The following is a 90990-nucleotide window of genomic DNA, read 5'->3' as shown; positions in this document are numbered from 1 at the left end:
TTGTGATTTAGCCTGCGAAGTAAACTGACTTTATTATCACGATGAGATGATGCTTTTATCAATATCTGACTGAAAAGCTTCTAACAATATCTTGACCTCCACGAGCGCTGCTGTAGATGTTAGCTCTTTCCTTGCTATCTGTTCTTCTAACAACTCGATCTGACGTTTAGCAAGCTCAACACTCGACTTTAGAGAAACTGCATTGTAAACCTCTGTGTAGCCGTGAATATCTGCAAAAGCTAGGTCAATGTAGGTATCTAATGAACTAAGCATTGTGTGACCTGTCCACTGCTGAAGCTGCATTTTAAATGTTTGTGTATGAAGCATATGTTTTCGGAAATCATCTTTGTCATTCACTTCTTTAGTGGCAAGAATAAGTTCCTTAAGCTTGTCTGTAATGAATGCATGCCTCCACAGGTGTGGATGTAACTCACCCTCAATGCCAAGCTCCTTTTTCCAAGCGTTCATGTACGTTGTCCATGAGTCAGCAGATAAGGGTTGACCTGTGGTTAAGCTGATAAAGAGGTAGTCATGGTGAACCTTTTTCTTCCTCATCGCTTTCTTACGAACTTTGATGTAATCAGCAATCATTGATAACAAAAGGTGTGGAACAGGAATCTTTCGAGTGGTGTTATCGTCCTTACGCTTCAGAGTGGTGAGAGTGAGCATACCTGTGCGTCTAGCTTCCTCATAATCGGTCATTTTAATCAAATGAAGCTCAGACACACGACCGCCTAGTTGCTCCATTGCGGTGTATAACGCCATGTCCCTTCTGCGCTTATCTTTGTTTTTCTGAGTCTTTATAAACTCCCATACACGCAAGGCATCATCTTCCGAAACAGGGTGGCGTTTCTTGATTTCATCTTTTGTTGGCACAGCAGAGTGCGTAATTTTAGTGCCTTCAATGAACCCTTTGTAGCCTTCCTGTTTGCGTTTGTAATGCTTTTCAAGTATCTGAATTGAATTGCCTTTATCCTTGCCTATAAAAGCACTTAAATCATGAAAGTCTTGGACAAACTGCAAGAAATCTAAACAGGTATGGGCGATCTTTATAACCGAGTTATTTCTTCGTTTTAGCTCACCGAGCGGTGTCCTCTCCACTTGTAGTGATTGAATGAAAAGGGTGAACGTTGCGTCAGTAAGCTGGCTAAATCGGCTCAATAGTGGCTGTTTTTCAATAAAGTGCACCAAGTGAATAATGTCGTGTGCATATCCACGAATCGTGTCACTTTTTAAGTTTCTTACTATCAACTTATGAATGTAGGCATTGGCTTCATAGCAAGGCACATGATTACTGTAAGTAACGAAAGGGATGTCTAAAGGCTTACGAAAGATAAGCTTGCCATCAAACCCAAGGTGGCTCCATTGTTCAAAGCCTTTAAGCTTACGAACCGCCATCAAATCTCTCCATTCAATGTGTAATTCATCTGCGCTTTAATCTTCCGATTATGCTCTCGGTAAAGCTCCTGTCGCTCTTCTACTGTGCCCTCATGCTGCGCTAGTTGCTTTAACCTGGAGCGCAGCTCTGAGACCATAACGGTCAGTAAAGAATTGCTGCGCTGCGCTGCATCCAACTCAGACTCTAGCTCTGCGACTTTATGCTTTAAACCTACGACAGTTTGTTTGTTACCTTTAGAAGCTTTCTCATCGTGATGTGCAGCCTCTATCGCCAGTTTTGCATTAATACGAAGCTCATCTAAGGATAAGAAGCCTCTATCTAGAAATGCTTCTGAGATGCTTTTGACCGTGTTTAATGAGCATGATGTGATATTACGCTCTTGATTCTGATATTTAGCGATACCAGATTGAGACTTGAGCGCTTTTAGTAGTTCCTCATCATTTTTAAACTCAGCAGGGGTGGTGATAATTTCCCTTAACAGCTTTTCTGTTTCAAGTATCTTGGTTTGGTTTTTCTCTAAAACTTTCATTAGCCTAATCCTTAATCACGGTCTTTGATTTTTAAAATTAGATTAAAGGTTTGAGTTGTATTTCCATCAGCATCTTCAATGGTAAAAAACTCTGGCTCCAGTGTGATTAGACCCTCTTCCAGAAGGTGAATAACCTCTGTTTCAATGTCCTGCTCTTTTTGAATTTGGCTAATATGAGGAACGGTTAGGTAAGACTCATCATCGTAATCTTCTGCTGCCTCGCTCACTGTCTCTATAGTAATCGGCGTTGAACTATCACCAGTAAGTCGCTCTGCAATAATCTTGCGAACCTCTTCTATTCCGTCGAGCTTGGCAAGTTCCGAGGTAGAATCGACAACACCACGAACAATTACGCTAGCTTTCGCCCCATTGAGCACAGCCCCCGTCTCTGATTCAGAGATGTAATTATACAGATGCTCCATATCAGAATGTCCGAGCATCCAACGTAGAGCATCCATACCATCGAACCCTTTAGACCAGAAGAATGCCATCGCAAAGAAGCGTCTTAATTGGTGCTGACGAACATAATTGCGGCGGTATTCACCATTGTCATACTGCAACAAGTCCGTTTCGACGTAATCACACAAAGCATCGAGGTGTGTGTTGTAGGTGCTGTGAATTATCGGACTTAACTGGCAAGAATTTTTGTTTAAATTGTTAAACAGAGACAACTTTCCTTTGGCTAAATTCAATTCGTTAGCTTTAATGTTAAATTGCTCAAGTTGCCAAATGAACTTAGCGATAGATAAGGGGATTGCTCTTTCTATAGTGGCATTTACCCCCATTGAGCCTGTCTTCTTCACCTTAAATATCAGGCTGTACTCTGTCTTTAATCCTTCTTTCGAAAAAGGATCTATATTGGGAGATAGGTTGCCATGTGACTTTAATTTGATTAACTCATCTTGTCGTCTTGCCATGATTGCTCCCACCAAGACCTGTATAGCGCCTTGGAGTACAGAGAACAAATCAAACAAACTTTCATTGGCTCGAATCCTTTCGTGTCGCTTTTCAGTATTTTCAGCAAAGCCTTGAACCTGCTTTATTCCTTTTCTTAAATATTCATCACTCAGGCAATTGATGGCTTCAGTTTGAAACCAGTAACCTCGTTCCGAGCCAGACATGTCTCGATGCAATTCCTCATCCCAAGCAAGACTATCTTGGTGTGGGCGATGGGGATTGGATTGTCTCGCAGCAGATTTGCATCTTGCTTTAGCAAGCAGAGTTAGTATTTCGTCTAGTAAGGTAACAGCACCTTTGTCGGTCGGTAGATGCTCTTTGGCAAACTCATAGCATTGACGAATTAAATTAAACACAAACTTAGGCGACAAGGTGCGTGTTCGCCCCAACTTTTTTAAGTCAACTAACTGGCTAAGGCTGCCAGCTCTGACACGCTCGGACAGGACTGAAGGATTTACAGCATCTTCACGCTCAAGGTTGGTATGAATCAATCTAATTGCTTCAATGTATACAGAGATAGTCTGCGCATTCGTACCTGATGATGTATCTTTATTCTCAACAGCTCGATATTCTGAGTTTCGGTTTGGAGCTTTCAAGAGAAGTTCGGGGTAGCTGGGAGTATTAATGCCGTGATAGAGAATCTTGCCATCAAATAACAGCTTACTGAGTACAGCAGAATTGCCATCATAATGAAACCACCCGCTCTTTTGATAATAACCTTGATCAAAAAGCCAAGCACACGCCTTCTCTCTCTCGGCTAGGGATAAGAGAATTTCATCGTGAGCCATATCCTGTGAAATATAGGGGTATTTCTCTTTAAACTTTTGAGCATCTGTATCTGAAATAACCTGAGAAGCATCGTCCAGTAATTCTTTGGTACGTTTATCGAACTCGTACACCCCATAAAAACTCCCATACTCAGCGAATTTCATCAATATATTCAGCCAAAAATCATCATTCACATTTTGGAGGTGGTATTTTGCAAGCTTCAATTCCTTCGAGTGCAGCAAGATAGCATTGATTAGGGCGACAACTCTGCAAACCTTTGTATAAGCCGTTTTTGGACTGATAATCTTCCCGCCGTTCTCAAGTGGGTTATCTGCCGCCGTGATCCAGTATTTAAAACTGTTTAATAACTTGCAATGCTTTGTGTCTGTAAGCCTCTTTCCATCATCCAGATACACACTATCCCAATGGATTGTTTTTGGGGTTTTGCCGAATGTTAGTACCCATTTAGGTGCAGTAAATTTAGACTCCAGCCATTCAGGTTGCCTATCATCGTAACCGTAAATGCCCGTGTGGATATGCGTGATAATATCTAATGCTCGATAATCATCATTAGCTACTGAGAAATTTACAATTTGCTCAAGCGTTTCTGTGCTTAGACCGTTCAGAGTGGAGTGATCTAGTACGATGTCTTCAATGAGACTCGCAATGGAGGTATTGTCGATAGCGACACTTAACATAGCAATGCTCCTTTAACTGAATCAGCATCAAGCTTGTTATTAGTCGCAATATCAAGCATATCCATTAAATCAGTATCAGCACTATGCTTGCCTGAATTTAGGGTATCGAGGATAAACACCGCCGACTGATACCAGTGAAAAACAATATCTAAAAATGAGCGCTCATCATCGCTACTCTCAACAACAAAGCGTATTGCCATTAATAGCTGCAAAAGAGAAGTAGAGATAGTGTAGGTCAACTGGTCGAATGCTGAAGATTCAGAGGTTTCATTTTCAGTAGTGCCCTGTCGAGCAAAACCGTGGTCGAAATGCTCTGGGAGAGCACTAATTCCATGGTTGTTTAGGAATTCCGCGATGTCTTCAGCGCTCATGTTAACTGCATCAAGGCGGTAAACAGAATCTTTCATAGCCTCAAGCAAAATAGCATTCTGAAACTGACGCACCCAGCGGTCATTAAAGAAATCTATCAGTGGTTTAGGAAGATATGAAGTCAGTAGCTTGGCATCTTTCCTTTCATGGCCCAGCGCCTCTGCCACCGCATCCATTGAGCGTGTTTCCAGATAAATTTGGAAACCGCAGTGTCGCCTAATCGAGCGCAATGAATGTATATCAGAAATGGTTTGTGCATCCTCTAGGGTGATATCACTGTTCTTATCAAAGAGCGATTTATCTCGTAACCAGTCATAGAAATCATTCGCAGAGTGAAGAGTTTCATTAAGATTACTTGGGCATATCGCATTAGAACAGGCAGCAGTTAGAATCATCTTTCGCCAATTCACATCCCCTTTCTTTTTTAAGTATTCACGCGCCATGTGAGTATGTTGTATCAAGAACTCAACAACAGATTTAGACAACTCATTAAGCACAACGTCTTGCTGCGCATTGTTGACTCCTTTGCGTGATTTATAGCTTACTGCAATATACTGATTACCAACCTGCTTGTAGCCCACTTTATTGCCATAAGCATCAAACAACTCCCATTTTGCTAGCCAAGAAGGTGTTATCACAGGGTGCTCCATCACTAGCAGCGTTAAAAGAGCACTCAATGTTGAGCTAGTGGGTAAGTTTAATTCGGTGTTAAATTGTTTAGCATGACCGTGAAAGCCCAAAAATGACAGATAGGTTTGTTTTGCACCTATACCGTGTGTGTAAAACGTTGCTACAGTGTTATTTAGCCTATCTGCACCGACAGTATTGAAATAGTCATAGTTGTGTGAATTACTGCTCAGCGGTTTAACTAGACCTGTTTTGAGAAAAGCTTTATTTCTATCTTCTCGCTCCAAAAGCTCCTCAAACTTCAAGAGACACACATGCCTGATGTGCGCCATATCTCGCTCTACACGTTGCTGAATAATTGAAACAGCTTCTTCATCTTTAATTTTTAGAGGGATATTAGCAAACCATCGATGACTTTCTTTCTTCGTTGCATCACCGCCAATCGAAAATATGGGCGCTGTATCTTTCGGGTCTTTCCAAGCTGGAACGATAAACGGCTTATGAGGCTCATCAAAAATACCAGTGTTGATAAAACACTCTGTATAATAAGCAATAGTATCACGCCACCTGTTGTGAAAAACCTTTGGACTGTTCAAAGCCGCTTGGGAGCGCACAAATAGCACTTTAAACACCTTATGGAAAAAGGGCTGAACATGCTTGCGACTCAGATAGGTTTCTATCGTCAAACCGTCCCGTTCATTATAAACAGTGGATATACCGACAAAAAAGGGGGTGATGTTCGCCAACATAGCCGTAAGAGATGATGATTTTTGTTTAGAAGCATAGTTTTTTAGAGCGAGATGAACCTTATTGGTAAACTCTTCGCCAAAGTGCACATAAAGCGTATCAAGACGTGCCTCGAAGCATTTACCTTCTTTTGATACTACCTGCCAGCCATTTAAGTAGTCAGCTTTTGTTTTATCTATCTCAAGCTGTCGAAATTGCGTTAGGCAGTTATGGGCATCTTCTGAAATTTTGGTGTTTGACAGCTTTACGTCATCGAGGTCGAGTTGCTTATTCTGAGCAATGTAAAGGAAAAGATTTTTGACTTGATTGCATAGGGCGTATTTTCTTCTGGGAGTGATGTTATTGCTGTCATAAACGAAACCAATGAACGACTGAAAATGTGTATTGAGCGAGGTTAAGTCATTTAGGATATTAAATGCGGTGTAGTTGCCTTGCTCCACTACATAGCAGTATGCAGCATAAATATTCAATAGTTGTGGCCTCAACTTTTCTGATACAGAGGATTCAGCAGCAGATGTTAGGTAGTTAGAGTACTCCCGCGACAGTGAGGTATTTAATAAAGAAAGCTCTCTCAATATGCTTGTATTCAAAATGAAACCCAATAGATTGACAACTAATAGTTAAGGTATTTATCAAACTGATCACTGTCAATATAAATTGCGAGTACTAAATTAAGATAAATTCAATTAATTTCAATCAATTATAATATAAATGATATTATTTAATTATTGGGATTTGGGAAATCTCATCGAGAAAAAGCAAACCATTATGCGCGAGGGATATTTCTCCTGGTCTTGGAATTGAACCACCTCCCACCAGCGCCGCCATTGAACTAGAGTGATGAGGCGATCGAAATGGTCTGTGTTTCCAGTTATGGTGATTAATATCAATGTCAGTCAACGAAGCGACCGATGCACTTTCTAGCGCTTCATCGTCTTCCATTTCCGGTAATAAATCACATAAACGAGAGGCTAACATGGTTTTTCCAGTACCTGGAGGACCGAGAAAAAGTAAATTATGGGAACCTGCCGCGGCAATTTCTAACGCTCGTTTACCTTGTTGTTGGCCAATGATGTCTTGTAGGTCACGGTCATTGGTTTTTACTTCTGCCTTCTCTGGTGAAATAAATAACTGTAAATTTTGTTGCCCACATAAATCGGCGCACACTTCCAATAAACTCGAGGCGGATTTATGTAAACCTTTCCCGACTAGCGCGGCTTGATCGCCATTGTCATTCGGCACCACTAAACAACGAGCGATATTTTTGCAAGCTAATGCCGCCGGAAGCACGCCTTTAACTCGACGTAAGTCACCAGATAAAGCCAGCTCCCCAACAAATTCATAATGATCGAGCTTATTGATCGCAATTTGTTGCGAGGCCGCCAAAATCCCCAATGCAATTGGTAAATCAAAACGCCCTCCTTCTTTCGGCAAATCGGCAGGTGCTAAATTGACAGTGATGCGCTTAGCGGGGAACTCAAAATTTGAATTCAAGATAGCACTACGAACTCTGTCTTTAGCTTCTTTCACCGTTGTCTTGGGTAATCCCACTAAAGAAAATCCAGGCATACCGTTACTGATATGCACCTCGACTGTGACTTCCGGTGCTTCAACGCCGACACAAGCGCGACTATGTATGATTGCTAATTCCATTTATTTCACCATTGATTAAAGCAACCCTCGCTGCTTTTTTTGTTTGTATATAGGTGTATACAAGGTTTGACGCCGATCGTATGGTGAAAAAAGTGTGAGTTTTTGCTTGTAATATAACCAGAGTCTGTGATACCACTAACAGTACAAGTTTACTAACGTCTTATTTACAAGTTCGATTCGTTATTTATTGATATGGAAAACTAATGAATATTATCGCTCGACTCAACCTTCTCATTATTGTCATTCTCGTGGTCATTATTCGATCCGCGCGGGGATTAGTGAGCGATAAGTAAACACCAACACTAATAAGCCCCCGCACTCAAGTCCGGGGGCTTTTTTTATCATCGGACAATTTAATAACCAATAAAAATACAATTAGAAATAGGACAGCGGAATGTCAAAATGGGAACTAACAAGGAAACAAACTAGCTCAAGGGAGAGTCAAGCATGAATGGATCGGAGCTGGTGGTCAGCGCTTTACAACAAGAAGGCATCAAAACCATATTTGGTTACCCTGGTGGGGCCATTATGCCAATTTATGATGCATTGTATGATGGTGGTGTTGAGCATATTTTGTGCCGCCACGAACAAGGTGCAGTCATGGCTGCAATAGGTATGGCTCGCTCCACTCAAGAAGTCGCTGTTTGCATGGCAACCTCAGGCCCAGGAGCAACCAATTTAGTCACAGGTCTTGCTGATGCACTAATGGACTCCATTCCTATTGTTGCGATTACTGGGCAAGTCGCTAGCACCCATATCGGTACTGATGCATTTCAAGAAATGGATGTCATTGGTATGTCTCTCTCTTGTTGCAAGCACAGCTATCTTGTCACCGATATCAACGATCTTGCTCCAACCCTTGCCGAAGCATTTGAAGTGGCAAAGTCAGGGCGGCCTGGCCCGGTATTGGTTGATATTGCTAAAGATGTACAGCTTGCTCAAGCTCCAGTAAAAATATTACCCGAGTTCACACCACCCGCGATTCCAATTGCTAGCCCTGAAGCCATAGAACAAGCCCAACAAGTGTTAGCTAAAAGCCGTAAGCCCGTTTTGTATGTCGGTGGTGGCGTGCAACTTGCTAAAGCAACGCATTCTGTCCGTCAATTTTTAACCAACAATCCAATGCCCGCCGTTAGCACGTTAAAAGGTTTAGGCAGCATTGAGCGCCATTACCCACATTACTTAGGCATGCTAGGTATGCACGGCACGAAAGCGGCCAACTTAGTGGTGCAAGAAGCGGATTTATTAATTGTGGTCGGTGCTCGTTTTGATGACCGAGTGACTGGCAAGCTTGATACCTTCGCACCGAACGCGAAAGTGATTCATTTAGATATCGATGCAGCTGAATTTAACAAACTTCGCTTATCTCATGCATCCTTGCGAGGCGATCTCAATGTATTATTACCACAACTAGAATTAACTAATGACATATCTGAATGGGTAGAACACTGCGACCGACTGCGCACTAAATTCAAATGGCGTTATAACCATCCGGGCGATCTTATCTACGCGCCTAAATTACTCAAACAGTTAAGCGATATGATGCCAGATAGCGCAGTGGTTTCTACCGACGTAGGCCAGCATCAAATGTGGGCAGCGCAACATATTCAACCTCGCTTACCACAAAACTATCTAACCTCGGCTGGCCTTGGCACTATGGGTTTTGGTTTGCCTGCCGCCATGGGTGCTAAAGTAGCGCGTCCTAATGATGAGTCTATTCTTATCACTGGTGATGGCTCAATAATGATGAATATTCAAGAGCTTGGAACCTTAAAGCGCCGTCAAATTCCCGTCAAAATAGTCCTACTGAATAACCAACGTTTAGGCATGGTACGCCAATGGCAATCCTTGTTTTTTGATGGTCGACATAGTGAAACTATTTTAGACGATAACCCTGATTTCATCATGCTCGCTAAAGCTTTTGATATTCCAGGTAAAACCATTACACGCAAAGAAGAAGTAGAACCGGCACTTAAAGAGATGCTAGCCAGTAAAACCTCTTATTTACTACACGTTTTAATTTCTGAAGAAGAAAACGTTTGGCCATTAGTGCCACCAGGCGCAGCAAACCAAGATATGTTGGAGAATAACTAATGGACAGATATCAATTAAACATAAAAGCCGATGATAAGCCTGTTTTATTAGAACGGGTATTGCGCGTCATTCGACATCGTGGTTTTATTATCAGACAAGTGATCGCGACGGTTAACCACGAAAGCAATATTGCCAGTGTTGAAATCATTGTCGACAGCAACCGTCCAATTAGCATTTTGATCAACCAAATCGAAAAACTATGGGATATCATCACCGTTGAAACGGAACTATTACAAACTCATTTATCTGAATAAATGAGTACGTGTTTATTTAAAGGAAGAAGAAAATGTCTACAAGCACAGCAGATTTTATTTGGTTTAATGGTGAAATGGTTCCTTGGGCAGAAGCTAATGTCCACGTATTAACGCACTCAATGCACTATGGCACCTCTGTTTTTGAAGGCGTTCGTTGCTACGATACTCCTAACGGACCGATTGTTTTTCGCCATCGTGAACACATGCAACGCTTAAAAGATTCTGCCAAAATTTATCGATTCCCTATCCCGTATTCAGTCGATGAAATTATGGAAGCATGTCGTGAAACTCTGCGTGCCAATAAGCTTAATTCCGCTTATATCCGCCCGCTTGGTTTTATTGGCAATGTTGGCCTCGGTGTTTGTCCACCTGTTGATTCGCAAATGGAGCTGATCATCGCCGCTTTCCCTTGGGGAGCTTATCTAGGCGAAGAGGCCCTTGCGAATGGTGTCGATGCCATGATTTCTAGCTGGAATCGTGCTGCGCCAAATACAATCCCAACCGCAGCAAAAGCTGGTGGTAACTACCTTTCATCACTACTTGTCGGTGGAGAAGCTCGTCGCCATGGTTATGATGAAGGGATTGCGCTCAGTGTCAGTGGGTACATATCTGAAGGCGCGGGTGAAAATATTTTTGTAGTAAAAGATGGCAAGATAGTCACACCACCGTCTACTAGCTCGATTTTACCCGGCATCACGCGTGATTCAATTGTTATACTAGCCAAAGATTTAGGTTACGACATCATTGAAGCAAACATCGCGCGCGAAGCATTATATCTAGCAGACGAAGTGTTCATGACAGGCACCGCAGCAGAAATAGTACCCGTACGCAGCGTTGATCAAATCGCTGTGGGTGAAGGCAAACGCGGCCCAATCACAGAACACATTCAATCAACCTTCTTTGGCCTATTTAATGGTTCAACAGAAGATAAGTGGGGCTGGCTCGATCCAGTCTACCCACAAGGTAAATAAACCTAAAGATAAGCACGTTGTAAGGTAAAAACTCATCTATATAGGAGGTATACACCTCCTATATCGCATTAAAAACTATTGTATTAAAAGGATTTAATTATGCCAATTTATCGCTCCGCTACCACCACTCATGGTCGAAATATGGCAGGTGCTCGTGCTTTATGGCGCGCCACTGGCGTTAAAGAAGAAGATTTCGGTAAACCGATCATTGCGGTTGTAAACTCCTTTACTCAATTCGTACCTGGCCATGTTCACCTAAAAGACATGGGTCAATTAGTGGCAGCTGAAATTGAAAAAGCGGGCGGTATTGCAAAAGAATTCAATACAATTGCGGTAGATGATGGTATTGCGATGGGTCATGGCGGCATGTTGTATTCACTGCCTTCACGCGAACTCATTGCCGATTCAGTCGAATACATGGTTAATGCGCACTGCGCCGATGCCATGGTGTGCATTTCCAACTGTGACAAGATCACTCCGGGAATGTTAATGGCGTCATTACGCTTAAATATTCCAGTCATTTTTGTGTCTGGCGGCCCAATGGAAGCAGGTAAAACTAAATTATCTGATCAAATCATCAAGCTTGATCTGGTTGATGCCATGATCCAAGGCGCCGATCCAAAAGTATCCGATGAACAAAGTGAGCAAGTAGAACGCTCGGCTTGCCCAACTTGTGGTTCATGTTCTGGTATGTTTACCGCGAACTCAATGAACTGTTTAACCGAAGCGCTAGGTTTAAGTCAGCCGGGTAACGGTTCTATGCTCGCCACTCACGCCGATCGTGAACAACTGTTCTTAAATGCTGGTCATCGTATTGTTGAACTGACTAAGCGTTATTATTTAGAAGATGATGAATCTGCTCTGCCACGTAATATTGCATCACGCGCGGCATTTGAAAACGCCATGGCTCTTGATGTAGCAATGGGCGGCTCAACCAATACCGTACTGCATTTAGTTGCTGCTGCTCAAGAAGGTGAAATAGACTTCACCATGGAAGACATTGACCGTATCTCTCGTCTCATTCCAAACATCTGTAAAGTCGCACCTTCTACTCCAAAATATCATATGGAAGATGTGCACCGAGCGGGTGGTGTCATGGCAATTTTAGGGGAGTTAAACCGCGCTGGCCTTATCAATAACCAAACCAATACCGTGCTAGGCATGACGATGGATGAGCAATTAGCCCATTACGACATCATGCAAACCCAATCGGAAGATGTAAAAAAATTCTTCCGCGCTGGTCCTGCTGGTATTCGCACCACTAAAGCCTTCTCGCAAGATTGTCGTTGGGACACACTCGATGATGACCGTGAGAATGGTTGTATTCGTACCAAAGCTAACGCCTTTAGCCAAGATGGCGGTTTAGCCGTACTCAGCGGTAATATCGCCCTTGATGGCTGCATTGTAAAAACCGCCGGTGTGGATGAAAACAACCTAACATTCCAAGGCCCAGCCGTAGTATTTGAAAGCCAAGAAAGTGCAGTTGAAGGCATTTTAGGTGGCAAAGTAAAAGCGGGCGATGTCGTGGTTATTCGCTATGAAGGTCCAAAAGGTGGCCCAGGCATGCAAGAAATGCTGTACCCAACTACTTATCTTAAATCGATGGGTTTAGGCAAAGAATGTGCGCTATTAACCGATGGCCGCTTCTCTGGCGGTACATCAGGTTTATCGATTGGTCATGCCTCACCGGAAGCTGCCGATGGTGGAACGATTGGTTTAGTCAACCAAGGCGATATCATTACCATCGATATTCCAAACCGTACCATTGAACTTGAAATCAGCGAGCAAGAACTGGCTGAGCGTCGTGCCACACAAGATCAATTAGGCTGGAAACCCGTTGCTCGTGAACGCGTAGTGTCTTATGCACTTAAAGCTTACGCTATGCTTGCCACCAGCGCCGATAAAGGTGCGGTACGTGATAAATCTAAGCTAGAGGGGTAATCCCATGGCCGAAGATAGTGAGCAAACTAAGCTAAACCTTCCGCATACTGGCGCAGAATACCTGCGCCATATCTTGCGCGCGCCAATTTATGACGTCGCGCAAGTCACGCCATTGCAAACACTCACCCGCTTATCGGAGCGTTTAGGTAATCATATCCAGCTTAAACGTGAAGATAGACAACCGGTTCATTCATTTAAACTGCGTGGCGCTTATAACATGGTTGCCAGCTTAAATTATGCACAAAAACAAGCGGGCGTTATCACAGCATCAGCAGGGAATCATGCGCAAGGTATCGCGTTATCGGGTAAGCATTTATCCATTCGCGCGATTATCGTGATGCCAAAAACCACCCCCGATATTAAAGTAAATGCGGTGCGTGGTTACGGCGGCGAAGTGGTATTACATGGTAATAATTTTGATGAAGCCAAAGGTGAAGCCGAGCGTTTAGCTGCTGAGCACGGTTACACTTATGTGCCGCCTTTTGATCATCCCTTGGTGATCGCAGGCCAAGGAACGATTGGCATGGAAATGCTGCAACAAAATGGTCACCTTGATTATATTTTTGTGCCCGTTGGTGGTGGTGGATTAGCCGCTGGCGTTGCAGTTTTAATCAAGCAGTTAATGCCTGAAATCAAAGTAATTGCCGTCGAACCTGAAGATTCTGCTTGTTTGAAAGCGGCGCTTGATGCCGGTAAACCAGTGGCTTTAGAGCGAGTCAGCATGTTTGCCGATGGCGTAGCAGTCAAAATCATTGGTAATGAAACTTTCCGTTTGTGCCAACAACATTTAGATGGCCATATAACCGTTTCCAGCGATGAAATCTGTGCGGCCGTCAAAGATATTTTTGAAGATACACGCGCGATCGCCGAGCCATCTGGTGCACTCGCATTAGCGGGTTTGAAAAAATACTCAGAGCAAAATCAACTCAAAGATAAGCAACTAGGAGCGATCCTTTCTGGCGCTAACACCAACTTCCACGGCTTACGTTATGTGTCTGAACGCTGTGAGTTGGGTGAGAAACGTGAAGGTTTATTGGCCGTGACCATTCCTGAACGCAAAGGCGCTTTCTTTGAGTTCTGTAATCTTATTGGTGGACGAGCGGTAACCGAGTTTAACTATCGCTATAACGATGATAAGCAAGCCAATATTTTTGTCGGGGTGCGCCTACAAGAAGGTCAGCAAGAGCTTGATCATATTGTAGAAGATTTACGCGCGGGTGGTTATCCAGTGGCGGATTTATCCGATGATGAAATGGCGAAACTGCATGTGCGCTATATGATTGGAGGAAAACCACTTCAACCACTGCAAGAACGTTTATACAGCTTTGAATTTCCAGAGTCACCCGGCGCCCTATTAAACTTTTTAAGTACCTTAGGCACGCACTGGAATATCAGTTTATTTAACTATCGTAATCACGGCGCCGATTATGGTCGCGTATTATGTGGTTTTGAACTGGCTGATTCCGACTTAGAACGTTTCTCCGCTCATCTAAAAGAATTGGGTTATCAGTATAAAGACGAAAACGATAGTCCATCGTATAAGTTCTTTTTATCCTAGAAATGTGAATGTATAAAACCTAAAAGGTGGCGCTGTTATCTTACTTGCAGCCCACCTTTTTATTGATGAACTAAAAATTATAAATACGCTTTATTCCAACCACTGTTTATACAACTGTTCGCTGTCTCCAAGATAATCGATCAACCATTCCACCAGCTTATTGCCTTCATCTTTACGCCATACCAAACAACAAGCGCTTAATGGTTTATCACCACTGATCTGCGCTTCAATTAGCTCTCCTTGAGCAATAAAATGCTTAGCCATATGGCGAGGCATATAACCCATTCCAACCTTGTTTTTAAGGCATTCAATCGCACTAAACCAATTGGGCAGTAATAATCGACGCTGTTGCATGGAATGCCAAGTGTGTCTTTTAGGTAATAGCGTAGAGGTATCATCTAAACAAATCGCGGGAATGTTCATTAAATCGTCAGCGGTTAATTCACTTTTATTCGACAAAGGGTGATCAACTGCCATCACATAGGCCCAATCAATTTCACCCATCGACTTCACCCCATAATCACCACTAACAGGAATAGCGGAAGTGGCTCCAATCACAATATCGGCACGACCTTCCGAAATAGCTTCCCATGATCCATTAAAAACCTCCATATTAATTTGCAGCTCAGCGAAATCAAAAGTACGGTAAAAGTCTTCAATTAAAGGCTTTAGTTGCTCAAGTTTAACGATATTATCTAAAGTAAGCTTAACGGTTTTGTGATAACCATTTTCCACTCGTTTAGTTTGCGCCTTCACCTCTTCCATATGACGTAATAATTGGCGTGCTTCATTAATAAAATGCTGCCCAGCTTCAGTAAGCTCCACCTTGCGCGCTAAACGATTAAATATTTTCACACCTAACTCATTTTCAACCTGACGAACCGCATAACTTATCGCAGAGGGTACTTTATGTAACTGCTCGGCGGCAGCGGTAAAACTCCCAAGTCGCGCAATGGTATCGAGCATTTGCAGAGATTGTTTTGAATACATTTGACACCACCAATTATCCATCAAAAAATTTGAACGCTAATTCAAAATTATAACGTTTAATTTTGTCATAAGGAAAATTTATACTAGTGAGAATAGATTAACTTTTTAGTGGCACTGATATGAATATTGCAAAAACACAACTCTTTTACCTTGCAGCATTGTCGATGCTAGGCTTTGTCGCAACCGACATGTACCTTCCGGCTTTTAAAATACTCGAAGATCACTTTTCAACTGGTCCAGAATCGATTGCGCTTTCTTTATCGATTTTCTTAGCAGGCATGGCATCAGGACAGTTATTGTGGGGATTGGCATCGGATAAATTTGGTCATCGAAATACGCTATCTGTCGGGTTAGTACTGTTTGCTTTAGCATCATTAGGATTAAGTTTTAGCCAAGAAGTTTGGCAATTATTAACATTACGATTTGTGCAAGCAATGGGCGTATGTGCACCGGCGGTAATTTGGCAAGCGATGGTGATAAAGCGTTACTCTAGCTCAGTAAGCCAGCAAGTTTTTGCTTCAATTATGCCGCTGGTGGCGCTATCTCCGGCAATCGCACCGCAACTTGGTGTGTTCTTAATGGCTCACTTTGGTTGGGCAAGTATCTTTATTTTCTTAACCGTAGTTGGTGCCGTGTTAGCCTGTGTCACTTTAACTCAAGCAAAAGATGAAGCAGAAGAACCAAAACAAACCTCAGTAAAACAAGATATTAAAGCATTATTCAGCTCTCACGTGTACTTAGGTAATGTGCTGATGTTTGCGATGGCTTCCGCCTGTTTCTTTGCCTACTTGACTGGCATGCCTGAAATCATGACCTCGATGGGATATGACGCTAAAGATATTGGTTTAAGTTTTGTGCCACAAACCATTGCCTTTATGACTGGGGGATATTTTGGTAAGCGCTATGTTGCGAAGCTAGGTGATGCAAAAGTTCTTAAGGTATTACTGGCTCTGTTCAGCGTTTCTGCCATCGTCATGTTCATTGCTTCCAATATGACGATTACAACTATTTGGCCAGTATTGATCCCATTTTGCTTTATTGCTGTTGCCAATGGTGCGCTGTACCCAATCGTGGTTAACCGTGCTTTATCAAGCTGTAAATACAGCCCAGCAACCGCGGCAGGTTTACAAAATAGCTTACAGATTTGTATTAGCGGTTTAGCCAGTGCATTAGTCGCTACTTATGCCAGCCAAGCTCTCCCAACAACAGGTATTACCGCCATTTTATGTACTATTGGTTTATTAGCTGGCTACTTCATGGCGACATCGAAAAAGGCAATGGCAGCGGCTCTTACTGAAGAAGGTTAATCGTTTAGACACTCTTTAGCTTTCAGTACAGCATAGCTAACAACATAAAAATGCCGCAACGCTCAGTGGTTGCTTCACAGAGAGTCGCGGCATTTTTTGTATTCATGTTACATGAGGAATATATTATTTTTTAGTTGGACGCTTCCAACCAGCAATCACTCGTTCTTTTACTCGAGTAATAACCAGTTCACCTTCATTTATATTTTTAGTGATCGTCGCTCCTGCGCCAATAGTTGCCCCATTAGCAATAGTGACGGGTGCAATCAACTGAGCATCAGATCCAACAAACACACCATCACCAATAATGGTTTTAAATTTATTCACACCATCGTAATTACAAGTAATGACCCCCGCACCAACATTCACTCGGTCACCAATTTCAGCGTCACCTAAGTAGGTTAAATGCCCAGCTTTTGAATTCACACCTAAACGCGTATTTTTAATTTCAACAAAATTACCCACGTGTGCTTTGATTTTAAGCTCCGTTCCAGGACGAAGACGAGCAAAAGGCCCTACCGTACATTCTTCACCAACGGTCGCACCATCAATAATGGTATATGGACTAATCACGCTATTATCATCAATCTCACAATCTTTTAGAACACAACCAGCACCGATCATCACGTTATCACCAATAGATACATTACCTTCAATGATGACGTTTACATCAATTTCAACATCCATTCCGCACTGCAGTTCACCACGCAAATCAAAACGACTTGGATCGCGTAGCATCACGCCTTGCTCCAATAAAATCTGAGCTTGCATAGATTGATAAGCGCGCTCTAAACGAGCCAATTGAGCGCGATCATTAACCCCTTCAACTTCGATTGGATTAACAGGATGAACCGCCTCAACTGCGCGACCTTCATCATGCGCTGCAGCAATAATATCGGTTAGGTAATATTCTGCTTGAGCATTCTCATTTTTAAGTGCTGCCAACCAACGTTTGAGATCGCCACCGGTTGCCACCATCACACCAGTGTTGATTTCTTTGATCAGCTTTTGTTCTTCAGTGGCATCTTTTTGCTCAACGATCGCCACAACAGGACCATTTTTACGAATAATACGACCGTAACCAGCAGGCTTATCTAAAATAACCGTTAATAACGCAATACCACCCGTTGGTTGTGCATCTAATAAGTTTTCAACCGTTTCTGTTGAAATTAGTGGTACATCACCATACAGAATCAATACTTTTTCATCATCGGTAAAATCTGGCGCAGCTTGATTGACTGCATGTCCCGTGCCCAACTGATCGGCCTGTAAAACCCAGTTAACCGATTCTTGTTCCAATTCTTTCTTCATTTGATCGCCACCATGGCCATACACCAAATGAATATTTTGAGCACCAACACTGGTGCAAGTATCAATGACATGTTTTGCCATCGGACGGCCAGCTAATGTATGAAGAACTTTAGGCTTATTAGAATACATGCGAGTGCCTTTACCCGCAGCAAGAATCACGGCACTGAATTTCATAAATGGGATTTCCTATTAATAGAATTGCGACTGATTTTACCTTAAACGAATTATATTTTGTAAAAAACGTGAAAGTAATAACCTATATATTGATCTACCACTCAATGGTTTATCTTACTTTTAATACATAAATACATTTCAGAACAAAATAATACGATAAAACAAGCACAAAAAAGGCGACCACACGGGTCGCCTTATCTTTTGACTGCTAAAGTATTTTTTGACTGATACTTGATTTAGCGGAGTTTTCTCGTCAATTCAATCACTCGTAATTGAGCCATTGCTTTGGCTAACTCACTAGCTGCTTGGGCGAAGTCAATATCGTTATGCTGATTTTGAATATGTTCTTCAGCTTTACGCTTGGCTTCTTCCGCCTTCGCAGTATCTAAATCTTCACCACGGATTGCGGTATCAGCTAGTACAGTTGCAGTACCAGGCTGAACTTCCAGCATACCACCAGAAACATAAATAATTTCTTCGTGGCCGTGTTGCTTAACTAAACGCACCATACCAGGCTTAATAGCAGATAACAGTGGAGTGTGCCCAGGATAAATACCCAGCTCACCTTCACTACCGGTCACCATGAACGATTCGACAGTACCTGAAAATAAACTCTTTTCTGCACTCACGATATCGAGATGAAAGGTCATAGCCATGTTGCCTCCTAATTCACTTTATCGCTTATACCCAGCGCTAACTGGGTATAGTTTTTAAGCTTACAGCTTCTTAGCATTCTCAACAGCATCGTCAATGCTACCGCAGTACATGAACGCTTGCTCAGGAATGTCATCGTAATCACCAGCAATTAGACCTTTAAAGCCGCGTAGTGTCTCTTGAAGAGAAACATACACACCAGGGTCACCAGTAAATACTTCCGCTACGTGATAAGGCTGAGTTAAGAAACGTTCAATCTTACGAGCACGAGATACAAGTTGCTTATCTTCTTCAGATAGTTCATCCATACCTAGAATCGCGATGATGTCTTTTAGCTCTTTATAACGTTGTAGCGTCGTTTGAACACCTTGAGCAATACCGTAATGCTCTTGACCAACAACCAATGGATCCAACATACGAGATGACGAATCTAATGGGTCAATCGCAGGGTATAGACCCATTGCAGCGATATTACGGTTAAGTACAACTGTTGCATCCAAGTGAGCAAACGTCGTAGCAGGAGACGGATCGGTTAAATCATCCGCAGGTACGTATACCGCCTGAACAGAGGTAATTGAACCTTGTTTAGTCGAGGTAATACGTTCCTGAAGAACACCCATCTCTTCAGCTAGTGTTGGCTGATAACCTACCGCAGATGGCATACGACCCAATAGAGCCGATACTTCTGTTCCCGCAAGGGTATAACGATAGATGTTATCGATGAACAATAGTACATCACGACCTTCATCACGGAATCTTTCCGCCATAGTCAGGCCAGTCAATGCTACGCGCAGACGGTTTCCAGGTGGCTCATTCATTTGGCCATAAACCATTGCTACTTTTGATTTTTCAGGCTCTTCGATGTTTACAACACCCGCTTCCTGCATTTCAAAGTAGAAATCGTTACCTTCACGAGTACGCTCACCAACACCGGCAAACACAGATAAACCTGAGTGTTGCAATGCGATATTGTTGATAAGTTCCATCATGTTAACGGTCTTACCTACACCAGCACCACCGAATAGACCAATTTTACCACCCTTAGCGAATGGACAAATTAAGTCGATTACTTTAACGCCGGTTTCTAGCAATTCCGTTACGTTAGATTGCTCTTCATAACTTGGTGCCGCGCGGTGAATAGCATAATGCTCTTCTGCGCCAATTTCACCACACTCATCGATAGCATCACCTAACACGTTCATGATGCGACCGAGTGTTTTTATTCCTACTGGTACTGAGATTGGAGCACCTGAATTCGATACTTCCAAACCACGACGTAAACCATCAGAGCTACCCATTACGATTGCGCGAACCACGCCACCGCCAAGTTGTTGCTGAACTTCAAGAACAAGACGCTCTTTTGATTCAGTAACGTTCAGGGCATCGTATACGCGAGGTACACTGTCCTGTGGGAACTCTACGTCGACTACTGCACCGATGATCTGTACGATCTTACCTGTAGCCATCGTTAAATCCTCTAAACTATTTAATTACCTAAGCACTAATCTAATAGCAACATTAAACCGCTGCTGCACCTGATACGATTTCTGACAATTCTTGTGTAATCGCCGTTTGACGGGCTTTGTTGTACACAAGTTGTAAGTCATCAATTAAGTCGCTTGCATTATCTGTTGCAGCTTGCATTGCCACCATTCTCGCCGCTTGCTCACAAGCAAGATTTTCAACCACGCCTTGATAAACTTGAGATTCGACATAACGTTTCAACAAGGTATCTAGCAATGGTTTCGGCTCGGGTTCATAAATATAATCCCAAGAATGTGTGCGTTTCATGTCATCGCTATCCGATTTAGGCAAAGGTAGCAATTGATCGATCTTTGGTTCTTGTACCATAGTATTCACAAACTTATTGAATACCACGTAAAGGCGATCTAATTCACCTTCATCATATTTCTGTAGCATCACGCCAACGCTACCAATCAAAGATTCAAGACTTGGGTTATCCCCTAATCCAGAAATTTGGGCAGACAGTTTTGCGCCTGTGCCTTTGAAAAAAGTGGTTGCTTTAGAGCCAATAACAGCCACTTCCACACCAGCACCTTTCTCTGTCCAATCTTTCATGTCATTTAGAGCACGCTTAAACAAGTTAATGTTCAAACCGCCACATAAACCACGATCGGTTGAAATAATGATGTAACCAACTTTTTTAGCTTCACGCTCTGCGAGATAAGGATGCTTATACTCTAAGTTTGCGTTTGCTACATGACCGATCACTTTACGCATTGTTTGTGCATATGGGCGAGAAGATTCCATGGCGTCTTGACTACGACGCATTTTAGAAGCTGCTACCATTTGCATTGCTTTCGTAATTTTTTGTGTGCTTTGAACACTACCAATTTTGGTACGAATTTCTTTTGCGCCGGCCATCGTTACTCTCCGTTAATAAGGACCCGCTAAAGGGTATCCCGTTAATGGATATTCGTTATTGGTGATGCGACTTCGTTGCTTACGTTTTTTACAAAAGCGAGCATGCATCGAAAACATCACCTCCGAATTACCAGGTCTGGGTTGCCATAAAATCATCAACAAGCTTTTTCAGCGTTGCTTCGATTTCATCGTTATAAGCACCCGTCTTGTTGATTTCAGAAACGAAATCAGCATATTGACCATGAGCATACGACAGTAATGCAGATTCAAAATCCGCCAGCTTATTAATTGCGATATCACCAAGATAACCGCGTTCAGCTGAAAAAATCACCAAAGCTTGATCAAACACTGAGAATGGAGCGTATTGCTTTTGCTTCATCAACTCAGTTACTTTTTGACCATGGTTTAACTGTTTCTTAGTTGTTGCATCAAGATCAGATGAGAACTGAGCAAATGCTGCTAGTTCACGATACTGTGCAAGAGCGGTACGAATACCACCAGACAATTTCTTAATGATCTTAGTTTGTGCAGCACCACCTACACGAGATACTGAAATACCAGGGTCAACCGCAGGGCGAACACCAGCATTAAATAGCTCTGTTTGTAGGAAAATCTGACCATCGGTAATCGAGATTACGTTAGTCGGTACGAATGCAGATACGTCACCAGCTTGTGTTTCAATGATAGGAAGCGCTGTTAAAGAACCAGTCTTACCTTTCACTTCACCATTGGTAAACTTCTCAACGTAATGCTCGCTTACACGAGATGCACGTTCAAGTAGACGTGAGTGAAGATAGAAAACATCACCTGGGAAGGCTTCACGGCCTGGTGGACGTTTTAGAAGTAAAGAGATTTGACGGTAAGCCACCGCTTGCTTAGATAAATCATCATAAACAATCAAAGCATCTTCACCGCGATCACGGAAGTATTCACCCATTGCACAACCTGCATATGGCGCAAGGTATTGCAATGCCGCAGACTCAGAAGCTGACGCAACAACCACAATCGTGTTTGATAATGCGCCGTGCTCTTCAAGTTTACGTACTACGTTCGCAATTGTTGAGGCTTTTTGCCCAATTGCTACATAGATAGAGAAAATTCCAGAATCACGTTGGTTGATAATGGTATCGATTGCCATTGCCGTTTTACCAGTCTGACGGTCACCGATGATAAGTTCACGTTGACCACGACCGATTGGAATCATTGAGTCAACAGACTTATAACCCGTTTGTACAGGTTGGTCTACAGACTTACGGTCAATAACACCTGGTGCAATCATTTCTACAGGAGAAGTTAATTTTGCATCAATTGGACCTTTACCATCAATAGGTTCACCAAGTGTGTTTACAACACGACCAAGCATTTCAGGACCAACAGGTACCTCAAGGATACGACCAGTACCCGTAACTTTCATGCCTTCCTGAAGGTTAGCATACGGGCCCATTACTACTGCACCAACCGAGTCTCGCTCAAGGTTAAGTGCAAGCGCGTAAAGACCGCCCGGTAATTCAATCATTTCACCTTGCATCACGTCCGCTAGGCCGTGAATGCGGATAATACCATCACTTACAGATACAATTGTACCTTCATTGCGAGCTTCACTTACAACATTGAATGACTCAATACGTTGCTTGATCAGTTCACTAATTTCTGTGGAATTAAGTTGCATGCTCCAATCCCCATTAAGACGTTAATGCATCGTTCATACGGTTCAAACGACCGCGAGTTGAATCATCGATGATTAAGTCTCCGGCTCGAATAATAACTCCACTAAGTAGAGTCGCATCTACACTGCAATTCAGCTTAACTTTGCGTTCAAGACGCTGCTCAAGTTTGCTACCAATTTCTGCTAGCTGACCTTCTGTTAATTGTGTTGCGGCAATTACCTCAACATCAACAATATGATCATGCTCTTTTCTTAGAATTAAGAACTCTTCACAGATTTTAGGCAAGGCCTTTAAACGGCCATTATGAGCAAGAACTTTAATAAAGTTTTTACCATGCTCATCAAACTGGTCACAAATAGAAACAAAGATATCCGCTATTTTTTCAGCTGCAATTGACCTATTTAGTAAGTCAATCATACCTTTATCATTTGCAACTTCAGCAGCAAAGGTCAACATTTCAGACCATTGGTCTAATGCGCCTTTCTCAACCGAAAATTCAAAAGCTGCTTTAGCATAGGGGCGTGCGATTGTAGTCAAATCAGACATGTGCTGCCCCTCTAGTTACAGTTTTGCAGTAATATCATTAAGAATATCTTGGTGTACGCTCTGATCAATAGAACGTTCCAAAATTTTCTCAGCGCCAGCCATAGCGAGTACGGCTACTTGCTTACGAAGTTCATCGCGTGCACGGTTACGCTCAGTTTCAATTTCAGCTCGGCCTTGATCTAAGATCTTTTGACGCTCAACTTTCGCATCATTTTGGCTTTCTTCTAAAATTTGATTCTTACGCTTATTCGCTTGATCGATGATCTCAGCAGCGGCTTTTTTAGCTTCTTTCAGTTTGTCCGAAGCATTAGCTTGTGCTAGACCCAAGTCTTTAGCTGCGCGGTCAGCGGCGGCTAAACCATCAGCAATATTTTTCTGACGGTTTTCGATTGCTGCCATAAGTGGAGGCCATACATACTTCATGCAGAACCACACAAATAGAACAAACGCTATCGTTTGACCTAACAGAGTTGCGTTTATATTCACCGCATACTCTCCTTTGTTTGCAATTTAAAAACAAATACCGAATTAAATAGAAAAACTATCCGGCGACCGCAAACATGACATATAGACCTAGACCAACAGCGATCATAGGAATAGCATCCACAAGACCCATAACAATGAAGAACTGTGTACGAAGTAGAGGGATAAGATCTGGTTGACGAGCAGCACCTTCTAGGAATTTACCACCTAGCATGCCGATACCGATTGCCGCACCAATTGCCGCAAGGCCCATCATGATAGCCGCAGCAATGTACAGCAGATCCATGTTTAAGTTTTCCATTGTATAACTCCAAGTTTTATCTGAATGTTATGTTAAAAATTTTTTATTAATGTTCTTCTGATGCTTGAGATAAATATACTATCGTCAAAATCATAAAGATAAATGCCTGTAGGGTAATGATCAAAATATGGAAGATCGCCCATGGCACGGAGAGAACCCATTGTGACCACCAAGGCAGAAGCCCTGCAATCAAAATGAAAATCAATTCACCTGCATACATATTACCGAACAAACGCAGTCCCAATGAAACTGGTTTAGACAATAATGTTACACCTTCAAGAATTAGGTTAATTGGAATAAAAGCCCAATGATTGAATGGTTGTAAGCCAAGCTCTTTTGCAAACCCAGTAATACCTTTAATCTTAATGCTGTAGAACAAAATTAAGACAAACACACCTAACGCCATAGACATCGTAATGTTAACGTCAGCTGTTGGTACAACACGTAGATAAGGAATGCCAAGAACAGTAGCGGCATGAGGTAGAAAATCGACCGGAATAAGATCCATTAGGTTCATTAGAAATACCCATCCGAAGACGGTTAATGCTAATGGTGCAACTAATGCGTTCTTTCCATGGAAAATATCTTTTACTGAGGCATCAACAAACTCAACGACCATCTCAACGAAGCACTGTAGTTTGCCCGGAACGCCGCTTGTGGCATTTTTGCCCACGCGATAAAAGACCCACATCATCAAGCTGCCGAGTAGCACAGAGACAATTAGTGAATCAATATTAAACGTCCAGAAGCCGGAAGCTTCGCCCATATGAACGATGCTGCCATTACTAGCACTTAAGTTAGTAAGGTGGTGTGAGATGTACTCCGTTGGAGTTAATTCACCTGAACCAGCCATTAGATATCCTGTCTAATTACGTTTGATAAAACCAAATGACATAATGCATTGCACAACAAAGGCCAATATATAACCCATAAAGAAAGTAATAAGATGCACCTGAGTGTATTTAAAGAAAAATACAAATAGCACGCCTGTAATTACAAATTTATAAGCCATACTTATATAGGCTTTCACCATAACCTTTGCTGCCGTATCTGCGCCGGGTTTATTTAAATATAAACTCGTTACAATATATGGCACACAGTACACCAGCCCCCCAAAAATGGCAGATTGACTCGCCATATCTCCCTGTACATACAAACTGATTAAGCTTAATGCACCAACAACAATAAACTGAGTTAAAACTAAAAAAAACATTCTATTAACACCCAATTACACTTATTTTTGGCTCAGCTGTATGCGCAGAACATACTACACCTTACTCAACTTTGATTACAGTCAATAGCAAGGCGTAAAATGATTATTTTTACATTCTGTTAAATGATTGGCGATATTCTTATAACAGAGTTAATTAATTTCCAATTCTGTGTTAAGGATCCTGAGAACTTGCTCCATATCATCAAAACTGATGGTAATTTTACCTTTACCTTTCGCATTGCGGTTAATAACCACTTTATTACCTAATTTCTCAGATAATAGTTCCGCAAACTGCTGAGCAGGAAGATCATCACTTGGCCGGTTTTCAATTTTAGGCTCTAAATGTTTTTTAACTAGAGCTTCAGTTTGTCTAACGGTTAATTTCTTATCAACCACAATTTTTGCAACATTACTTTGATCACATAACTCTAGCGATAACAGGGCTCTAGCATGCCCCATTTCTATTTTTCTTGATATAACGCAATGCTTTACATCCTCATCAAGTGTATTAAGTCGGATTAAATTAGTGACGGCTGTGCGTGATTTACCGATCGCATCAGCGACTTGTTGGTGCGTTAATTCAAACTCTTGCTGTAAGCGTTCAAGTGCTTGAGCTTCTTCAATCGCATTTAAATTTTCTCGTTGAATATTTTCAATCAGCGCCATTGCAATCGCTGCACGATCCTCAACATTTTTAATCACACAAGGCACTTGCGTAAGACCTGCTAATCTTGCAGCACGCCATCGACGTTCACCTGCAATAATTTCAAACTTATCTTCAGATATTTGACGAACAACAATAGGTTGAATAATGCCTTGCGAGCGAATAGATGAAGATAGCTCTTCTAAGGCTTCTGGCTGAATGTCTTTTCGAGGTTGATACTTACCAGACGATAATTGAGATATGGCAATTTTAGCCAATTGCCCTTCAGAAGATAAAGCTTGGCTATAGGCGACTTTTTGTTGTTTTTCACGCGCTAAAGAACTAGTAGAAAGTAGCGCGTCTAAACCTTTACCTAACCCACGTTTAGACATCGGAATGGTTTCCCTATCGGTATATAAATATGAAAAATTATTATGGAGTCGTAATAAGAAGCTCTTCTTTACGCAGCATTTCTCCAGCTAAAGCTAGATATGCTTTAGAGCCAGCAGAATATTTATCGTAATACATAGCGGGCTTTCCATGACTTGGCGCTTCCGCTAAACGAACATTACGTGGGATCACTGTGCGATACATTTTATCGCCAAAGTGCTTTTTAAGTTGATCTGAAACATCATTAGCAAGACGATTTCGAGGATCAAACATGGTACGTAAAATCCCTTCAATTTTAAGATCATGATTAACTACTGCTGCTAATTTGCTAATGGTATCCATTAGAGCAGTCAAACCTTCTAAAGCAAAGTATTCACATTGCATAGGCACTAACACTGATTGTGAAGCTGCCATAGCATTAATTGTTAATAAGTTAAGCGAAGGGGGGCAATCAATAAAAATATAATCATAGTTATCTTTTACGTTAGCTAATGTGTGCTTTAAACGTAACTCACGAGAGAATACTTCCATAAGCTTGATTTCAGCCGCAGTAACATCACCGTTGGCCGCAATTAAATCATAACCAGCAGATGTATTTTTACGCACCACATCATCAAATGGGACTTCATCAACTAATAAATCATAAGCGGTATAATCAAGAGCATATTTATCAACACCGCTGGCCATGGTCGCATTACCTTGAGGATCAAGATCAATAACAAGCACTTTTCTTTTAGTTGCAGCCATTGATGCAGCAAGGTTGACGCACGTTGTGGTTTTACCAACGCCACCTTTTTGATTCGCAATTGAAATGATTTTACCCACGACTACCTCGTTATAATTCCTTTTTTTCCAACAAGACCAAGTGACGGTCACCCTCTAACTCTGGAACTTGAAGAACTTTGATATCAATAACAGCAAAAGCTTTTGGTAATTGAGCAATTTCATCTTCAGGTAATTGCCCTTTTAGCGCAAGAAAAATACCACCATCTAATTTAGGTAAATGATGACACCACTCAACCATATCAGTTATCGAAGCAAATGCGCGACTGATAACGCCATCAAAACCGTGCTCAGGATCGAATTCTTCAACTCGACTTTGTATTGGTGTGACATTGCTTATTTCTAGTTCATGCACCACTTGCTTAATAAAACGAATACGTTTACCTAAACTATCAAGTAAAGTAAACGCCATTTCTGGATTTAAAATAGCCAGTGGGATCCCCGGTAAACCAGGTCCTGTCCCTACATCAATAAAACGTGAACCAGTAAGATATGGGCTCACCACTAAACTATCAAGAATATGCCTGACTAACATATCCATAGGATTACGGACGGAAGTTAAGTTATAGGCTTTATTCCATTTATCTAACATCAGAACATAACCAACTAGTTGATCACGTTGTAAATCGTTCACGACCAAATCAGTTTGAGACAGTAATGAATCTAGTTTATCTCTTAGATTATGATTAACTAAACTGGAGTTCATGCCGCATTACCTTTTTTTAGGAGGCCTTGTTTTTTCAAGTGAACTAATAAGATTGAAATCGCAGCCGGTGTAATACCGGAAATACGAGAGGCAATACCAACCGTTTCTGGTTTGGAATTATTAAGCTTCAATACCACTTCATTAGAAAGTCCTTTTACATCAGAATATTCTAAATCAACCGGTAACTTAGTATTTTCATGGCGCAATGATTTTTCAATTTCATCTTGTTGACGTTGAATATACCCTTCGTATTTAACTTGGACCTCTACTTGTTCAGTCGCTTGTTGGTCGTCAACTTGTGAAGCAAACACATCTAAACTGGTCAGTTTCTCATATGTCATTTCAGGACGACGAAGAAGATCTTCACCGTTAGCTTCGCGAGTGATAGGGGTTTTTAATAATTGATTAAGTTGTTCAATATTGTCCGACTTTGGATTAACCCAAATATCTTTTAAACGCTGGCGTTCTTGCTCAACATGTTCAACTTTTTGATTAAATCGCGCCCAACGAGCATCATCGACTAAACCAAGTTCACGACCTTTTTCGGTCAAACGTAAATCGGCATTATCTTCACGCAACAATAATCGATATTCAGCTCTAGAAGTAAACATACGATACGGTTCTTTCGTGCCCATCGTAGATAAATCATCAATCAATACGCCCATATAAGCTTGATCACGGCGAGGACTCCAAGACTCTTTGCCTTGGGTGTACAACGAAGCATTTAAGCCCGCCATCAGCCCTTGAGCCGCGGCTTCTTCATAACCGGTAGTGCCGTTAATTTGTCCCGCAAAGAACAAACCATTAATAAATTTGGTTTCATAGCTTTGTTTTAAATCACGAGGATCAAAGAAATCATATTCAATTGCATAACCAGGACGCATGATCTGCGCATTTTCAAAACCATTCATTGATTGCACAATTTTCACTTGAACATCAAATGGCAAGCTAGTTGAAATCCCATTAGGATACAATTCTGTTGTTGTTAACCCTTCTGGTTCAATAAAAATCTGATGACTATTTTTATCGGCAAAACGCATTACTTTATCTTCAATCGATGGGCAATAACGTGGGCCAATACCTTCGATCACGCCAGAATACATAGGGCTACGATCTAAATTATTACGGATCACATCATGCGTTTTTTCATTGGTATATGTGATAAAGCATGGGATCTGCATTGGGTGATCTTCTTTTTTTCCCATAAATGAAAATACTGGGATCGGGGTATCACCATGTTGTTGTTCCAAGCATGAAAGATCAACAGTGCGTGCATCAATACGAGGAGGTGTCCCTGTTTTTAAACGATCCACTCTAAATGGAAGATCACGCAGACGATTTGCTAAGGCTATAGATGGTGGATCGCCAGCACGACCACCTGAGAAGTTTTCGAGTCCGATATGGATCTTTCCACCCAAGAATGTTCCTACCGTTAACACGACTGCCTGAGCTTTAAATTTAAGGCCCATTTGAGTGATGACACCAATAACTTGAGAACCTTCAACAATTAAATCATCAACCGCTTGTTGAAATAACGTCAAGTTAGGTTGATTTTCTAACGTTTGTCTTACTGCAGATTTGTATAATAAACGATCAGCTTGCGCTCGAGTTGCACGTACTGCTGGCCCTTTGGATGCATTAAGCGTTCTGAATTGAATTCCTGATTTATCAATAGCTTGAGCCATTAAACCACTAAGAGCATCCACTTCTTTTACTAAGTGGCCCTTGCCAATTCCCCCAATCGCGGGGTTGCAAGACATTTGGCCTAATGTATCGATATTGTGAGTGAGCAATAACGTTTTTTGGCCTGTTCGTGCCGATGCCAATGCAGCTTCCGTTCCTGCATGGCCACCACCAACGACAATGACGTCAAAGTTTTCGTGATAAAACATGAGCAGACCTCGAGTTCAATAGTTGATCATTTACTTTAGATGATCGGGAAATAAAAGGAGCGTTATTCTACCTTTTTTCATGCGAAGAGAGAATCGATTTGTCTAATTAAATAAAGGGCTCAAAGCTCTTAATATAAATAAGATCTTTATATAGATCTTTTATTAGATCTATTATTAAGGAAGCTCGATCTTGTGGATAATCAATAAATGATCTTTAAGATCATGGAGTTTAGGAGGATCCTTTCCTGTGATCTAGCTTGGATCATCTATGGTATTAGCTGGGATCAAAATGGCTAGTTATACACAGGTGGATCTTTTTAATTAGTTATTAAGTGAATAACTACGTGAAGATCACAGGGTTAATGGGTAGTTATCCACATACTAATTGCTCGTTTTTTGACCGAACAGTTTTTACGTTAATGCTTAAATGTCCAAAAATAGGCAAAATTTTTATAAATATTCATTTGGAATGAAGTGATCATAAATGAAAAATGCTTTGTTTTTGTCTATTAAATGAAGAAATTTATATTTTCATTTAACCATTCCTCGGCAGCATCTTCTGGTATTGATATGTTAATGACATCTATTTCTAAAGGTGGGCATAATTCTTGGGTTCCAATATCAATAAAGGTGGCTCTTGCATCTTTACCGGCAGCACAAAAAGTGTCATAACTTGAATCTCCAATCGCAATAACGGCAAAAGATACATCAGACATCCGTGGTGGCGTGTCTTTTATATTATTCATAAATGATTGAATATTATCAGGATAATCACCAGCACCGTGAGTGGATGTGATGATAAGCCAAATTCCCTTTGCTTCTATTTCTGCAAGATTAGGCTGATTATGGATGGTGGTCTGTGCACCCTTTTCGATAAGAAGATCACTTAAATGATCGCCGACATATTCAGCGCCACCGAGTGTGCTTCCTGTGATGATATGGATCATGGCTATTCCTTTATTATTTTCGGATTACATAGAAAGAAATAGTAGAGTTTTGCGAGGAAAATTGCGAACAGTTATTGAGGTAAAATAAAACCCTTCACGTTAAGATGAAGGGTTTATATTTATCTGATATATCGTTATTTTTACTAGTTTTTCAGCATTATTTTTGGTGTTTATTAGATCACTATTTTCCTATGCAGAAAGAAGAGAAAATACGACCTAATAGATCATCTGAGTTAAATTCCCCAGTGATTTCATTTAAGTATTGCTGAGTAATGCGTAGCTCTTCTGCTAGGATTTCCCCTGCCATATAGCCTTCAAGTTGCTGTTGTCCTACCTGTAAATGTTCGGCAGCTTTATCGAGGGCCTCTAGATGGCGACGGCGGGCCATAAAGCTGCCTTCTGTGCCACCAGCAAACCCCATACAGTCTTTTAAGTGCTCACGAAGAGCGTCAATACCTTCTCCTGTCTTCGCGGAGAGGCGAATTAAGGTTGGGTTATTAATATGGCAAATACCGAGTTCTTCATTGGTTTGATCGGCTTTATTACGGATCACCGTCATACCTATATTTTCAGGTAAACGTTCAGCTAAATCGGGCCAGATTTCTTTTGGATCGGTAGCATTCGTGGTAGTGCCATCAACCATAAATAAAACTCTATCGGCTTGGGCTATTTCATCCCAAGCTCGTTCAATACCTATTCGTTCAACTTCATCAGAGGCTTCACGTAGCCCCGCGGTATCGATTATATGCAATGGCATGCCATCAATGTGTATATGCTCGCGTAATACGTCTCGAGTGGTTCCTGCTATATCGGTAACGATAGCCGACTCTTTACCTGATAGAGCGTTTAACAGACTGGATTTACCCGCATTAGGTCGACCTGCTATGACGACCTTCATTCCTTCTCGAATAATAGCTCCTTGATTGGCTTCTTTTCGAACCGCTGCAAGGTTATCAATAATGTTTTGTAGATCGCTGCTGACTTTCCCGTCGGCTAAAAAATCTATTTCTTCTTCCGGAAAATCAATGGCTGCTTCGACATAAATACGTAGATAGATAAGTGAATCAACAAGCTTATTAATACGACCAGAGAACTCACCTTGTAAAGAATTTAACGCTGATTTTGCTGCCTCTTCAGAACTTGCATCGATGAGATCGGCAATAGCTTCTGCTTGGGTTAAATCTATTTTGTCATTGAGAAAAGCGCGTTCTGAGAATTCACCAGGGCGTGCTGCGCGAATACCATCAATTTTAAGAATACGTTTGATCAGCATATCCATAACCACTGGGCCGCCATGACCTTGTAGTTCAAGGACATCTTCACCGGTAAAAGAGTGGGGATTAGGGAAAAATAAGGCAATGCCTTGGTCGAGCTGTTTTCCTTGTTCATCTTTAAAAGGTAAGTATTCGGCATAACGAGGTTTTACTGCACGTCCGAGAACTTCTTGAGCGACCTGAGTTGCTTTAGAGCCTGATACACGAATAATGCCGACACCACCTCGACCGAGAGCGGTTGCTTGAGCTACGATTGTTTCTGTTGTCATAATGGAACCAATGAAAGGTGGAAATAAATAATAGATTATCGACTAAATATCAATAAAGCAAAAGGCGACCATAAAGGCCGCCTTAATATTGGTACTGATTGTTAAGAGTTAGCTTTTACTTTTTTTAGAGTGTAAGCCTTTTTTCTCTAGCGCTCGGTAAATCAACGTTTGCTGTACCAAGGTAACAATATTTGACATTAGGTAGTAAAGAACCAAACCTGATGGGAACCATAAGAAGAAGAAGATGAAGATAAGCGGCATAAACATCATCATTTTCTGCTGCATTGGATCGGTAACCGTTGTTGGACTCATTTTTTGAATGATCAACATAGATATACCCATCAATACTGGCAAAATGTAATACGGGTCTTGCGCAGATAAATCGTGGATCCAACCAAAGAATGGTGAATGACGTAATTCAACCGACTCCATCAATGCCCAATAAAGCGCAATGAAGATAGGCATTTGAAGAAGAATAGGGAAGCAACCACCTAATGGGTTAACTTTCTCTTCTTTATACATCGCCATCATTTCTTGGCTAACACGTTGACGGTCATCACCTAAGCGTTCTTTCATAGCGGCAATTTTTGGTTGCAGCATACGCATTTTAGCCATTGAGGTATACTGAGCTTTTGTCAGTGGGTACATTGCACCACGAACAATGAAAGTCAGTAGAATAATTGCGACACCCCAGTTACTTACAAAACTTTGAATAAATGAAAGTAATGAGTGAAGAGGTTTGGCAATAAACCATAACCAACCATAGTCGACCACAAGATCTAGGTGAGGAGCAACCGCGGCCATTTGATCTTGTAATTTAGGACCAGCCCAAAGCGTGGCTTTAATTTCGGTGCTTTGATTATTAGCAATAACTTGATTCGGTGTGCGAACACCAATATCTGCTACATTACCAATAACACGAGAATAAAGAATAGTGCCTGGTTGATTACGTGGGATCCAAGCTGAAGTGAAATAGTGTTGCAGCATAGCAACCCAACCTTGTCCGTCACTTAAAGTCACGTTAAGGTTTTTGTCTTTCATCTCATCAAATTTGTATTTTTTATATTTATTATCCGATGTTGAGAATGCGCCACCAGTATAAACAGGCATACCAATGTGACCACCACCTTCGATCATTGTTTGGCGTAAGTGTGCATACATTCCAACGGTAGCATCTTGACCTGATTGGTTATTAATACCGTATACAACATCAATCGCGTAACTATCACGCTTAATGATAAATGTTTTGGTGTATTGAATGCCGTTTGCTGAGTAAGTCAGAGGAATACGTAATTCATTTTGCCCATCAGCAAGCGTGAAAGATTGTGCTGTAGTCTTATAATGAGGTCGTTTTGAGCTACTGATATCAATACCTTGAGGGCCGACTAAACCGCTTTGTGCGATATATTCATGCTCAGGAGTATCTTGTAGTAGTACAAATGCATTCTTTGATTTTAATTCTGCTGCGTATTTGTTTAATTTAGCAGAAACAACATCACCACCTACAGGGTTGATAGCAAGATCTAACACATCAGTGTGAACTTTGATGGTAGTGGCTGCAGGAACCGTTTTTGTATGCTGAGGAGATAATGGATCGGCTGATGCTTCGGCATGATCATTTGACAAACTAGTGTTAGCTTGAGTCTGTTGTACTGGCGCTTTCTCCGGTTGAGCATCTTTATTACTCCATTGTTGGAATAATAAAAAACTTACTAGAGCAAAAGCGATTAACAGAATATTACGTTGAGAATCCATTGTTATTTATCTCTGTCGTGTTTTTGATTGGGTGGGACAGGGTCATATCCCCCAGCATGTAAAGGATGGCATTTTAATAAACGTTTGCCAGATAACCAACACCCTTTTACACAACCATGCTCTTTTATAGCTTCAATAGCATAAGTAGAGCACGTCGGTGTAAATCGACATCGTGGGCCAATTAAGGGACTGATTAATCCTTTATATAGGTTTATTAACCCGATAGTTAACCACGATAAGGGCGAGATAGGCGATGCCATAACTTCTCAAATATTTTAAAAACATCTTCGTTACTCAAATCTTGAGCACTCTTTTTTGCAATTACGACAAAATCTTTACTTGGCAATTGGTTTTGCTGTAAACGAAAGCTTTCACGGGCTAAGCGTTTAAAACGATTACGACCAACGGCGGTTTTGATTTGTTTTTTAGGAACTGCTAATCCAAGTCTTGGATGGGAGAGTGTATTATTGCGAGCGATAATAGTGAAATGAGGGGAGCCTGCTCGATGAGCTTGCTGAAAGACATTTTGATAATGCTCGGGAGTTAACAAACGTAACTCCCGAGTAAAAGTAGACTTAGTCAAAATAATTCAAAAATTATTTTGAAAGGCGCTTACGGCCTTTTGCACGACGTGCATTAATTGTCTTGCGACCGTTCTTAGTAGACATACGAGCACGGAAACCGTGAGTGCGTTTACGTTTAAGAACAGTAGGTTGAAAAGTGCGTTTCATGGTAATTACCTTTACTGATCAGTAGTTTATAGGTTCTTGTTAAACCCGGTGTGAGATGTTTTATCCGACACCTCTCAACAAAGAGGCGGAATTGTAATCATTGACAACCAAAGAGTCAATGCCTACGAGGCTTAATAAACAGTATTTAATACGGAGTAAAAAACCAATTGGCCTAAAAATCTGTGTGCGGATTATACGGTTTATGTGAGCAAGTGCAAGGATCATCCTAAGATCTATTTATACCCACAATTTATATACAAATTATACCGTTGATCTTGCTTATATGGATCATGACTCATTGTGATTAAACCTTACTTGGGATCTATTTTGTATAAAGTATGAATAAGATGTTGTTAATGTCAGTAAATGCTTATTTTTAATGGAAGTGATAGTAAATGCCATTTTGGGGATAACTTTAACCTTATTAACAGTTATGACTATATTAATAGACAATATGGATTTTATTTTGTGACTAAATACGGATTAATAATGAAAATCTGTGAATAACTTGAGATCTTATTCATTATTATAAGGATCTATCTCTGGTGATCTTGCTTGTTGAGATGTAGAATCGCTTTCCTTTAAGATCATTTCATTTCGTGTGAGGTTTCTGTGTCGTCTTCGCTATGGTTGCAGTGCTTGCAACAACTTCAAGAAGAGCTTCCCGCCACTGAGTTCAGTATGTGGGTTCGTCCTCTTCAGGCTGAACTTAATGACAATACACTCACTCTATTTGCACCAAATCGTTTTGTGCTCGATTGGGTTCGTGATAAATATCTTCATAGTATTAATGGATTGCTCAAAGAGTTTTGTGGTTCAGATACGCCCAATTTGCATTTTGAAGTAGGGAGTAAACCGACTCATGCTCCTGTTTCTAGACCAAAACGTACTGCGGCTGATGTAGCAGCAGAATCGTCTGGGCCTGCGCAAGTACAACAAAGCCGCCCACTAAATAAATCTTGGGATACGGGTCAACGTGAAGTTGTGATTGATGTAAATCATCGCTCTAATGTTAACCCTAAACATAAGTTTCATAACTTTGTTGAAGGTAAATCGAATCAGCTTGGTTTAGCGGCAGCAAAACAGGTTTCTGATAATCCGGGACTTTCTTATAATCCATTATTTTTATACGGTGGAACGGGGTTAGGTAAAACGCACCTTTTGCATGCAGTAGGTAATGCCATTATTGAAAACAAACCTGGGGCGCGTGTTGTCTATATGCACTCAGAGCGTTTTGTACAAGATATGGTAAAAGCGCTACAAAACAATGCCATTGAAGAATTTAAACGTTACTACCGAAGCCTTGACGCATTGCTTATCGATGACATTCAATTTTTTGCCAACAAAGAGCGCTCGCAAGAAGAGTTTTTCCATACCTTTAATGCATTATTAGAAGGCAATCAGCAAATCATCTTAACCTCGGATCGTTATCCGAAAGAGATCAACGGAGTAGAAGATCGGCTGAAATCTCGTTTTGGTTGGGGGTTGACCGTTGCGATTGAGCCACCAGAGCTTGAAACTCGCGTAGCTATTTTGATGAAAAAAGCTGAGGATCATCAAATTACTTTAGCTGATGAAGTGGCATTCTTTATTGCTAAACGTCTGCGTTCTAATGTGCGTGAACTTGAAGGTGCATTAAACCGCGTGATCGCGAATGCAAACTTTACTGGCCGTCCAATTACTATCGATTTTGTACGTGAAGCATTACGAGATTTACTGGCGTTGCAAGAAAAGTTGGTCACCATCGACAATATCCAAAAAACGGTGGCGGAATACTACAAAATTAAGATGGCTGACTTATTATCTAAGCGTCGTTCTCGTTCTGTTGCGCGTCCACGTCAAGTGGCAATGGCATTATCAAAAGAACTTACTAACCATAGCTTGCCTGAAATTGGTGATGCTTTTGGTGGGCGAGATCATACTACTGTCTTGCATGCATGCCGTAAAATTAAAGAATTGCGTGAAGAAAGCCACGATATAAAAGAAGATTACTCAAATTTAATCCGTACTTTATCGTCTTAATCTTCACCATTATATATAACATTATTAGTTAGAGTAGATAATGAAATTTACTATTGATCGCACCCAATTGATAAAACCTTTACAACAAGTCTCTGGCGCTTTAGGTGGACGTTCGACGTTACCTATTCTTGGTAACTTGTTAATTAAAGTGGAAAACGGTGAGTTATCCATTACCGCTACCGATCTTGAAGTCGAGCTGGTTTGCCGTTTAGCGTTGACCGATCACTTTGAACCGGGCAGTACAACGGTGCCATCACGTAAGTTTTTAGATATTTGTCGAGGCTTACCCGATGATGCACATATCGACATTACTTATGAAAACGATCGATTATTAATGAAATCAGGCCGCAGTCGCTTTTCATTAACCACATTACCAGCCACCGATTTCCCTAATATCGAAGATTGGCAAAGTGACGCGCAAGTCACGGTCACTCAAGGTGAGTTGCGTCGTTTAGTGGAAAAAACTCAATTCTCAATGGCAAATCAAGATGTACGTTATTATTTAAACGGCATGTTATTTGAGATTGAAGGCAATACCCTACGTTCGATTGCGACCGATGGTCATCGTATGGCCGTTTCTGAAACTGGCTTAGTGGGTGAGTTTAATCAACAACAAGTGATTGTTCCGCGTAAAGGTGTACTTGAATTAGTTAAGTTGCTTGATCGCCCAGACGAAAACGTAACCTTACAAATTGGCAGTTCAAATATTCGCGCCAATGTAAATGAGTTTACCTTTACCTCTAAACTGGTCGATGGTCGCTTCCCTGATTATCGTCGCGTAATGCCACAAAGTACCAATAAAACACTTGACGCTGATTGTGATGCGCTGCGTCAGTCATTTTCGCGTGCTGCTATTTTATCGAATGAAAAGTTTCGTGGTGTTCGCGTTAATTTATCTGGCTCTGAAATGCGTATTACTGCCAACAACCCAGAGCAAGAAGAAGCAGAAGAAAACCTTGATGTGAATTACCAAGGTGAGCCGTTAGAGATTGGTTTCAATGTTAGCTACGTGTTGGATATTTTAAACACCTTAAAATGCAAAACAGTTCGTATGTCATTAAGTGATGCTAATGCCAGTGCGTTGGTTGAAAATGTCGATGATTCGTCAGCCATGTACGTTGTTATGCCAATACGTCTGTAAAATATGATGTTACTCTTAAATAGAGTCGGTGGTTGATCTATGCCGTTAGCACGATTAGCCATTCAACAATTTCGTAATATTAAAGCCTGTGATCTCGAACTATCATCAGGCTTTAATTTTCTTATCGGACCGAATGGTAGCGGCAAAACCAGTGTGCTTGAGGCTATTTATCTGTTGGGGCATGGCCGTTCATTTCGTACCAGTTTAACCGGGCGAGTGATCCAGCATGACAATAGTGAGTTGTTTGTGCATGGCCGTTTTATTAATAGCGACGACTATGAATTGCCGATTGGTATTAATAAGCAGCGTGATGGCAGTAGTGAAGTTAAAATTGGTGGCCAAGGTGGGCAAAAAATAGCTCAGCTTGCCCAGACATTGCCGTTGCAATTGATTCACACCGAAGGCTTTGAGTTATTAACCGAAGGACCTAAATTTCGTCGTGCATTTATTGATTGGGGTGTTTTTCATACTCAACCCCATTTTTATCAAGCATGGGCACGATTTAAGCGATTAATGAAGCAGCGTAATGCCTTATTAAAGACAGCTCGTAGTTATCAAGAACTCAGTTATTGGGATCAAGAACTGGCACAATTGGCGGAAACGATTAGTCAGTGGCGGTTGGAGTATGTGGTTCAACTTAAACCGATTGCAGAACAAATTTGCGCAGTATTTTTACCTGAATTTGAAGTGAAAATTCAGTATTATAGAGGCTGGGATAAAGACACCCCATACGCGGATAGTTTGAAGCACAATTTTGAGCGTGATCAGCAGCTCGGTTACACATTTAGTAGCCCCAATAAAGCCGATTTAAAACTTAAAATTCATGCAACACCGGTAGAAGATATATTGTCACGAGGTCAGTTGAAATTAATGGTGTGCGCGCTGCGACTGGCGCAAGGCCAACATTTGAGCCAAGCGACAGACAAACAGTGTATTTATTTAATTGATGATTTTGCATCAGAACTAGATGGTCAACGTCGCACACGTTTTGCTGAATATTTGAAGCAGACGCAGGCACAGGTTTTTATAAGCGCTATTACTGCAAGTCACATTGCTGAGATGCAAAGTGAAAATAGCAGGATGTTTCATGTGGAACATGGCAAAATAGAGCAAAGATAATTAAGGCGAGAACAATACATGTCGAACACTTACGATTCATCGAGTATTAAAGTACTTAAAGGGCTAGATGCCGTACGTAAACGTCCAGGAATGTATATCGGTGATACCGATGACGGTACTGGTCTGCACCATATGGTTTTCGAGGTCGTCGATAACTCAATTGATGAAGCGTTAGCCGGTCATTGTTCTGATATTATTATCACCATTCACGAAGATAATTCAGTTTCGGTTAGTGATGACGGTCGTGGTATTCCGACAGAATTACACGAAGAAGAAGGTGTATCTGCCGCTGAAGTTATTATGACCGTATTGCATGCCGGTGGTAAATTTGATGATAACTCCTATAAAGTTTCTGGTGGTTTACACGGTGTAGGTGTTTCGGTTGTGAATGCCTTGTCTGAAAAAGTAGAATTAACCATTAAGCGTAATGGTCAAGTTTTCCAACAAACTTATCATCATGGTGTACCAGCAGCGCCACTGACTGTTACTGGAACAACAGAAGAAACAGGAACTCGAATCCGTTTCTGGCCAAGTGATCAAACTTTCAACAATATTGAATTTCACTACGATATTCTCGCTAAGCGTTTACGTGAACTTTCTTTCTTGAATTCTGGTGTTTCTATTCGTTTAAACGATGAGCGTGAAGTAGATAAATCTGATCACTTTATGTTTGAAGGTGGCATTCGTGCTTTCGTTGAGCATCTAAATCGCAACAAGACTCCTGTTCATCAAAAAATATTCTATTTTGATCATGCTCGTGAAGAGGATGGCATTACGGTTGAAGTCGCCATGCAATGGAATGATAGCTTCCAAGAAGGGGTTTACTGTTTTACCAACAACATTCCACAACGTGATGGTGGTACTCACTTAGCAGGTTTCCGTGGCGCTCTAACGCGTACCCTGAATAATTTCATGGACAAAGAAGGCTACTCGAAGAAAGCTCAAGCAGCTACGTCGGGTGATGATGCACGTGAAGGTCTAACCGCTGTCGTTTCAGTGAAAGTACCGGATCCAAAATTCTCAAGCCAAACCAAAGATAAGCTGGTATCAAGTGAAGTGAAGTCAGCGGTTGAATCAGCAATGAATGAAAAATTGTCTGAATTCTTAATTGAGAACCCAAGCGAAGCTAAAATTGTGTGTGGCAAGATCATTGATGCCGCTCGTGCTCGTGAAGCTGCGCGTAAAGCTCGTGATATGACTCGTCGTAAAGGCGCACTCGATTTAGCCGGTTTGCCGGGTAAACTTGCCGATTGCCAAGAAAAAGATCCTTCTCTTTCTGAACTGTACATTGTGGAAGGGGACTCTGCTGGCGGTAGTGCCAAGCAGGGGCGTAACCGTAAAAACCAAGCGATTTTGCCACTGAAAGGTAAAATTCTAAACGTTGAAAAAGCACGTTTCGATAAAATGTTGTCTTCACAAGAAGTCGCCACGCTTATTACTGCACTTGGTTGTGGTATCGGGCGTGATGAATACAATCCAGATAAATTGCGTTATCACAACATCATCATCATGACAGATGCCGATGTCGATGGCTCACACATCCGTACTTTGTTACTGACTTTCTTCTATCGTCAAATGCCAGAGCTTATTGAGCGTGGCTACATATATATTGCCCAACCACCACTTTATAAAGTGAAGAAAGGTAAGCAAGAACAATACATTAAAGATGAAGATGCAATGGAGCTTTACCAAGCAGGTCTTGCACTTGATAACGCTGGTTTATATGTTAACGCTGATGCGCCCGCGCTAACAGGTGAGCATCTTGAGAAGTTAGTGCTTCAATACAACGAAGGCATGAAACTGGTTAAACGTATGAGCCGTCGTTACCCACACGCGATGATTAATGAGCTGACTTACATTCCTCGCCTAACGGCTGAAATGAGTAAAGATGCCCTGCAAGTACAAGCTTGGGGACAAACGTTGGTTGAGCAACTAAATGCTAAAGAAGTAGGTGCAAGCCAATACTCACTTGAAGTGGAAAAACACGAAGAGTTGGGTGTGAGCATTGTTAAGCTGGTGGTTCGTACTCACGGTGTGATGCATGAATACGTGATATCTTTAGATTTATTGAATTCAAAAGAATATGCTCGTTTGGCTGATTTATCTGAAGCGTTAGGTGGTCTGATTGAAGCTGGCGCTTATGTTAAACGTGGCGAACGTAGTCAACCTGTTAGCTCGTTCTCAGAAGCGCTTGATTGGTTAATTAAAGAATCTCATCGTGGTCTTTCTCTGCAACGCTATAAAGGTCTGGGTGAGATGAACCCAGATCAACTTTGGGAAACCACTATGGATCCTGAAACGCGTCGCATGATGCAAGTCACCATTAACGATGCAGTTGCTGCGGATGAATTGTTCACTACATTAATGGGCGATCAAGTTGAACCGCGTCGTAAATTCATCGAAGACAATGCATTGAAAGTGGCGAACCTAGACGTATAGAAAATACTTGTTAGTTAAATAAACATTCAAAACCCTCGCCAGTAATGTCGAGGGTTTTTTCTTCCCTACTTGAAAGTTAACCTTTGCATCCTCATATAGATAAATGAAGGTGATGCCGTTAGGGTCATTTTTGGTTACCGCTTATTCAGTTTCGCCATTAGGGTTACTTGAAAAGCACACAACTTAAACTGCAAGTCACAACTGTTGAATGCTTGCACACTATTGCTTAATAAAAAGGATAGTCTTATGCGTAATGTAGATTTTACTCCCCTATATCGTAATGCCATTGGTTTTGATCGTTTATTCAACCTAATGGAATCCAATAATGCCAAGAACACTTCTGGTGGATACCCACCGTATAATATCGAGCAAAAAGACGAGCATCACTATCGTATCACGATGGCGGTGGCGGGTTTTTCTGATGAACAGCTGGATATCACCCAACAAGAAAATATGCTGATTGTACGTGGTGAGCGTCAAGCTGAAGAAGGAAAAAGTTACGTTTACCAAGGCATTGCTGAGCGTGATTTTGAACGTAAATTCCAGCTAGCTGATTATGTCAAAGTGATTGGCGCAACCATGGAAAATGGTTTACTGCATGTCGATCTCGAGCGTGAAATTCCAGATGCGATGCAACCGCGTAAAATTGCGATTAATGGCAGTAAACTTCTCGAAGATAAATAATCGAGTCGGTTGATATGTTAATAAATGAAGATAAGGGTGCTGATTAGCACCCTTTTTTGTTATTTAGAAAATTTTATTTAGCGGCTTTACTTTAAAATTTTCCTTGATACGCCTTATTCACTTCCTCGGCAATGATCTCAATACCGCGCTGCATATCTTCATCACTTTGCACGTAGTTCATGCGCAGGCATTGATGCGCGTGATCCCATTTTTCTGCTTTAGATTCTTGCCCAAAGAAAAAATATTCGCCGGGAACAATTAATACCCCGCGAACTTTTAAGCGTTGATACAATTCCATGGTAGTGATTGGTAGCTCGTCAAACCATAACCATAGAAAAATAGCCCCTTCCGGTTTGTGAATTTTAAAACGAGGATCAGAAATAGCGGCTTGCAATAATTCCACCGCATGCAGGGCTTTGCGCTGGTAAAATGGCTTAATTATATTTTCGCTTAATGGTAATAAGTCACTTTGTTCTATCATGTGATTGGCAATCGCTGGGCCGATGCTGCACGGCGCGAGGTTAACAATGCCGTTAATGTTGGTCATGGCTTGAGTCATTACCTCACTGGCGATCACGATACCGCAACGCACACCGGGTAAACCTAGCTTAGACAAGCTCATACACAATATGGTGTTTTGATTCCAAAAAGGCGTTACATCTTCAAAGATAATATTAGGAAAAGGTGTACCGTAAGCGTTATCGATGATCAATGGAATGTTGTTGTCACGCGCCAATTTATCGAGCTTACCAACCTCTTCATCAGTTAATACATTACCGGTTGGGTTGGTGGGGCGTGAAGCGCAAATAGCCGCTATCGAACCATCCACATGCACTTGCTCAAAATCAACGTGGTATTTGAATATGCGATTTTCCAGTATTTCAATTTCTGGATGGTAAGACACAAAGATATCGTCATCGATTCCCGCATCGCTGTAGCCAATATATTCAGGTGCCAGTGGCAGAAGTATTTTCTTATGATGGCCATCACTTTGCTGACCTGCGAATAGATTAAAAATGGAGAAAAAAGCACTTTGGCTACCGTTAGTGAGGCTGATGTTTTTACTGCTAATATCCCAACCATAAGTGTCTTTTAATAGTTTGGCTAAACTTTCAGTAAAGGTGTTTTTGCCTTGCGGGCCATCGTAGTTGGTCATGGCATTAATTAACTCACCATTGGCGAGCATGTCGGCGCTGGCTTGTTTGAAATATTCTACCATTTCTGGGATAGCGGCTGGGTTTCCCCCTCCAAGCATAATTGCACCCGGTGTACGCAGGCCGTCATTAAGGTCATCCATTAATTGAGTAATACCAGAATAACGATTGAACTTGTCACCAAATTTAGAAAACTGCATAACACTTTTATCCATGAGCGGGTAGAAAAACGAACTATTTAACATACCCGATTGTTGTAGGGATAGAAAGAGTCTGGCGGGATGATTTATGTGCTACAAAATATCATGCCTTGAAAATATTCTTCATCTCCCTCATATCTGACAAATAAGACGTGAATAAAATAAAACATCCGCCTTTCTATTTGCTGAGAGTTTATTCCTATCAGCTTCTTCTTTTGATTGTTTTTATATGACACAAACAGGAATCCACTATGACCGATATTTTGTTTCAACCTTATCGTTTGAATGACACGCTGACGTTGGCTAATCGCATTGCAATGGCACCGCTGACTCGCTGTATGGCCGATGATGATTTAGTGCCAACTGAACAAATGGTGGCTTATTATGCTCGCCGTGCAGATGTTGGATTAATCATCAGTGAAGCGACCATTATTCGCGCGGATGGACAAGGCTTTCCCAATACGCCAGGGTTGTTTACTCAAGCACAAATTGATGGTTGGAAAAAAGTGACGGCGGCTGTACATGAAAATGGCGGTAAGATTTTTGCTCAGCTTTGGCACTTAGGTCGTCAGGCTCACTCTCATTATTTTGGTGAGGGGACAGTTTATGCACCTTCTGCGCTAAAAGAGGAGGGAACACTGCCAAGAGCTCGAGAGTTTAGTTACGAAATGCCTAAAGCGGCGACAGCTGAAGATATTGATCAGTTAGTGGCAGATTATACTCAAGCAGCAAAAAACGCAGTGGAAGCCGGATTTGATGGTGTGGAAATTCATGCTGCTAATGGTTATTTAATTGACCAGTTCCTGCATTTTGACACTAATCGTCGCGAGGATGAATATGGTCAAACACCAGAGAATATGTCACGTTTTGCATTAGACATTACCGACTCAATTAGTGCTGAAATTGGTAAAGACCGTACTGCTATTCGTTTATCTCCAGCGGCTTATACGCATATAGAGATCGATGCTCGCGATAAAGAAGTGTTTGATTATCTGTTAGCACAGTTGTCGACTCGCGATCTGGCTTATGTACACTCTGGTATTTTTGATGACAGCGTTGTATATGAGCATTTAGGCGGTAAGGTATCTGAATATATGCGTAAGCAATTTACGGGCACCTTTATGGCGGTGGGTGGTTACTCTGCTCAGCAAGCGGCTAAACATATCGAAAATAATGACTTTGATTTGATTGCTATTGGGCGACCATTAATTGCTAATCCTGATTACATTGAAAAGCTAAAAACGGGCCAAGATTTAACGGAATATAATGTCGATATGTTGGCAGAGTTAATGTGATTACTTCTTATTTTAGCGGCTATTTAATGGTTATTTAACGGTAATTAATTTGGGCAGTAAGTGAACGCTTACTGCCGATTTTATTTGCCATAAAGGATATTAAACGAAGGTTTTCCAATCAATATTGGTAATTCGTTCATCTGCAATATAAACCAACACATCACCAGGTTGAATGACGTGTTCCAGCGGTGGATTGAGATCCAAACCATTACCTTGATTAATGGCGATTAAGATCGCATCGTATTGCTGCTTAAAGCGAGAAAATATTGTATTAAAGCTGGTGGGTTGGCCTTGATATTTGACCATGTATTGCGTCATGCCGAGCGCGTTATTGACCAGTTCATAATGCAATTGACTTGAGCCGGGATCGACGGCCGATTTGGCTATCATTTCTGAGGCAATGGATGGAATGCATTCGACATTCTTACAGTGCTGCTTAAGTAGAGTACCAAGATGTGCATCGCGGAAGTAGGTCACGATATGCGCATCTGGATTTTCATTAGCACAATTTAATCCAGCCGCCATAATGTCGTTATCATTATCTAAATCAATGATGATAGTTTTAGCTTTATTGACGCAGGTTTTTTGCATATCGGCTTGGTCGGTAAAAGCGCTGATATGAACAAATTCGATCTTGCCTGGAAAGGGGTTTTCAATTTTTTGCGCAGAACACAACACGATGTCTTGATGCGAGCTTTTAATTTCATGTAACAACATTTAGATAAGGTGAGGTGTGCGTTCTTCGCTCCAACCTAAAATTAAAATATGATTTTCTACGTTCACTTTTTTGTGCCCCATTAGTCGTGCTTTCCATAGTTGAATCGTATTAGCGGCCAAGCGCCCAACCACCATTGCAAATAACCCCACGCCACCGGGAATAATAAATAGAGCGGTGATCCACTTTCCCATTTCGGTTTGGGGGGACATATCGCCATAACCTACCGTTGATCCCGTGACCATGATGTAATAAATAAAATCAGAAAAAGGTGTTAAAGCCTCTTCTTGAGCAAAATCCAATAAACCCCAAGCGATGACTAAGTAGATCAGTAAAGCGAACAGTAGGTTTTGCCCGCTGAGTCGATTGAATTTAGCCGTGAACCAGCGGTGAAGCTGTTGCAATATTGGCACGTAAATCGAATCCTTTTTTCGTACTCAAAAATAAAAAGCCCAAGCTAATTATAGCTTGGGCTTATCATGACCAATATTAACGTTAATCCCAATAGTCTTTTAGTAACAACTCTTATCGGTTCACGTTATTGGCTTATTTTTGCAATAAAGAGATGTCTGCAATCTGCAAGAACAAGTTACGTAAGTTGTTCAGCAGAGTTAAACGGTTTTTCTTCAGTGCTTCATCATCGCTCATGACCATCACGTTATCAAAGAAAGCATCCACCGGCTCACGCAGTGCTGCCAATTTACTTAACGCTTGTTGGTAATCACCCGTTGCGAATGCAGGTTCGAGAGCTTCTGTCATCACTTCAACTTCTTCTGCTAAGGATTTTTCAGCATCTTCTTGCAATAAAGTAAGATCGATATCCGCGCTCAATTCACCATCAAACTTGGCCAGAATATTACCGACACGCTTGTTGGCAGCTGCCAGTGCTTCGGCTTCATCCAATCCACGGAAATGCGATACCGCTTTTACGCGTTGATCGAAATCCAATGGTTTAGTTGGGCGACGAGCCAATACCGCTTGGATGATATCGATGCTAAAGCCTGCATCTTGATACCAAGCACGGAAGCGACCAAGCATGAATTCAAGTACGTCGTCTTCTACATTCTTGTTACTAAGTTCGACTTTAAATTGAGCTTTGGCTTGAGCAATTAATTCAACCAAGTCTAGGTTATAACCTTTCTCAACGATTATGCGCAAAATACCGAGTGCAGCGCGACGCAAAGCAAATGGATCAGAGCCTTTTGGCGCTTGGCCAATACCGAAAATCCCCACCAGCGTATCGAGTTTATCGGCCATCGCAACGCTTGCTGCCACATCTGAACTTGGTAGTGAGTCACCAGCAAAGCGTGGCATGTATTGCTCGTTTAGTGCTACTGCAACTTCTTCATCTTCACCATCATGGCGCGCATAGTGCATGCCCATTACGCCCTGAGTGTCGGTAAATTCAAATACCATTGATGTCATCAAATCACATTTGGCTAATAAGCCAGCGCGTTTTGACTTAACCACATCTGCGCCAATCGCCTGTGCAATTAAGCCGGCTAATTCGGTGATGCGATCGGTTTTGTCTTTGATGGTACCCAGTTGTTTTTGGAAGATAGCCGTTTCAAGTTCTGGCAGATGAGATTCTAGCGTGCGCTTGCGGTCTGTGTTGAAGAAGAACTCCGCATCGGCTAAACGTGGACGAACCACTTTCTCATTACCTTCAATTACTTGACGTGGATCTTTTGATTCGATGTTTGAAACAAAGATGAAGTTTGGCAGTAGCTTCTTATTATCGTCATACACTGGGAAGTATTTTTGATCGCCTTTCATGGTGTAAACCAAGGCTTCAGAAGGCACTTTCAAGAACTCTTCTTCAAATTTCGCGGTTAACACAACCGGCCATTCCACCAAAGACGTGACTTCTTCGACTAAATCATCTTCAAGATCGGCAGTACCCCCAACAGCAGTCGCGGCTTTTTGAGAATCACACAGAATAATCGTTTTACGTGCTTCGTAATCCGCCATTACTTTGCCGCGTTCTTCGAGCAAGCTTGGGTATTGATCGGCATTGTCGATAGTGAATTCACGTTCACCCATAAAGCGGTGACCACGAATGATGCGAGCAGACGCCACGCCTAAAATTTCGCCTTCGATCAGTTCATCACCTAACAAAATGGTCAAGGTTTTGACTGGGCGAATAAATTGGATTTCTTTATCAGCCCAACGCATTGGTTTAGCGATCGGAAGATTAGCTAGTGCTTTAGCTGCCATATCAACCACTAAATCTTTTACTGCTTGCCCTTTGACTTGTTGTTTGTGCAGTAACCATTCGCCTTTATCGGTTTTCACACGTTCAGCTTGTTCAACCGTAATGCCATTACCGCGAGCCCAGCCTTGAGCTGCTTTGGTTGGGTTACCATCAGCATCAAATGCAGAAGCGATAGCAGGGCCACGTTTTTCAATGATTTTATCTTGTTGGCCTTCTTCCAAATCAGTTACTTTTAATGCTAAGCGACGAGGTGTGGCGTACCATTTAATTCCAGCGTGAGTGATATCTGCGGCTTTTAATTCAGCTTCAAAGTTAGCTGCAAAGCTTTCCGCTAGCGTGCGAAGTTGTGTTGGTGGCAGTTCTTCTGTTCCGAGTTCGATTAAGAAATTCTTCGCCATGATTACTTCTCCTCGCTAGTGTTGGATGTATTTTTAAGCATCGGGAATCCCAACGCTTCACGAGAGGCGTAGTAAGCTTCTGCAACGGATTTGGTTAAGTTACGAATGCGCAAAATATAACGCTGACGTTCAGTTACTGAGATCGCTTTACGCGCATCGAGTAAGTTAAACGCATGACCTGCTTTTAAAATACGTTCGTAAGCAGGAAGGGAAAGCGGTGTATCTAGCGCAAGTAGCTCCTGACATTCTTTTTCACATTGATCAAAGAAGCCAAATAGGAAATCCACATCCGCGTGCTCGAAGTTATAAGTTGATTGTTCCACTTCGTTTTGGTGGAAAATATCGCCGTAAGTCACTTTGCCTAGTGGGCCATCTGTCCATACTAAGTCGTAAACAGAATCAACACCTTGGATGTACATCGCCAAGCGTTCAATACCGTAAGTGATCTCGCCGGTTACTGGTTTGCATTCAAGGCCACCGACTTGTTGGAAGTAAGTAAATTGGGTTACTTCCATACCGTTTAGCCATACTTCCCAGCCTAAACCCCAAGCGCCAAGTGTTGGGTTTTCCCAGTTATCTTCTACAAAACGAATGTCGTGCACTAAAGTATCAATGCCCAGCGTTTCAAGTGAACCGAGGTACAGTTCTTGAATATTGTCGGGAGACGGTTTGATGATCACTTGAAATTGATAGTAATGTTGCAAGCGATTTGGGTTTTCACCGTAACGACCATCGGTAGGGCGACGTGACGGCTGAACATAAGCCACCGCAATTGGCTCTGGGCCGATCGCACGTAAACAAGTCATCGGGTGAGAAGTCCCCGCGCCCACTTCCATATCTAAAGGTTGAACAATGGTACAGCCGACTTGGGCCCAATAATCCTGCAGAGCGAGGATCATTCCTTGAAAGGTTTTGACGTCGTATTTTTGCATAATGTGATTTGCCTACTCTGTTCGCGCATAAGGGGCTATTTGTATTTCGAATCCATGTTGTTTGAATCGATGTAATTTGAACTTCATTATTACAGCTCACCGATTCGTCATTAATCACAACACGAAATACAAACAACCCCTGATAAAAATAGTGGTTCAGTATAGCGAGTTCACTTATTCGCCTCAATCTGTGATTACAGTAAAAGTTCAGGATTGCAGTAAAAGAAAAGAACTTATAAGCTTTGTCCGCAAAATAAGCCTGAAAAAGGCAAAAAGAATTACATCGATATAAGTTGAGTGACGGTATTGAAGAGAGATAAGCAATGTTAGATGTGATTTTGTTGGCATTAGCGTTAAGTATGGATGCTTTTGCGGTATCGATCGGATTGGGTTCGAAAGTGAGTAGCGAACCAACGAAGCCAATCAATGTAGCGCTAAAAGCGGGTATTTATTTTGGTGTGTTCCAAGCCCTAATGCCGTTTATTGGTTTTCTCGGTGGCCATGGCGTTTTGGACTGGGTGGAAGGCTACGCGTCTTATATTGCTTTTATTTTATTGTTATTTATTGGCGCTAAGATGATTTATGAATCCTTTTCTGAAGGGATTGAAGAGGATATCTGCCAAATTACCCATCGTATAATGCTGACGCTTGCGATTGCGACTAGTGTCGATGCAATGGCGGCTGGATTTAGCTTGCCACTTTTGAATGTTAATCCATTTTTAGCTTGTGCGATTATTGGCTTTATCACTTTTGTGTTTAGTTTCTTAGGCGTGTTTATTGGTCGAAGAAGTGGGACTTGGCTGGAAAGTAAAGCTGAACTGGCTGGTGGTGTGGTATTGATATTGATCGCGTTTAAGTTTTTATTGCTTGATGCTTGAGCGAGGCAAAGTATCAACTGAGTAATACTAGTTCTATCATGTTTTAAGGCCGTTAAGTGAATATCACACAACGGCCTTTTTGATCTTGGAGTACAGAGAAAGTCATAACCCTTTCTTGATCAAAAACTGATAAGGCAATTGTTCAATTTGAGCGGCAATCAATTGATGATCCATAAAACGGCAAAAGCTTGGAATATCACGCGTGGTGGAGGGATCATCGGCGGTAATAAGCAACGTTTCTCCATCTTGCAGTGTGCGGATGGTTTTACGCACCATCATCACCGGCTCAGGGCAGCGTAGGCCATTCGCATCTAAAACCTTATTGGCGTTGTTGGGGTCAAAAGGCATCGTTTATACCCACTCAATCTCTTCATCTGCATGCTTAGCACATTCATCTTTGACTAAAGCAAATAATTCAGCGCCTGTTTTTGAGCAGATCCAGTTGTTATCAACATATTTAAAATGATAGCCACCGGACTTAGACGCTAGCCAAATCTCATGCATGGGCTCTTGGCGATTAATTATGATTTGGCTGCGGTTTTCAAACTCAAGTGTCATCACATTTCCCGACACTTCATAATCAATATCTGCGCCTGAATCGTCAATGGCTTCTTCGATGGCGGTCATTTGAATATCGACCAATTGGTGGAATTCAGTATCATTCATTGTTTGGTTGTCCTTTGTTGATAAAACATGGGCAGATAATGCTTTCGATATCGCTTGATCTTGGGGTGTTTAGTATTGCTTTTCTTGTGTGTGGTGCGATTATAGAGGGCATTAAATCATTAATCACGATATCGATATGAAAAAACATACTTTAGCATGGTTTGCCTTGATGGTAACAACGTTAGCAGGATGCGGTCAGACGGGTCCACTTTATTTACCAAAAGATGAACCAAAGCCAACCAATACGGGCACAATCTCGATTAAAGGTTCTGATGGTTCAGTGACCACCACACCAGCGACAAGTGATGAAAAATCGAAGACAGAAACTCAACAATCTCAACCTACAGAATTGGCACAGTAAGGAAGACAAAATTGGATTATTTTAATTATCAGGATGATGGTCAGCTTTGGGCTGAAGAGGTATCACTTACTGAACTTGCACAGCAGCACGGCACGCCACTTTATGTGTATTCACGTGCCACACTTGAGCGTCATTGGAAAGCCTTTGATTCTTCGGTAGCAAACCATCCTCATTTGGTGTGCTATGCCGTTAAAGCCAATTCGAATATTGGCGTGTTAAATGTGTTAGCTCGCTTAGGTTCTGGTTTTGATATTGTTTCTGGCGGTGAGCTTGAACGTGTTATTGCCGCCGGTGGCGATGCGAAAAAAATCGTCTTCTCTGGTGTGGGTAAAACCGCCGCAGAGATGAAACGAGCTTTAGAGTTAGGGATTAAATGTTTTAACGTTGAATCAGAACCTGAACTTGAGCGTTTAAATAAAGTGGCGGGCGAGTTGGGTGTGATTGCCCCGATTTCTCTGCGTATTAACCCTGATGTTGATGCGCATACTCATCCTTATATCTCGACGGGTTTGCGTGATAATAAATTTGGTATCGCGTTTGATCGTGCGCCACAAGTGTATGCACTTGCTAATAGTTTACCGAATTTGAATGTGCAAGGCATCGATTGCCATATTGGTTCTCAATTAACCGAACTAACGCCATTTATTGATGCCACTGATCGCTTATTGACCTTGATTGATGAGCTAGCCGCGCAAGGGATTCATATTCGCCACCTTGATGTTGGTGGCGGTTTAGGTGTGGTATATCGTGATGAATTACCACCGCAACCATCCGATTATGCTAAAGCGTTATTGTCTCGTTTAGAAAATCACAGTCATCTTGAGTTAATTTTTGAACCAGGGCGAGCTATTGCCGCTAATGCAGGAATTTTACTGACTAAGGTTGAATTGCTAAAACCAACTGAGTACAAAAACTTTGCCATTATTGATGCCGCAATGAATGACTTAATTCGTCCATCATTGTATCAAGCTTGGATGAATATTGTGCCAGTCGCGCCGCGTAAAGGTGAAGCGCTCATGTATGATTTGGTCGGCCCGATTTGTGAAACCGGTGATTGCCTTGGGAAAGACCGTGAATTAGTGCTTGAAGAAGGCGATTTACTGGCGATACGTTCTGCTGGCGCTTATGGTTTTGTGATGGCATCGAATTACAACACGCGCGGTCGCGCCGCTGAAATCATTGTAGATGGCAGCCAAGCGCATGTGGTTCGTCAGCGTGAAAAAATTGAGTCTTTGTGGGAATTGGAAAGTTTACTTCCATAAGACCTAAATTTTATCGTCTTAACCTACAATATTAGGTTAAGGCGATGTTTTATTTAAAACGAGTTATTAACGAGGCGATATGCATTTCCATTTTTCTAAAATGCACGGGTTGGGTAACGACTTTATGGTGGTCGATTGTATTACCCAAAACATCTTCTTTTCCCCTGATCTGATCCGTCGTTTAGCCGACCGTCATACTGGTGTTGGTTTTGATCAATTGTTGGTGGTAGAAGCGCCTTATGATCCAGAAACAGATTTCCATTACCGTATTTTTAATGCCGATGGCAGTGAAGTAGAACAATGTGGCAATGGCGCACGTTGTTTTGCGCGTTTTGTGCGTATGAAAGGCTTAACCAACAAATACAGCATTAATGTCAGCACTAAAAAAGGTCGCATGATATTAAAAGTGGAAAGTCACGATCTCGTTACCGTGAATATGGGACATCCGGTGTTTGAGCCAAGTAAAATTCCATTTAAAGCCAAACAAGCTGAAAAAACCTATATCTTGCGTGCGGGCGTACACACTTTATTTTGTGGCGCCGTTAGTATGGGCAATCCGCATGCAGTCACCATTGTTGATGATGTGGATACCTTTGATGTTGAATCGATAGGGCCATTACTGGAATCGCATGAGCGTTTTCCTGAGCGTGTTAATGCGGGCTTTATGCAAATTATCGACCGTAAGAATGTGAAATTACGTGTGTATGAACGTGGTGCGGGCGAAACTCAAGCCTGTGGTAGTGGCGCGTGTGGCGCTGTGGCGGTGGGGATTGATCAAGGCTTACTCGATTCAGAAGTCACCGTACAATTGCCGGGTGGTGAGTTACGTATTTTCTGGGTTGGCGAAGGTCATCCATTGCATATGACTGGCCCTGTGGCACATGTGTACGATGGTCAAATTACCTGCTAAACATACTCTTCATTTTTGAAACTGCAGCTTTGTTGACTACGTTTATTCACCCCAATTGTTTAGCCAACTAAACTCATGGGGCTGAATAATCTTGCCGCCTCACTGCAATTCCAATTATTTTGAGTATGCGGTCAGTCGATGTTGAAAGTATTCAAGATCCATTAGCTTTTTATTATATCAACCTGAAAGAGTGCATTGTGGTGTCCGTAACTGAACAGAAAATAGCAGCTGATAATTTAACGGCTGAAATTGTAGCTGATTACTTAAAAGATCATCCTGATTTTTTTGCTGATCGTGGGCGCCTGTTGGATCGGTTATCCATCACGAACCCACAGCAAGGCGCGGTGTCATTAGTTGAAATTCAAATGCGTCGTCAGCGACAAAAAATTAAAGAACTTGAAGAAGACATTACTCAACTTATGTCACTGGCGGCGAAGAATGATCGAACTTTTCATCAACTTATGGATCTTCAACAACAGCTATTACGTTGTGATTCTTTAACTCAACTAGTTGAAGCGCTTGATGGTTATTCCAATGCCATTGGGCTGAAGTCGCATATCTTTTTGCTCGATCAAAATCATAATAAATGGGCGTTGGAATCTGAAACCTACCAACGTTTTATGACCAATCATCTCAATGGTAAACAGGCTTATTTAGGGCGTTTAAATCGACATGATCGCCACGCTTTATTTGGTGGTGAACGTTTTCATAATGATGAATTATCAGAGCTTGGCTCTTATGTGATTTTACCTTTAGTGCGTAAAGATGCGTTGGGGTTACTGGCATTTTCTAGCCAAGAAGGTGGCCACTTTCAACCGGAGATGGATACTTTATTTTTACGACATCTGTGTGCTTTAGTGGCATTTTTAGTGGTGTCGATAAATGATAATAAAGAGGTTGAATCTGCCTCTGTTAGTGTTGAAAAACTCAGTTGTGTGAATGAGTCTTAAGCATGAGCCTTGAATCAGATGAACTTTCCGACAGCTTCGCGCAACCATTGCAGCAGTTTTATGATTATCTCATCAATGAAAAAGGCTTGAGTGAGCGCACTAAAGTCAATTACCAACAACAACTTTGCACTATCGCGTTGCAGCTCTCTGAATCAGGTCTTACGGGTTGGCAGGAGATTGACGCTGCTTGGGTTAGACAAGTGGCGAGCAAAGCTAAGCGCGAAGGCCTAAAGGCTAGTAGCATTGCCACGCGGCTTTCTTCTCTCCGCAGTTTTCTTGATTATCTTATTGTGATTGGGGTATTGAAGTCCAATCCTGCCAAAGGTGTATCTGCGCCTAAAAAACAACGACCATTACCTAAAAATCTTGATGTCGATGAGATGGGAATTTTGCTGGAAGTGCAAGATGACGATCCATTGGCTATTCGAGATCGCGCCATGATGGAGCTTATGTATGGCGGTGGTTTACGTTTGGCTGAATTGGTAAGCATTGATGCTAAACAAGTACATTTAAGTCATGGCAAAATGGATCAAGGCGAGATTCGCGTGATTGGCAAAGGAAACAAAGAGCGCAAAGTACCGGTATCGGGTTACGCAAAAGAATGGTTAGAGCGTTGGTTAAATATTCGCTCATCTCTTGCAGCAGAAGGTGAACCCGCTTTATTTGTTTCTCAACGCGGTAGCCGTATTTCGCATCGTAATGTGCAAAAACGTATGGCTGAGTGGGGAATTAAGCAAGGTGTCTCAAGCCACATTAGCCCGCATAAGCTGCGTCATTCTTTTGCTACTCATCTGCTTGAATCTAGTGGTAATTTACGCGCGGTACAAGAACTACTCGGGCATGAAAATATCTCCACCACGCAAATTTATACCAGCCTAGACTTCCAACATTTAGCGCAGGTGTATGATAAAGCGCACCCAAGAGCCAAGAAAATCAAAAAATCGGACGATTGAGTGGGCTGATAGCATTATTGGACTTATCGTTTCTCGTGACTGCTTGTATAAGGATTATTTATGCCACTTCGATTTTATCGCAACATTCCTGTCATTAAAGCCATGACCTTTGATCTTGATGATACTCTTTATGATAACTACCCAGTCATCATGTCGGTTGAAAAAAGAGCGGCTGAATGGATGCATCAACATCATCCGATCAGCAAGAAGATGGATCAGAAGCAATGGCGCACCTTTAAACTCAACCTTGCCAAGCAAACCCCATTTTTGCAAAGCGATGTTAGCGAGTGGCGCTTTCAACAGATCCGTCAGGGATTAATGCGTTTGGGTTACGATGATCCAAACGCTTCTCAAGCCGCGAAAGAAGTAATGGATCAAGTGTTCATTTGGCGCCATGAGATTGATGTTCCTGACCTTACTCATCAAGTTATGAGAAAGCTGAAGCAACATATGCCTTTGATTGCGATCACGAATGGTAATGTGAACCCGGCTAACATTGGCATGGGGGAGTATTTTGATTTGGTGCTAAATGCTGGGCCAGATGGTTGGGCGAAACCGCATGCTGATATGTTTACCACCGCATTAACACACTTAAATATGCCGGCTGAAAATGTTCTGCATGTTGGCGATAATTTGATTTCTGATGTGGCAGGTGCGAAATATGCGGGCATGCAAGCATGCTGGTTAAATGATTTTGACAAAGCATTGAAACAGCAAGATGATGCCATATTACTGCCAGATGTGGAGATCACTTCAGTGAAAGATTTATTGGCTTTTATTGGTGAATAAAAATGAGGGAAGTAATGACTGTCTGATTAAAAGGTTTAATGCTATTGATTAGTTTGTTATAAAAGCATGAAGACTTATTCGTTAGGTCTATTCTTCGAGGCTCATGATGAGCTCGATCTATCATTATAAACACGGATGTTATTATGAAAAAAATGATCCAAGCGGCTGCCCTTGCAGTATCGCTTTTTGCCGCGACGTCAACGATGGCAGATACTACGCTACAAAACATTTCTAAATCAGGTGAGCTGCGCGTGTGCTTTGATGCCGGTTATATGCCTTTTGAGATGAAAGCCAAAAATGGTGAATTCATTGGTTTTGATATTGATCTTGGTCAAATGTTGGCGAAAGCGATCGATGTGAAATTTACGCCTGTGAATACTTCTTGGGACGGTATCATTCCTGCTCTGTTAACCAATAAATGTGATGTGATCATGGGGGGTATGACGATTACGGCTAAACGTAATATGCAAGTCAACTTCACCCAACCTTATGTCGTTATTGGTCAAAGTATTCTATTAAATTCTAAATTAGCCGGTACGGTTACCAGTTATCGTGATCTCAATGATGCCAAATACACCATTGCTACGAAGCTTGGTACGACAGGTATTGTGGCAGCTGAACGCTTCCTTCCAAATGCAAAAAAAAATAAATTTGAAACGACCGCTGATGCCGCTCTTGAGGTTTCGAATGGTAAAGCTGATGCGTTTGTTTATGACTTACCTTTTAATGCGATTTATGCCGCGCAAAATAAAGGCCAAGTGGTTCATCTTGACCAACCCTTTACCTTTGAACCGCTTGGGTTTGCCGTTCGTCAAGGCGATGCTGATTTCCTTAATTTCCTTAATAACTATTTAAACCAAATTAAAGGCGATGGTACTTACGATCGTATTTACAACAAATGGTTTAAATCGGCTTCTTGGTTAAGCAAGGTTCAATAATCTCCTCTTAAACACAGCCAGTGATTTATTTTTACAATGAACACTGGCCGTATTTTATTGATGTAATTTTAAATATGTTCACTAGAGAATTCTTATGCAACCTAGACCCAATAAAGTTTTTTGGAATTTAGTGTTTGTAGGCATTGTTGTCGCATTGTTTTCACTCATTTATTTATCCACTTCACGCATTAATTATCATTGGAATTGGGAGCGTGTCGTTCCTTACGTTATCAATACCCAACCCGAAATTATTACCGCGCCTCGTGATGGGGATGTTGTGACGAATTCACAAGGCAAATTGATCCTACAATCGGTTGCTGGTGATGAGTTAATGGATTTGTCGCCGTTTAAAAACTTGAATGTGACAGATGGTGATTTGGTATTTGAAGGCGACACACTGGCGGAGCGTAGCCAATGGCGACTCGGCACGTTAACGAAAGGCGTGATCGTAACCATTCAATTATCGGTCATGTCATTAGTTTTTGCTGTGGTGATTGGTATGGTGGTCGCGCTAATGCGGTTATCAAGTAATATCGCATTGCGCAATTTAGCCATTAGCTATATTGAATTAATTCGTGGTACACCATTATTAGTTCAAATATTCATTGTGTATTTCTTTATTGGTACGGTTTTAGATTTAGAGCGATTCACTGCGGGAGTTGTCGCGTTGTCTATGTTTACCGCCTCTTATGTGGCAGAGATCATCCGCTCTGGTATTCAATCTATCCATAAAGGTCAAATGGAGGCTTCTCGTTCATTAGGCATGACTTATCCTCAAGCGATGACTCATATTATTTTGCCGCAAGCCTTTAAACGCGTATTGCCACCCATGGCAGGGCAATTTATTAACTTAATTAAAGACTCTTCTTTAGTTTCTGTGATCGCGATTACCGATTTGACCAAAGCCGGTCGAGAGGTCGTCAGTGGTAGCTTTGCGCCATTTGAAGTGTGGTTTACCGTGGCTTTATTGTATTTAGTGCTAACCGGCAGTTTATCGTGGGCCATTCAGGTATTAGAAAAGAGGTTATCTGTCAGTGATTAATTCTAATGAAACTCGCTCGCCGACACTACAAGGTGAGCCAATGATAGTCGCCGAGAAAATTAATAAAATTTACCCTAACGGTTGTCATGCTTTAAAAAATGTTTCCGCGACAGTTAAGCGTGGCGAAGTTGTGGTCATTGTTGGCCCTTCTGGTTCGGGGAAATCAACTTTTTTACGTGCTTTAAATCAGCTAGAAACCATTAATGATGGCAGCATTGTGATTGATGGTACGGATATGTATGCGGGTAAAACCAATATAAATATTTTACGAAAAAATGTTGGGATGGTATTTCAAAGCTTTAATTTATTCCCACATAAAACTGCATTAGAAAATGTCATGCTTGCGCCAATGGTGGTATCTAAGCGTAGTAAAGCTGATGTTGAAAATGATGCCAAAGCATTGATGGATAAGGTGGGGTTAGCCGATAAGATGACGAATTACCCAAACCATTTGTCTGGTGGTCAGCAACAACGAGTGGCGATTGCTCGTGCATTAGCGATGCAGCCGCATATTATGTTGTTTGATGAACCGACTTCTGCTCTTGATCCTGAAATGGTGGGGGAAGTATTAGAAGTTATGAAAAATCTTGCTAGTGAAGGGATGACCATGGTGGTTGTGACGCACGAAATGGGGTTTGCACGTGAAGTGGCTGACCGAGTGCTGTTTATGCAAGATGGCGAATTACTGGTGGATGCAAGTCCGAGTGATTTCTTTGATAACCCTGAACATCCTCGATTACAGCAATTTTTATCTATGCTGCTTTAAACCGGCTGATGTTGACCAATAGTGCCTACTTTCTAACGGGTGCTATTGGTTTGTGTATGCACTCGATGGTGTCTATCTTCTTCATATACCTCTAAAAATAGCTCGAAGTAATGTTGTAGCTGTTTTATTTCTTGTTTATTCCCAGCCTCTAATTCGGTTAATAACCCAATTCCTACCTCACAAGTACATAAGTTACCAGTGGCTTGATTGCGGCGCAGTGCGTAATGCGACTGTTGTTTCGGTTGTAATATAACTTTGGGTAAAAGGCTTAACCACGGGCTTTTGTTGATCATCTTTTTGGCTTCTTGCCATGTGCCATCCAAAATAATAAACAATGGTGAAGTATGATCAGCTTGAGTTTTTAGCGTATTCATATCAATCGCATCTTCATTAGGAAATACCACATAACTTGGTCTTTGCTTTATTTGTTCAAGTAAAGCGGCTGGTGGATTCACGCGATCCCAAATATGCACTTGGCAATGAGGTAAGCACTGTTGTAGCAGTTTGCCGGTATTAGTCGAGCGGCTGAGTTCGTTGGGGTGAGTGAGCAGAGCAATATTGAGTGAGGAAGATAGCATTGGGCGCTGATTGCATAAACACTGGTAACGTAAACTGCATTTAGGACAAGCGGGTGGCGTGGATGATGTGGTATTAGACATGCTGAACTCAATAAAAAATGCGCAGAATAAATTATATCATTACTCCGCGCATTTTAGTCCGTAAGGGGCTGTCAATATTGATGTAAGTCTTACATTTTTACCCCGTGGATCGGTGATGTTTGATCGGAAAATAATACGACTGAACTCAGTGATTTATTGTTTTCTTCTTTAAGGTCTGGTGCCATGCTCGCATTATTGGGGTAACTGACCCCGGTATATTCCAATATACGGTTAGACGCTTTTGCACCGCCACCACTAACTGGGATAATAAGGTCACGCCAGCCATTGTGCTGATAATTCGCTAATGTTATTGGACCTCGCATAGTGGTGATACGGCTATTGAAGCGCCAATTATCATTGTGGTTTTCAAATATTAACATGGTGCAACCGCCCGTTCCGCACCAATTCATCATCGCTAATAACTCGTCTTTACCATCGCCATTTAAGTCATAAGTTAGCCAAAGATAACGACTACCTTTGGGATTAGTACGATGCATGGCGAAGTAATCTCTCAGTGTTTTATCGACTTTTGCATCAAAATTTTTGCTGGCGATGATGGATGCACTGGCTAAATCGGGCAGAGGCCCTTGAGTTTTTTTATCCTGACTCTCAATCATGGTGATTTCTGATTGCATGCGATTGAGCTCTAGGCGCTGTCCTAGTGGGTAGATTTGATTATTGATTTGTTCTTTATCGGTACTTAATTCAAAGCCTCTTATAGTAAATAAACGTTGCGACACCACGGATTTGTCTTGGTGTTGGGTCATGACAACGTGCAATTGTTGACCGTTCGCTTGTTGCCAAAATCCATGTTCGCTTAAACTTGGGTCGCCGTTTTGATATATATAACGAGTGGTCGCAGTATGATCCGAATTTAACTCTAATTGGGTGGATAGGCCATTGGTATAACCTTGGCTTTGATAAATACCAGTATACGTTACTGAGTCATTTTGACTGGCCAGTGCCGCGCAGCCTTTTAAGGTTTTATCTTGAGTGTTTACGTTGGCACTCCAGGCAAATAAAGCTCCGCTCATGGTGTCTTGGCAGGTTTCTTTATCGAGCGTTAGAGTACTCTTTCCAAATTGATAGCGGCGCTGAGTTTGGTTGCTGTTACTGTTATTGATCGCGCTATTGGTTTGGCTATTATCCATATTCGTTTCGGTGGCCATTCCTTTCTCTATCGTGATATTCCAACTTGGTTCATTACCAAAAGCTCGTACTGCCGTGTGTGAACGCTGACATTGATTGCCCATTTCAGGTGATATTTGGTTAAGGTCTGAAACCACAAAACGCGCAATATAAGCAGAAGAATTGCCCTTGGTTGGCGTTGGTTTTAGTGCACCGAATAACTCTGCATAAAATGAAGTGTGGGAGTCCGCTTTGAGTTGATTGAGTTGCGCTAAGATACTGGCGGGCAATTCTAGCCAATATTGAGTTTGGCTATTACAAGCTTGAATCACATAACCATTATCCTTAAAGCTTACTTCGCCAGACAGAATATAAGGTTGTACCTCAACGGTCTTCACTACAGAAAGTTCTGTCGTTTTTGGCTTAAGTTCTTGTGGTTGGGTAGGGGCTTGACTAGAACAAGCCACTAAGAAAGAAACCACAACAAAACTCAGTGGGATTGTAAAAGCCTTCATGTTACTTTTCCTTGCTGTGAATAAGAGGAATAATACCCGCCAATTATTTGGGTATAGACTGACAATAACGAGTAAGGTTCATTATGGCATATTGGTTATTTAAAACAGAACCAGACACTTTTTCTATCGATACTTTGCAGGCACAAAATGTCTCGTGTTGGGAGGGAGTGCGCAATTATCAAGCTCGTAACATGATGAGAGATGAGATTAAGATCGGTGATGAGGTATTGGTTTACCATTCGTCTTGCAAACAGATTGGGGTCGCTGGAATCGCCAAGGTTGTTAAGGAAGCTTATCCCGATTATTTTCAATTTAATGAAGCCAGTGCGTATTTTGATCCAAAATCTGATTTCAGTAATCCGCGCTGGATAATGGTGGATATTGAATTCGTTAGAAAGCTCGATCGCATTATTAGTTTGAGCCAAATGAAAGCGATGCCTGAACTGAGTGAAATGCCACTGGTTAAAAGAGGTAATCGATTGTCGATCATGTCAGTTTCTAAAGCCGAATGGTTCGCTATTTTAGAGAAGGAATAAAATAATAAAGGGAAAGAATCGCTGATTTAGGATCAGCGATATCTATTTGAAATAAAAACTACAGTAAGTGGTCTTCTAAATAATGCGCGACTGCTTCATCAGTACAGCAACCGATGACTTCGTTATTTGGCAGAGCCAGCTTCACTTTTTCATGCGCGGTTTCCATGACTAAACCTTTATGCGCCGCTAATAGCATTTCGACATCATTCATTCCATCACCAAAAGCAATGCAATTCTCTAGCTCTTTACCGAGGGTTTGTGCGACAGCTTGCAGCGCATCACCTTTCGATACATTAAGCGCCATCATTTCTAAGCACCAAGGCGTTGAGAAAGCGATACTTAAACGGTCACCATATTGCGCTTTCAGATCCGTTTCATATTTCGCTAAATGATCATGATCAGGATGAGTGAAGAATAGTTTGGCGATATCTTCAGTTGGCGCGTTGTTGTCATCAAATAGTTGGTAATTGAATCCAGATTCTTGATGATGTTGGCTGAGTTTTAAGTCTTCTTTATTGGTGAGCCAATCATTACTGCGATAAATATGAATGCTGTTGGTTGGATCTTGCTTGATGATATTCACAATTGGTTGAATCAGCTCAGGTTCAATGTTTTTGCTATAAAATAATTCATTATCTGGCGTATGAACACGTGCGCCATTTGAGGTGATCATGTAAGCCGGAATACCTGCACTGGTTCTGAAACTTACCACATCAACATGGTGGCGACCTGTAGCAAAGATAAAAGTAAAGCCTTGTTGGTGCAGTTTTTGTAACGTCTGCTTGGTGAAATCACCCAAGGTGTGATCGGGTAAGAGTAGTGTGCCATCTAGATCAGAGGCCACAATGTGGTAAGGATGAGCGGATTGTGAAGAATTTGACATATGACCTCTATTATTAATCAAGCTAGTGCTATTTAAGCCGTTAGTGTACGTGAATTAAAGCGGAAGAAAGAGGGTAAACTTTTATTTCTTCTTTTCCGCTTTAAGGAATTCTAAAGTGGCCGTTAATGCTTGATTGCGCAGTGCATCGGTTTCAAAAAAAATCTCATGCCGCGCGCCTTTTATTTCCACTAGTTGGGCTAAATCAGGTGTATGTTGATTGATTTTTTTTACAAAACGATACTGAGCGGCATTATCGACAACGACATCTTCTGTCGCTTGCAATAATAATACAGGGATACCTATCTTACTGGCTTGTTGATGGCATAAGCGCGCACTGGTAAGAGCTTGATTCACCCAATGACTACTTGGTCCACCGAGCTGAATACTGGGGATGTTGTCATACAGTTCACGAAACCATTGATAACGAATCGGGCTATGGGTGAGCTCATTAACAGAGAAAGGTTTGACGTAGTAGCCGCGTTTTCCTGGTAAATAGGCCATTGGAGATCGAAATGCCATCCAACGGGTTAGAGGCCTTGAGAGCCAACGTAAATACCAAGGCATGTGAATACCGACCATGGGCGCACTTAACACCACACGATCAAATCCATGCTTGGGATAGGTTTGCAAGTAACGAGTGCCAATCGCTCCTCCCATCGAGTGTGCCATTAAGAATTTACTTTGATACGAGGAAAGATCAAAGTGCTCAAGAATATGATGTAAATCTTTAATGTAGTAATCGAAGTGTTCAACATAGCCGACATGAGGATCGGGCGTACTGCGTTCAGATAAACCTTGACCACGGTGATCATAAGAATAGATATCATAACCTTGTTGAAATAAGTCGTAGAATAATTCTTGGTATTTGCACACACTTTCAATTCTTCCATTCACTACCACAATGGCTTTGGTGTGTTCAGGACGAGTGAAAGAGACCCAATACAGTTTTTTTCCTTCTTGCCCTTCAATTGTCCCTTTTGTTTTTGTCTCCCAAAAAGGCGTTAATGTGCTGATAGAGAATGCTAATAAGCTCTCTTCTTGGCTAAAAGGAAAAGGGGAATGACTTGGGTGATTCATGGTGATTCCGAATTAATAATATTGGCGTTCATGGCTATAAACTATGCCATTAATTGCGCATGATCCGTAGTGTTTTTTCGAGTAGATTAAAGGCTTAGTTTACCGTTATATTGAACCTTCGCTGGCTTGTTTGGTCTTTTAAAGAGATCTTATCGAAGATATAGATACCTATAATAACTGTGAGTTTAAAGCGTTATTGGAGAAAACATTGAAATTAAGTACATATTTTAGCCTTGGTGTGTTGATATTGAGCAGTGTGGTGTCAGCAAAAGAGGTAAGACAATATCATTATAGTGATGGCCATTTGCACTATGTGAATTTCTTTCAAGAAACAGAAGGAATGAAAAAGCTAGTGATGGATATGGATAATAACCATGTTGAACATGCGATGATTTCAGGGATCAGTGTGGTGAAAAAATGGGATAAAGATGAGCCGCAAAGACCGCCATATTACATGGGGGATGATGCGAATGTTTATTGGTATAGCGCAACCGATGTATTAGTGGCTAAAGCGGTGCAGTCATTACCAAAAAGCCAACAAGCGCGTTTTCATCCTTTTATTACCGGATTTAATCCAACCGATCTTAACGCGGCTGAACATATTGAACGTATGTTGGACTGGGATCCTAATTTTTGGCAAGGCATTGGCGAAGTCTTTGCTCGTCACGATGATTTAAGTGCATTAACTTACGGGGAATCGGCAACAGCAGATCACCCTGCAATGATGAAGGTGTATCGTTTAGCGGCCAAGCATCATTTACCTGCGATGGTTCATTCCAATATCACGTCGACTCGAGTTAAAGAGCCTATTTATTTAAGTGAAATGGAAACGGCGGTTAAAAAAAAACCTAAAACGACCTTTATTTGGGCGCATGCGGGAACAAGTGCTTCCATTAATCGTCGGATCCATCTGAAATTTTTATATTCTGAAATAAGCCGAATGTTGAAAACCTATCCCAACTTGTATATCGACATGTCATGGAGCTTATTGGATAACTATTTATTAAATGAAGACAAGTCACCGAGCCAAGAATGGTTGGAATTGGTTGAGCGCTATCCGAACCGGTTTTTTATTGGATCGGATGTGGTGGGAAAATTTGATTCTTTAGGGCGCATTTTACAAGAATTCAATGGCTTCTTAGACGCGCTTCCTGAAGATGTTGCTAAAAAAGTGGCTCGAGATAATTTCTTAAACTTATTACCTAAGCGTCGCGATTAATCGTTTTAGCAAAGTGCATGAATTTAGTACCACGATACGTTAACACCCCTTTATCTCCAGGGTTTAACGCGTGGTAGTAATGTATGCCTATTTTAAATTCTCGTTTAGGGCCTATTGGTGCTTTTTGCACATAAATCCAATACTCTTGATCTTCTTCACCCGGTTGTGAATCTGGAATATCAACGGCTTGTTTATCTAATACGACTACTTTTACTTGCTGATCTTTAGCGTTGGTTCCTAGGGTATGTTTTTGATGGAAGGAAGAATAGGTAATAAAAGAGACAATAATCAGTAACAGTAAACATAAGAGTAAAGTGATAGGCATTGTAAATATCCTGATTAAAATTAGGATGTTAGTGTATCTATTTGTGGGTTGTAATGACGGTAACGTAATCTGAATTCGTGATCTAGGTTGTTTTTAATAAGATATTTTCATCTGTTGGCATTACTTTGCAGTAAGCTATTTAGACTGTTAATGGTGAATGAGTAAGCGAATAAGGAGGGGGCGGTGTCTGATATTGAAAAAGTAGTTTCTTGTACTCGGCGTTTAGAGCGTCTACTTAGAGAGAAGTACTATGCTCAAGGCCAAGGATTGATTGAATTAGTTCAAAGCTGCGAGCAACGCTTACCCCATTCGATTATTAAGAAAATACATCACGTTGCCGATATTCGTCAAAAAGTTGTCCATGACGATGACTATCAATTAGACGATCCTATTGCTTTTGAGCGCATGTGCCTTGAATGCGAGAAAGAGTTAACCCCGAGAAGCGGGCGATTTATTTGGGGAGTGGCGATTATTTTGGTTTTAGCGATGACGATAGGCGCCATTGTATTTTATAACATTCATTGGGACGTTATTGAGCCGCATTTGCCTCGTTGATGAGGTATCCGAATGCCAGATAAACAAAAGGACGCTTGAGAGCGTCCTTTTTGTTTGTCTGTCAGATTAAGAAATCATCGGTAATGTCATTAAACCAACCATTATTGCGATCATTACTAATCCTTGTTTTTGTGATGTTGTCATTGTGTGAATTCCTTTGGTTGGTTGGATTTAAAACAACTATACCAATAAAAAGGATGTTGGTATAGATCTATTTGATAAAGGCTTAAAAATATAAGTTTAATGTCATGGTTTTATCTATATTAAGTCATTCATCGGTTATTGATTTTAATGTGGAATGATAAGTTTCATTTATAGTATGTGTTTTAATTTTTTAAGTTATTGTTTTTTATTGGTTTAATTTGTATTTTTTTTAGTTGTTATTATTGTCTATTTTATATTGATTCATTTTGGTGGTAGGGCCATTTAGGTGGTGTTATCTGACATTTTTTCAGTTTTGTTTTTTGGCTTGTTGTTTTTGTGTACATGTTCATCCATTTTTCATACTTAACTTGTGTATTTGAGTCTTATTTTTAAGTTTAAATTTTATTATTCTGTTTTTTATGGTTCACTATTATAGATTTATTTTTTATAAGTAATTGTTTTTTATTAATTTAATTTAACCTCTTTATTTGCAGTGTTTATTTTATACTTGATTTTGTTAGCTTTAGTTCCATAAAGCATTCTATGATGGTTTTACAGCGAAGTAGGCCCATGTTTGGATTGAATTGTTTTTAATCTTTACCTTCTAAAGGTGTCTCTTTACACTAAGTTCATTATTTTTCAGCTTGGAGGTCACATGAGTTATTGGTTAACGATGGGTGTATTGACGATATTCATGTGTATCTGTATTAAGACAGAATCTTCTATGGCTCTAAAATTCTTAAAACCTGCCTCCTTAATGGCCTTGATCTTATCTGTCTTCTTCTTTACCACGACGCCTCATTCTTTATCTTATTTCGCATTACTATGTGGCTTAGCTTTGTCTGTGTTTGCACAAATAAGAGAAGTGTCGGGTAATCAGAATAAAAGAGGGCAGTTGATCTGTTTTGCTTTGGTATCTCTTTGTTATAGCGTGATGTTTTGGATCCAAGTCGATAAGGTGAGTTGGGTGGTACCTGTTATTTTGTTAGCTTTCTCTATTATCTTATTCTTTTTGTTACTTCCTCTCTTCGATGGTTTTGTCATTCCTGCCGCGGTGATTGGCATTATTGTATGGCAATTATCTTGGGCTGCGGGTGAAGTGTGGAAGCTGCACCATACGTGGTCTCATTTTACTGGGTTTATCGGCAGTCTGTTTCTCGCGCTCTCTGCTTTGATTTGGGTCATACACCATTTTAAGAGCTCTTTTCGATATTCTAACTATTTATTCTTAGTGGCATATTTTGCTTCTCAAACGTTAATTACCAGTTCGATTATTTTTTAATGGGTATGATTTAGTTGTATGTATTTGTCTGTCTGATGTGATGCTTTAAGGAGAACAATGGAAATCATCTCTGCCGCAGTAATGTTATTTTTAATTATGGATCCATTGGGCAATTTACCTGTGGTACTGTCGATTTTAAAACATTTGGATCCTAAACGACGCCGAAAAGTCCTGGTGCGAGAGTTATTGTTTGCATTGGGTATTTTGTTGCTGTTCTTATTTGCTGGAAAATCTATTTTAGGATTTTTACATGTTCAACAAGAAACCTTGAGCATTTCTGGCGGATTGATTTTATTCATTATTGCGATAAGAATGATTTTTCCACAACCCGGAGGTGTGGTCGGCTTAGCGGCAGGTGAAGAACCTTTCTTTGTGCCTCTAGCGGTTCCTATGATTGCTGGACCGTCAGTGATCGCATCGTTGTTGTTGTTATCGAGTAAAGCGCCTGAGCAAATGTTGGATTGGTCTTTGGCGGTATTATTGGCTTGGGTGGCGACATCGGCTATTTTGATGTTCTACAGCTTTTTCCATAGTGTATTAGGGGAGAAAGGCCTGAAAGCCATAGAACGTTTGATGGGATTGTTGTTAGTTATGATGTCGACTCAAATGTTCTTAGATGGATTAAAGAAATTTCTAGAGTAGCGTTATTTACAACCGAACATTTATAAAGCCGTATCGAGACTGGATATGGCTTTATTGTTTTTGGTTTAGCAAAATTACGATGTTAAAAGGACGTTGGGATAGAAATGGAGTGAAGCAAAAGTGCTTTTAGATAATCCCCAATTATTTTAAATATTTATTTTTAATATCGATCAGCGCAAAAGTGCCAAAAATAAAGATCGATATTTTTTCCCTACGTGTTAGTTGCACATCTTTTCCTAAGGCGTCACCAGAAAATAGTAAGCTTTGTAGACCATGCATAAAAATGGTAAATATTGCCATTACGTTTAATGCTATGTGAGTAATGCCGGGGAAAGGTCGAATGAAATTAGTAATAAAGACTGCCCACACGACCAACATGAATAACTTAGCCAAAAGAGTGAATATAGTTTTCATAATTTACTCTACATTACGTTGATAAAGGCGATAGCAAACTTGCCCTGCTGTTTTCTCGCGATGTAACTGCCAATCTTGTGGTAAGGATGGCAACTTTAATTCTTTTTCGGTTTCGATATAAATAAGAGCTTCAGTGCTGAGCCAGTTGTTTTCAGCTAATAATTCGATCGTTTTGTCTAATAAGTCCTGGCGAAAAGGCGGATCAATGAAAACCACATCGTAAGGTTCTCCTGATTGTTGTAAAAATAACAGGGCATCTTGTTGTAATACATCAATATTACTTGCTTTGAGATCGATGACATTTTTGCTTAATTGTTGTTTGGCTAATTTATTAAGCTCCAACATAGTAACGTGAGAGGCTTGTCGTGATGCGGCTTCAAAACCAAGTCCGCCAGAGCCTGCAAATAAATCTAAACAACGAGAGTCGGGAATATCGCTAGCTAACCAATTAAACAGGGTTTCTTTGACTCTATCGGTGGTTGGACGTAATCCTTCAGCATCATACACTGGCAGCTTTCGGCCTCGCCACAAGCCACTAATAATACGTACAAAACCGCCAGTTGACTTTTTTGTTGAGGGTTTTGATGTGTTACGTTTGACCATTGTTTTTCTCATTACAGATAGATTTTTTTGACCATAGAATAAATGATAGTATATACCGAAATAACCTTGAGATACTGCTTCAATTAACAAGATGGTTATCAAAGAGTATTAAAGATAAACAGACCGTAGTTTGTTATTATTAAACCAATGGCTATGAATGATAGCTTTTCCATATTATTTCATCACTTTTATATAGATGAGCGCTAGGATTTCCCGATGACAGGTAAAAAGAAACGCGGTTTACTTTCATGGTTAGGTTTTGACGATGAAGAAGATAAAAAAAATGCAGTAGTCGAATCAGAAACGAATGAATCATCAGAACCGAAAATTGATGAGCAATCCTCATTAGAACCCGATTCTTTAGCTCAAGATGTACAGACTGAATCAGAGGGAGAATCGGAATCTCAACAAGAAGGCGAACCGGATACTGATCTTGAGCCAGCAGAGTCGATCTTACAAGATGCTGAACCTGTTTCTATAGAGTCGAATGATCATGAAGCGAAAGAGCTGGAGAGCAGTCGAGTTCAAGAGCAAGTGAAACCAACAGAAAGCTTTTTTGCTCGCTTAAAGCGCAGTTTGCAACGTACGAAACAAAATATTGGCGCCGGTTTCTTTGGCTTATTCAAAGATAAAAAAATCGATGAAGATTTATTTGAAGAATTAGAAGAACAATTATTAATTGCTGACGTTGGCATGAACACCACCAGTAAAATAATTGCTAGCCTTACCGAAAAAGCATCCCGCCAAGATTTGAAAGACGGTGAAGCCTTATACGGTATCTTAAAACAAGAAATGGCCGATATTTTAGCCGAAGTTCAGCAGCCATTAGAAATTGATACAAGCAAGAAGCCGTATGTAATTTTAATGGTTGGTGTAAATGGTGTAGGTAAAACCACCACCATTGGTAAACTAGCTAAGCAGTTTCAGTCTCAAGGTCAATCCGTCATATTAGCGGCGGGAGATACTTTTCGCGCGGCCGCAGTCGAACAGCTGCAAGTATGGGGACAACGCAATGATGTTCCAGTTATCGCGCAACATACCGGCGCAGACAGTGCTTCTGTTATTTACGATGCAATTGAAGCGGCGCGTGCTCGCGGAGTTGATGTGGTGATTGCCGATACGGCTGGTCGTTTGCAAAACAAAAGTCATCTGATGGAAGAGTTGCGAAAAATTGTACGTGTTATGAAGAAAATTGACGATTCAGCCCCCCATGAAGTGATGTTAACGCTAGATGCGGCAACCGGTCAAAATGCGATTAGCCAGGCGAAATTATTTAGCGATGTTGCACCAGTGACAGGAATTAATTTGACGAAGCTGGATGGTACGGCAAAAGGTGGAGTGATTTTTGCCTTGGCCGATCAATTTAAAATTCCAATTCGTTATATTGGTGTGGGTGAAGGTATTGATGATTTACGTCCATTCGATGCACATGATTTTATTGAAGCATTGTTTAGCCGAGAAGAATAGTTTAGTCGGAAAATAATAGCCGCGAAGCGTAGATACTTGCTAAGAATCGAAAGCACGACATGCCAGTGACTGAGGGAAATAAATGATCCAGTTTCAACAAGTGAGTAAAGTATATCGTGGTGGGCATCAAGCACTACAAAAGGTTAACTTTGAACTGCATAAAGGTGAAATGGCGTTTCTAGGAGGTCATTCTGGAGCGGGGAAAAGCACTTTACTTAAGCTCATCTGTGCGATTGAACGTCCAAGTGATGGTAAGATTTTATTTAATGATCATGATATTAGCCGAATTAAAAGTGGAGATATTCCCTTTTTACGCCGTAATATCGGGATCATTTTCCAAGATCATAAGCTCTTAATGGATCGAACTGTCTTTGATAACGTGGCGATGCCAATGAGAATTGAAGGTGCGTCTGAAAATGAGATTAAACGTCGGGTTTCAGCGGCTCTTGATAAGATCGGCATGTTGGATAAAGCACCTTGCTTACCGCGTCAGTTATCTGGTGGTGAGCAGCAACGCGTTGGGATTGCTCGCGCGGTCGTAAATCGCCCACGTTTATTATTGGCCGATGAGCCAACGGGTAACCTTGATCATGATCTTTCCCATCAAGTGTTGCGGTTGTTTGAAGAGTTTAACCGTGCCGGTGTTTCTATTATTTTAGCTACGCATGATCTGGAATTGGTGAATAGCCGCCCTCAATATCGTCGTCTGGAATTGAATCAAGGTTTCTTAAGTGAGGTTGATCGTTATGGTCAGTAAGTCCGTTAAGGCGATGAATAAAGGCAAAACTAACAAAGCCAGGCCAAAATCTGAAGGTTTTTTTAGAACTCATATCAAACAAGCCAAAGAATCTTTTAATAGCTTAATGCAGCGCCCAATGGGGACAATTTTAACCATTACCGTAGTGGCGATGTCATTGGCATTACCGGCTATTTTTTATACCGCCGGTAAGAATATTGCCACTTTAGCGCAAGATATGAGTAGTGCTTCTCAAGTGAGTGTTTATTTTAAAGAAGGCACACCAGAAGCTCGTTTAATGGTATTAAAAGATGAAGTCGAAAGTTGGCCAGATGTTCAATCGGTACAATACATTTCTTCGCAACAAGGATTAGAAGATCTCAGCCATTTTGCTGGTTTAGAGCAAGCGATGTCCTTGTTGAGTGATGCTGCATTACCGCCCGTTTTAGTTATTTTACCAAAGAGTGAATCACAACAAACTGATATTGTGAAATCGATGGCGCAAAAACTGCAGCGTGAAAATGGTGTAACTGATGTTCGTATGGATGAAGATTGGTTCTCACGACTCGATGCGATTAAGCACCTTGCTTATATTGTGTCATGTTCGTTTGCGGTTTTAATGTTGGTGTCGGTATTCTTGATTGTTGGCAATACGCTACGCTTTAATGTCTTAGCCCATAAAGATGAAATTCAAGTGATGAAGCTGATTGGTGCAACCGATCGCTTTATTTTGCGTCCTTATCTGTATACGGGATTATGGTTAGGCTTGATTGGCTCGGTAACTGCGTGGGTGCTTACTGTATTTGTTACCTTATTAGTCAGCGGCGCAGTGGATAGTTTATCTGAGTTATACGATAGTCACTTCAGCCTGATGGGCTTAGGTTGGGATGAAAGTGTTCTATTATTGATGATAGGTTCAATATTAGGGTGGGGCGCGGCCAACTTGTCAGCGCGTAAACATCTAAAAGAAATTGAACCTGTGTAAAGTTTAGCGTTCTAATGTGTATAGAAACTCGCGGCCTCTGAAGAAATTCAGAGGCCGATTTTATGGATATTTACGCGTGAGGAGCTGATGTGTTCACAGCCTTTGTTTGTAGTACGTCGCAGAATGTTTTAAGCCGATCATACATATTTTATCTTGGCTTTTATTTATTAGATTGATCGACTTGCATTCAAAGTTTTTAATATGAATAATAGATCCCCCCTTGAAGCTGGTTAGGTTTAGGTCCAGAATAGATGGGTTAAATCGAAGTAAATCTCTAGTTTTGTATTAATGAGAGAAAACGAGGAATAGAATGTCTAACGCATATCCAATGGCTTTTGTCACCAAAGATAGTCTAGATAGTTACATCCGAACGGCAAACAGCTACCCAATGCTGAGCGCTGAAGAAGAGCATGACCTAGCTGAGCGCTTACATTATCACGATGAAATTGATGCTGCCAAAGGTCTTATTTTATCTCACCTACGATTCGTTGTTCATGTTGCTCGTGGTTACTCTGGTTATGGTTTACCTTTAGCGGATTTGGTTCAAGAAGGTAATATCGGCTTGATGAAGGCGGTTAAACGTTTTAATCCTGAGGTTGGTGTTCGCTTGGTTTCTTTTGCAGTTCATTGGATCAAAGCTGAAATCCATGAATATGTATTGCGCAATTGGCGTATCGTCAAAGTGGCAACGACTAAAGCACAACGTAAATTATTTTTTAATCTGCGTAAGTCAAAAAAACGTTTAGGTTGGTTTAATAATGGTGAAGTAGAAACGGTCGCCAAAGAGCTTGGAGTTTCACCAAAAGAAGTTCGTGAAATGGAATCTCGCTTAGCGGCGCAAGATCCTACTTTTGAAGCGCCATCAGAAGATGACGATGTCGTTTCATCATACACCGCTCCAGTATTGTATCTTGAAGATAAACATTCTGATCTGGCTGAAAGTGTTGAAGCTGAGAACTGGGAGCAGCATACTACGGGTCGTTTAGGTCATGCGATGGCAACACTAGATGAACGTAGTCAGCATATTGTTCGCTCTCGTTGGTTAGAAGATCAAAAATCAACGCTACAAGAATTAGCAGAAACTTACAGCGTATCGGCTGAGCGTATTCGCCAGCTAGAAAAAAATGCGATGAAGAAATTAAAAGCCGCAGTCGGTGAGTTTTAACTATTAATCTGTTTTAAATGGATCGTATGAGTTAATATTTTTAAAGAGCCAAGATCATTTGATCTTGGCTTTTTTGTTGGATCAAAATCAATGATCCAAAAAGAGATCAGATCGAATCGGTTTCTGTGGATAAATGTGTGGGGAACTTATGTGTCGATTAAGATCAAGATACACAATATATAGGGTATGTCGGGTTTTATAAATGTGAGTAAATTTAAGCTTACCCACACTTAGATCAGGATCCTCACTACATGTTGTGGATCTAAATTTAAAAAACCACGTTATCAACGTAATTCACAGCTTTATCCACAGTTGATTATAAAGTAAACAAAAAAGTATCCTCATTTTTTCTCTGTCTAAGTTTACTGTGGGATACGTTATACTGCTGCCCGGTTTTGATGCATGTTGGGCTTTATCATATCGCACTTCTGTACCTGTATTACTTGGGGCTGTATCTTGGGTGGCTAGGTGACTGAAACTTCAATAAGTTTGGGTATCGACATTCACTATTCAGTTATTATTGATTGAATATTTGCAATATAAAGGAAGAAAAATGGACCAGTTTCAGCATATTAGCGTTGAGCAAGCGCAGCAGTTATTAACAAGCCAATCGACTGTGTTATTTGATATTCGTGATCCACAGTCTTTTGCAGTTGCACATGCTTTACCGGCTCAACATCTAACGAATGATACGATGGTTGGTTTGCTAGAAGAGGTTGAGTTTGATCAGCCCATTTTAGTCATGTGTTATCACGGCGTGAGTAGTCAGGGTGCGGCGCAATATTTAGTGAATCAAGGTTATGAAGAAGTGTATAGTGTTGATGGTGGTTTTGAGGCTTGGCAACGAGCAGATTTACCACAGCAAAAAATGGCTTAAAGCTTAAGCCAAAAGAATTGATTTCAGAATATAGATGTATCGAAATTCGTTATTAGCAGTAGGTTGTCGCATGATTCGTTTGGTTTCTATTAATAATCCCCGTGTTGCTCAAGCCTTTATTGATTATATGGCTTCTCGCCAAATTACCATTCAAATGCTGCCAGAAGGTAATGGTCAGTTTGCTTTGTGGTTAAAAGAAACCGAACACCAAGTCGAAGTTGAGGCTGAGTTGTCGATGTTCTTCGATAATCCTAACGATCGAAAATATCAAGCGGCATCTTGGCAAGTAGCGGATACTCGCACTCAGAAATTTAATTATCACACCCCAAGTATTATGGCGATGGTAAAAGCCAAGGCAGGTCCGTTGACCTTGGGCGTGATGGTGATTTGTGTTGTTATTTATGCGCTGCAATTTTTAGGGTTAGGGACGCAAATTTTTCAAGCGTTACACTTTCCGGCTGATCCTAAGCAAGAATGGCAAATATGGCGCTGGGTATCTCATGCCTTTTTACATTTTTCAGTTGCCCATATTGCGTTTAATATTTTGTGGTGGTGGCAATTTGGCGGTGATATCGAGAAAAAATTGGGAAGTGGTAAATTACTGCAGATCTTTTTAGTCTCTGCTGCTTTATCGGGCGCCGCTCAGTACTGGGTTGGTGGTGCTAACTTTGGTGGTTTATCTGGAGTTATCTACGCTTTAATGGGCTATTTATGGGTCGTGGGTTGGCGTTTACCTGAAAAAGGTGTTTCAGTTCCACGTCCTTTGGTGATTTTCATGTTGGTTTGGTTGGTGCTTGGCTTTATTCAACCTGTCATGGCCATTGCGAACAGTGCGCATTTTGCGGGTTTACTTGCCGGTTGTTTATTGGGTGCCATTGAGCCTAAAAAAAGCGCTTAAACATAATGGTGAGGACGTATTCTTGGCCTTACCCATATTTTCTATTTAACCGACTTGGTACAATACGGTTCGGTTTTGATTAAAACGTATTAATTGACTAGCTATGATAAAACAAGATTATTCTCATAATTTTAAAAGTTTAAACGATATTGATTGGCAACGTGACGATGCTTTCGATTTTTCCGCCTCATTGGACTCGAGTTGGCTACTTGAACAGGGATCGCTGTCGCGTTTGTTTTTGCAACATTGCCAAAAATTAAGTGCGCATGTGGTGCAAAATATTCGTATTGAAGCGGATCAACTGACGGATTTTCAACGCTGTATGATTGGTGATGAAGCGTGCCTGCTACGTGAAGTTGTTCTGGCGGCGGATGATGAGGCATGGTTATTGGGAAGCACGTTGATCCCAATTTCGTCCCTGAGTGATGCCCAGTTTGATTTAGCCAAACAAGGTACTGTTCCTCTAGGTTTAACCGTATTTCAAGCTCAAGAAGTGAAGCGTAACGGTTTGCATTTAGGGATGTTAGATACCGATTTAGGGCACTTGGCCGCCCGATGCTCTCGCTTATGGATGAACGATAAGCCGATGCTTGTGACGGAGTTATTTTTACCACGGTCACCGATTTATCGAATAAATTCAGTGAAATAAAAATGATTGTTAATGGATGTTGTGTAAGAGGGATGTCGTTATAAATGAACATAGTTAAGGTTCGCGCATTTTGGCAACTAACACGAATGAACCGACCGATTGGTTCATTATTGTTAATGTGGCCGACATTATGGGCATTATTTCTTGCCAGTGATGGTTTGCCACAATGGGATATTTTGGTGGTATTTGTTTTAGGTGTATTTTTCATGCGTTCGGCAGGTTGTGTGATCAATGATTATGCTGACCGAAAATATGATGGCCATGTAAAGCGCACCAAAGCCCGTCCTATCCCATCGGGTTTAGTGAGCCCTAAAGAAGCATTAGTATTGTTTTTTGTGTTGGTTATTGCTTCGTTCTTATTAGTTTTGAGTATTAATGCGCTCACCATTGAGCTTTCTTTAGTTGGTATCGTATTAGCGTTTATCTATCCTTTTATGAAGCGCTTTACGAATGTACCGCAATTGTTTTTAGGCTTGGCGTTTAGTTGGGCAATTCCTATGGCATGGGCGGCGGAAGCTGGGCATTTGCCGATGGAAGTATGGTTATTGTTTATGGTTAATGTGATGTGGACCATTGCTTATGACACTCAATATGCGATGGTCGATCGTGATGATGATTTAAAGATTGGAGTTAAATCGACGGCAATTTTATTTGGTCGCTTTGATAAGTTGATTATTGGCGCACTGCAATTGAGCACGTTACTATTATTGATGCTATTGGGTTCATGGATGGAACTAGGCTCTAGTTATTATTGGGGCATATTAGTGGCTGCCGTTTTGTTTGTTTATCAACAACGTTTAATCCGAAATCGTAGTCGAGATGGCAGCTTTAAAGCTTTCTTGAATAATAACTATGTTGGAATGATCATAGCGGTTGGTATCGTTATTAGCGTGTGGTAACCGGTCTTAAACGACGATCTTAAAAAAAACCGCGTACCTTATATTGGTTCCTTCAATATAAGGTACGCGGTTTTTTATTATAGATCTGAAAACGTTACTTTATTTTATGCAACACGCTTTCTTGTAAAGTCAGCAAGACTTCTGGAGACAATAATTCGCCAAGTAAATCAACCAGATCTTTGGTCTTGTGTTGGTCATTCTCATTTGTACTCTCAATATAACCTTGTTGCTTTAAGGTTTGGAAGAAAGTAATGAACACGCCTTTATCGAAAAACTCTGGTGCGTTGATGCCATGTAGTCTGCCTAAGCGTTGTGCGATATCTTGGCTCTGCTGCTCCAAACTCGTTTTATCAATATCGGGAATGGCAACCAATTGAGTGAGAGCAATTGCATAACGTTGTAGTGTTTCGACGATGGTGCGCGATAATAATATTAAGGTTTGCACCTGTGTTGGATTGGTCGATAGCTCCCCATTGGTCTCAATAATTAATTGTTGGCGCAATAATTCATCTACCAACTTATTGACTGCACTTTCTAACTCTTGTTCTGAGTGATGTAAGAATAATTCCGCTTTTAAGAAGGGATAAATCAGCCCAATTGCCTGTTGCAATTCTACACGAGAGATCTGCTCTTTTTGAATGATTAGATGAGCGATTAAAGACGGCACAGCAAACAGGTGAATAATATTATTACGATAAAATGTCATCAAAATAGATTGCTGACGATCAAGTGAAATAATATCGCCTTTACTGTCTTGCTCTACTTTAAATTTACCCAATTTTTCAGCGTGTTCCACTAACTCGGCTGCAGTGGCATTGGGTACGGTTGATGTCGCGGTGTATGGCACTTGAGTAAGAAGTGAAATATAACAATTAACCTGTTGTTCCAGTTTATTGCGAGACAGGGCTCTTTGGTTAGACGCGAGCAATGCTGTTGCACATAAAGTAAGAGCGTTAGTCGCCGCGGCATCATTAATATGGGTCATCATTTTATTCGCAAGTTTATTCACCACGGGATTCATCCATTGTGGTTTTTGAGATAAATCTTGCGGATCATTCTCAGTTTTACTTGACCAACCAGGTACTTGTTCATTCAAGTACTGATTTAGGTTAATGGGTTCACCAAAATTTACATAACCTTGTCCAAAATTACGCAGCTTACGAATCGTTTTCAGCACCATACCTGCATTTTCTTTTTCTTTACGCTTTCCAGTCAGCTCCTTGGCGTAAGTTGATACCTCCATAACGTGTTCATAGCCAATGTAAACAGGGACTAAAGTGACGGGACGATTTAAGCCGCGCAACATGGTTTGAATCGTCATTGCGAGCATGCCAGTTTTGGCTTGCAGTAAACGACCGGTACGAGAACGACCGCCTTCGCAGAAAAATTCAACCGAATAACCTTTGGTAAATAGTTCAGCTAAATACTCACGGAAAATAGTGGAGTAAAGTTTATTGCCTTTAAAGGTTCGACGAATAAAGAAAGCGCCGCCACGTCGAAAAATAGGTCCTGCTGGGAAGAAATTTAGATTAACACCGGCGGCAATATGAGGGGGTACCATGCCTTCGTGGTGTAAAACATAAGACAATAGTAAGTAATCCATATGGCTACGATGGCAGGGAACATAAATGATTTCGTGGCCATCTTGGGCTAGTTTTCTAACCACTGACATATTGTTGATATTCAAACCTTGGTACAGCTTATTCCATAGCCAGCCTAAGAATTTAGCGCCCACTTTAATTAATGAGTAAGAAAAATCAGCGGCAATTTCTTCTAAAATATCTTGCGCTTGTTTTTGGGCCTTTTCGTGTGAAATTTTCTTGGATTTAGCTTCATCATCGATCGCTTTCTGAATAGCTGGCGATTTTAATAAACGATTAAACAGAACTTGGCGTTGTGGCAGGCTTGGACCGGATGCGGCAAGTTTTTGACGAGAGAAGTGAATTCGAGCAACACGGGCGAGTTTATGAGCAATGACTTCATCGACACCGTGATTGTCAGCCATATAACGCAGCGAAACAATCGGGCTAAATCGAATTAAACAATCCCGGCCTGAAGACACCAACACTGTGGTTTTTTGGCAAGCACTCATGGCTTCTAAATAAGGTTTCTCTTGACCTTCTTTACCGGGTTTTCTTCCCCATAATACCGACGTAGGCAAAATTTGAATATCGAGTTCGGCATCCTCTTGGTGTTTTGCTAATAGTTCTGAAAATAATAAGACCGATTTTTTAGGTAAAATATTTTTTGCGCCGATTGATGTCCCTTTAGCGGTAATAAAAACAAAGCGATCATATTCTTGTCCGTTAATCGCAAGCGGGGTTAGCGGATTGGGCAAACCTAACGTCTTTGCTTGTGTTTGCAACGAGATTAAGTCGATATCAGAATCAAAAGGTAAGACATAAACAATGGGCTTGGATAAATCGAGTTGTAATTCTTCGACTGGATTGGCTGGTATGGTTTTACCTTTTACCATTACTGAAAGGGGTAACTTGAGAAGTGAACGAGAAATCAAGTGTCCATAAGACATAGCAGAGTGAGCCTCAGAATATATACCCTTTTACTTGGATATAATTTTAGTTAATACGCATCCAAAATAGCAATCAAGAAGACTACTCATGCATTCAATCCGGTCATTCTACCTTTTTCATGATCATTTGGCTTGTTTTGATCAAAGGCTGTGTTATTCAATACGGTATACAAAAAATGTTAACTATTTGTCTAATAATAAAAAATTATGATTTCACTGGCGTTATTATTTTTCACTGTATATACTCACAGTCAACTGTATAAAAAGACAGGTGGAGTATGAAGCCCTTAACCCCTCGACAGCAACAAATTTTTGAGCTGATTAAAGAGAAAATAGACATCACAGGAATGCCACCAACTCGTGCAGAAATTGCTCGTGAGCTTGGGTTTCGTTCTGCAAATGCCGCGGAAGAGCACTTAAAAGCTTTAGCGCGTAAAAATGTTATTGAAATTATACCGGGTGCTTCGCGTGGTATTCGTATTATTCAAACAGAAGCTGAATTACTTGAAGAACAGGGGCTACCTTTGATCGGTCGAGTGGCGGCTGGCGAGCCGATTCTGGCGCAAGAACATGTCGAAAGTCATTATCAAGTTGATCCGAGCATGTTTAAACCTCAAGCGGATTTCTTGCTGCGCGTACATGGCATGAGTATGAAAGATATCGGCATTGTGGATGGTGACTTACTTGCCGTACACAAAACGCAAGATGTTCGAGATGGCCAAGTCGTGGTTGCGCGTGTCGATGATGATGTGACCGTGAAGCGATTAGAGCGAAAAGGTTCTATTGTCTTATTACATGCCGAAAATGAAGAATTTAGTCCAATTGAAGTCGATTTGACTCAGCAACAATTATCTATTGAAGGCATTGCCGTTGGGATTATTCGTAATAATACGTGGATGTAATTTCGTACGTTGATCGTGTGAGCAAGGCCACACTAATCGCTTAAGTGATCATTTCCTCTAAAGGAATGGATTATTTAGCTTGTTAATACAAATGATAATTATTATCATCAGTTAATCTCAACTAAGGAGATTAACTGATGAATTTCCCTCAGCCCGTTTCATCTTCTCATCCTAAGCCTACTGGGCTTGATTCTCTTACTACGCCTTATCAGGTTCCTGCTAATTTATTGCAACCATTATGGTTACGCAGTCGCGAAAGTTTGATTGATAATGGCTTGGTGTATGATCCGATTGCCGCACGAGCTTGCCAACGTTGTCAGTTATCGCAGGCTTGTTTGTCTGGTGATGTCGATCAAAAGCAATTACTTCACGCCACATTAACTCAATTATGCGATATCGAAGTTCGTCAATTTTTAGAACGATTTCCTAATGCTTGGATCATTAATGTTGGAGCTGGGCTCGATACTCGTTTTTATCGCCTTGATAATGGACGTTGTCATTGGATTGAGCTGGATGTAAATGAGAATTTACTGTGGCGACAAAAGTTATTTCATCATAGCGAACGATACAAAATGATATGTGGATCTGTGCCAGATATGGAATGGTTAGAGCAATTAGCCATTCCTGAAAGTGCGCCGATTTTAATTGTATGTGAGCAAGCTTTACTTACTCATCAACGTAATCAAGTTGCTCATTTTATTCAAAAATTAGGGCGTTATTTTACTCATGCTCAAGCTTGTATAGTGTTAGCCGGAGATAAAACTCAATCTTATTGGGGGCGAAAAATGGGCTGCGAAATTTATTCTCATGGTTTAGCTGAACCAGCTAAGAGCGTATTAAATTGGTTACCGTGGATTGTGCGAATTAAAGCTCGATCTCCAATGGATCATAATTGTAAACGCTGGACAATTTGGCAAAGAACGGTGTCTCGATTACCGTTTTTAAAACATCGCTTAACGCCAGTATTAGTGTATTTCCGTTGGTAAGAGTCCACGCTAAGTAAGTGTTCACTGACTTCCATGGTTTGGCATATCTCTTTCTTTTGGTTTGATATCTTTATGCCCACATAAAGCTTTGCTTGGTATACACTAGCCGCTCATCAAGAGAGGTTTCCGTGCTCAGACAACTCCAACATATTTTATCGCAACGCTCTATTCACCAGCAGGTGCTAGTACTCGCTATTCCTATGGTGCTCTCTAATATTACCGTACCTTTACTTGGTCTGGTCGATGCGGCAGTTATCGGTCATCTGGATCGTTCGTGGTATTTAGGTGGCGTCGCTTTGGGTAGCACCATGATCAGTGTGACGTTTTGGTTGCTTGGTTTTTTACGAATGGCAACCACAGGTTTAACGGCACAAGCACAAGGTGAGCAAAATCCTGAGAAATTAGCGAAGGTATGGTTACAGGGAATGCTGGTCGCACTATTGCTGGCGAGTTTGTTTTTATTACTCCATTCTCCACTTGCCGATTTTATTTTCTCTTTTAGCCAAGCCAGTGAAGAGGTAAAGCATTATGGTATGCAATATTTCTCGATTCGTGTTTGGAGTGCACCGGCAGCTTTAGCCAATTTTGTTATTTTAGGTTGGTTGCTCGGCACTCAAAATGCCAAGTCTCCGATGTGGTTAGTCATTGTTATCAATCTCGCCAATATTGTCCTAGATGTATTATTTGTGCTGGTGTTTGATTGGAAAGTTGCGGGCGCCGCTTGGGCGTCGGTATTGTCTGATTACACTGGTTTGGCTCTCGGTTTATTTTTTGTCGCCCGAACGTGGACAAAACAACAATTACCCTCGCTATGGTCACTATTACCCTCCGCTACTCACCATATGGGGCGAATGCTAAGACTGAATAGCGATATCTTTTTACGTTCTTTATGTTTGCAAGCCGTTTTCAGTTTTATGACTTTCCAAGGCGCAGCATTAGGTGATGATGTGGTTGCCGCCAATGCGGTATTAATGAGCTTTTTGATGATGGTGTCTTATGGCATGGATGGCTTTGCTTATGCGATGGAAGCGATGGTGGGCAAGGCAGTAGGGGCAAAAAGCCGTGATCAACTTTTACATTCATTGATTGGTACGTCATTCTGGGGTCTACTTTGTAGCCTTGGTTTAACGTTATTATTTTGGTGTTTTGGTGAAGATTTAATTCGATTAATCACTGATATTAATAGTGTTCAATTGCAAGCGAATACTTACTTACCTTGGCTCATTATTATGCCGATTGTTTCCATGTGGTGCTTTTTGCTTGATGGGATTTTTGTTGGCGCGACTAAAGGCAAAGAAATGCGTAATAGTATGTTGGTAGCGATGCTGAGTTTTTTTGCTTTGTATTATAGCAGTGCCAGCTGGGGCAATCATGCGTTATGGTTTTCGATGGTGATGTTTATGGGCATGCGTGGTGCAGGGTTAGCCTTTATCTTTATTCGACAGTGGAAATCGCAAAGCTTTGTTAAGGTAAACTAAAGCTAAGGTAAATATGAGTAAGGTCAGGTAAAAACAAGGGAGCTAAATTCGCTCCCTTTTGTTTGTCTTTATCTATATTGAAAGTCTAAAACAACCGATTTAAACCATTTAGTGCCGCCACCCGGAAGGCTTCTGCCATGGTTGGATAGTTAAATGTGGTATTCACAAAATACTCGATAGTATTTGCGTTTCCTTTTTGTTCCATTATCGCTTGCCCGATGTGAATAATTTCCGCCGCGCGTTCACCAAAGCAATGAATACCTAAAATAGCCTTAGTTTCTCGGTGAAATAAAATTTTCAAACTACCCACGTCTTTACCCGAAATTTGCGCACGAGCCAAATGTTTAAAAGAGGCGCGACCGACTTCATACGGAACTTTTGTGGCTGTCAGTTCTTGTTCTGTTTTTCCGACTGAGCTAATTTCTGGAATGGTGTAAATCCCGGTAGGAATATCTTCAATTAAGAATTGATCGGCTTGACCTTTTGCAATGGCTTGTGCAACAAAACGACCTTGATCATAAGCGGCGCTGGCAAGGCTTGGATAACCAATAACATCGCCGACGGCATAAACGTGCTCAACATTAGTTTGATAATGCTTGTTCACCGAAAGTTGACCGCGTGAATCAGGTGTTAATCCTACTTCTGGTAGATCTAACGTATCGGTATTACCTGTGCGGCCATTGGCGTATAACAAACAATCGGCTTTCATTTTTTTGCCTGACTGCATATGGACGATCACACCGTCTGCTGTGCCTTCAACTTTTTGATAAGTTTCATCATTGCGGATCACTACACCGCTGTTCCAGAAGTGATAAGACAAAGCATCGGAGGTTTCATTATCTAAGAAGGCTAATAAACGATCGCGAGTGTTGATCAGATCGGTTTTAACACCAAGACCTCGGAAAATAGAGGCATATTCACAGCCGATCACACCCGCCCCATAAATAATAATATGGCGTGGATCGTGTTGCAGATTTAAGACGGTATCGCTGTTGTAAATGCGTGGATGGTTAAAATCGATATCATCAGGTTGATAAGGACGAGAGCCTGTTGCGATAACAAATTTATCTGCACTGTAGTGTTCAGATGATCCGTCTACTTGAGCGACAGAAACTGAATTTGAGCCAGTAAATCGGGCTTTGCCAAAAATTAAGGTGCATTCATTTCGATCGTAAAATCCTTGGCGCAACCGAGTTTGTTTATCAATAACAATTTTGGCATGATCCAAAATATCTGAAAATGATGCAGTTAAACTGGTGTTATTTTTGCAAAATAAAGGATTACTATTGAATTCAATAATACGGCTAACGGCATGACGCAGTGCTTTGGAAGGTATGGTGCCCCAATGAGTACAACCACCCCCAACACTGTTTTCTTTTTCTATTATGGCTACGTTTAACCCAGCCTTGGCCAACCCCATCGCTGCCCCTTCTCCACCTGGACCGCTCCCAATGACGATGACATCAAAGTGTGTTAAATCCTTCATGCTTTACCCTTGTTATATTTCACAACATAATATTTTCACTATATTAACCTATTCATTTTATGGGTAAATGATCCACATGAAAACACATCGGGGGGATCACAAAGATAAGAGGTGTTTATCTCCATTTCGTTGTATTGAAAATGAAATGTTGTTATGGAAGTGGTTGAGGGCTCTATTTGTCGGTATATTGTCTTGATGGTTTTTGGGTTCCGCACGTTAAAATAAGTAGATGGCATTATGGGTATTCGAGCTCAACAGAAAGAAAAAACACGCCGCTCCCTAATTGATGCGGCGTTTGGTCAATTGAGTGCTGATCGAGGTTTTTCTAATTTAAGCCTACGAGAAGTATCAAGAGAAGCTGGGATTGCACCCACTTCCTTTTATCGTCATTTTAAAGATATGGATGAATTAGGGTTGGTTATGGTGGATGAGGGCGGTTTGTTATTACGTCAACTTATGCGCCAAGCTCGTCAACGCATTGTTGCTGAAGGAAGTTTAATCCGGACCTCGGTGCATACTTTTATGGAGTTTATCGAACACAATCCAAATATCTTTCGTTTATTGTTGCGTGAGCGTTCTGGGACATCGGCAGAATTTAGAACCGCTGTCGCGCGTGAGGTGCATCATTTTGGCGCCGAATTAACGGAATATTTCATGAGAACGGGTTTGGAGCGTGAATTTGCGGCTATTCAAGCGGAAGCGGCGGTCACCATTGTTTTTACTTCGGGAGCTGAAGCGTTGGATCTCAATGTGGAAGATAGAAATGCTTTATCTGAACGAATGATTTTACAGTTAAAGATGCTGTCGAAAGGTGCAATGTTAACAAAGAGAAAGTACCGTCAATCTGGTCGTTAATATTTTGCTTAAATTTGAGGGTAGTGATGAAAACACCGACTTTAGGTAAGCTGTAAAGTCGATGTTATTGTTCATTATGAGTGATTATTTACACTCTAAAAATACACCAACCTCCATGTGATGGGTGTAAGGAAATTGATCAAACAAAGCAAAGCGCGTGATATTGTGAGTCTGCGTTAAAATGGCCAAGTTATCTTTCAGGGTTTCAGGGTTACATGAAATATACATAATACGTTCATAACCTTGTACCATTTTACAGGTGCCGTCATCCATGCCCGAACGAGGCGGATCGACAAAAATGGTGTTGCAGTGATAACTGTTTAAATCAATGCCATTATCTTTCAAACGACGAAATTCTCGTTTACCTTCCATTGCGTCCGTAAAATCCTCTGCCGACATGCGAATAATTTGTACGTTATCAATGTTGTTTGCTTTGATGTTGTATTGCGCTGAATCTACGGATGGTTTTGCTAATTCCGTCGCGAGTACTCGATTAAAGTTTTGCGCCAAAGCAAGGGAGAAATTCCCGTTACCACAATAGAGTTCAAGTAAATCACCTTGGCTGTCTTGAGTGCAATCGACCGCCCATTCCAACATTTTCTGCGCCGCAATGCCGTTAGGTTGAGTGAAGCTATTTTCAACCTGTTGATAGATATAAGGCTTACCGTTGACTTGCAGTTTTTCTATCACATATTCGCGATCCATGACGATTTTCATTTTACGAGCGCGACCAATTAAATCTAGGTTAAATCCTTCATCGTTAAGGCGTTGCTTTAAGGCTTGTGCTTGTTGCTTCCATTCTTCATCGAGTTGGCGGTGGTATAACAGCGAAACTAAAATCTCACCACTTAATGTAGACAAAAAATCCACTTGAAACAGTTTATGGCGCAAGCTGTGATTCGGCTTCATTGCATCTAATAGCAGTGGCATTAAATCATTAATAAGGCGGCTAGCCGTTGGGAATTGATCAACACGGTATTTTTCACGAGTTTCTTGGTTAAACATGATGTAATACATGTCTTCACCCTCATGCCATACGCGAAATTCAGCACGCATGCGGTAGTGTTGTTCTGGTGATTCAAAGACTTCGATTTCTGGCGTGGTAAACTCACAAAACATCTCGTCTAGACGTTGCAGTTTGTTGGTTAGTTGTTGCGCATAGCGATCCGCACTGCTGTTTTCAGTTGCCATAAATAAGCCTTTTGATGTTCTTTAAATAGAGATTGGAACAAGGAGCGCAGATTTTATCTATTGCAGCAAAGATGTCCAGTATTGGCTATAAATCATTGCTGACCTGAATAAATGAGAAATACATCATTCATTGCTCTTAATAATAGTGTAGACAAGCCGATCATAGCACTTTAGGATCGGCTTTGCTGGTGACCTCTGTATTTGATTTTATTGAATAAGGAAGGCTGAAAAGGGAATTTGGTGTAAATCCAGAACTGACGCGCAGCGGTGTGAAGAACGAAACTTTCAAGGTTAATGATTAACCGAGACACTGTTTTAGCTTGAACAAAGCAAGATGGGAAGTGGAAAGGAGTAGGTGGTAGCAATACCGAGCTTTAAGTCCGAAGACCTGCCAGCAACGGAGCAAATGCTCGCAATGTTTCTCGCGTTTTAGGATTTATAATAAATGAAAAAAACACTTTTAGCAGCGTCTATTATGTCGCTGTGCACCCCTCTATCTTTTTCATATGCTGCTGAGGCAGTTTTTTCTACAAATAAAGCCAACTCTGAAACTATGGTGGTGACGGCGAGGCGTATGGCTCAGCCGTTAAAAAATGTTATCACTCCTATATCTATCGTAACAAAAAATGAAATTGAAGCGATGCAAGCCAATACTATCGCGGATGTTTTACAGCGGTTACCCGGGGTTAAAGTTATTTCATCAGGTGGTCCAGGACAGATTACGTCCGTATATTTAAGAGGTTCAGCGTCTAACCAAATACTCATTTTATTAAATGGTGTGCGTATTAATAGTGCGACAGCTGGTGGCGCTGATTTTAGTCAAGTTCCATTGACTGCTATTTCAAAAATTGAATTGATTCGCGGTTCACGTGCTGCTCAGTATGGTTCTGATGCAATTGGTGGTGTGCTTAATATTATCACTTCGATTGAAGGACAGGGTAATTCTGCTCAAGTGACAACTGGGATAGGGAGTCATGGGTACCATCAACTTGGTGCTTCGGCTCAAGGCATCAATGATGATGGGGCTTGGATTAAGGTTGCGACTGATGTTAATGGTGCTGATGGTTTTTCTGCTATGACAGAACCAGCTGATCAAGATTCTGATAGTTATAGTAACCAAAACAGCTATATTGAGATTGGTACTCACTTAGATAATCACTGGAAAATAAGCCTACAAGGTTTACTGCATAATGGCGAAAGCGATTTTGATAATGGCGAAAGCGATTTTGATAATGGGTATACAGATTTTAGTACAGGGCAGTATGTCAATAATCCTAATGCTAAATCTAAAGCTCGACAATATAGCATTGCAGGGAAAACGGAATATACCAATCAAGATTATTTTAGTGAATTAACGGTTGCACAAAACCAGGATAAATTAGACACCGGGGATGATAATACACCGGTAAGTACTATAAAGTCTGACCGTATCTCTGTTAATTGGTTTAACCATTATCAAATTAATGGTAACTGGGGGGTTGGGGGAGGGGTGGAGTGGTACCGAGATAATGTTGACAATAGCAGTTCTTCATATACTAAAGATGAGCGAGATAATAAAGCGATTTATGGGACTTCATCTTTGAAAATTGCAGATTGGTTATTTGATGGTAGCATTCGGACAGATGATAATGATAGCTATGGGCGAAATAATACATGGCAAGCCGGTGTAGCTTATGAATTAACATCGAATCTTACTCTCTCAACAAATGTTGGTACTGCTTTCCGTGCACCTACTTTTAATGATTTATACTATCCAGGAGGCGGTAATCCAAATTTAAAACCAGAGGAATCTACCAGTTATGAACTTGGTATCCGAGGCGATTATCAACCCATTAATTGGTATTTTAATGGGTATCATAACAAATTGAACAACCTTATTGCTTGGGCCCCTGACCCCACAGATTCAACGGGAACTAATTGGATGCCTTCTAATGTAGATAAGGCAACCTTGCAAGGTATTGAAATTGGTACGGAGTTTCATACTTGGGCTTTATTCCATGATATCAGCTACGACTACTTAGATTCAGAAGATAAAAAAACAGGAAAACAACTAATATATCGCTCAAAACATAGTGCTAAGTGGAATGTAGGATACACAGCAGATATATGGCAATTAGATATGACGGCTATTTATTATGGTCAATCATATTCGGATGCTAATAACACCCAAAAAGTAGAGGCTTATACTTTAGTCGATTTAGGTACCAGTTATTTTGTGACAGACCAGTTAACCTTAAGAGTAAAGGTAACAAACTTATTCAATAAAAGTTATGTATCAAAAGCGAATTATAATAGTGCAGAGAGAGAGTTTTACTTAAACGCAGCTTATCAATTTTAAATAATAAAAATATACCGCCATCTTTAAGACTAAATACAAAATTAAAGGTGGTGGTTTTTTGTTGGAGACTAAAATGAAACCAGTAGGTAAAGATATTGATGAATTATGCTATCCATTTATTTATGAAGAAAGTCATCGCTGTGATTATGAAATTATTACCGATGAGCTCTGTTCACGAATTGGCTTGGTATTAAGTAAAGATCAGATCCCTGAATTAGTAAAGGATGTCTTATCTCGTTTACAGCCGAATACTTATCACCTAAATGGTTCTGTTAGGGGGAAATTAGCAATTACTGAAGATGAACTCATTGAATTAAAAGCAGACTATGAAAGAATTAAAAAGATCTTGAATGGTGGTAAAAAAGGATTTGTATTACCGGGAGGACATCCTGTCGCATCTGAATTGCATTTATGTCGCTCATTAGGAAAAAAAACGGTTCGTGCTTTAGTTGCGGTTCATCAAGAGGGAAGGCGTGTACCACCAGATGATATTTTATTCCGTTATGCAAATTTAATAACCAATGTATTTTATGCATTAGCTTCTTATACCAATATGGTGCACGGGGTAGAAGAAACGCCTTTTATCAGTAAAAGCTATCCGATGCCTGAAAAAAAATGAATAATATATGAAAAAAGTCATGGTCAGTTGGTCATCTGGAAAAGATTCATGTTTAAGCTTAATTCGATTATTACGGGATCCTACTTATGAAGTGGTTGGCATTTTTACATCGTTTGTGGGTGAACAGGTTCCTTACCAAGTGACTCCTATTTCAGTGGTCGAGATGCAAGCTCAATTAATGGGATTACCATTGATCAAGATTGAACTACCGGAAGTCTTTCCATCAAATGAAATTTATCAAGCATGTATCGTCAATGGACTAAAATCGAGTGAGCTAGAGTTTGATTGCGTTGCCTTTGGCGACATGTTCCATAACGGTATTGCCGATTATCGACGCCGTTATATTGAACCGGCTGGTTGGAAATGCATTTTTCCTTTATTAGGCGATCCAAGTAATCAACTGGCAAAAGAGATTTTAGATGTCGGTATAAAAACCATTTTAGTCACGACTCAAAATGAAATGTTGCCAGCAGAATTTTGTGGACAGTGGTATACCACAAGCTTACTTAGTCAACTTCCTGATAATGTCGATTGGTGTGGTGAGAATGGGGAGTTCCACACTTTGGTGACTCAAGCTCCTTGTTTTACTGGGAAATTACAGCTTAGCCAATTGGACATTGAATCTTTATCGGGTTACTGCCACTTACGCTATCGAGCCGTTATTTCTTAATACATCACAAAGCGGTATGATGGCCCTCTTTATTTGACTTGTAATGGTTAGGCGGATGCAAGCAGAAAAAAATGTGCTGATTTTTGATTCTGGCGTTGGCGGATTATCCGTCTTTAAAAATATCTATGCACATTTACCCCATCTCAATTATATCTATTTATTTGATAATGAAGGCTATCCATATGGGGAGCTTGATAGTGAGGTATTACTTGAGAGAGTAAGTCGTTTGGTCGGAAAAATGGTGACTGAACATAATATAGATTTAGTGGTTATTGCCTGTAACACGGCAAGCACGATAGTCCTACCTCGTCTAAGGCAAGAGCTTAAGATCCCAGTTGTTGGCGTCGTTCCTGCGATTAAGCCTGCGGCAATGATTTCAACAAAAGCCATTGGCCTTATTGCTACACCAGCAACCATCAATCGTCACTATACTCATAACTTAATTAAAGAGTTTGCTCCGCAATCTAAAGTTCATCTACTTGGTTCTACTCGCCTTGTTACAATGGCGGAAGATAAACTGAGAGGTAATCCGGTTAATTGCGATGAATTAAAAGAAATACTTTCTCCGCTTATTAATCAAATTGATGTGGCTGTTCTTGGATGTACGCATTTCCCTCTTTTAAAATATGAGATGCAGGGTGTTTTAGGGAAGGATGTAGTGTTAATCGATTCAGGTGAAGCTATTGCGGTAAGAGTTAGTCGCTTATTAAATCAAAATGTAATAGATAGCGAATTAACAACAAGTGGGTACTCTATATACAGCAGTGCCACGCCTTGGGAAGGAGTGGCACTGAACTTAGGATTGGCTGAATTTGGATTTAATCCAGTTCGGACATTTCCCCTTCCGGGTGTTTAGGATCATTAGCAACACGGACCTTTAAAGTACGTTGCATATAATCTTTTTCATTAAGGTTATTGATAATGCTATCGGTATCTGCTTCAGCAACAACAACAAAACCAAAACCACGTCGCTTACCCGTTCTTTTGTCTTTCATTAAACGAACAGCGAACACTTCACCATACTCGGAAAAAATTTGACGAACATTCGATTCATTTGCTTTATAAGGTAGATTACCGACATAAAGCGTTTGAGTCGAAGCTGTCTCTTTATTCGAAGAGCTTGCTTGTGTTGACGAAGAAGTAGAAAGAATAAGAGTGGTTGCGACAACACCGACTAGAAAGCTAACAATAGGTGAAACATTAAAATAGAAAAATAACACGGCACCTACCACTGCAAGTACCATAACCATCATAATTGATTTTTTTGAGTTCATATTTGAATACTACATATTGAATAAAAGAAAGTTAAGAATACGTCTGTATTAGAACAGACTTGTTGATCTTACGTTTAATAGAGAGTTTTTACCAACTTATTGCTGTGATGTCGCTCAAATGTTTAAATTATAATCAAAAAATAGTGGTTTGATTATAATTTAAACGGTTGGTGAATAAATTGAAAAAAGCC

Annotated in this window: 83 protein-coding genes, 3 pseudogenes and 1 riboswitch; of the genes and pseudogenes, 43 read left to right on the top strand and 43 right to left on the bottom strand. The window is 41.0% G+C overall.

Features of this window, described 5'->3' with window-relative positions; translation table 11 throughout:
• Positions 1-36 precede the first annotated feature (36 nt).
• The 5 genes and pseudogenes from FH976_RS05740 to FH976_RS05720 all read right to left on the bottom strand — a co-directional run.
• Complete coding sequence (locus FH976_RS05740; protein WP_088731340.1) at positions 37-1398, bottom strand: tyrosine-type recombinase/integrase; 1362 nt, start codon at positions 1396-1398, stop codon at positions 37-39.
• Positions 1398-1928, bottom strand: a complete 531-nt coding sequence (locus FH976_RS05735; RefSeq protein WP_088731338.1) for a hypothetical protein — start codon at positions 1926-1928, stop codon at positions 1398-1400. The genes FH976_RS05740 and FH976_RS05735 overlap by 1 nt, the downstream gene beginning before the upstream one ends.
• 11 nt (positions 1929-1939) lie before the next feature.
• Positions 1940-4351: an integrase gene (locus FH976_RS05730; protein ID WP_193000048.1), complete on the bottom strand. Its 2412-nt coding sequence runs from the start codon at positions 4349-4351 to the stop codon at positions 1940-1942.
• Positions 4345-6684 (bottom strand): hypothetical protein, encoded by a 2340-nt coding sequence (locus FH976_RS05725; protein WP_088731334.1) that lies wholly within the window; start codon positions 6682-6684, stop codon positions 4345-4347. The genes FH976_RS05730 and FH976_RS05725 overlap by 7 nt, the downstream gene beginning before the upstream one ends.
• A 145-nt stretch (positions 6685-6829) precedes the next feature.
• Positions 6830-7747, bottom strand: a pseudogene (locus FH976_RS05720) (YifB family Mg chelatase-like AAA ATPase); the annotation flags it as partial.
• Between the two features lie 447 nt (positions 7748-8194).
• Here FH976_RS05720 and ilvG point away from each other — a divergent pair.
• The 5 genes from ilvG to ilvA all read left to right on the top strand — a co-directional run bounded on the left by ilvG (position 8195) and on the right by ilvA (position 14565).
• The gene (gene ilvG, locus FH976_RS05715) at positions 8195-9841 is read left to right on the top strand and encodes an acetolactate synthase 2 catalytic subunit (RefSeq protein ID WP_194089943.1); all 1647 of its coding nucleotides are present in this window, start codon (positions 8195-8197) and stop codon (positions 9839-9841) included.
• Positions 9841-10095 (top strand): acetolactate synthase 2 small subunit, encoded by a 255-nt coding sequence (ilvM, locus tag FH976_RS05710; RefSeq protein ID WP_190331996.1) that lies wholly within the window; start codon positions 9841-9843, stop codon positions 10093-10095. The genes ilvG and ilvM overlap by 1 nt, the downstream gene beginning before the upstream one ends.
• 32 nt (positions 10096-10127) lie before the next feature.
• Positions 10128-11066, top strand: a complete 939-nt coding sequence (locus FH976_RS05705; RefSeq protein ID WP_194089942.1) for a branched-chain amino acid transaminase — start codon at positions 10128-10130, stop codon at positions 11064-11066.
• A 99-nt stretch (positions 11067-11165) separates the two neighbouring features.
• Positions 11166-13007, top strand: coding sequence for a dihydroxy-acid dehydratase (ilvD, locus tag FH976_RS05700; RefSeq protein ID WP_194089941.1), 1842 nt, complete (start codon positions 11166-11168; stop codon positions 13005-13007).
• Between the two features lie 4 nt (positions 13008-13011).
• Positions 13012-14565: a threonine ammonia-lyase, biosynthetic gene (gene ilvA / locus FH976_RS05695; protein ID WP_194089940.1), complete on the top strand. Its 1554-nt coding sequence runs from the start codon at positions 13012-13014 to the stop codon at positions 14563-14565.
• Between the two features lie 90 nt (positions 14566-14655).
• On the opposite strand, the gene punR is transcribed toward ilvA, so the two are convergent.
• Entirely contained in the window at positions 14656-15555 is a 900-nt protein-coding gene (punR, locus tag FH976_RS05690; RefSeq protein ID WP_194089939.1) for a DNA-binding transcriptional activator PunR, read from the bottom strand.
• A gap of 119 nt (positions 15556-15674) precedes the next feature.
• On the opposite strand from punR, the gene punC reads away from it, so the two are divergent.
• Entirely contained in the window at positions 15675-16862 is a 1188-nt protein-coding gene (punC, locus tag FH976_RS05685) for a purine nucleoside transporter PunC (protein WP_194089938.1), read from the top strand.
• Positions 16863-16985: 123 nt separating this feature from the next.
• On the opposite strand, the gene glmU is transcribed toward punC, so the two are convergent.
• The 20 genes from glmU to rpmH form a co-directional block, all read right to left on the bottom strand.
• Positions 16986-18344: a bifunctional UDP-N-acetylglucosamine diphosphorylase/glucosamine-1-phosphate N-acetyltransferase GlmU gene (gene glmU, locus FH976_RS05680; protein ID WP_194089937.1), complete on the bottom strand. Its 1359-nt coding sequence runs from the start codon at positions 18342-18344 to the stop codon at positions 16986-16988.
• A gap of 236 nt (positions 18345-18580) precedes the next feature.
• Positions 18581-19000 carry a F0F1 ATP synthase subunit epsilon gene (locus FH976_RS05675; protein ID WP_194089936.1) on the bottom strand — a complete coding sequence of 140 codons (420 nt, stop codon included), beginning with the start codon at positions 18998-19000 and terminating at the stop codon, positions 18581-18583.
• Positions 19001-19060: 60 nt separating this feature from the next.
• Positions 19061-20464, bottom strand: a complete 1404-nt coding sequence (gene atpD / locus FH976_RS05670; RefSeq protein WP_194089935.1) for a F0F1 ATP synthase subunit beta — start codon at positions 20462-20464, stop codon at positions 19061-19063.
• Positions 20465-20516: 52 nt separating this feature from the next.
• Entirely contained in the window at positions 20517-21383 is an 867-nt protein-coding gene (atpG, locus tag FH976_RS05665) for a F0F1 ATP synthase subunit gamma (protein WP_194089934.1), read from the bottom strand.
• A gap of 127 nt (positions 21384-21510) precedes the next feature.
• Positions 21511-23052, bottom strand: a complete 1542-nt coding sequence (gene atpA / locus FH976_RS05660) for a F0F1 ATP synthase subunit alpha (RefSeq protein WP_194089933.1) — start codon at positions 23050-23052, stop codon at positions 21511-21513.
• 13 nt (positions 23053-23065) lie between these two features.
• The gene (gene atpH, locus FH976_RS05655) at positions 23066-23596 is read right to left on the bottom strand and encodes a F0F1 ATP synthase subunit delta (RefSeq protein WP_194089932.1); all 531 of its coding nucleotides are present in this window, start codon (positions 23594-23596) and stop codon (positions 23066-23068) included.
• 15 nt (positions 23597-23611) lie between these two features.
• Complete coding sequence (gene atpF / locus FH976_RS05650; RefSeq protein ID WP_194089931.1) at positions 23612-24082, bottom strand: F0F1 ATP synthase subunit B; 471 nt, start codon at positions 24080-24082, stop codon at positions 23612-23614.
• Positions 24083-24137: 55 nt separating this feature from the next.
• Positions 24138-24380 carry a F0F1 ATP synthase subunit C gene (gene atpE / locus FH976_RS05645; RefSeq protein WP_017024253.1) on the bottom strand — a complete coding sequence of 81 codons (243 nt, stop codon included), beginning with the start codon at positions 24378-24380 and terminating at the stop codon, positions 24138-24140.
• A 46-nt stretch (positions 24381-24426) separates the two neighbouring features.
• The gene (gene atpB, locus FH976_RS05640) at positions 24427-25233 is read right to left on the bottom strand and encodes a F0F1 ATP synthase subunit A (protein ID WP_194089930.1); all 807 of its coding nucleotides are present in this window, start codon (positions 25231-25233) and stop codon (positions 24427-24429) included.
• 12 nt (positions 25234-25245) lie between these two features.
• Positions 25246-25593, bottom strand: coding sequence for an ATP synthase subunit I (locus FH976_RS05635; protein ID WP_194089929.1), 348 nt, complete (start codon positions 25591-25593; stop codon positions 25246-25248).
• 150 nt (positions 25594-25743) lie between these two features.
• Complete coding sequence (locus FH976_RS05630) at positions 25744-26628, bottom strand: ParB/RepB/Spo0J family partition protein (protein ID WP_194089928.1); 885 nt, start codon at positions 26626-26628, stop codon at positions 25744-25746.
• A 40-nt stretch (positions 26629-26668) separates the two neighbouring features.
• Entirely contained in the window at positions 26669-27451 is a 783-nt protein-coding gene (locus tag FH976_RS05625; RefSeq protein WP_194089927.1) for a ParA family protein, read from the bottom strand.
• A gap of 10 nt (positions 27452-27461) precedes the next feature.
• A complete protein-coding gene (gene rsmG / locus FH976_RS05620) occupies positions 27462-28115 on the bottom strand; it encodes a 16S rRNA (guanine(527)-N(7))-methyltransferase RsmG (protein WP_194089926.1) in 654 nt (217 codons plus the stop codon).
• A complete protein-coding gene (mnmG, locus tag FH976_RS05615; RefSeq protein ID WP_194089925.1) occupies positions 28112-30007 on the bottom strand; it encodes a tRNA uridine-5-carboxymethylaminomethyl(34) synthesis enzyme MnmG in 1896 nt (631 codons plus the stop codon). Before mnmG ends, rsmG begins: the two co-directional genes overlap by 4 nt.
• A 509-nt stretch (positions 30008-30516) precedes the next feature.
• A complete protein-coding gene (mioC, locus tag FH976_RS05610) occupies positions 30517-30954 on the bottom strand; it encodes an FMN-binding protein MioC (protein ID WP_194089924.1) in 438 nt (145 codons plus the stop codon).
• 181 nt (positions 30955-31135) lie between these two features.
• Positions 31136-32497: a tRNA uridine-5-carboxymethylaminomethyl(34) synthesis GTPase MnmE gene (gene mnmE, locus FH976_RS05605; RefSeq protein ID WP_194089923.1), complete on the bottom strand. Its 1362-nt coding sequence runs from the start codon at positions 32495-32497 to the stop codon at positions 31136-31138.
• 108 nt (positions 32498-32605) lie between these two features.
• Positions 32606-34252: a membrane protein insertase YidC gene (gene yidC, locus FH976_RS05600; RefSeq protein ID WP_194089922.1), complete on the bottom strand. Its 1647-nt coding sequence runs from the start codon at positions 34250-34252 to the stop codon at positions 32606-32608.
• Between the two features lie 2 nt (positions 34253-34254).
• Positions 34255-34512 (bottom strand): membrane protein insertion efficiency factor YidD, encoded by a 258-nt coding sequence (gene yidD, locus FH976_RS05595; RefSeq protein ID WP_194089921.1) that lies wholly within the window; start codon positions 34510-34512, stop codon positions 34255-34257.
• Positions 34479-34802, bottom strand: coding sequence for a ribonuclease P protein component (gene rnpA, locus FH976_RS05590; protein ID WP_228767350.1), 324 nt, complete (start codon positions 34800-34802; stop codon positions 34479-34481). Before rnpA ends, yidD begins: the two co-directional genes overlap by 34 nt.
• 46 nt (positions 34803-34848) lie before the next feature.
• Entirely contained in the window at positions 34849-34983 is a 135-nt protein-coding gene (gene rpmH, locus FH976_RS05585) for a 50S ribosomal protein L34 (protein ID WP_190332020.1), read from the bottom strand.
• A gap of 612 nt (positions 34984-35595) precedes the next feature.
• Here rpmH and dnaA point away from each other — a divergent pair.
• The 5 genes from dnaA (at position 35596) to FH976_RS05560 (ending at position 42388) form a co-directional block, all read left to right on the top strand.
• A complete protein-coding gene (gene dnaA, locus FH976_RS05580; protein ID WP_194089919.1) occupies positions 35596-37005 on the top strand; it encodes a chromosomal replication initiator protein DnaA in 1410 nt (469 codons plus the stop codon).
• Positions 37006-37045: 40 nt separating this feature from the next.
• Positions 37046-38146: a DNA polymerase III subunit beta gene (gene dnaN / locus FH976_RS05575; protein WP_194089918.1), complete on the top strand. Its 1101-nt coding sequence runs from the start codon at positions 37046-37048 to the stop codon at positions 38144-38146.
• A gap of 39 nt (positions 38147-38185) precedes the next feature.
• Complete coding sequence (recF, locus tag FH976_RS05570; protein WP_194089917.1) at positions 38186-39265, top strand: DNA replication/repair protein RecF; 1080 nt, start codon at positions 38186-38188, stop codon at positions 39263-39265.
• A gap of 18 nt (positions 39266-39283) precedes the next feature.
• Complete coding sequence (gene gyrB, locus FH976_RS05565) at positions 39284-41704, top strand: DNA topoisomerase (ATP-hydrolyzing) subunit B (protein ID WP_194089916.1); 2421 nt, start codon at positions 39284-39286, stop codon at positions 41702-41704.
• A gap of 246 nt (positions 41705-41950) precedes the next feature.
• Complete coding sequence (locus tag FH976_RS05560) at positions 41951-42388, top strand: Hsp20 family protein (RefSeq protein ID WP_194089915.1); 438 nt, start codon at positions 41951-41953, stop codon at positions 42386-42388.
• A 91-nt stretch (positions 42389-42479) separates the two neighbouring features.
• On the opposite strand, the gene FH976_RS05555 is transcribed toward FH976_RS05560, so the two are convergent.
• On the bottom strand, positions 42480-43742 hold the full coding sequence (locus FH976_RS05555; protein WP_194089914.1) for a valine--pyruvate transaminase: 1263 nt from the start codon (positions 43740-43742) through the stop codon (positions 42480-42482).
• 251 nt (positions 43743-43993) lie between these two features.
• Between FH976_RS05555 and FH976_RS05550 the strand changes: the two genes are divergently transcribed.
• The gene (locus FH976_RS05550) at positions 43994-45037 is read left to right on the top strand and encodes an alkene reductase (RefSeq protein ID WP_194089913.1); all 1044 of its coding nucleotides are present in this window, start codon (positions 43994-43996) and stop codon (positions 45035-45037) included.
• Between the two features lie 99 nt (positions 45038-45136).
• On the opposite strand, the pseudogene FH976_RS05545 reads toward FH976_RS05550, so the two are convergent.
• From FH976_RS05545 to glyQ, 3 genes and pseudogenes are all read right to left on the bottom strand, one after another.
• A pseudogene (locus tag FH976_RS05545) lies at positions 45137-46165 on the bottom strand (ion channel).
• Between the two features lie 133 nt (positions 46166-46298).
• Positions 46299-48365 carry a glycine--tRNA ligase subunit beta gene (gene glyS, locus FH976_RS05540; RefSeq protein ID WP_194089912.1) on the bottom strand — a complete coding sequence of 689 codons (2067 nt, stop codon included), beginning with the start codon at positions 48363-48365 and terminating at the stop codon, positions 46299-46301.
• A 2-nt stretch (positions 48366-48367) separates the two neighbouring features.
• Entirely contained in the window at positions 48368-49297 is a 930-nt protein-coding gene (gene glyQ, locus FH976_RS05535) for a glycine--tRNA ligase subunit alpha (protein WP_194089911.1), read from the bottom strand.
• Positions 49298-49620: 323 nt separating this feature from the next.
• Between glyQ and FH976_RS05530 the strand changes: the two genes are divergently transcribed.
• A complete protein-coding gene (locus tag FH976_RS05530; protein ID WP_194089910.1) occupies positions 49621-50175 on the top strand; it encodes a manganese efflux pump MntP in 555 nt (184 codons plus the stop codon).
• Positions 50176-50277: 102 nt separating this feature from the next.
• Here the strand turns inward: FH976_RS05530 and tusA are convergent, their stop codons facing one another.
• Together tusA and cyaY are read right to left on the bottom strand one after the other, a co-directional pair.
• Complete coding sequence (tusA, locus tag FH976_RS05525) at positions 50278-50523, bottom strand: sulfurtransferase TusA (RefSeq protein WP_190332034.1); 246 nt, start codon at positions 50521-50523, stop codon at positions 50278-50280.
• 3 nt (positions 50524-50526) lie between these two features.
• Positions 50527-50841, bottom strand: coding sequence for an iron donor protein CyaY (cyaY, locus tag FH976_RS05520; RefSeq protein ID WP_194089909.1), 315 nt, complete (start codon positions 50839-50841; stop codon positions 50527-50529).
• 136 nt (positions 50842-50977) lie between these two features.
• Here cyaY and lptM point away from each other — a divergent pair.
• From lptM to FH976_RS05475, 9 genes and pseudogenes are all read left to right on the top strand, one after another.
• Positions 50978-51076: pseudogene (gene lptM, locus FH976_RS15855) on the top strand (LPS translocon maturation chaperone LptM); the annotation flags it as partial.
• 137 nt (positions 51077-51213) lie between these two features.
• Entirely contained in the window at positions 51214-52464 is a 1251-nt protein-coding gene (gene lysA, locus FH976_RS05510; RefSeq protein ID WP_194089907.1) for a diaminopimelate decarboxylase, read from the top strand.
• A 79-nt stretch (positions 52465-52543) separates the two neighbouring features.
• A complete protein-coding gene (dapF, locus tag FH976_RS05505) occupies positions 52544-53374 on the top strand; it encodes a diaminopimelate epimerase (protein ID WP_194089906.1) in 831 nt (276 codons plus the stop codon).
• A 125-nt stretch (positions 53375-53499) separates the two neighbouring features.
• The gene (locus FH976_RS05500) at positions 53500-54324 is read left to right on the top strand and encodes a DUF484 family protein (protein ID WP_194089905.1); all 825 of its coding nucleotides are present in this window, start codon (positions 53500-53502) and stop codon (positions 54322-54324) included.
• Between the two features lie 2 nt (positions 54325-54326).
• Positions 54327-55277 (top strand): tyrosine recombinase XerC, encoded by a 951-nt coding sequence (gene xerC / locus FH976_RS05495; RefSeq protein ID WP_194089904.1) that lies wholly within the window; start codon positions 54327-54329, stop codon positions 55275-55277.
• Between the two features lie 60 nt (positions 55278-55337).
• Complete coding sequence (gene yigB / locus FH976_RS05490) at positions 55338-56066, top strand: 5-amino-6-(5-phospho-D-ribitylamino)uracil phosphatase YigB (protein ID WP_194089903.1); 729 nt, start codon at positions 55338-55340, stop codon at positions 56064-56066.
• A gap of 143 nt (positions 56067-56209) precedes the next feature.
• The gene (locus FH976_RS05485; RefSeq protein WP_194089902.1) at positions 56210-57004 is read left to right on the top strand and encodes a transporter substrate-binding domain-containing protein; all 795 of its coding nucleotides are present in this window, start codon (positions 56210-56212) and stop codon (positions 57002-57004) included.
• 94 nt (positions 57005-57098) lie between these two features.
• Entirely contained in the window at positions 57099-58046 is a 948-nt protein-coding gene (locus FH976_RS05480) for an amino acid ABC transporter permease (protein WP_194089901.1), read from the top strand.
• A gap of 40 nt (positions 58047-58086) precedes the next feature.
• Positions 58087-58812, top strand: a complete 726-nt coding sequence (locus tag FH976_RS05475) for an amino acid ABC transporter ATP-binding protein (protein WP_194089947.1) — start codon at positions 58087-58089, stop codon at positions 58810-58812.
• Between the two features lie 32 nt (positions 58813-58844).
• On the opposite strand, the gene FH976_RS05470 is transcribed toward FH976_RS05475, so the two are convergent.
• Positions 58845-59471: a tRNA-uridine aminocarboxypropyltransferase gene (locus FH976_RS05470; RefSeq protein ID WP_194089900.1), complete on the bottom strand. Its 627-nt coding sequence runs from the start codon at positions 59469-59471 to the stop codon at positions 58845-58847.
• Positions 59472-59560: 89 nt separating this feature from the next.
• Positions 59561-61114, bottom strand: a complete 1554-nt coding sequence (locus FH976_RS05465) for a hypothetical protein (protein WP_194089899.1) — start codon at positions 61112-61114, stop codon at positions 59561-59563.
• A gap of 83 nt (positions 61115-61197) precedes the next feature.
• Between FH976_RS05465 and FH976_RS05460 the strand changes: the two genes are divergently transcribed.
• Positions 61198-61650: an EVE domain-containing protein gene (locus FH976_RS05460; protein WP_194089898.1), complete on the top strand. Its 453-nt coding sequence runs from the start codon at positions 61198-61200 to the stop codon at positions 61648-61650.
• A 58-nt stretch (positions 61651-61708) separates the two neighbouring features.
• Here FH976_RS05460 and FH976_RS05455 read toward each other — a convergent pair whose 3' ends face one another.
• On the bottom strand, positions 61709-62533 hold the full coding sequence (locus FH976_RS05455) for a Cof-type HAD-IIB family hydrolase (protein ID WP_194089897.1): 825 nt from the start codon (positions 62531-62533) through the stop codon (positions 61709-61711).
• Between the two features lie 81 nt (positions 62534-62614).
• Complete coding sequence (locus FH976_RS05450; protein ID WP_194089896.1) at positions 62615-63610, bottom strand: alpha/beta fold hydrolase; 996 nt, start codon at positions 63608-63610, stop codon at positions 62615-62617.
• 208 nt (positions 63611-63818) lie between these two features.
• Here FH976_RS05450 and FH976_RS05445 point away from each other — a divergent pair, with 208 nt between their 5' ends.
• Entirely contained in the window at positions 63819-64829 is a 1011-nt protein-coding gene (locus FH976_RS05445; protein WP_228767349.1) for an amidohydrolase family protein, read from the top strand.
• Here FH976_RS05445 and FH976_RS05440 read toward each other — a convergent pair.
• Complete coding sequence (locus tag FH976_RS05440) at positions 64813-65154, bottom strand: DUF2500 domain-containing protein (protein ID WP_194089895.1); 342 nt, start codon at positions 65152-65154, stop codon at positions 64813-64815. The genes FH976_RS05445 and FH976_RS05440 overlap by 17 nt on opposite strands.
• 183 nt (positions 65155-65337) lie before the next feature.
• On the opposite strand from FH976_RS05440, the gene FH976_RS05435 reads away from it, so the two are divergent.
• The 3 genes from FH976_RS05435 to FH976_RS05425 all read left to right on the top strand — a co-directional run bounded on the left by FH976_RS05435 (position 65338) and on the right by FH976_RS05425 (position 67777).
• Positions 65338-65709, top strand: coding sequence for a DUF4145 domain-containing protein (locus FH976_RS05435; protein WP_194089894.1), 372 nt, complete (start codon positions 65338-65340; stop codon positions 65707-65709).
• Positions 65710-66508: 799 nt separating this feature from the next.
• Positions 66509-67135 carry a lysoplasmalogenase gene (locus FH976_RS05430; protein ID WP_194089893.1) on the top strand — a complete coding sequence of 209 codons (627 nt, stop codon included), beginning with the start codon at positions 66509-66511 and terminating at the stop codon, positions 67133-67135.
• A gap of 57 nt (positions 67136-67192) precedes the next feature.
• Positions 67193-67777, top strand: coding sequence for a YhgN family NAAT transporter (locus FH976_RS05425; protein ID WP_194089892.1), 585 nt, complete (start codon positions 67193-67195; stop codon positions 67775-67777).
• A 141-nt stretch (positions 67778-67918) separates the two neighbouring features.
• Here the strand turns inward: FH976_RS05425 and FH976_RS05420 are convergent, their stop codons facing one another.
• Both FH976_RS05420 and rsmD read right to left on the bottom strand, forming a co-directional pair.
• Positions 67919-68191: a DUF1145 domain-containing protein gene (locus FH976_RS05420; protein ID WP_194089891.1), complete on the bottom strand. Its 273-nt coding sequence runs from the start codon at positions 68189-68191 to the stop codon at positions 67919-67921.
• Between the two features lie 3 nt (positions 68192-68194).
• Complete coding sequence (rsmD, locus tag FH976_RS05415; protein WP_194089890.1) at positions 68195-68794, bottom strand: 16S rRNA (guanine(966)-N(2))-methyltransferase RsmD; 600 nt, start codon at positions 68792-68794, stop codon at positions 68195-68197.
• 216 nt (positions 68795-69010) lie between these two features.
• Here rsmD and ftsY point away from each other — a divergent pair, with 216 nt between their 5' ends.
• From ftsY to ubiA, 8 genes are all read left to right on the top strand, one after another.
• Entirely contained in the window at positions 69011-70261 is a 1251-nt protein-coding gene (gene ftsY, locus FH976_RS05410; RefSeq protein WP_194089889.1) for a signal recognition particle-docking protein FtsY, read from the top strand.
• An 82-nt stretch (positions 70262-70343) separates the two neighbouring features.
• Positions 70344-71018, top strand: coding sequence for a cell division ATP-binding protein FtsE (gene ftsE / locus FH976_RS05405; protein ID WP_190332055.1), 675 nt, complete (start codon positions 70344-70346; stop codon positions 71016-71018).
• Positions 71008-71982, top strand: coding sequence for a permease-like cell division protein FtsX (ftsX, locus tag FH976_RS05400; RefSeq protein ID WP_194089945.1), 975 nt, complete (start codon positions 71008-71010; stop codon positions 71980-71982). The genes ftsE and ftsX overlap by 11 nt, the downstream gene beginning before the upstream one ends.
• A 310-nt stretch (positions 71983-72292) precedes the next feature.
• Entirely contained in the window at positions 72293-73147 is an 855-nt protein-coding gene (gene rpoH, locus FH976_RS05395) for an RNA polymerase sigma factor RpoH (RefSeq protein ID WP_194089888.1), read from the top strand.
• Positions 73148-73700: 553 nt separating this feature from the next.
• Positions 73701-74024 carry a thiosulfate sulfurtransferase GlpE gene (gene glpE, locus FH976_RS05390; RefSeq protein ID WP_194089887.1) on the top strand — a complete coding sequence of 108 codons (324 nt, stop codon included), beginning with the start codon at positions 73701-73703 and terminating at the stop codon, positions 74022-74024.
• Positions 74025-74094: 70 nt separating this feature from the next.
• Positions 74095-74922 (top strand): rhomboid family intramembrane serine protease GlpG, encoded by an 828-nt coding sequence (gene glpG, locus FH976_RS05385; RefSeq protein ID WP_194089886.1) that lies wholly within the window; start codon positions 74095-74097, stop codon positions 74920-74922.
• 103 nt (positions 74923-75025) lie between these two features.
• Positions 75026-75571: a chorismate lyase gene (locus FH976_RS05380; protein ID WP_194089885.1), complete on the top strand. Its 546-nt coding sequence runs from the start codon at positions 75026-75028 to the stop codon at positions 75569-75571.
• A 44-nt stretch (positions 75572-75615) separates the two neighbouring features.
• A complete protein-coding gene (gene ubiA / locus FH976_RS05375; RefSeq protein ID WP_194089884.1) occupies positions 75616-76470 on the top strand; it encodes a 4-hydroxybenzoate octaprenyltransferase in 855 nt (284 codons plus the stop codon).
• 94 nt (positions 76471-76564) lie between these two features.
• Here the strand turns inward: ubiA and plsB are convergent, their stop codons facing one another.
• Positions 76565-79000, bottom strand: coding sequence for a glycerol-3-phosphate 1-O-acyltransferase PlsB (gene plsB, locus FH976_RS05370; protein ID WP_194089883.1), 2436 nt, complete (start codon positions 78998-79000; stop codon positions 76565-76567).
• A 278-nt stretch (positions 79001-79278) separates the two neighbouring features.
• Between plsB and lexA the strand changes: the two genes are divergently transcribed.
• The 3 genes from lexA (at position 79279) to dinF (ending at position 82366) form a co-directional block, all read left to right on the top strand.
• The gene (gene lexA, locus FH976_RS05365; protein ID WP_194089882.1) at positions 79279-79902 is read left to right on the top strand and encodes a transcriptional repressor LexA; all 624 of its coding nucleotides are present in this window, start codon (positions 79279-79281) and stop codon (positions 79900-79902) included.
• 137 nt (positions 79903-80039) lie between these two features.
• Positions 80040-80888 (top strand): class I SAM-dependent methyltransferase, encoded by an 849-nt coding sequence (locus FH976_RS05360; RefSeq protein ID WP_194089881.1) that lies wholly within the window; start codon positions 80040-80042, stop codon positions 80886-80888.
• Between the two features lie 128 nt (positions 80889-81016).
• Positions 81017-82366, top strand: coding sequence for an MATE family efflux transporter DinF (gene dinF / locus FH976_RS05355; RefSeq protein ID WP_194089880.1), 1350 nt, complete (start codon positions 81017-81019; stop codon positions 82364-82366).
• 85 nt (positions 82367-82451) lie between these two features.
• Here dinF and sthA read toward each other — a convergent pair whose 3' ends face one another.
• Complete coding sequence (gene sthA, locus FH976_RS05350) at positions 82452-83852, bottom strand: Si-specific NAD(P)(+) transhydrogenase (protein ID WP_194089879.1); 1401 nt, start codon at positions 83850-83852, stop codon at positions 82452-82454.
• Between the two features lie 237 nt (positions 83853-84089).
• Here sthA and fabR point away from each other — a divergent pair, with 237 nt between their 5' ends.
• Entirely contained in the window at positions 84090-84707 is a 618-nt protein-coding gene (gene fabR / locus FH976_RS05345; RefSeq protein WP_194089878.1) for an HTH-type transcriptional repressor FabR, read from the top strand.
• Between the two features lie 84 nt (positions 84708-84791).
• Here the strand turns inward: fabR and trmA are convergent, their stop codons facing one another.
• Positions 84792-85898, bottom strand: coding sequence for a tRNA (uridine(54)-C5)-methyltransferase TrmA (gene trmA / locus FH976_RS05340; protein WP_194089877.1), 1107 nt, complete (start codon positions 85896-85898; stop codon positions 84792-84794).
• 169 nt (positions 85899-86067) lie between these two features.
• Positions 86068-86308: riboswitch (cobalamin riboswitch) on the top strand.
• Positions 86309-86343: 35 nt separating this feature from the next.
• On the opposite strand from trmA, the gene FH976_RS05335 reads away from it, so the two are divergent.
• The 4 genes from FH976_RS05335 (at position 86344) to murI (ending at position 90381) form a co-directional block, all read left to right on the top strand.
• Entirely contained in the window at positions 86344-88236 is a 1893-nt protein-coding gene (locus FH976_RS05335; protein WP_194089876.1) for a TonB-dependent receptor domain-containing protein, read from the top strand.
• 73 nt (positions 88237-88309) lie between these two features.
• On the top strand, positions 88310-88855 hold the full coding sequence (locus tag FH976_RS05330; protein WP_194089875.1) for an ATP:cob(I)alamin adenosyltransferase: 546 nt from the start codon (positions 88310-88312) through the stop codon (positions 88853-88855).
• A gap of 7 nt (positions 88856-88862) precedes the next feature.
• The gene (locus FH976_RS05325; RefSeq protein WP_194089874.1) at positions 88863-89525 is read left to right on the top strand and encodes a Dph6-related ATP pyrophosphatase; all 663 of its coding nucleotides are present in this window, start codon (positions 88863-88865) and stop codon (positions 89523-89525) included.
• Positions 89526-89580: 55 nt separating this feature from the next.
• Positions 89581-90381, top strand: a complete 801-nt coding sequence (gene murI / locus FH976_RS05320) for a glutamate racemase (RefSeq protein ID WP_407701630.1) — start codon at positions 89581-89583, stop codon at positions 90379-90381.
• Here murI and FH976_RS05315 read toward each other — a convergent pair.
• Positions 90344-90799, bottom strand: a complete 456-nt coding sequence (locus tag FH976_RS05315; protein WP_190332071.1) for an RNA recognition motif domain-containing protein — start codon at positions 90797-90799, stop codon at positions 90344-90346. The genes murI and FH976_RS05315 overlap by 38 nt on opposite strands.
• Positions 90800-90990: the final 191 nt, after the last annotated feature.

The sequence above is a fragment of the Vibrio hibernica genome (assembly GCF_015223435.1).
GTDB classification, from domain to species: domain Bacteria; phylum Pseudomonadota; class Gammaproteobacteria; order Enterobacterales; family Vibrionaceae; genus Vibrio; species Vibrio hibernica.
Note: the sequence above shows the minus strand (reverse complement) of the source record. Positions and strands in the feature narration are given on the sequence as shown.

Bases quoted from the DNA above. Each gene is read 5' to 3' on its own strand.
- FH976_RS05675 (WP_194089936.1), bottom strand. From the start codon at position 19,000: ATGGCTATGACCTTTCATCTCGATATCGTGAGTGCAGAAAAGAGTTTA.
- yidC (WP_194089922.1), bottom strand. From the start codon at position 34,252: ATGGATTCTCAACGTAATATTCTGTTAATCGCTTTTGCTCTAGTAAGT.
- ilvA (WP_194089940.1), top strand. From the start codon at position 13,012: ATGGCCGAAGATAGTGAGCAAACTAAGCTAAACCTTCCGCATACTGGC.
- atpA (WP_194089933.1), bottom strand. From the start codon at position 23,052: ATGCAACTTAATTCCACAGAAATTAGTGAACTGATCAAGCAACGTATT.
- FH976_RS05420 (WP_194089891.1), bottom strand. From the start codon at position 68,191: ATGAAAACTATATTCACTCTTTTGGCTAAGTTATTCATGTTGGTCGTG.
- FH976_RS05735 (WP_088731338.1), bottom strand. From the start codon at position 1,928: ATGAAAGTTTTAGAGAAAAACCAAACCAAGATACTTGAAACAGAAAAG.
- FH976_RS05740 (WP_088731340.1), bottom strand. From the start codon at position 1,398: ATGGCGGTTCGTAAGCTTAAAGGCTTTGAACAATGGAGCCACCTTGGG.
- glyQ (WP_194089911.1), bottom strand. From the start codon at position 49,297: ATGCAAAAATACGACGTCAAAACCTTTCAAGGAATGATCCTCGCTCTG.
- FH976_RS05425 (WP_194089892.1), top strand. From the start codon at position 67,193: ATGGAAATCATCTCTGCCGCAGTAATGTTATTTTTAATTATGGATCCA.
- FH976_RS05470 (WP_194089900.1), bottom strand. From the start codon at position 59,471: ATGTCTAATACCACATCATCCACGCCACCCGCTTGTCCTAAATGCAGT.
- mioC (WP_194089924.1), bottom strand. From the start codon at position 30,954: ATGATCCATATCATCACAGGAAGCACACTCGGTGGCGCTGAATATGTC.
- yigB (WP_194089903.1), top strand. From the start codon at position 55,338: ATGCCACTTCGATTTTATCGCAACATTCCTGTCATTAAAGCCATGACC.
- ilvG (WP_194089943.1), top strand. From the start codon at position 8,195: ATGAATGGATCGGAGCTGGTGGTCAGCGCTTTACAACAAGAAGGCATC.
- atpD (WP_194089935.1), bottom strand. From the start codon at position 20,464: ATGGCTACAGGTAAGATCGTACAGATCATCGGTGCAGTAGTCGACGTA.
- FH976_RS05430 (WP_194089893.1), top strand. From the start codon at position 66,509: ATGAGTTATTGGTTAACGATGGGTGTATTGACGATATTCATGTGTATC.
- dapF (WP_194089906.1), top strand. From the start codon at position 52,544: ATGCATTTCCATTTTTCTAAAATGCACGGGTTGGGTAACGACTTTATG.
- FH976_RS05455 (WP_194089897.1), bottom strand. From the start codon at position 62,533: ATGTCAAATTCTTCACAATCCGCTCATCCTTACCACATTGTGGCCTCT.
- FH976_RS05450 (WP_194089896.1), bottom strand. From the start codon at position 63,610: ATGAATCACCCAAGTCATTCCCCTTTTCCTTTTAGCCAAGAAGAGAGC.
- FH976_RS05705 (WP_194089942.1), top strand. From the start codon at position 10,128: ATGTCTACAAGCACAGCAGATTTTATTTGGTTTAATGGTGAAATGGTT.
- atpB (WP_194089930.1), bottom strand. From the start codon at position 25,233: ATGGCTGGTTCAGGTGAATTAACTCCAACGGAGTACATCTCACACCAC.
- FH976_RS05485 (WP_194089902.1), top strand. From the start codon at position 56,210: ATGAAAAAAATGATCCAAGCGGCTGCCCTTGCAGTATCGCTTTTTGCC.
- fabR (WP_194089878.1), top strand. From the start codon at position 84,090: ATGGGTATTCGAGCTCAACAGAAAGAAAAAACACGCCGCTCCCTAATT.
- ftsE (WP_190332055.1), top strand. From the start codon at position 70,344: ATGATCCAGTTTCAACAAGTGAGTAAAGTATATCGTGGTGGGCATCAA.
- atpE (WP_017024253.1), bottom strand. From the start codon at position 24,380: ATGGAAAACTTAAACATGGATCTGCTGTACATTGCTGCGGCTATCATG.
- punC (WP_194089938.1), top strand. From the start codon at position 15,675: ATGAATATTGCAAAAACACAACTCTTTTACCTTGCAGCATTGTCGATG.
- recF (WP_194089917.1), top strand. From the start codon at position 38,186: ATGCCGTTAGCACGATTAGCCATTCAACAATTTCGTAATATTAAAGCC.
- atpH (WP_194089932.1), bottom strand. From the start codon at position 23,596: ATGTCTGATTTGACTACAATCGCACGCCCCTATGCTAAAGCAGCTTTT.
- yidD (WP_194089921.1), bottom strand. From the start codon at position 34,512: ATGGCATCGCCTATCTCGCCCTTATCGTGGTTAACTATCGGGTTAATA.
- FH976_RS05550 (WP_194089913.1), top strand. From the start codon at position 43,994: ATGACCGATATTTTGTTTCAACCTTATCGTTTGAATGACACGCTGACG.
- FH976_RS05730 (WP_193000048.1), bottom strand. From the start codon at position 4,351: ATGTTAAGTGTCGCTATCGACAATACCTCCATTGCGAGTCTCATTGAA.
- FH976_RS05440 (WP_194089895.1), bottom strand. From the start codon at position 65,154: ATGCCTATCACTTTACTCTTATGTTTACTGTTACTGATTATTGTCTCT.
- rsmG (WP_194089926.1), bottom strand. From the start codon at position 28,115: ATGAACTCCAGTTTAGTTAATCATAATCTAAGAGATAAACTAGATTCA.
- FH976_RS05330 (WP_194089875.1), top strand. From the start codon at position 88,310: ATGAAACCAGTAGGTAAAGATATTGATGAATTATGCTATCCATTTATT.
- dnaN (WP_194089918.1), top strand. From the start codon at position 37,046: ATGAAATTTACTATTGATCGCACCCAATTGATAAAACCTTTACAACAA.
- glmU (WP_194089937.1), bottom strand. From the start codon at position 18,344: ATGAAATTCAGTGCCGTGATTCTTGCTGCGGGTAAAGGCACTCGCATG.
- ftsY (WP_194089889.1), top strand. From the start codon at position 69,011: ATGACAGGTAAAAAGAAACGCGGTTTACTTTCATGGTTAGGTTTTGAC.
- trmA (WP_194089877.1), bottom strand. From the start codon at position 85,898: ATGGCAACTGAAAACAGCAGTGCGGATCGCTATGCGCAACAACTAACC.
- cyaY (WP_194089909.1), bottom strand. From the start codon at position 50,841: ATGAATGATACTGAATTCCACCAATTGGTCGATATTCAAATGACCGCC.
- sthA (WP_194089879.1), bottom strand. From the start codon at position 83,852: ATGAAGGATTTAACACACTTTGATGTCATCGTCATTGGGAGCGGTCCA.
- FH976_RS05380 (WP_194089885.1), top strand. From the start codon at position 75,026: ATGATAAAACAAGATTATTCTCATAATTTTAAAAGTTTAAACGATATT.
- FH976_RS05465 (WP_194089899.1), bottom strand. From the start codon at position 61,114: ATGAAGGCTTTTACAATCCCACTGAGTTTTGTTGTGGTTTCTTTCTTA.
- murI (WP_407701630.1), top strand. From the start codon at position 89,581: ATGCAAGCAGAAAAAAATGTGCTGATTTTTGATTCTGGCGTTGGCGGA.
- FH976_RS05475 (WP_194089947.1), top strand. From the start codon at position 58,087: ATGATAGTCGCCGAGAAAATTAATAAAATTTACCCTAACGGTTGTCAT.
- ilvD (WP_194089941.1), top strand. From the start codon at position 11,166: ATGCCAATTTATCGCTCCGCTACCACCACTCATGGTCGAAATATGGCA.
- FH976_RS05325 (WP_194089874.1), top strand. From the start codon at position 88,863: ATGAAAAAAGTCATGGTCAGTTGGTCATCTGGAAAAGATTCATGTTTA.
- FH976_RS05315 (WP_190332071.1), bottom strand. From the start codon at position 90,799: ATGAACTCAAAAAAATCAATTATGATGGTTATGGTACTTGCAGTGGTA.
- tusA (WP_190332034.1), bottom strand. From the start codon at position 50,523: ATGCCTTTTGACCCCAACAACGCCAATAAGGTTTTAGATGCGAATGGC.
- rpmH (WP_190332020.1), bottom strand. From the start codon at position 34,983: ATGAAACGCACTTTTCAACCTACTGTTCTTAAACGTAAACGCACTCAC.
- FH976_RS05530 (WP_194089910.1), top strand. From the start codon at position 49,621: ATGTTAGATGTGATTTTGTTGGCATTAGCGTTAAGTATGGATGCTTTT.
- ilvM (WP_190331996.1), top strand. From the start codon at position 9,841: ATGGACAGATATCAATTAAACATAAAAGCCGATGATAAGCCTGTTTTA.
- mnmE (WP_194089923.1), bottom strand. From the start codon at position 32,497: ATGACAACAGAAACAATCGTAGCTCAAGCAACCGCTCTCGGTCGAGGT.
- FH976_RS05635 (WP_194089929.1), bottom strand. From the start codon at position 25,593: ATGTTTTTTTTAGTTTTAACTCAGTTTATTGTTGTTGGTGCATTAAGC.
- FH976_RS05360 (WP_194089881.1), top strand. From the start codon at position 80,040: ATGAATTTCCCTCAGCCCGTTTCATCTTCTCATCCTAAGCCTACTGGG.
- FH976_RS05500 (WP_194089905.1), top strand. From the start codon at position 53,500: ATGCGGTCAGTCGATGTTGAAAGTATTCAAGATCCATTAGCTTTTTAT.
- glyS (WP_194089912.1), bottom strand. From the start codon at position 48,365: ATGGCGAAGAATTTCTTAATCGAACTCGGAACAGAAGAACTGCCACCA.
- FH976_RS05460 (WP_194089898.1), top strand. From the start codon at position 61,198: ATGGCATATTGGTTATTTAAAACAGAACCAGACACTTTTTCTATCGAT.
- FH976_RS05335 (WP_194089876.1), top strand. From the start codon at position 86,344: ATGAAAAAAACACTTTTAGCAGCGTCTATTATGTCGCTGTGCACCCCT.
- plsB (WP_194089883.1), bottom strand. From the start codon at position 79,000: ATGTCTTATGGACACTTGATTTCTCGTTCACTTCTCAAGTTACCCCTT.
- FH976_RS05560 (WP_194089915.1), top strand. From the start codon at position 41,951: ATGCGTAATGTAGATTTTACTCCCCTATATCGTAATGCCATTGGTTTT.
- atpG (WP_194089934.1), bottom strand. From the start codon at position 21,383: ATGGCCGGCGCAAAAGAAATTCGTACCAAAATTGGTAGTGTTCAAAGC.
- rpoH (WP_194089888.1), top strand. From the start codon at position 72,293: ATGTCTAACGCATATCCAATGGCTTTTGTCACCAAAGATAGTCTAGAT.
- punR (WP_194089939.1), bottom strand. From the start codon at position 15,555: ATGTATTCAAAACAATCTCTGCAAATGCTCGATACCATTGCGCGACTT.
- mnmG (WP_194089925.1), bottom strand. From the start codon at position 30,007: ATGTTTTATCACGAAAACTTTGACGTCATTGTCGTTGGTGGTGGCCAT.
- FH976_RS05630 (WP_194089928.1), bottom strand. From the start codon at position 26,628: ATGTCTAAACGTGGGTTAGGTAAAGGTTTAGACGCGCTACTTTCTACT.
- gyrB (WP_194089916.1), top strand. From the start codon at position 39,284: ATGTCGAACACTTACGATTCATCGAGTATTAAAGTACTTAAAGGGCTA.
- rsmD (WP_194089890.1), bottom strand. From the start codon at position 68,794: ATGGTCAAACGTAACACATCAAAACCCTCAACAAAAAAGTCAACTGGC.
- lexA (WP_194089882.1), top strand. From the start codon at position 79,279: ATGAAGCCCTTAACCCCTCGACAGCAACAAATTTTTGAGCTGATTAAA.
- glpE (WP_194089887.1), top strand. From the start codon at position 73,701: ATGGACCAGTTTCAGCATATTAGCGTTGAGCAAGCGCAGCAGTTATTA.
- xerC (WP_194089904.1), top strand. From the start codon at position 54,327: ATGAGCCTTGAATCAGATGAACTTTCCGACAGCTTCGCGCAACCATTG.
- glpG (WP_194089886.1), top strand. From the start codon at position 74,095: ATGATTCGTTTGGTTTCTATTAATAATCCCCGTGTTGCTCAAGCCTTT.
- FH976_RS05480 (WP_194089901.1), top strand. From the start codon at position 57,099: ATGCAACCTAGACCCAATAAAGTTTTTTGGAATTTAGTGTTTGTAGGC.
- FH976_RS05555 (WP_194089914.1), bottom strand. From the start codon at position 43,742: ATGCAGTTTTCTAAATTTGGTGACAAGTTCAATCGTTATTCTGGTATT.
- ubiA (WP_194089884.1), top strand. From the start codon at position 75,616: ATGAACATAGTTAAGGTTCGCGCATTTTGGCAACTAACACGAATGAAC.
- ftsX (WP_194089945.1), top strand. From the start codon at position 71,008: ATGGTCAGTAAGTCCGTTAAGGCGATGAATAAAGGCAAAACTAACAAA.